We start from the raw sequence: 115,343 nt of genomic DNA on the forward strand, positions 1-115,343 counted from the left end.
CATAATTTCAAAAATTAATCTGTTCGACTAGTTGGTTCATCTTTTTCTTGATAAAATTTACTTGCTCTTTAGTGTAATTATTCATTCTTTAATTATAAACAAAGCCCTTATTTTTTGATAAAATTAAAAACAATTAAAGGAGAAACATGGGAATTAAAGCAGGAATTGTCGGTCTTCCAAATGTTGGTAAAAGCACACTTTTTAGTGCTCTTACTAAAAAGCAAGTTGAATCTTCAAATTATGCTTTTACTACCATTGAACCAAATGTTTCAACCGTATCTCTTAAAGATGAGCGTTTAGATGCTCTTGCACAAATTGTTAAACCAAATAAAATCGTACATGCAACCTTTGATTTTGTTGATATTGCCGGATTAGTTAAGGGAGCTTCTAAAGGAGAAGGACTTGGTAATAAGTTTCTAGCTAATATTCGTGAAGTTGATGCAATTATCCATGTTATTCGTTGCTTTGAAAACAAAGACATTGTTCACGTTGCTGATTCGGTTGATCCAGTTAGGGATAAAGAAATTATTAATTATGAACTTATTCTAGCTGATTTAGAAACCGTTTCAAATGTTTTAAATCGAGTAGCTAAAAAAGCTAAAAGTGGAGATAAGCAAGCTTTAATCGAACAAAATGCAGCTTTAAAAATTAAACAAGCACTTGAAAGCGAAATTCCTGCACGAGATGTTAAATTAAGTGATGAAGAACTTCATTACATTAAAGGTTATCATCTATTAACATTAAAACCAGTTATTTATGTTGCTAATTTAAGTAATGAGCAAATTGCTAATTATCAACAAGATCCACTTTTTATTGTTTTAAATCAGTCTCTAGGCGATAAAGATAAAATAATTCCTATTTCAGTTCAACTTGAAAGTGAATTAATTTCACTTGAAGATGAAAAGGAAAAATATGAGCTTTTAGAAATGTACGGAATAGCTAAAAGTGGATTAGATATACTAACTAGAGAAGCATTTGATTTACTTAATTTAGAAACTTTCTTTACAACTGGAGTTGTTGAAGTCAGAGCTTGAGTTTATCAAAAAGGTTGAGCCGCTCCAAAATGTGCTGGTGTTATTCATAGTGATTTTGAGAAAAAATTTATTAAAGCAGATATAATTAGCTATCAAGACTTTATCGATTATAATGGTGAACAAGGTGCACGTAATGCTGGAAAACTTCGTTCTGAGGGAAAAAATTATATAATGCAAGATGGAGATATTTGTCATTTTAAATTTGGTAAATAACCATTTTATGGGGGTTTAGTATAATGGCATTATAGCAGTCTCCAAAACTGATGATAAGGGTTCGATTCCTTTAACCCCCGCAAATTAAGATATGTTGATACGTTTGTATCAGCTTTTTTGTTCTTTTTGGAAAACGACAAAACCCACTATCCTTTTGCCTTGTCTTGGAATAAGAAATTATAAGCAAATGGTTCAACAAACAAATTACTCTGCTTATCTTTAATTTTTTTGAGTGAATAATTGATTTTTAATAGATATTTTTCATTTGGATATATTTTAGTGATTTTGATGATTCTTGAGAATTTAGATATTTTAGTTTTAGCATAATTTGATCCATAAAATGAATTTATTTGTAGTTGATTTAATGTAATTTTTCAAATCATTTCATTTGGATAAAAATTACCTTCATTTTTTCCATTATTAGAATTTGGATTTGAGACAAATAGTACGCAAAGTGAATTAGAAATAAATTTACTAAGAGCAAACAGAGCTTTAATCTTGTGAACAAAAAATAAAATACTTTGATTGCTAAATAAAAGATTATTAACATCAAAACAAATTCTAATTTGTCTTTTTGCGATTATTTTTAAAGTTTTTTGTTGCTGTTTTAGTGTATAAAAGTCATTTTCATCTCAAAGCAAAATCAATTTAGAATCATCTAGTTTATTTAATTTGAGCAATTTAAAAAACTGATAATTAATTAAAAATCAAACATCCAAATCACCCGTAAATAATTTATGCATGAATTTATATCTGCTTAATTGTAATTTAAATTTATTCTTGCTTTCTTTTGAAAGAAAATCTAACACTAGAAAGTTTTGAATATTAAACATTTTTGATAGTTTTTTAATAAATTTTTCAATCTTATCCTGCTCATATTGATCAAAAATTCCAAAATCATTAATTTTTAAATTGAATTTTTGTTTATTTAAGCTTTTTAAGAAATCATTTAAATAATCTAAATTATCAATTTTGTTAATGTTTAAATGTTCTGCAAGTCAAAAAGATAAGTTAATTTTTCTAAAATTCACGCTAATAGAAGTTTTAATACCCATTTTATGTAATGCTTGGATAAATTGGAAATAAATAAGCAATTTATTTTTAAAATCCTTATTTAAAATTTGATTTTTAGAACTGTAATCAATAATAAAATTAAAAATATCATTTAAAACTATTTCAAATGATTGTGGTAATTTTGAAACTAAATCCAAAATATCTTTTAAGTATTGATGAATTTGATTTGGATCTTTATTAATGAAGATATTTTGATCAACAAAAATAATATTACGATTGGTTTGTTTAATCATTTATTTCCTTGTTTGAAAAATACTTAATTAAAAAACTTTCAAAAACAATTTGAGTATTCACTTGTGTAGATTTAAAAATTTGATCAAGTTTAGCTAATTCAAAAATAATACTACTAATTTCTTTTTTAGTGTACTTATTTAAGATTGCTCTTGCTTTTTTAATTCTAAATTCGTGTACTTTTAAAAAATCAGCTATTCTTGAGCTATCTCATTGTAATTTTTCTAAATAATAAACTTTATTAGCAAGAATAAAGATGTTTGCAATTTGAGAAACTAGAGAAATTTCATCATTACCTTCGAATTTTTTCTGTTGATAGTTTTTTCAAATATCAGCAAAATTTTTGCTTTCAAATGAATTAGAAAAAGAGAAGCGTTCATCTAAAATATATTTACCAATTGATTTATCAATAGTTTCTTTAGTAATGTTTTTAGTTTCGAGTAGTAATTTATTAATTTCTTGAATGATTAAACTTAAATTATGGGGAAGTTTTTCAATTAAATACATTAAATTAGATACTGAAATTTCAGCTCCTCTAGTTTTGATATATTTAGTTAATTCTCTAGGAAGATTTTTCTTGTCAATTTTATTACAATAAATAACTTTATTATTTTTTTCGAAAGCTTTTAAGAGCTTAGATTCTGGTAATTTATCTTTTCTAAATAAAAACACTAATTGATTTATTTGTTCTTCATCAAACAAATTAATTATTTTTTCTTCAACAAATTTTTGTTCATTGTTAAGATTCTTTGTTAAAAATAACTGAAAATTTTCCACAATAATCAATCTTGGTTCACTAAAAAGTGAGCTAGTTTCTAAATTGTTAAAAATATCGTTTCATTGATATTTTTCATTAAAAAAGATAACGTGCTGTTCCTTGTATTTAGATTTTAATTGTTCAATTTTTTGATCAATAAAAAAATTCTCTTCACCATAAATTAAAAGCATATTTTAATTATATATGTAATTATTTGAATGTCTTGATTTTCTAATTGATAATCAATAAATTCATAAAAGATTAAGTACTTTTATACTTCAATATAAATAAGTGTTTGTGATTTGAAAAACAATATAAAAGGACATAAAAATAAAGAAATTGTTTAAAAAATCAAAAATTAAATAAATCATTGATACAAATGGTTCGAGTCAAAATCCAAAAAACAGCAAAAAGACAAACAATTCAATAACTGGAGTTAATAAAAGTGAAACAAAAAATGAAAGAGGATAAAACTTTTGCGTGAAAATAAATACTAATGCCACTGAAAAAAGTCAAATACTAAAATAATCGTTAATAGTATCTTTATAATTTACAGGTTTATTAATATTTAAATAGATAAAAGCACTTAATAAAAATGAAAATCAAAATCCCAATGAATAAGAATATCAAGGATTCAAGGATAAACAAACCGCACCAACGCCCAAAAGGATTTTAAGTTTTAATTTTTTACTGGGTTTTGGATTTTTGAGCATATAAATTTCTAAACAAGTAATTAACAAAATTGCTTTAATTGAAGAAATAGTTCAATTACAAAAGGCAAAATAAGCTACCATTAAGACAAATGGAAGCCATTGTAAAAATTTGAATTTGCCAAAGAATATTTTTAAAAAATTAATAATTAAATTAAAGTGCATTCCGCTTAAAACAATTAAATGAACAATTCCTAAAAAGTTATATTGCTCAAGCACTTGGTCATTTGAATATCCAAATAAAAGTGATTTAACTAATTTGTTAAATTGATCATAATTAAACAAATCCAAGTTAAAAAATCACGATTTATAAGTGTTTTGATAAAACCGAATTGACCTAATATTTAACTGGTAAAATACTCCTTTTTGGTTGAAAGATATGTATTTAGAATTGAGCTCTTCAACATTTGCACTGATTGTGTATTGAGCATTTAAGGATAATGGCATTCATTTTTCCTTTTTAAAAGCTAAATAATCTCTAAAGAAAGCATCTTGAAAAATTACTGTTTTAGGAGAAATCTTTTTTAAGGTAAATACCTTTGTTTGTTGTCCTAAAGTAATTGAATTAATATTTAATTTTCAAAGAATAAAAACACTTACAGCTAATAAGCTGAGCAATAATATTCATTTCCATTGTTGGGTAGAATTGATCAAAATCAACACGATTACAAGAGTTCAAAGCACGATACTTCAATAGTTAATTTGAATTAATCAAACCAAAGATAAAGGAGCAACCAGAAATAATAATGCAATTATTCCAGAATCAGAAAGCTTTGCAATTTCTTTAAATTTACTGGTCCAATTCCTGAAATTTTTAGTATATCATCTCAAGTTGGAGTTCCCTTATTATTCTTTTTGTAATTAAGTAGCGTCTTAATTATTCTGGTTGAAATGTCTAAATGTTCAAATTGTTTAACCGAATCAAAGTTCTTTCATTTTAAAAAATAATTTTTTAATGGAACAAAGATTGGATCCTTGATTGAAGCAAGTTGGTTTAAATTAAACGAAGAAATATCTGAATTAGAGATCATTTTAGCACGAAAAAAGAGCTCGCGATAAGTTAATGGAGTATCGCTATAAATAATACCTGAATTTTCTACTGCTCCTGAGATACTATATTTGTATTGAGTTTGTGTAGTTATTTGATTTGGCGAGCGAGAATTAAATTTAGTTAAATAAACTCACGTCACTGGCAGAGCAAGAATTGGAATGATAATAAATAAGAGTTTATTGATTTTTCACTTCATAGCGATAAAATAATAAGTTTTTGCTCAAAATTACTAAAAAAGAAATTTTACCTGCATTTTTCTTGGTTTGAATATGATAAAATTAATTTACAACATCGGCCAGCAGCTGCATTTATGTAGAGGAAAGTCCGTGCTAACACCACCTGCAATGGTGGTAGTGTTCATGTTAGGTCTAATAAACCTAAGCCCAGACGACTAGTGCCACAGAGACGAGCAAAGTGAAACGCGGTAAACTCCATGAGTTAGAAACCCAAATTACGGTAGGGGAATTTTGACTAGGAATTCAAACAAAGTCAAAAAATGTATATACATTAGATAAATTGCTGGCACTGCTTGTAGCAGTACAGAACACGGCTTATAGATGTGAATAAAAACAATCCATTAGGATTGTTTTTATATAAAAAATGAACCCAAAAGATTCATTTTATTCAAAATAAAGTGGGATATAAACAAAACACAACATGTAATAAAAGGTATAAGTATCTTGAACAATATCACTATAATAGCTTTTAATTACCTGATCTTTATTAAGACTGATTTTAGCGTTAATTTTCATAAAGTTGTCAGAACCAGTAATATCGTAAAGAACTGATTTTTGTGCATTACTTGAAAATAATTTGAAACTATCAAATAAAATTCCTTGTTTATCGCGAACACGTTTGACTAGTAATTCTTGGGCAAAAGGAGTAAAAATTCTAAAGATTGATTGTCGATCATTAGATTTGAGTTTAAAGGTTGAATTAAACTGATTATTTTCTAGTTTAATAGTTTCTAAATGAGATCAAAGTCTTGATAATTTATTATTGAGAAATTTATTAGTGTTTAGAGTTCAATCAAAACTTTTTTCGCCCATAAAATCTGTATAAACTTTAATTGCTCCACGATAAACATTATAAATTCGCTCTCCGTTCTTAGTTTGAACGATATATTGTCAGTGTAAAAAGTAATATTCAACCGGATATTTATTATCAATTAATCAAGTCGCAAGTCGATTAGCTGAAATTAATGTTGGTGGATTTTGACAATCAGGTTTAATAGTTTCTAAATCAATTCTAGTTAAACCAGGGTTTTCATTAAGACTTAATTTAGAAACAAAATCAGGATTATTTGAAGTTACGTACTCAATTTCTGGAGAAATATTTTTAAAAGTTTTTTCATAAATGTGATCTGATTTAGCTAATTCACTGGAAATGCTTGAATTAATTCTTTGCTTAGCTTTAGTGAACTTAATTCAAAAAACAGTGCCAATAATAGCAAAAATCACTGCTAGTGCAAACACAGCTACAATACCATAAAAACCGGCTCTATTAGAATCTGATAAATCTTTAAGAACGGTAATTCCACCTCATATTGAAGCAATTAATAATAAAGCCCCTAAAACAAAGGAAGTTATAAAAACATTTTTCATTTTTCTTAATTCTTGGATAGCACTTCCTGAAAAATATTTTTCAACTTTCTCAACAACTAGCGGATAAATGTTATCATCACATTTACTTTTAAAAGTATCAAAATCTAAATACTCTTTGATAATTTTCATTTTACCAACTTATTTAAATTAGAAGTTAAATTTAACATCTTCTCTTTTAGCAGCGGAGGCTTGATATAAAGGTTTGGTTGAAAGACCTTCAAAAGATGCCACTACAGAATTTGGTCAGGTAAAAATTGAGCTATTAAATTCATTAACGTCCATATTGTATACTCTTCTAGCGGCCGCAATTTCTCTTTCTAAATATGCTGATTGATCCATTAATTCTCTAAATAGATTTGAAGATTTAAGATCTGGATAATTTTCAGATACAGCAATTAAACGTCCAAAAATACTGCTGTTTAATGATTCGATTTGACTTGCATTAGCAGTTGGGTTTGAGTAAATTAATGAACGCATTTGAGCGAATTGATTTACCATATCTTCTTCTTGTTTTTTGTATGCTGAAACAGCATCAGCAAGTTTGGTTAGCGTATCAAAACGTTTAGTAAGTTGCACATCAATTCCTGAAGCAGAATTGTTAATTTTGTTTTGCATTGCTAAGAATTTATTTTTTTTAATTACATAAGGAATTCCAAATGAAAAAATAAGTAATAAAATAAAAATGAATTTTCCAAAAAAACCTGCTTGAACTTTAATAGTTCGATTATCAGCAGCAGGATTAAATTCTTGTGTGTTTGTTGGATTTTGATCAAATAAGTTTGACATTTTTAAACTCCTAGATTTATTTTAATATTGATATATTGCAATTATAAAACAAAAATAAAAATAAGGTTATTAATAACATAGATATTTAATCTTTTTATTTAGATTTTTGAATTGCTTGCTATATAATGAGTATATAAATTTGATTTTGAAATTTTAAGTTTTCATAATTATTAACACGCGAATTTTTAAATTCGTATATTTTTTATTTAAATTTTTTGTGTTTATATTTATAACATATTTTGTATAATGTTCAATATAAATAATTATTTTTTAAAACATTTACTGGGGTTACAAAATATGAAATTCAAAAGAATATTTTTTCTTTTAACAAGTGCTTGGAGCGGTATTTTACCACTTGCACTTACATCTTGCAACACATCAAATTCTGGAGCTGTTTCAATTGATAAGGTTTCTCCTTCAAAGAACAATCAATTAGACACAAAGGAGCTTATTAGCGAGAAATCTCAATTTGATATTTTATCAATTGATAACATTCGGCATGAAGTTGAATTTAGTATTGGAAAGAATCGTCCTACAGTGAGATTTAGAAAAACCAATACTAATACTTTAACTGCCTCAGGTGGATTACAAATTGATTTAATCAAACTCAAAGATGGTTTGGACATTTCTAAAATAGAATTTATCCATTATCAAGATAAGAAAAACGAAAAGAAAAAATATGAATACTTAGAAGGATTGATTAATCAACATGATCAAACCATTACTATTTCGTATAAATACAATAATGAACCGCAAACATTTATCATTCATTATGCTCAAGAAAAGTCTTCAAAACCATCAACTTCAACTGAAGTAAAAAAAGAAACACCATCAACCAATACAGATTTTGAAATTATCTCTCAATACAATATTCAAACTGAAGTGCTTTTTAACACAAAAAATAAGCGTAATACAATTCGTTTTAGAAAAACCAATACTAATACTTTAACTGCTTCAGGTGGAAAATTATTGCCACTAATCAAACTCAAAGATGGTTTAGATATTTCTAAAATAGAATTTATTCATTATCAAAGTCCTAATGATTCTTCGAATCAATATGATTATTTACAAGGTGATATTGACTCAGAAAATCAAACAATTACTTTAAATTATAATTATGATAATCAAGCACGAACATTTGTTATTAATTACGGTTCATCAAATCAAGTTATCACTAAACAAATAGTCCCGAATTCATATATTACAAGCAAAAAATATACTTACACTTATGACCCTAATAATGATTATTACAAATCATTAAACGGACTTTCAGGAATGGAATTATTTAATAAAATAACTCAAATCCAAAACTCACATGCCAAAACTACTAAATATACTCAATTACCTGATTTTTATAATTCTAGTAATGCCTTTAAAGATTTATACTTTGAAAAAGATAATACCATTTTAGATGTTTATTCAGAAAAACCAAACGATAAAGATCCTTACGTTTTTACTAGTTATCAAAAATCAGATAACGCATCAAAAGAAGGTGATGGAATTAATCGCGAGCATATTATTCCCCAATCTTGGTTTAATAAAGTCGAACCAATTCGCAGCGATGCTCAATTTGTTTGACCAACTGATGTTATAGTTAATAATGTTAGATCCAATTATCCCCACGGAGTTGTTTCGCATGTTCAATGAACTAGTCAAAACGGCTCAAAACTAGGAACTGATAATAATGGCAAAATGGTTTTTGAACCAATTGATGAATTTAAAGGTGATGTAGCTCGAGCTTATTTATATTTTGCTATTACTTATCATTTGAAAAATATTTATAGTGGACGCAATAATATTTTCGACCGTTCATTTCCTTATTTGCAATTAAACTTTTTCAATACTTATATAAAATGAGATTCTAATGATCCAGTAGATTTGTTTGATATCAATCGGAATAATGCTGTTTATCAATTTAATGGCTTAAGAAATCCGTTCATTGATTATCCAAATTTACCCGAAAATCTCTTTGGGAATGATCCTAAACCATTTGTGAATCAAGGAATCTTAATTAATGCACAAGTCAACCAATAATTAATTAACCAATCCAAACTACAATACACTCTAAACGTTAGATCAAAAGACTAACTTTAGGTGTATTTTCATTCTAGTTTTAATTAACTGGAATCTTTTCCACTAAAAATAGAGAAAAATAAAAGATATTTGACGAATATCGCCATTAAGAATATAATATTTAATTAAATATATAGAGCTAATTCTGCAGAAAGGATTGTATGGATGAAGTTGTATATCCAAAAAATAAATGGATTTTTTGAAAACTACTCAAAGGTTATCGAATTTTAACATTTATCAATATTTCCTTGGTAATGCTTGAAACTGTATCAAATGTCATGTTACCGTATTTAATCGGTCAACTAATTGATCATGGATTGCAAGCTAAATCTGTTAGTGCAAGTGGATCTATTACTTACACTACCAATTTAAATGAAGTGTTAAAATATGGTGGCCTCTTAGTTTTATTTGCTTTTTTAGGTTTATTACTGGGATTATGTTCAGGTTTTGTCGGTTCAAAAGCTTCAGCAGGTTTAAGTAAAAATATTCGCTCAGCACTATTTAAACAAGCAAGCAAATTTTCATTTGAAAACATTGATAAATATAGTGTAGCAACACTCATTAACCGGATGGGTAATGATGTCACTAATATCACTAATGCTTTTACTCAAATGATTCGCATTCCGATCAGAGCAACTTTTTTATTAGTTTTAAATTTAGTTTTTTCAATCACCGTTAGTCCACAATTATCGCTTATGTTCTTGGTAATTTTACCGGTTTTAATCTTTTTTACTAGTTTAATTTGATGAAAAACTTATCCTGTGTTTAAGAAAATGTTTGTTGTTTATGATGATTTAAATCACAAAATTCAAGAGAATTTACAAGGAATGCGGACCATTAAATCATACGTTACTGAACAAAAAGAAGCTAAAAGCATTTTTGAAAGGGTGGCTAAATTAACTAAAATTAATATTTACGTTGAACACGGTTTGGTTTTAGGAGTTCCTGCTTTTATGCTTCCGATTTTTGCTGCTACACTATTTTTGGGTGGATATGGAACCCACTTAATTTTAAATAATGTAATTACCACAGGAACATTACTTTCTTTTTCTTCATATATTTGACAAACATCTGTGGCAGTGACTATGTTTATTGGAGTAATTGGACAAATAGTTATTGCAGCCCCAAGTGCTCGAAGAATTAGTGAAGTAATTCATGAAATTCCTTCAATTGATGAAAATTTAAATGGCTTAACTACAATAAATAGTGGACATGTCGAATTTAAAAACGTTTCACTCACATATTCAAGTAACAAAGGTGAAAGCTTGAAAAATCTTAATTTTAGCATTGCCACAGGCCAAACTTTAGGGATTGTTGGACGTACTGGAGCTGGAAAAACATCATTAATTTCGCTAATTGGTCGCTTATATGATGCTACTCAAGGACAAGTGCTTGTTGATGGTCATAATGTTAAAGATTATAACATTCACTCATTAAGAGATTCAGTATCTGTTGTACTTCAAAAAAATAGTCTTTTTAGTGGCACTATTCGCGAAAATTTACAATGAGGAAATCCAAAAGCCAGTGATGAGCAAATTTATCAAGCTTGTGAACAGGCCGGAATTTTAGATTTTGTGATGAGTCTTGAAAATAAACTCGATACAATTGTTTCACAATCTGGAAGTAATTTTTCAGGTGGACAGAAGCAACGTCTTTGCATTGCTAGAGCATTATTAAAGAGACCGAAAATTTTAATCTTAGATGATTCTACTTCAGCTGTTGATACTAAAACTGAAAATCATATTCAACAAGCTTTGACTCATTCAATTAAAGACTGCACTAAGATTATCATTGCTCAAAGAATCTCATCAGTGATTCAAGCTGATCAAATTCTTGTTATTGACCACGGGAGCATAGTGGCTCAAGGAGATCATGAACATTTAATTAATAATAATGAATTTTATCGTTCAATTTATGATGCTCAATTAAACGCAGGAGGCATCAATGAGGATTAATTTTCAAGGGAAAGATAGTTTTAAAAATACCCCAACTATTAAATTAAGTTATGCAGAAAAGAAAAAGTTCTTTTTTAGGTTAATTAATTTAGTGTGAAAAGAACACAAATTTATAATGAGTGTAGTACTAGTTTTGATCCTTTTATCAAACGTAGGATTGCTTTTTAATCAAGTCTTTTTAGGAAAAATCCTTATTGATGGATTATTAACCAATCCAAAAACAGGTGGAGTTTTTTCATGAAATGACATCAAAGATGATCAAAACTGGTGATTTAGATTTTATTCAATGATGGCTCTTGGTGTAGTTTTATATACAGCTGGAGTTTCGTTTAACTTTTTATATCAATGAATTATTGTTAAAATCACCTTTAAAACTATGGCCAAATTAAGAATGGATTTATATGTTCATTCACAAAAATTGCCAATTAAATTTTTTGATCAAAATCAAAAAGGTGAGATTTTATCACGTTATACTAGTGATATTGACACGTTAAGACAATTTATCTCTAAATCAATTCCGATCACAATTAATGCTATTGTAACTCTTATTATTTCGTTTGTTATTATGATGTGGTTAAGTTGAATTTTAACCTTAATTACCTTAGTTCTTGTGTGTGTTATTTTATATGCTATGAAAACTCTAGGTCAACGTTCAGGAAAATATTTTAAAAAACGACAAGAGTTAAATGGAAAAATTATTGGATTTTCTGAAGAAATTTTTAGTGGTTTAAAAGTAGTTAAAACTTTTAATCAAGAAGATTCATCAGTGGAAAAATTTGAAAAAATCAATAATGCTTATTATAATGCTGAAAAGAAAGCAAATCGCATTTCCAATTTATTATTTCCAATTGCGTTTAATTTAGGATTAATTACTTTTGCTATTGTATCAATTATTGGTGGAGTGATTATTTCCAGTCCAAAAGCTCAAGCGTTTTTTGGTCTTAGTGTTGGAGTTTTATTCTCGTTCTCACAATTTTCACGTTCGTTTGCCTTTCCTCTTTCTACAGTTGCCGAGCAATCAAACGTGATTATTACAGCTATAGCTGGTTCGAAAAGAGTTTTTGATATTCTTGATCAAGAGCCTGAAATTAACCTAGGAAAAGTCACATTAGTTAAAATTACCAAAGATTCACAAGGAAATATAATTGAAAAAGATATTGAAGATTTATTCAGCAATTATGCTTGAAAAATCCCAAAAGCTCAAGGTGATTTTGATTATCAACCTACACAAGGAAAAATTGAATTTAAAAACGTGTCTTTTGGATATAGTGATGATAATTTAATTTTAAAAAACATTTCATTAATAGCATATCCAGGTCAAAAAATTGCTTTAGTTGGTCCAACTGGAGCAGGAAAAACTACCATTACTAATGTACTAAATCGCTTTTATGAAATTCAAGGTGGTGATGTGTACTTTGATGATATTAATCTTAAAGATATTGATAAGAGTTCGCTTCGTCAAGGAATTGTTATGGTACTTCAAGATACACATTTATTCAGTGAAACCATTCGTCACAACATTGCTTATGGAGCTGATACAATCCAAGAGCAATTAATGTATTCAAGTGCTGATACAGCTAATATTTCATATTACATTAATAATCTCAAACATAATTATGACACTATTTTATTTGATGGTGGAAGCGAATTATCACAAGGACAACGTCAACTCATATCAATTGCCCGAGCTGCTTATCAAGATGCTCCCGTGGTCATTTTAGATGAAGCAACATCAAGTATTGACACTAAAACCGAACAGCTGGTTCAAAAAGCAATGGACAAACTTGTTTCTAAGCGTACTAGCTTTGTCATTGCTCACCGCTTGTCAACTATTAAAAATTCAGATCTAATTTTAGTCCTTAAAGATGGAAGTATTATTGAACGTGGAAATCATGCTCAATTAATCAAACAAAATGGTTATTATTCAGCTTTATGATCCAATTCTAAAGTTGAATAAGATAACCCAATGAAAATAATTAAAAAGAGTAAGAATTAATATTCTTACTCTTTATTATTGATTTTTTGCTTATTATTAAGTTTTTTAAAACTAATTTAAGCTTATTTTGTGGAAATCCACATCAATTTAATCAATCATTCGACTTATCTAAAAATAGATTTTCTAAGACATCAATCTTTCATTTTTTAGTATCAATCATCTGAATTATTTTTTAAATTTTTTGAAGATTTCTCACCTTGATACTTTTTTTCTTGGTCACCTGCTTGAGGGTATGAAAGAAAATCATTAACTTCTCTAGTTTCTCCATTTGAAGAATATTCAGAAGTTCTTTCGCTATATGAATAGTGTGAACTAGTCTGCGAATTTTCTTGATTGGTAGTTCTTTGTTCTCCGAAAACATTTTCAAGTTTTTCTAGTTCTTCAGGTAATTCGTCTGAAGGTTCTTCGAAATAATTATTGAAATTATATTCTTGTGTTTGGGTTTGTTGATCGAGTGGACGATATTCAACTTCATGTACTATTTCAGTTTGTTTAGTAACCACAGTATGTGTTGGATCGTTCTTTGAATCACCTGACATATCTGCTTGAATTGGTTCTTGTGCTTGAGCTTCTTTACGGTGTAAAGCAGCTGAATAGCTATTAAACACCATTTGTTCATCACTTCTTATTGTTGCTGAATTTTTTTGTTGTTTAAATTCATTGTATTGAGCTTCAGCAAATGAAATAGCGTCATTATCGTGAATAATTGGTTGTATAATTTCTTTAGCATTTCGATCATTGCTTCCAGTCACAATAATTGAAACTTTAAATAATTCACCATTATCTTTTAGTTCAACTTGTTCATATCCAATAATTGTATCAATTCCACCTTCTTCACTATCTCTAGAAGCTTGGAATAACTTATATACACGGTCTACAGCACGATCAATCTCGTTAAGAGTTGCTTTACTATCTGTTTGCACGTTGATAATCATTCTTGAAGCTTTTGTGATTGGTTTTTCATACAGTTTTTGTTCAAAAGCTTTTTCAACGGCTTTTTCAGCACGATCTTTACCTACAGCAGTAGCAATTCCAACCATTGATAAACCACCATTAGTTAACATTTTCTTCACATCGGCATAATCAATATTAATAGTTCCAATTCTATATAAGACATCATGGATTGCTAAAATAATATTTTTTAATGAGATGTTAGATAATTTTAATGAGTCACTAATTGGCACATCACCATAGCTTCTACTTAATTTACTATTCGATAAAATAATGTATGAATCAACAACTTCAGCAAGTTTTTGAATTCCTTCATTAGCATATCTTCTTCTTTTTGGACCTTCATAGTCAAATGGAGTTGTAATTATTGCTATTGTTAAAGCTCCATTATTTTTAGCTGCTTCAGCAATAATTGGAGCAGCACCTGTTCCGGTTCCACCACCAAGTCCGGCAGCGATAATCACCACATCAGCACCACCGATTTTTTCTTGGATTTCTGATAAACTTTCTTTAGCGGCTTTAGCTCCAACTTCAGGATCAGAACCAGCTCCTAAACCACGGTTATCTTTACCTAAAGCAATTTTGATTTTACAGTCATTTGAAGCTAGGGCTTGAGCATCAGTATTTGCAACGATAAATTCAACATTTTTGAACTGCTCTTTATTCATCATTTGAATGGCGTTGTTTCCTGCACCACCAACTCCAATAACTTTTAAGACAATTCCAGCGGTATTACGATCAATAATTTCCTGATTTTCTTGGTTTGCATTTTCAATTTTCTTTTGATTTGCATGCAATTCGTCGTACATATTTTCTCCTTATTATATTAGTTTTCAATTGGCAAATAATTCTCTAAAAAGGAGAAATCTTTGCTTTTTGGTATGTTTGAAGTCATAATGACTTGATATGGTATTAACAGTGTTATGTTCTTTTAAAATGAAATCTTTTAAAAATTCCATAACGCTGATAGTAATTGGTTCTTGTGTTTTTTGAAGCTTATTGCTTAGTGAAGTGTTTTGCTGTTTTCATAGAGTGACAAAACCTAAATTTGAAGGTAAAAAGTATTTTTTCTCAAAATAATTATTCATTCAATCTGATTCGCCACTAAAAGAAAGAGTGTTTAATTTTTCAGGACTAATATACTTTTGTGAAACAAATTTCTTCATTTCTTGTTCTAAAAAATCAGCATACATTTTTAAATAAACATGTGCTTCACTTAAATTTTGGTCAGTTCAAATTTGAGTATTATCATTTTGATTAATAATATATTTAACTTTATTAAGAGTATTTTTGATACTTATATTTTGTTCAAGAGCTATTTTATGAATTAAATTATCAGTACCCACTAGTAATTTTTTATAGCTAATAATAGCTCCATTATAAATTAATTTTAATAAAGTACATTCGTGGTTATTTTCAATTGATAAATGAACTCCCTGCTCATTTTTTAACATAGCTGAATTAACTTGACTGGTTAACATCAAATTAATTTGATCAGCTTTTAATGCACCAAAAAGCGAGAGAATTTGATTATATTTTGAACTGTATTTTTGGTAACAAAAAGAAGTTTTTGCTATTATTTTAGTAAATTTTTTACCTCTTGGAAATACATGATAAACCTTAATTTGACCGTTTGATTTATACAATAAATATTCATAAGTTACTTTAGTTCCAACTAATTGAACATTATTGAGCTTAATAAATTGTTCAATTTGTTTGTCAATTAACTGCTCAATTGCCACTTGAGCATGGTCTAACATATCAATATCTTCGTTTTCAAGAGTAGTTTTGAGTAAACTAACATTAAGTTCTTCAAATTGTGAATCATCAATAATGACATTAATACTAAGATGTTTATTATTAAATAATGAAAGTTGCTTGTCAATCTCTTTGAGCAACTTTTTAACATCGCTCACATTACTTGGTTTAGTAACTTTGAGCTCTGGTTGGGTGTGAATCAAGTAATTGCCAGTTACTTGTTCAACTAAATCAAAAGCAATTTGATTTCTTGAGATGTGAAAATTACCAAATAATCTTTGCACAATGCTCCTTTCAATTATTTTTTATATAACACTCTTAGTTTAGCGCTTCGTGAACGCTTGTTTTGTTGAATCTCTTCATTTGAAGGGTAAATTTGCTTGGCTATGTAATCTTTTTGAATTATGATTGGTAGTTTAGCCGGAGTTTTATCTTGGATAAGATTTTTAAAGAAGTTTTTTACTATTTTATCCTCAATTGAGTGAAAAGTTATTATAGCAAGAACAGAATCATGTTTGAGCAAATCAATTGCATCAATTAACATTTGTTTTAATGATTCTAGTTCATTATTAACTTCGATCCGAATGGCTTGAAAAATGGCTTTGGAAGGATTTTTTTCTCGAATTAATTTAGCTGGATATGCTTGTTTAATCACATCAACCAATTCTAATGTTGTTTCAATTGGCCGATTTTCTACAATAGCTTTCGCAACTCTTTTGGAGAGTTTTACATCAGCATAATCTCATAGAATTTGGGCTAATTGTTGCTCACTGTATTGATTAACCACATTTCATGCACTCAAAGCTTGAGATGTGTCCATACGCATATCTAATTTAGCATTCTTATTATAACTAAAGCCTCGCTCAGAATTATCGACCTGAGGGGAAGAAATGCCTAAATCAGCAATGATACCATCAACAGCAGCAATTCCTCTTTGAGCTAATTGAGATTTTATATTCTGGAAATCACTTTTAATTAACTCAAAATTCGAGCCTGCTTGACTTAAACGATTTTTTGCATATTTAAGCGCAAAATCATCTTTATCAAAACAATATAACTTGCCGTTTGAAAGTTTCTTTAAAATAGCTTCTGAATGACCTCCCATTCCCAATGTGAGGTCAACATAAATGCCATTTGGTTTAATTTTTAATTGAGAAATTGTTTCATTCAGAAGAACTGAATAATGTAATTTATTATTCATTATCTTCCATTTTTGAAATTTCTTCAGCTAATTTTGCTAGATCACCATCTTGAAAAAGATTTTCAAATTCTTGAAAAGCCTCTTTAGATCAAAGTTCAATAATTGAACCATTTCCTACAAAAACAACTTCTTTTTGGATAGAAAGTTTATCAATAATAAACTTAGGGAGTGAAATTCGACCTTGTTTATCAAGGTTAACTTCAACGACATTACTCATGATAATTCTGGTTAAGTGTCTAACTTTAGAATTAAATTGAGATTTGTTTTGAAGTTTCTTGGTGTACGCATTAAAGTTTTCAACACTTCTGAGTTCAAAGTTTTTATCAAACCCAAGAGTGATAAAAAAACTAGTCCCAAGTTGATCTTTATAAGCCGCTGGAAGTACCACGCGGTTCTTGTCATCGATTGCTCGAGTGTGTTGTCCGTACATACCACTTCCCCCCACTATCCACCATTATTTTACAACATAAAAACCCACTTATTTTAAAAAAATAAAAAATTTTGAATTTTTTTCATAAAATATGGAAAAATAACCAAAAATTTTTACTTTTTATATATTGTCCAAAACTTATCTCTTTTATATATCACCTTATTGGTGATATATAAAATAATAAAAATTTAGAATCTTTATTAAAGTTAAATATAAGCAACATTATTTTTGTCTAAATTTTAGGAAGCTTAATTATCATAAAATGTGTATTGTTAGAACTAATTAAAGACAAAAGTATATTTATATAACTAAAATCAGCTTAAATTGTGGATATTATTTTTTGCCTTTCTTATTTCTGGACTAAAAAAGCTTATTATATAATTAATATACTATGTTAAAGATGAAACAATTATCGCTTGTTTTTATTTCTTTTATACCAATCAATCTAATAGGATGTAATTTAAATAATCAAATTCAATCAAATGCAGAAGTTTTAAATTCGCACCCCGATCACAAAACTAAACCAATGCAAAATCCTAATTCATCAATCATTGCTCCTTTGAAAAATGAATCAAAAGAGCCGAACAAAAGAGCCGAACAAAAGAGCCGAACAAAAGAGCCGAAATCAGACCATTAACATCTATAACCCTGAAAAGGCTACTCAACCAAAGCAAGAAACAAAAAAATCAGATCCAGCACCTGCTATCCCAAAAACCTCAAACCTATCAAAGCCCCAAATTTCAGAAAAAATAAATACCCCTACACCTAAGCTAACTATCCTTAAAGAACAAAAAGAGAATTTACAATCCATTAAACATAACCTTGCTGAAATTATTTCACAGAGCAAAAATCTTCCAATATCGAAAGAATTTTTAACATATTTAAATATATTTATCAATAAACTTAATCAAGTTAAAACTTCAATTGATTATTCACAAATAATCAACTCAAACTTTCAAATTTTATTTGATAATTTTCATAAATACCAAAAAGTTTTTTTAGAGTTTGATCAATTATTTTCTTCGAATGAAGAGACAAAAAAATGAACTCAAAAGCTTAAGTCAATATCAAAAAACCTTGAAAAAACAGATGTTCAAGACAAACTTGAAAAACTATTAAGAGATTTTTATATTATTAAATTACAAGAACAAATTGATTTATATCAAAAGTATCCTTATTATTTACAACCACTCGAAAGACTCAAGAAAATTTTATATAACTATAAAAATAATCCAAATCAATTTGTTCTTTTTCAATGAGGGATTGATAAAAATAATAATTTTTCTTTAGAACCAAGCAAATATTATAGTGGTAATTTTTGACGAGTTAATATTAATGATAAATATGTTGCTAGTTGATTAAAATACTATAAACGGTGAAATTGAATTTTTGTTAAATCTAATGAACAAATTAGCAAAATTGAAGATAAAGATATTCAATCTTTAAAAATAACTCCAAAATTCCAAGCTAACAAAGTTATTAGCGATTACATTAAAAGACAGATCAATTTTGCTCCAGATAAATATTCTGATCTTTGATCGTTTAATCCACAAAATCCTGATAAAGTCACTTATAAAGATGTGATAAACCCACAAAATAAAACCAAAATTAATAGTTCATCTCATCAGATAAAAGAAGTTGTTAAAAATATAAATCAACTTAATTTGAAATATAAATTTGCAGTTAAAAAATCCCAAGGTCGCGGAATTGTAAAATTGGGTGATCAATATTACAAATATTGAAAGAATAGTTCGATTGCTAATTTTGATTTTGATAAATTTAATCAATATCAAAAATATGCTGATGTTAAAACTTACAATTATGTTTTCGAATATGCAAATATTTACAATGATTTATTATTTGTCAAACCGAATCTATTTTCTGAAGCTCTTTACCGAACTCTTGACAGTGATTTAATTACTCCTAAACATACTCGATTTGAGCAAAATGATCCAAAATTAGGAAAAATTTATTATGATAAAACAACTTCAATAACAAAAGAAGAATCCCTAAAACAAGGTAAAGATCCTTGAATTAATCCAATTCCAGAATACAAAAGGTGATTTAATCGTTGGAAAGAAATTTTGCCTAAAATCATCAACAAAAATTGAGACACTCAAACCAAAATAAAGGCAATCTCATATTATATTGTTTCAAATTCTTTGTATCTTAGTGCGCCAAAAGGAGTTCATTATAATTACAATGGATATGGATTTTATAATCCAACTCAATTTTTCAGCAACGATCCTGAAATTCAGTGTGTTGGATATAGCATGAACTTAGCTGCTGCCCTTACCATTTTAAACATTCCTGTGAGAATTGTTGGAGGAGCATACTTTGGAAGCTCAAGCTCAATAATATCGAGTGGATATCACGCCTGAAACGAAGTCTTTATTGATAATCGTTGAAAAATTGTTGATTTAACTTGATTTGATTATTCGGAACATCGAGATCAAAAAGGAAAAACATACGAACTTGAAGATGATGTTGACTTATTTTTAGAACGCAATTCAGAACATAAATGAAGAAAACAATTTAGATTAGATTTAAACTCATACGAAAACACTTTGCTATATTTTAAAAATCCACCACAATATGAATATGAAGATCTTCCTAAAAGTCTTTAAATTTAAATAATTTTATATTATAAAAATCACTAATACTCACATTTAACAGGTATTAGTGATTTTTATAGTTTCTTTTAAAAGAGTATTTTATCTAAAATTATTCCTTATTAACTTGAATAAAATCGTAATTTGATAAGGTTAATTTTTGTTCGCTTAATCAAGCACTTTGAACGGTTCCAGTAGCTGCTGCACTAGCTCAATGAAGCGAATTATGTGCATTTTGCGTACTTAAATAATTAGCTCCAAACATAGAAATTAATGTATCACCAGCTCCAGTAGCTGAAACTATCCTAATTTGAGTGATGTTTTGAGCATTATAAATTTCATTTTGATCAGTAAGTAAAAATGAACCTCGTTCACCAAGCGAAACAATCACATTACTTGCACCACATGCTTGTAATTTTCTCATTGCTTTAATTAAATTTGTTTTAGAATTAAAATCTTGATCTTTAAAGATTTTTTCAAGCTCTTGCTTATTTGGTTTAATTAAAAATGGTTTATACTCAAGTAATTGTAAAAAGTTATCACTTTCTACATCTAAAATTACTTTAACTTTTTGTAGCATACAGATTTGTAAAATCTGTATTAATTGTGTTTCTTGAGCAGTTCCCATTAACATTAAAACATCGTTTTGAGTTAAAGTTTTAACAATATTTAAAACTTGCTCAAAGTGTTCATTAGTAACTTGTGCCCTAGGACCATTAAGTTCAAAGATAGTAGTTTTTCCGTAATATTTAATATTAATTCGTGTTTGTTGTTCAAGAGCAATATTAATAATTTCTAACTTTTCAGTTTTAAAAATGGTCTCAAGTTGAGCAAATGTTTGTTTATCAAAGAGTGTAATTGCTTTGTTTTCAAATCCATGGCGTGTTAAAATCACGCTAGCGTTTAAACCTTTTCCACCTGGTAGCATTGCAAATTGTTCATAACGATTAACCTTTTCTAATTCAAACTCATTTGAATTAATTAATAAATCCACCGATGGCGAGAGCGTTAATGTATAAATCACTATTTCACTGCCTTTGTTGGGTGATCTTTTTTAAACTTAAATTTACTTGTTCAACTTAAGTTTTTACGGTTAATATAATTCATCAATCAAATGGTTCCGGTTGAAGCTAATGTTCCTGCAATTAATGAGAGAATAAAGAATGAAATTCCTAGTCCAATTTGCGATCCAATACCATTTACTAAAGTACTTTTAGCTAGAAAGACTACAAAAATTCCACCGTGAGGAGCAATAATTGATACTCCTAAAGCTGCTGAAATTAATCCAGCAACAGCTCCACCTACAATATTAGCAGGGACAAGTACTTTTGGGTTTTTCGATGTATAAGGAATAGCTCCTTCTGAAATAAACGAAAGTCCAAAGAGAATATTTGAGACTTTACCAGCTTCACGATCCTCTCTTGATCATAACTTCTTACTAATAAACATTGAAAGCGAAATTCCAAGTGGTGGTACCATTCCAGCAATCATTGCTGCTGCCATAGCCACACTTCCGCTTGGACCACTTGAAGCAATTGATAAGGTACCGAAAATATAAGCTGATTTATTAATTGGCCCACCTAAATCTGTGGCCATCATAATTCCTAAAATTAATCCAAGCAATCAAGCTAAATAAGGTTTTCCTTGGAATAATTGTAAGAATAAAACCAATCCTAAATTAATGTAAATAAGAACAATATTTACTGCTCAAAATAAAATTGAAATTGCTAAAGTTCCAAATAAAGGAATAAAGAGAATATTTTTGATTCCTTGCATGGTTTGTGGTAATTTACCAAAAATGTATTTAGCAAAAACTATAACCATAGTTGCGGCAAAAAAAGCACCAAAAATTCCTCCGACAAACCCTGAGCCTGTTCCTAAGAACCCATCAGGGTTTGTAACTCCTGAGCTAGCAATACTTGGAGCTAAAAAGTTGTAAGTTTTAGATAATTGCCCACTAGCAATAGCTCCAATCACAAATCCAGGCAGCAATCCTTGACGTCCTACTAGAGCATAAGTAATATAAGCTGCTAGCACTGGTACAGCTAGTCCAAGAGCAATTTTACCAATTGAAAAGACTAGGTTGGAAGCTGAATAATTAAATCCAAAGTTTTTTAAAAAGTCTGCAGAGTTTAAATCTCTTGAATTTGCCGCTCCAATAATCATATCAATGACAAATCCAATGGCAAGCATGATTCCACCAAAGATAATAAATGGAAGCATATGTGAGATTCCTGACATTAATGAACGCCACATTTTACCGGCAAATCCATCAAAGGTCATAGCCGCTTGAGTATTATCAGTATTTACAGTAACTCCTTGAAGTTTAGCTCCTTGTCTATTTAGAATTTTATTAATTTGTTCTTGTGGTTTATGAATAGCTTTTTGGGTTGAAATTTCAAGCACATTATCACTATTAGCAAAACGTGATTTTTCAATTTCACGATCCACTGCCAAAATGATTCCTTTGGCATTAGCAATTTCTTGATCTGTTAATTTATTATCAACTCCATCAGCTCCTTGAGTTTCGATTTTAATTGAAACATTCATTTCTTGAGCTTGTTCATATAATTTTTGCTTAGCCATAAAAGTGTGGGCAATCCCAGTAGGACAAGCAGTTACTGCTACTATATCATACGAGCTAGTTAAATTATTCGCTTGATTAGCTTGAATCTCTGCCTCATAGCGATCAATTAGTTGAATAAATTCTTTTGGAGTACTAATTTGATCTAAATCTTTCTTAAATTGCTGATTAAGCAATAATTGGGATAATCTTTGCATAATTTTTAAATGAGCATTTTCACGTTCATTATCTGATAAGACAATTCCAAAAATGTACTTAACATCTTGCCCATCGAGCGATTCTCAATTAAGTTCTTTAACTCGAGCAAAGATTAAAGTACTTTTGAGCACAATTTCTGATCCAATATGTGGCATTGCAATTTTATCACCAATTCCGGTTGAACCTTGATTTTCACGTTCTCTAAAAAGTTGATACGCTTGTTTAGCATTAGAAACGTATTTTTTCTGTTCTAATTCTTGACTTAAAAACAAGATAGCTTCATTTTTTGAGATAAATTCTTTATCAATAAAAATGGTATCTTCATTTTTAAATAAACTTGTTATTTTCATTTAATTCCTTTCATTATTAATTTTATTAAAATTAGTCTAAATTTTGCTAATAGTCAATACATTGCAAAGTAAATTTCTGTTTAAAGGTAGTATGTAAAACTTATGAAACGATGATGAATTAATAAGAATACAAAAATGCAAAATAACCAAAATACCATAAAATTGTGGACGAAAAAATATAAATTCGAAAAAATATATAATTTTTTATGTATTTAAAATTAATTTAGAGCAAGATAAAATAGATTAACAGATTTATCTTGAAATCAATTAATTTTTTAGATTGATTGTTTAAAAACTATTAAATATAAATATGCTTTTTCGTTTGATAAATACAAAAGCAGAAATTATAAAGGAGATTTTTTATGAATAAAGAAAAAGTTTGGCAAAATAAATTTGGCAACAGAGAAGAGGCCTATGATTTTGCAGGAAGAAAAATTAAAAGATCAGCATACGGTAACTTTGATTCGCAATTTTGTTGAAATATTCACCATATTCTTCCTGAATCAAAAGGCGGAACATATGTAATGCCTGTTCATTGTGAAACCAATGAAGAAGCTGCTGATAAAACATCTTTCTGAGCAAATGGCGCACTTTTTGAAGTTGTAAAAGATAAAGCGACTAAAGAATACAAAATTAGACAAAAAAATTAGTTTTATTTACACTCAAAACACACATTTTTTTAAAAAAAAGTGTGTTTTTTATTGAAAAAATCCATTTTCGAAAATTTTTAAATAAAAAGCTATAATTACCATGTTGTGTTGAAATTTAAAAAATTCTTACTTGTTTTTAGTTCTGTTTTACCGATCGGTTTAATAGGATGTAATTTAAATAATCAGGTTCAAATTAATGAACCTGTTTTAACTCCACCAATTAATCCTCCCAAAGAACAAAAAAACCAGCAACCAGAAACCAAAATACAATCTGATAATAATGATAATAATCAGCAAAATTCTTCAAATCCTGAAAATTCTAAAATAGTACCAATCGATGAATCCAAGGATGAAAGACCTAAACAAGAGCAACCTGTAAATAAGTCAGATAGTTCAATTAATAATAATAATAATAATAGTGTTAAGGAAAATGATTCAGAGCCAAAACCAAGCGGACCTAAGGTCGAAGATAAACCTATTTCAGTTCCAAGTTCTACTCCAAATCCTGAACCAGTAAAATCAAAAATAATTACTCCAAGTGTTCTAACGCCTGCTAAGCTTAAACCAACACCCAAGCCAGTTGTAAATGCTCCAGTAAAACCAATTGAAACTGTTCACCCTAAACCTAAACCCCAACCACCTGTTCCTAAACAATCTGATGCAACAAAGCCAAAGCCAAAGCCTGAAACTGTTTCTCCAAAACAAATTGAAACTTTAGCTAAATTCACTCCAAGTATAGCTGACAAAAGTACATATTTAAAAGATAATGATCAATATATCCAGTCAATTAAGCGAAGAACTTTTTCGTTGAGATGATCGTATGATGAATTTGATCCTGAAAAATTAACTGTTACAAAAAAAATAACTACTAGCGGAACTATTTGATTATTAGATTATGCGCATATTCAAAAAGGAAGATTTAAATTATATTTCGGGACCAATTATCACGTTGCTTCGAATTTATTTTCCTCAAGAGATTATAAAATTTATCAACAACCAAAAAAATTACAAAAATACATTCCTCAAAATTTTCAACTAACCTGAGCTGGAGATGCATACGATTCAACTCCTGAATTAGATTCATATAATTGATACAGTGCTAGAATTGGATTTGATAGTCAAATAATAACCTTTAGAAACTTCTTTTTAGCTCAAAACTTCATGGATAAACAATCAGTGCCAGCAGAATATGGACCATATTTTGCTGATTTTGCTGTAATTGAAATGGATGTAGACTTAAACGCTTTATATGATATATATTTATCATCTAATAATATTAGTGCACGAAATTTAATTATTAAAATCGAAGGTGCTATTAATGAATTAAATAGAAGTATTGCTAGATTTAAAAAACCTAATGATAAAAATACTTATTTACTAAATAACAAATCACTTCCTTACGCAACATTAGATTATGCAACCGTAAGAAACATTGGTAAATGATCTCAATACTCTACTCCAAACGAGTTAAGTAATTTATTAAATCAATATTTAAGTACTTATCAATATGCACTAGCTCCACAAAACTTATATAGTTTTGGTTATCCATCGTCTGGTAAAGGTGGATTAGAAATTTATAAATCAATTCAAAATTCACAAAAAGACACTTTAGGACCAGATAAAACTGATCCATCACTTAATTTTTCAATTAATGATAATTTCCATTTTAGACCATTCGATAAAGATTCGCAATATTTTAACAATCAAGTAGCGATGAAATTTTATGGATTTTTAGATAGTTTCCAAACTCAAAATGGTCCAAAACCAGGAGCATCTGGCTCGTTAATTTTAAACGAACAAGCACTTCCAGTGGGATTATTGCTTGGTCATTTAACTCTAACTAATCAACATGGTCAACCAATTAACAATGATTCAAAAATTAGTACTGTTCTCTTTCAACCTTTTTCATTAAACCAACCTATTTTCTCACCATATACTAAATCTACAATTCAAGCTTATAATCTAATTGATCATACATCAAGTAAATTATATCCACATCAAAAAGTATCATATCGCTCACGCTTGAATGATGTTTATGGAAAAGATTTTAAAACAGCAATTTTTGGTGGACAGTTAGTAAATTTTAGATAATCAAAATCAAATATGTTGTTAATAACATGTTTGATTTTTTAATGAAAATAAATAATAAATCACTGTTTCTTGTAAAATATTATTAATTAGGAAAAATATGAAAATAATCAAGAAAATATTTATCAGTTTATCTTTAATGGGTCCAATTGGTTTGATCAGTTGTGGTTATGAAAACGTTTCAAAAAACGACCAAAATCCATCTGAATCTGCACAAGATCCAAATCCAGAATTACAAAAAGAACAATCACCAAGTAACCCAGATTCAGATCCATCAAAAACTTCTGAACCAGATCAAGAAACAAATTATCCTAAACTTGAACTAAGCACAGTTAATAAAAACACTTATTTAGAAAATAATGATGAATATATCCAGGCGATAAAAAATAGAACTTTTTATTTATGAGAAACTTCAGAATCTAAAAAAGAATCAACATTGCACAATGATGGTGCAAATATTTGATTACTAGACTATGCTCGTATTAGTAAAAATAAATTTAAATTATTCTTTGGAAGTAGTTACACCAATGCTTCGAGATTTTTTAGTGAAGATGATTATAACTATTATCAACAAACTGACAGACTAAATCAATATACACCTATATCTTTTACTTTAGGTTGATCAGAAGATGCTTATGATCCTTCACCAACAGCTAAAATAGGAAAATGAATTGAAAAGAAATTTTTAATTAAAGAAAAATCTGTAATGATAAGAAATTTTATGCTACAACGTGATATAGTTCAAAATGGTAATTATCCAAAAAACATAAACTTTGCCGTGGTAGAAATGGATATTGATCTAGATCAATTATCTAAAAATGATAATGATTTAAAATTACGAGCAAAAATTATCAGTGCAATTAATGAAGTTAATAAAAGCATCATAAGATTTAAGCAAGCAGATGCTCAACATGAATACTTATTTAATGACAAATCAGTTCCATACGCTACTTTAGATTATAGTTCGGTACAAAATTTAAATCATTTAAGTAAACAAACTGACAAATTGGAAATAGATCGCATAATAAAAGAATATTTTGAAAAGGAAAAATATACATTAGCACCAGAATTTGTGTATAACTTTGGATACACAAATCCAATCAGAAGTCAAATTGTCAATGTTAATAATGTTTCCGAATCAGAAAAAGATAAATTAGGTCCTAGTAAGGAAGTTGGAGATTTAAAATTTGAAATATGAGGTGGAAGCGATTACTCATACTCACTTTTTATTCAAAATCACTCAGATGACATTTCATTAGGTTCACTAGTTGTTAATGAACAAGGTCTTCCTATTGGTGTGGTAAGCGGAAAAAGAACAGAAGGTCAAAAATTATGAGACGATAAATTTAAACTAAAAATACAAATTCAACCATTTACCCTAAAATTTGAAACTTCTAAAAATTTACCAAATAGAGAATACGATTTAATTAACGAGAACTATCGAAAAACTTTAGTAAGCGTATATGGAAAACATTACAAAACAGCAATTTTTGGTGGTGAATTAGCTGATTTAAAATAATTAAGAGCAATTTAGAAATTTCTTAGAAGAATTAAAACATCTTATTTTAAAGATGTTTTAATTTTATGTTTGGTTAAGTTAGTTTATATCAGATTTAAATATTCTTGTTTTATTTAACTAAAGAAAAAGTTATAATTAATATCAATATGGTTAAGATTAAGAAAATAATGCTTGTTTTTAGTTCTTTTTTACCAATTGGTTTAATTGCATGTAATACAAATAATTCATTTCAAAGTCAAAATACTGTTCTAAATTCATTAAAAGAATCTCAACAAGATTTGGGTTTTAGAATGCCAAAAACCAATTATCAAAACAGCACTAAAAACACAAAAAATGACACTATTACCCCTAGAATTAAAGATAAATTAACTACAAATATCAATCCAAAAGATTCAAATCAAGCAAGTAATTCTGAACCTAAGAAGCAAGAAAGAGTTGAACTAGATCCTAGCAATGCCCCTACAGGAACTAAATTAAAAAATAATGATCAATATATTCAATCTATTAACAATCGTACATTTCTCCTAAGGTTATATTTAGAAGATAATACTCAAAAAGAAGAAAATGGAAAATCTACAGTTTTAAAAGCTGGAACTGTTTGATTATTTGATTATGCCCATGAAAAAAATAATAAATTCAAACTCTTTTTTGCAACTAATTACAATACAGCTCTAAATTTATTTTCAGAAAAGGATTATCAAGTTTACCAACAGCCTCAAAAATTAGAACGATATAAACCTTTAAAATATAGTTTTTCTTGAACTAAAGATCCTTATTATGACAATTTTTTTGGTAAACATGACAATAATTTAAAAATTTATGAAAATAATTTTGATAATTCACAAATTACTCTTAGAAATTTTTATTTAGCTCAAGATTTTATGAATCAAAAGGCAGTGCCAGCAGAATATGGCCACTATTTTGCTAATTTTGCAATTATAGAAATGGATCTAGATTTAGATACATTATCAGATAATAAAGACTCTTCAAAATCACAAGAATTCAAACAAAAAATAATATCTGCTATTACCGAAGTTAATGAAAGTATTGAACGGTTTGAACATCCAGAAAATCAAGCTATTTATTTAATGAACAATAAAACAATTCCATATGCTACTTTAGATTATCAAACCACAAATAAAATTCGTGATCTTTCACGTGAATCATCGGGTGAAAAAGTGAATTCGCTAATTAACACATATTTAAAAGATTATGAATATAGTTTTAAACCAGATGCTATTTATAGTTTTGGTTACAATATATCTCCATTAATAAAAAGACAACAGTATCAAGAAGAATGAGTAGAAATTTTTAATACATTAAGTAATAATATTTATTATAATGATAATTATCGTTGAAATAAAAACGAAAATGAAAATAAAAACATTTTAGGCAGAAATCCACGTGATCCTGAATTAAATTTCAAAGTTAATGATTCTTGACATTTAACATCTTACGATAGAGAAACTTCTTATTTTAACGATTGAGTTGATATGAAGTTTTATGGAAATTTAGTTTCGGTAAATCTTCCACACAGCTCTCAAAAGCTTTCTGCTGGTTCATTAATTCTTAACGAACAAGCTCTACCATTAGGTTTAATAATCGATAGTTCAAGAAATATAAATGGTTATGACAATTATGATCAAAAAGGAATTACATTATTCCAACCTTTTACACAAAATATCCCAACTTTTCAATACAGAACTCAAACCACCATCCAACCATATAATCTAATCGATCACACATCAAATAATTTATATCAAGACCAAAAAATTTCATATCGTTCACGTTTAAATGATGTTTACGGGAAAGATTTTAAAACAGCAATTTTTGGTGGGCAATTAGTTAATTTAAAATAAGCCAAATCAAACATGTTATTAATAACATGTTTGATTTTTTTTCATGAAAAGAAATAATAAATCACTGTTTCTTGTAAAATTACATTACTGACATAATCAAGATTTTATTAAAGGAGTGAGATGAATTTTTTAACTAATGAAAAAGAACAAAAATGAAATAAGAAAATTCTAAAAACTCTTTTACTCGATCGTACAACAGGTAAAAATATTATCTGAGCAAGTAGTGATTATGAACATTTAGGTTCTTTATATTCTCCAAGCTCAACCATTGAATATAAATTAATTACTGGAGTTAATAAAAATTTAATTCAACCTAGAGTTCTTAAATCTCGGGAGAATCAGACCTTAAGAACTAGAACCAAAGCTGAAGTCTTTACCCCGAGTTGATTATGTAATAAAATGAATAATCTTGTTGATCATGCCTGATTTGGTTATAAGCATGTTTTTAATCTTGAAAAACCAAAAGGTTGAATAGCAATCAAGAGAAAAATTGTTTTTCCGGACAATAAAACTAAAACGTGAAAAACATATGTTGATGAAAATCGATTAGAAATCACTTGTGGCGAAGCTCCGTATTTAGTCAGTCGATACGATACAGTTTCTGGAGCATATATTCCTATAAATGAGCGAATTGGTCTTTTAGATCGCAAAATGCGAATTGTTAAAGAAAACACTAACAACGAAGCAGAATGATTAAAATGAGCTCAAAGAGCTTTTGAAAGCGTGTATGGATTTGAACTTCAAGGCGATAATTTACTCATAGCTCGGAAAAACTTATTAGCTAGCTATGTTGATTATATGCAAGATGCCCTTAAAAGAGAACCTAGTGATAAAGAATTGCTTAAAATTGCAAGAATTATATCGTGAAATTTGTGGCAAATGGACGGATTAACGTTTGCAGTTCCAAATTCACAAGAAATTAATTCAAGTACTTGATGTGTTATAAAAAACTGAAGAAGCAAAAAGAAAGTTATTTTTAAAAATTTAATTAAGGAGAGCTAAAAACAAATGAACAAAAGTAGGATTGAAAATTTAAAAGAATTAGATGGGATAATTCAAGGACGAATTGAACCATACATATATGCTTTTTCAACTAATACCATTCCAAATTATTTAAAAATCGGAGATACTTATCGTGGGGTTTTAACTCGATTAAATGAATGAAGATTTATTTATCCATGTCTTGAGAAAAAATACGAAAACAAAGCACTTGTTAACGATCATATTTACTTTAGAGACTTTTCAATTCATCAATTTTTAGAACAAGATTTAAATAAGCAACGTTTGCAAGAGAAAGAATTATCGAGTAAAATTCTTTACAGTAAAGAATTTTTTAAAGATACAATATCTCAGGAAATAGATAAAGCAATTGAAGATATTAAAGATAATTATAATAGGAATACTGGTAAATATAAATATTACAAAATTGATGACAAAGCATCTCAAGACTTCCAATATCAAAGAGGAGAGTCTTGAACATTAAGACCAAATCAACAATTAGCTGTTGATAAATTTGTACAAGCTTGACAAAACGGAAGAACCAATCTGCTAATGTATGCAGTGATGCGTTTTGGTAAATCGTTTACCGCACTTTGTTGTGCATTAGAAATGAAGGCTAATTTAGTTTTAGTTGTATCAGCCAAAGCAGATGTTAAGGAAGAATGAAAGAAAACAGTTGAAAGTGCTGGTAATTTTAAAGATTATCGTTTTTTAGATTCAGAGAATTTATCAAGAAATCCAAATGCAATTAAGGATACATTATCGAGTCAAAAAGTAGTTATATTTTTAACATTACAAGATCTTCAAGGTAACAAAACTAAGGCTAAGCACAAAGAATTATTAAATCAATTATTTGATTTATTAATTATTGACGAAACCCATTTTGGAGCACGAGCTCAATCATTTGGGCAAAAAATAGAAAACACATCTCATTCTAACTCTGAACAAAAATATATTAAAAACCTAAATGATGAAGTGATTGATCCTGAAATAGCTAAAGAACAAGTTAATAGTATAAAGGCAAAAATTAAACTTCATCTCTCGGGTACCCCTTATCAGATCTTAATGGGCAGTGAATTTGAAAAAGAAGATGTTATCTCATTTGTGCAATTTTACGATATTTTTAAAGAACAAGAACAATGAAATAAAGATAATTTATATAAGGATAATGTTAATGAATGAGATAATCCTTATTATGGTTTTCCACAAATGATTCGGTTTGCTTTTAACCCAAATGAATCTTCACGTAGAAAAATGGAAGAGCTAAAAAGCACAAAAATTAGCGTTTCTCTTTCTGATTTATTTGAACCACAGTCAATTATAAAAGACCGAAAAGAAATGTATAAAAAATTCACAAATCAAAACGAAGTACTTGATTTGCTACAGGTAATTGATGGTAGCAAAGAAGATGAAGATTTACTAGGATTTTTGGATTATGACAAAATTAAACAAGGTAATATGTGTAGACACATGGTTATGGTGCTACCATATTGTGCTTCTTGTGATGCAATGGAAGAGCTCATTAAATCAAATAAAAACATTTTTAAAAATTTAGGTGATTACGAGATCATAAACATTTCAGGTTTAAATGCAAGAAGAAAATATAGGAAACCAATTGATATCAAAAATAAAATTCGAAAATGTGAAAAAGAGAATAAAAAAACTTTAACACTTACAGTAAATCGAATGTTAACTGGTTCAACCGTGGAACAATGAGATTCTATGCTTTATTTGAAAGATAGTTCTTCACCACAAGAGTATGATCAGTCCATTTTTAGACTTCAAAATCAATATATTCGAATATTAAAAAATAAAGATGGCGACTTAATTAAAGAGAATCTTAAACCTCAAACATTACTTGTAGATTTTGATCCAAACAGAATGTTTAGAATGCAAGAGCAAAAATCATTAATTTATAATGCTAATATTGAGCAGAATGGTAATAGTAAATTAAGAGATAGAATAGCCAAAGAATTACGCATTTCTCCAATTATTGTGATGAATAAAAATAAAATTCATCAAGTAGAACCCAGTGATATTTTAAAAATAGCTAGTGAATATAATAATCAAAAAAGCATTTTAGATAAGGTCTTAGATATCCCGATTGATTTCTCAATACTTAATGATAAAGATGTAAGAATGGTAATCCAAAGTCAAGGAGAATTTAATTCCAAACAAGGACTAGAAATTACTCCATTTGAAGGAATACAAGACGAATTAAATATTGACGAATTAAATGATAATAATTATAATTCATCGAGCAAAGACGAACCTTCTTCTAAATCAAAAAATAAGTTAAAAAAAGATAAACTCAAAAAACTCGAAAAACAAATCAGGACTTATTATCAAAGATTATTATTTTTTGCTTTTTTAACTAAAGATAAGGTCCATTCATTAGATGATATTTTAAATGTAATAAACAAAAAAGAAAATAATAGAATTGCTGAAAATTTACAATTAGAAAAAGAAGAAATCAATAAAATGTCTAAATCAATGAAGAATCCATTTAAAAAAAGTATGTTAGATTATAAAATCCAAAATACTTCAATGCTTGCTCATGACGAAGAACTTACACCCCTTGAAAGAACCCTTAGAGCTATAAAAAACTTTAATAGAATGTCAGAATATGAAATTATAACACCTTCAAAAATTTGTGATGATATGGTTAATTCATTACCTAAAAAAGAAATTAAACAAATAGTTAGAAATAAAGAAAAGTTCCTAGATATTGCAAGTAAATCAGGAGAATATGCATTAGCTTTATATAAAAGGTTAACAAACGAATTAGAATATCATCATGATGAAATAAAAGATCTTATTTATTCAATTCCTACATCTTCTGTAGCGTATGAATTTACTAGAAAATTTTATGAAATTTTAGATCTTAATTTAGAAAATATTTCAAGTCACTTCAATTCAATCAATTTAATTGAAGAAAACCATTTAAAAGAAAAAGATACGACGATAGCTGATACAAATTTAGATTTTAAAAAAATAAATAATTTATTAACACAAGATAAAAAATTTAGCGAAATAACAATGAAAGATGAAATAAAACCAGGAGATAATATGATTAAATTTGGTGCAGTAGTAGGAAATCCACCATATCAAAAAAACTTAATTAAAAATAATGATAATCTTTCATTAGAAGATGAAAGTCAAATTAAAAAAAATACTTCACTTTCCAAACAATTGTTTCCATATTTTGTTATGATTGGCATGCAATTATCAAATAATTACACTTCAATGATTATTCCTGCAAGATGATTTGCTGGAAAAGGTCAAGATGGATCATTTGTAAAATTTCGCAAATTTATTAAAAACAAAAATAATATATTCCAGTTACATTTATTTGAAGATTCGCAAGTTATTTTTGAAGATGTAAAACTCGCTGGTGGTGTATGTTATTTCCTTTCTGACAGGAAAAATAATGAAAAATTAGATTTTATAAAGCATAATTCTAACGAGAAAGAAACAAAACAAGAAAGGGAACTATTTTTTGGAGATTTAGAATTTATTTTAAGAGATAAACGTGATTATTTTATTCTTGCTAAAATTTTGAAAAATAATTTCGCTTCTTTAAACCAGATCACACAACCTAGAAATGCATTTGGTATAAGCGGTAAAAATGAATATGTTAAAAAAATATCAAAAGAACAAGCTTTTAAAAATGGATACGAATTAATGTGTAGAGAAAATAAAATAAGATATATTAGTCGAGATAAAGTGCTTAAAAATAAAGAATTATTTGATAATTACAAAATTTTTATTTCTAAAACAGCAAAATTTAATCCTTTAGATAAAAAAATTCTCAAAGAACCTCTTGTCGCTAATCGAAAAACCGCTTGCACAGATTCTTTCATTCCTATTGGTAATTTTAAAAGTCTTAAAGAAGCTAAAAGTTTAGAAAAATATATCAAAACTAGATTTTTTAGATTTTTTGTTTCGCTTTTAAAAATTTCACAAAATACTTGTCAAAATGTTTATGAATTTGTGCCAATGCAAAATTTTACTAGTCGCTCAGACATAGACTGAGCGCAGTCGATAGGCGCAGTCGATGAACAATTATTTAATAAATATAATTTATCTACTAGCGAAAAAGAATACATCAAAACTTCAATCGAAGAGATGAATTAAGTATAATCAAATAATTTTCATGAATCATTCCTTCATAATCTCAAGAATAATTTCAAGGACATTTTTTATATAAAAACCTGATTAATCACTCAAAAATTACACCACATACTAAAAAATCAATTTTATTAAATATAAATTTCATATTTTCTAAATATGCACATTTTAACAAGCTAAACAAATTTTTTAGCTTGTTTTATTTAAATTAAAATACATTAATTTATAATAATTAAAAGTACATTTTTGTTCAAAAGGAAGGGATTATGGAAGTTAAAAAAAACAGACATTCAATTATTTTAATTAATGGAAAAAGAAGAAGTGGTAAAGGTCTTTTATCCAAAGCCATAGCAACACTTGCTGAAGAAAAGGACTATAAAGGGAATGTGTACATTCTTTCTTTTGCTCAGGCAATTAAAAAAATTACTGAATCAATTTTAGTTGAATTAAAATGAGATGGTGAAAACAAAGAAATTGTGCGTCCGCTTTGAATTGCTATGGGTGAAGTAGGTCGTAATATTGATAATAATATTTGATGCTCTCGGGTAATGGATAAAATTCGTGAAATCATTAAAGAAGTTAATAAACAAGGAAAAAATTCACTCTTTTTAATTGATGATTTACGCTTTCCTAATGAACTTGATTTTTTTAAAGGTTCATTAGCTGAATTGCAACAAATAGTTGGAGGTAATGCAAATGTTTCGGTCAATGCTATTCGGATTCAAAAATTCTTTGATGCGACAAAATTTGTACCTGGAGTGGACGATAATTCAACTGAAACTAGTTTTGATAAAATTGTTAATTTATGTTTTGACCATATTATTCCAGAAAATATTTTAATTGATCAACACTGAACTGCTAACTTTGAGAAAGTGAATATGTATGCTAAAATAATTTATGACAATTATTTAGCAAGATAATATGGTAAAACGAAAATACTACAACAATATTCATTATGTTATTGATGAAGAACAAAAAATTGTGGTTTTAAAACCAGAGTTTCATGCTGAATTATTAAGTTTTGATAAATTTAAAGGATTTAAGAAAATTGGTGGGAGCACCATTGGAGATGTGCTATTAACTGGTGGATTTAAATCACAATTTTCAGCCTTTTGTCATATCGCTCGCCTAAAACTTCCAGTTTTAGCAAAAAAATATGTTAATGCTGGGACTATTTTAGAACCTCGTGTCTTTGATGCATTTCGGAACGCATATCCAAATGAACAAATTTTAAATTATCAAGCACATGAATATAATTACAACTTTTTTGAAGGAAAAAACGATTATATTATCGGAGTTCCAGATGGTTTTTTGCCAAGCAAAAATTGTGTTTTGGAAATCAAAACCGCTGGAGAATCTAAAATTGATAAATGAAACAAAGAAGTAGAACCTTCATATCGCAAGCAAGCTCAACTTTATGCTTATTTAATGAACGCAGAGCGTTATAAAATCATTGCTTTATTTTTAAAAGAAGATCAAGGCGATTATCTTCACCCTGAGCTAGTTGATTTAAAAAAACGTAAAATTAAAGCTTATGATTTTGTGGTTAATTATGCTGAAGCTCAAGATGATATTGAAAAAGTTAAACAATGGTTTGTTCACCACACTCAAACCGGAGTCTCGCCACAATATAATTTATCAATTGATACTGATCAAATTGAATATTTAAAATGTTCTACCCCTCAAGAATGAGAGAATTTACTTAATCATTGAATCAAAATTGGCAAAGCCGATCCTGATTGTCAAGCATAAAACATTACTCAAGCAAGTATCTTTATACTTGTTTTTTATTAAATTTAGATTTTATTGTCTTAATTTAATATAATTAAAATTGATATATTATGACACCAAAACAATTATTATCTGTTTGATGAAGTAGTCAAGGTTTTTTTGCTGAAGCATTAGCCTCTTTTCTGTTAGTTTTTCTTGTTTTAATATTCATTTTTCTCACTAAAGCGTTTAAAATTAAACATCAAAAACTTTTTCTTTCAGCAACATTTACACTCGCTACATTTGTTATGTACATTCAAGTGTGATCAGCCTCTAAATATTCATTTAATAGCTCACCAACACCAATCGGGAATCCTATTTTTGTGTTTATGCAATCTGTGTTACAAGGTTTTAAATTTAGGGGTAGAACATATTCGTTTGATTATCAATACAAAGGAATTGCCTATTTAATTGCTGGAGAGTTTTTTGGTTTTATTTTAGCTTTAGGTGCTTTTTTGGTCTTATTTTGCCCAATGAAAAGGTATTTAAGTAAAATCAATACTAAAAATAAGGAAATAAAATCACTTACTTTGATTGATGTTTTTAAAAAAGAAGAACCCACAGTCTTAGGATATGCACTTAAAGAAGCAATTTTTATCATTATATTCTGTTTTGCTTTAGGGTATATTTTTTATATTCAAAATCCTCAATACGGACTCAGTAACTATGATGTTATTGTGGCTTTAAGTGTAGTGGTTTTTGTTCTTATTCTTGTTTCAAGTTATTTTGGCTTTTTTGCCTTTAATATTTTTATTGATTTATTTATTAGTGCCATTAACTTAATTTATGGAATTTTTGCAACCAAAACTAATATCCACGCAATCAAAAAACCCAACTTTTATCAAAATGATTACTCAATTTATTCTTTCCATATGCTAATTTCTAGTGCTTTAACAATTGTTATTCCATTCATTGTAAGCTTTATTAGTATTGGAATTTATCAATTAACTAAAGGAGACGGATTAAACTTTTAACCATGAAAAAATATTGGATTTTTAAAAAATTTATTTTACCCATCTCAGTTCTGAGCGGAGTTTCAAGTTCTTTAATTCTTGCTTCATGCAATAGCAATACATCGCAAGAACCAAAAATTAATTTAAGTAAAGAAATATCATCAAGCAACATGCTCGATGATATCCAAGCGAAATTCAATTTAACATCTTCATCTGAATTCTTTAAGTTTCCAGAAAACGTGGATGTAAGTAAAATTAAATTTGTAAACTTTGTTACATACAATTACATTGGACAATTTGTAAAATTTGATCAAAACCACTTAAGAAGCCTGCTTAAGAAGCAATTTCCTAAGCAAGAAAAATTTATCGATGGCTTAAAGTTTGAAATCAAATATCACAGTATTCGACAAAACATTGATAATAAAAATCAAACATTAATTCCGATTAATATTATCCACGAATTTAAAGATAAAAAACATTTATACGAATATCGAACTGTTGATTTTGTAGTTAATAATTTAGGTTCAGGAAATGAACCTAAATTGCAAAAACTCACTAATGAATTAAATATTTTAACTCAATTAGTTAATCAAAACAAACCAACAATTCAAGTTGCAAATGAGCAAGTAGTTCAACAAGTTTTACAAAATTATCGTTTAGATGAATTATCAAATGAGCAATTAAATAAATTGTTTAAACTTACACTAACAGAAGTTGTGAACAAAAAAATAAATGATCTTTGAGACAAAAATCATTATATGGCTAAAATCTTTGTCAATGGAATATCATTTGATTCAACTTTAAACAAAGCTTTTGTATCGATTAGAGTCTCGATCTCAGATAATAGTGCTGAAGTAACTAAAGTTTTGGAAAAACGTAAACCTCAAGATCCAAAACTCACTCGAGATGATTTTGTTACAGGACTTGGAAGCTTTTCAAATCTTAATATTGGAGATAATGTTAAAGTTGAATTAGATTATTCACAAACTGCTTTAAATTCATTTTTACTAAACGAACAACTTTCTTCATTAATTAAGATTAACATTAAAGACAATTCAGTCGCTACATACAACTTTAAAGAAATGAATCTTAGTGATTTTAGTGTTTATCTACCAGAACAATTTTCAGGTTTAATGCTCGAAAAAACTAAGGTAATTGATGCTAAAAATGCTGATTTTACTTTTAAACTAATTGATAGTAAAACTAAAAAAGAATATACATTTACTAAACACTTAGGATTAGGAAAATATGTAGATATCTTTAAACCAGATTTTGAAGAAGCTAATCCTAAAGCATATAACTTTGTTACTGGACCATTAACTAAAGAAAATCTTTCTAAAGTTAATCCGTCAATTTTTAGTGAATACGGAAACAAAATTCTTAGTGGTGGATATGATGACTTAAGAGGTTTTTACGCTTCTTCACCAAAATTCCCATACCAACTTCACCTTGGAGAAGATTATCTAGCTCCACGAAAAACCCCAATTATTGCTCCATATGATGGTGAAATTCTTGGAATAGTGTTCCATGATTACAAAGATAAAACCAAACACTTTGGCGAAGGAATTGGGACCACATTATTAATGAGAATTAAAACTGCTGATTTAGATATTTCTCCAAGAGAAAGAGAAATGCATTTTAAAGATGCTCAGTATGTGTATATGGGAATTATTCATCTTGATCAAGAATTAACCTTTAAAAATCAAGAATTAGGAATTAGTTCGCAACAAATTAATCAAATCAGCAAAATTAAAAAACTTGTAAACAATAAAGTGGTTGAACAGTCAGATGAAACTGTTGATACTTACGCAACTGTGCTTGATCCAAACACCAATAAACAAGTTGCAATTACTCCTAAAAATCCACTTAAAGTTAAAAAAGGACAAGTAATTGCTTATATTGGTGATCCAAGCGAAAATGGTGGATGAATGACTCATGCTCACATTTCAATAGTGGTTTCAGGAACTAAGAATTGAAATGAAAATGGATTTTGATCAGCTAAAAAAGATTATTACGAAAATAGATTAAAAAGTTATGATCCACAAAATCCAGATTTAAGCAAACATAGTTGAGCTGGAATTAGAGTGCCCGGAGTATATTTTAGTCAACTTGATCAAAAACGTCAGGTCAATTCTGCTACTCCTAAAATCGATTCAAAAACAGGAGATCCAATTTTAAGTGTTGATAATAAGGGGATTGATAGTGGGTTTAAATATTCATTTGCTATCTTTCCAATTGAAAATCTTGAACTTAGAGATAGTTTAAGAAATCCGAATATTTTATTTAAAATTCGTACTAAAGAAACCTTTACTTTTGATATTAATACCTTATTTAACATTGAAAAATAATTTATACAAAGCATCTAAAAAGATGCTTTTTTATTCATTTTGAGAAATGATTAGTATTTTATTAATTTTTCTTTTTATATTGTTATTTTTGTATAATAAAATGTGATACAACTCAGAAATAATTATCAAATAATTGATTAAGTCATTTCTGGTTTTTAGAAGATCCAACTTCGCTGTTATTAGTTTCACGTTGATCATTTATTTATTAGCACTAAAGTCATTAGAATATGTTTCATGTTTTAGTGATAATAAATAATATAAATGAAAAATAAATTCATTTATTTAATAATATAATCACACCGTTGATTAGCTTTGGATAAAGCTATCTTTTAGGACAATAAACTAATAAAAACCATTAATGATCTTGATTAAGAAAAACAATAACAAAAAGTTTTTAAAGCTTTATTAGTGCGAACACGCACAATATAATATAGGAGCATAAATCAGATTCAAACTATGAAAAAATATAAAATATTTAAAAAATTCATTTTACCTACATCGGTAATTAGTGGAGTTTCTAGTGCACTAGCGTTGGCATCGTGCACTAGTACAAATAATTCTATTAAAATTACCTATAGCAATGAAATATCATCAAGTAACATGCTTGATGATATGCAAGCTAAATTAAATCTTGCATCTTCATCTGAATTCTTTTTATTCCCTAAAGATGTAAATGTAAGCAATATTAAATTTACCGATTTTACGAGAAACAATTACATTGGACAATATGTCGAATTTAATAAAGATAATTTAAAAAAACTACTCAAAAAAGAATTTCCAAACGAGCAAGCATTTATTGATAGTTTAAAATTTAAAATTAGATACCACGATATTCGTCAAAATGAGAATAATATTAATCAAACTATTATTCCAGTTGAATTAAGACATGATTTGAATAGTGATAAACATTTATATGAAATTAGAACTATTGATTTTGTGGTAAATAATTTAGGTTCAAAAACAGACCCTAAATTAGAAAAATTAACTGGTAAATTTAACGAATTTACACAGTTGTTAAAAGTAAATAAACCAACAGTTTCAATTAATAGTGATGACAAAATAGTTAAAAAAGTAATTGGAAATGATCGTTTAGATGAATTATCAAACGAACAATTAAACCAATTGTTCACTATTGAATTACCTCAAGTAATCACTCAAAAAATTAACGAACTATGAGAAAAAGATAATATTAACACTAATATCTTTGTAGATAATGTTTCATTTGATTCTAAATTAAATCAAGCAATAGTTTCATTAAGAGTTGCCCTTGCCGATCAAAATGACGAAGTTCAAGAGTTTCTTAAAAAACCGGAAAATAAGGAAAAAACATTCACAAAAGCTCAACTTTTACAAGAAGTTGGGAAACTTTCAAAATTAAATATTGGAACTAATGTTTCATTAAGTGTTAATTATTCAAATAGCACTCTTAATTCGTATTTACTTAATGAACAATTAGCTCAATTAGTTAAGATAAACATTAAAGAAGGAACTGTAGCTTCATATAATTTTAAAACAATGAAAATCAGTGACTTTACTTTTTATAAACCTGAACAATTTTCAAGTTTAACCCTTGAAAGTACAAAAGCACTTGATTCAAAAAATGCACAATTTACTTTTAAAGCCAAAGATGCAAAAAATGGGCAAGAATATACCTTTACTAAACACTTAGGATTAGGAAAATATGCAGATTTCTTTAAACAAGAATTAGCTGAAGAAAATCAAAAAGCATATAATTTTATAACTGGACCACTCACTAGAGAAGATCTTACTAAAGTTAATGCGCAAATTTTTAGTCTTTATGGAAACAAAATTCTTAGTGGTGGATATGATGAATTAAGAGGATTTTATGCTTCTTCACCAAGATATCCATACCAACTTCACCTTGGAGAAGATTATTTAGCAAAGGAAAAAACACCAATATTAGCTCCATATGATGGAGAAATTTTAGGAATTGTTTACCATGATTATGTTGATCAAGCTAAAAATCTTGCTCAAGGAATTGGTACCACCTTGCTAATGAGGGTAAAAGTTGCTGATTTAAACCTTTCGCCAAGAGAAAAAGAAATGTATTTTAAAGATTCAGAGTACGCTTACATTGGAATGATTCACCTTGATCAAGAATTAACCTTTAAAAATCAAGAATTAGGAATTGGCTCAAAACAAAGAGAAACCACATCAGGAACAAACCGATCTGTTGATACATATGCAACTGTGCTTGATCCCAAAACTAATCAACAAGTAGCAATTACTCCAACTAATCCACTTAAAGTTACCAAAGGACAAATCATTGCTTACATTGGTAAAACTAGCGAAAATGGTGGATGAATGACACACGTGCATGTGACAGTAACAGCGTCAGGAACTAAAAACTGAAATGCAAACGGATTTTATTCACAAAGAAAAGATTACTACGAATCAAGAATTAAATCATATACTCCTGATGGTAAAAGCTTTAATTGAGCTGGAATTAGAGCTCAAGGTGTTTTAAGCAGTTCAACCGATTTTGCTCATCAAACTAATCCAAAATCTCCAGCGATTGACCCTAAAACCGGAAAAACTCTAACCCCAAAAGCTGACGGTAAAGGTAATTATGAATTTGCTGTTCTTCCGATTCAAGATAAAGAACTTAGAGACGGTTTAAGAGATCCAAACATTTTATTTAAAGTGCGTAGTAAAGAAACTTACGCTTTTGATATTAACGATTTATTTAAAATTAATCAATAATTTAATTTACAAGCATCTTTTTTAGATGCTTTTTTTGCTCAATGTATAAAACTGAAATTGTTTCCATTGTTAGCAACTAAGTCTGTATAACTACTTAGTAATAAGTTATTAGTATTTAGAACTTTTCAATTTGTTTTTAATTATTTTTTTCAATGATTATTTATTTATATTTTAAGTATTTTTGAATTTTCAATTGTGATTAAAAAATAATTGAATAAGCTTCAATTTAATTAAAACCACATGAGCAAAATGCCATAAACACCAACAAAGATCAATCAATTCAAATTGATAAAGAATCATCCAAAGGATTTAAATTTAGATTATGAAAAAATATAAAATATTTAAAAAATTTATTTTACCAATTTCAGTGTTAAGTGGGGTTTCGACTACTCTTGTTTTAGCTTCGTGCACTAGCACAGCTCCCAAAGAAACTCAACCAGTAGAAAAAACACCTAAATCGCCTGAAGCTAGTAAACCTGAACAACCTGCAAAAATAACTCAACCAAGCACTCAAGATTCTCAAGCAAACGAACAAAGTAAACAACCAAGCAAAGAAACATCATCAAACGAATCAACTAAAGAATCTACAGAAGAACCTGCAAAATCTCAAGAAAAGCCTGCATCAAATTTAGTTACCTTAATTCCAAGTACTCCAGTTAAAAATGATCAAACACAAGAAAACAAAGATCAAAATACAGATAAAAAAACCAAAAATTCAGAGGCTTCATCTTCTACAAAATCAGAAAATACTCAAACAGTACCTGTAGAATCACCAAGTGAAAAGATAACTTTAACTAATAAAATTTCATCAAGTAATATCCTTGATGAAATCCAAGAAAAATTAGATTTTACCCCTGGAGTATTCTTTGAATTTCCTAGTGGTGTAGATGTGGCTAATATTGTTTATGAGAATTTTGTCAAAAATAATTACATTGGACAACAAGCCAATTTTTTCAATGATAGTAAATTTATCAATTTACTTAAAAAACAAAGCCCAAACAATGATGCCTTTATTGACGAATTAGAATTTAATATTCAATATCACAATATTCGTCAAAATCTCAACAATCTGAATCAAACTATTATTCCTGTCGATATTATTCACCATATAGATCAATCTAAAGGATTATCTGAATATAGAACTATTAATTTTATAATCAATAATTTAGGTTCAAATACTAACGCAAACTTAAAAATATTAACTTCTCAATTTAATGAATTAACCCAATTATTAGAGCACAACAAGCCAACTCTTTCGCTTGGTGATCAGTCAAATATTAACGCTTTAATTAATAAATACAGATTAGATCAATTATCAAATGAACAATTAAATCAAATCTTTCAAATTGCTTTAGCACCTCAAGTACAAACCAAAATTAATGAACTTTGAACAAACCATCAAACTGTTACTAAGATTTTTGTTAATAAAATTTCATTTAATACTAATTTAAATCATGCTAACGTTTCGCTAAGAGTTGCTGTATCAGATAATCGAGATGAAGTATCTAAAATCAATCAAAATAATTCGCTTTCAAAAGAACAAATTCAACAACAACTTGCAAGCGTGTCTAAACTTAACATTGGCAAGGATATTGAGCTTGATTTTAATTATCAAAACACATTTTTAAGCTCATTTTTACTCAATGAACAATTAGCTAGATTGATTAAAATCAATATTAAAGATAATACTTTTGCTGGATATAACTTTAATCATCTTAATTTAAGTGATTTGACATTTTATAAACCAGATAGATTGAGTACTTTAAAACTTGTGAGTCATCAAGTATTAAATGCTAAGAATGCTAATTTTACTTTTAAAGCAACTGATTTAATAACCCAAAAAGAATATACTTTTACCAAACACATTGGACTTGGAGATTATGCTAATTTCTTCCAAAAAGATTTTGCCGAGAATAATTTAAAGGCATATTACTTTCAAGCTAAAACCTTAACAAATCAAAATATTAGCACTATCACTGAGCAAATGTTCAAGACTTATTCAAGCAATATTTTTACTGGTGGATATGATGAATTGAGAGCCTTTTATCCAAAATCGCCATCATATCCATATCAACTTAGTTTAGGAGAAGATTATTTAGCCCCAACAAAAACACCAATAGTTGCTCCATATGATGGTGAAATTCTAGGAATTGTATTCAATGACAAGAAAGATCCAGCTAAAAACGCTTTAGGAATTGGAACAGTTCTTTTAATGAGAGTTAATGTCGCTGATTTAAACCTTTCTCCAAGAGAAAAAGAAACTTATTTCAAGGACTCTCAATATGCCTATATTGGATTTGTTCGTTTGGATCAAGATAAAACCTTTAGTAACTCTGCATTAGGAATTTCAAAAGCTCAAGTACAAGAAGGTTCTGCTGTTGATGTTTACGCTACTAAATTAGACCCAAAAACCAATCAACAAGTCCCAATTACTCCAACTAATCCATTGAAAGTAACCAAAGGACAAATAATTGGTTATACTGGAGAATATCATAAAAATGGTTCATGAATGCCTCAAACACGTATTTCGATAATAGCTTCAGGAACTAAAAACTGAAATGCAAACGGATTTTATTCAGAAAGAAAAAATAATTTTGAAAACGGATTAAGTAAATATAATCCAACTGATTCAAAAACAAATAGATGAACTGCACTAAGAATGCAATTACTAGCTATAAGTACTCGTGATAAATCACATCAAAATCCACCAAACAACAATTCTCCAATAATTGACCCAAAAACTGGAGCCGCTATAGACCCTAAAAATCAATTCAGTAATTTTGGTTATTTATTTACGATCTTTCCAATTCAAGATCAAGAGCTTAAAGACGGCTTTAGAAATCCAAATATTTTATTTAAAGTTCGAAGCAAAGAAACTTATGCATTTGATATTCTTGCCTTAAGTAAACCAACTCAATCATAAAAGCATCTATGATGCTTTTTGTATAACCTTTTTTAACTCTTTTAATTTGCAAAATGTTCTTTTTAATTTATAATATATAAGAAGAAACAAACAATATTTATTTGTTTAAAGGTCAACCTTTAGGTTTGAAGCAAAACATTAGAGGAGCTTTTAACATCAGTAACTAGTCTAGCAGGCGTGCGTAAATTAGTGAAAGGGTATAAAAGCCGAAATACTTTAAAGTGGCAACTTTAAGTGTTGGTAGAAAAACATAAAAGATTTCTACTCTTTGGGCAACCATTGGCGCTAAATATTTGTAAAGTTTTGTTAAGTATTTTTAACAAGGATTTTTGCAACATTTATCGCTTGCAACAATCCTTGTTTTTTCAATTTTTAAGGTGTAATATGAAAATAAAGCAATATAACAAATATGATGATATTCCACAAGAATACCGGTTTGATTTAGAACATATTTTACAAGGACGAAGTATTCAAGAATTAATCGAACAATACAAGCAAGTTTTTGAGCAACGTATTGTCATTAAAGATTCTAAATATAATTCTTTTGATGAGTATTTAGTCGATGTGAAACTTTCTGAACAATTGACCGCTCTAGAATATAGAATTGAAAATTATATTTCTAATCATATCTCAACTAACGTGGTGAATCCAGATTTTAAAAAATTAGCTGAAGAGTTTGATTTTTTGAATGAACGTTTAAGTGAGCAATTCGGAAGTGAAACCAATCGTTTTTATCAAAATATTGATAAACTAAAACTTTGAAAAGAAAAAAATGAACTCAAAGAATATAAACATTCAATTGAAAATGCTCTGCTTGATTATGAGCATAAACTTTCGGATGAAGTAGAAGAATTTGTTCAAAAACAAGCTTTCGGAAGAGCTTCACTTGCTTCAATTTTTTCAATCTTAACCAATAGTGAACTAGATTATGGAATCATTAAGGATTTAAAAGGCAAAATTTACAAGCTCAATCCAACTAATCGAGTTGAATTTTTAAAATCAAATGATGCTCAATTAAGAAAGCAAGCACATTTTAACTATATTAAAGCTTTTCTCAAGCACAAAGAATCGCTTGCATCACTTTTGTATCAGCATTTTAAAAGTATCACTGTTGATGCTAAGTTGCGTAAATTCGATTCCGCTACACACATGCTCACTTATGGCGATAAAGTGAGTGATGAGGTTTTAAATCGTTTATATCATCAAGTAGCATCACGGAAAAACATTTTTTATAAATTTAAAACTGCACATAGCAAATTTTATCAATTCAAATTTAAAGAAAAATATCATCCTTGAGATGCTCGTAGAGAACTAGTTAAGGTTAAAACCAACTATAGCATAAATGAAGCTAAAGAACTGGTTGCTAGAGCCTTTGAACCCTTTGGGATTGAATATAATACTCAAATTAGAAAAGCTCTAAATGAGAATTGAGTTGATTTTATGCCAGCACATTCAAAGCGTTCAGGGGCATATTCAATTGGATCATCATATGGAATTGAAAAGAAATATATCTTAATGAACTTTAAGGGCGATTTAGAAAGTGTTGAAACATTAGCGCATGAATTAGGGCATTCAATGCACTCATATTTTTCTGACACACGTCAAAGTATTGCTAATAGCGAATATCCAATTTTTCTAGCTGAAATTGCTTCCATTTTCAACGAATTAATGCTTTTTGATTATTTATTACAACATTCAAATAACGACAAACTCAAATTTCAAATTCTCAATACCATGATTAATGGATTTATTGGCACAGTCATGCGTCAAGTCGAATGATCTAACTATGAATATGATCTGTATAAAGCCATTGAATCAGGAAGTGCCTCTTCAAGCTTTAAGTCACTGAGCCAAATTTACTTTAATAATGCCAAAAAATACACTTTAGTTAAAAACCTTAAGTATTCAGAAATCAATACTTTTGCCTGCATTTATGTTCCACACTTTTATTATGATTTTTATGTCTACAAGTATGCGATTGGACAACTTGTTGCTAATTATTTCTTTGCTCAATATAAGCAAAATGGGACAAGTGCACTACAAAATTACATTGATAATTTTCTCAGTGCTGGCGGAAGCAATGATCCACTCAAAATCCTTGAAAAAGTTGGGGTGAATTTAAATTCAAACAACTTTTATCAACTAGGTTTTAGTTATGTAGAAAATCTTATTAACCAATATATTAAACTTGGTCAAAAACTGTTTAAAAAATAATTATTTTTAATTTAACGTTTACATCTCAAGCTTTGCTTGAGATTTTTTATACCCAAACACAAACATTTTCAAATATTGTGCAATTAATGATTTATTTGTGTGAATTTTAAATTTTACGACCGAACATTAATTAGATTTAAGTTTAAGGTCATTATCTTACACTAGTTCATAAATATACTTTTACCAGTGTGTCAGAATTAATTGCTTACCAATCATTTATAAGCAATTTAGTTTTGTGGTTTAGTTATGAATTAGCCTTAGTAATTTTAATTTTAAAGCATACAGAAATTGTATTTGAAATCCTTAAAGTAAACATTCTTTATTGTTTAAGCAAAAGAGTTCTACTCTGAATTAAATAAAGTTAATAATGAACGTTTTTTGCTTTTTCTTTAAATAACATTGAAAGACTCAAAAAATCATACTTATTTAATTAATTAAGATCTAATACTTAATAATGATCAAAAAGATAGTTTCTAAGGACAATAAAGTTGTCCTTAGGTTTAGGTGTTAATAAATAATCATTTTTGATCAGATTGTCTCTCTGTGGGGCAATACCAATGTTAATAAAGTATTCTTTTTGATAATAAAACTTTAAAATATACCTTATTACAACTTGTTTTAATTCAAAAGTATTTACTTAAATCACTATATTGAATAATGATTTTTTGAACTTTTTCAAATAAAAACTTTACTTTTTAGGGTTTAGAAATCATTAATTAAAGCCGTTTTTTATAATCAATAATCATTGTTTTCACAGTGATGTTTTTAAATTTTTTTGCATCATTTACTGCTTTTAATCTTGATTTGAGATCAGTTTAATCATGATAAATCAAAAAATATTTTTGTATTTTAACACCAAAAAGAAATAAAAAAACTGACCTTAATTCATCAGTTTTAATAAAAATCATTGGCGGATGATGGGGGATTTGAACCCCCGCGGGCCGTAAAGCCCCTGCTAGTTTTCGAGACTAGTCCCTTCAGCCAGACTTGGGTAATCATCCTTATTATTACATATTTATTTTATCATTATTCTGCATAAAATGTGAGAAAAAGGATAAAAAAATTCCATGATAAAATTTTGAATTAAAGAAAAAAATCAAAAAATAAAAATTTTTTTCAAAAATAGTCTTTTTATATAAATATAATAGTATATAATTTTGCCAGCAAAATTATATATAATGTTTTTTGCTAATTATAGTTTTTTAGTTTTGATTTTTAAATAAATAGTGTACAATTCATAAAAATTTAAATCAACTAAAAAAATTAAACTATCAGCCTTACAAGGTGTTCATTAGTTCTTGTTGCTGATAGGTAAAAAATTATTTGATATTTTTTCTTGTTAATAACTAAAAAATGTGGTATGCACATTTCTTCGCTGACAACTTCAATTTATAATTTAAATTCTTTAAACCTTTCATAAATTTTTTATTAAAAAATAATTTTTGCAACCACATAATTGGTTTGTTATTTTTGCAAAAACAAACTTTTCATTTATCAACTTTTTTTCGAGAAACAATTCCAAATAAAAAAGCAATCATCGATATAAATCATTGCTTTAAACCATATTCGTTCATGTCTAAAATATTTTATTTTTAAGTGCAAACTACTTGAAAAAATATTTAAAACTTCTCTGTATTTGTAATCTATAGTAAAGCTATATCCTTTTGTTTAAATTTATATATTTAATAAAATTTGTTCTTACGTTTAATTCTTAAAACAAAATACAAACTCTTTAATAATAAAAAATAGCAATCTTAAAAATGGATTATTTTAATTAATAATAATGATCACAAAATGAACTTTTGTTTTAATAATGTTTTGAAAATTTATTTCAAGAAACCAAATAAAATAAAAAAATTCTGGAAACATTTTTATTTTGTAATGACAATAATAATTTGTCTTAACAAAGCGAATAAAAATAATTCCAAAATAACTTATTTTAGCGTGAAATGTGGTTAAAACGCTTAAATAATAATTATTTTTAGATAAAAATCATTCAATTTAAGTGATTATAACCACCCTTGTGAATAATTATTTCAATTATTTCTATATATATATATATATATAGTGTATATTTTAAAAAATGCACACTTATTTTATATAACCAATCTAGAATATAAGAAAAGTGTTATATTTACTAGATAAACAAAAATTAAATTTTGGAGACAAACATGAAAAATCAAAGGAAAGCAATCATTGGCATTGGGGTAACAGCCGGACTTGCTGGTGCAGGAGCGCTTGTATCAACTGGGCTCGTGTTATCACTTCACACTAACTATAAAGTTCCTTATAATCAAACTTACTTTTTTACCGAACTTAAAAATCAAGTCGAAAAAACTAAAGCAGAGTTAGAAAAGTTTTCAGTTACTGAAAATAAAGATAATCCTAACGAAGTAAAAAATCTATTTAGTGAAATTGATTATGCCAAACAATTATTAGCCAATGAAAATTCATCAGTTGCTTTAATGCTTCAACAAAGAAATTTACTTAAGCAACAAACTCCTAAAGCATTGCTTAGCATAGTAAAAGATGTTGAAAGTTTAAAGAAATTAGTAGAAGAATATTACTCGCTAGTTAAAGATGTTGACTTTCAAAAAACAGTTACTAGTGCTAAAAACACAGTTCTTAGCTCTCTTAACAATTCGGATAATACTTCAACTCTCAAAGCTTTTTATAAGACTATTGATCCATTAATTAAACGCCAAAACGATTTCTCATTTGGGCTTGAAACTAAAATTTGAACCGAATTTGAAAAAATTGCTAAAAACAGTTCAGAATTACTTACCAATCAAGAAAAAAGCACATTAAAATCAACTATTGAACAAATTTTAAATGTACTTGCTCAACCAGTTTATTCCCGTGATGCTTTACTTGAATATAGCAAATTGTATGATCAAATTGTTGAAAAACTTAGTTCAAGCAAAACCCAAGAAAACAAAACACTTAATAACTTTTATAAAAATGTAATTAGAGTTAGAAACGAAATTGGTTTACTTAATGTCAAAGAAGAAGTTAAACAAGACTTTTTTGAGAGAATTGAAAATTACAAACAAATTGCTTTAAACCCGACACCAACTTTAGCACTTACTAAATCTGAAGAAATTGTTTATTTAACCGATTTAGTTAAAAATCAACTTGAATCAGTTACTAATGATGATATAGATCAAACAAAAACTATGCAACAATTGCAAGTACAGCTTCAAGCTCTTGAATCACTTAATGTTGATGATAAGCTTAAAAATTTAATCGCAAAACAAGTAGAACAAATTCAAAAAGATGCCCAAGAGCATCCTGAAGAAGTTTTAAATTATATTTCACAAGCAATTAATTTACAAAGTACAGTTAAAAACTTAGAAAAATTAATTAAAGCTATTAAAGATAAAATTGATCAATATATCAGAGAAAAAAGTATCACTGAAAGTGATGGAAAAGCTTTTAATGAGCAATTAAATAACATTATTTTAGCTGAACATAGTAATGTAGATCAATATTTATCTAATTTACACGATTTATACAACAAAATTTATGACAACACTTTACTTAGTACTGTGTTTAAAAATTCTCTCAAAAATCTTAAAGAGCAAGCCAAACTTTCACTTGATAAAGGATTTGAAGTTGATACAAAAGCTTTATCACAAATTATTCTTGAAATTGATCAATTACTCAAAAATCCTGCTTCGTTAAAAGATTTAAATAATGCACTTAGAGTTAAAAGTGATCAAATTAGACAAATTAACCGTAGTGAATTAAAAAGCTTATACAATGTTTCTATTTCAGTTCTTAATGGAGAAAGTGTTGCTATTCAAGAAATTAAAGATCGTTTATTTACATTAAATGAAAAAGCTAAACCGCTTATTGCTGATAATTCAACCGCTATTAGAGAAGATTTACAATATCTCATTGGTGAATATAAAAAAGAACTTGAACTTGCTAATATTAGTGAGGAGCTTCAAAAAACCTTATCTAAACATTCTAAGGTTAGAGAGTCAGTATTGCAATTATTTGGCGGAGAACAAGGACTTGCTAATTCACCATTTGGAACTAAGTTAATCAAACACATTGATGAGCTTAAAAAACAAGCCGAAATTATTTCGCACAATCCAAATCTAACTAAAAAAGAGAAAAATACTCAATTAGCACTTATTCGTGATCAATTAGATAATATTGCTAATAATGCAGATAATTACAAACAGCTTGAGCAAGCTATTCAAGCTGGAAACAATTCCCTTGATTCATCGCATGGAAAACCAGGAGAACAAGGTGCACTGCAAAAAGAAGCTTTAAAAATCAAACAGCTTCAAAACGATGGTTTTGACGCTTTAAATAATGCTCCAAGTGCTAATAATGTTGCCGATCTTGTTAATTCGCTCAACCAAGCTATTTCAGATTATAAAGATAAACAAGCAGTTTATCAATCAACTAAAGCTCTTGATGATTATTTCAAAGAAATTAATCAAGTCTTTGCCCCTTATGCTCCCGCTGGCGGAACAACTCCAACTCAACAAAAAATTATTGATCGTTTAAATGAGCACAAAAAAGCTTTATCAAACCCAAACCTAACTAATAAAGAAAGAGATCAAATTCACGATCAAATCGCTCAGTTAATTGATGTACTTAAGTCATTTAAAGATCTTGAAGTTAATAATAATGGACTTAAAGAACTGATCAAAGACACTGAAGGACTTGATTTTGCTTCATTTAAACCTGATAGTGATTACACAAATGCTAAAAACTTAAATGCTCAAATTGATAAGTATTTATCCGATGCTTTTAACGTTCCTTTTAACCGTACTGAAATCGATGCTAAAGTTACTCAAATCCAAACTCAAAGCAATACATTAGGTCTGGCTATTTCAGTAGCATTTTTGAAAAAGACCAATGCTGAAATCCAAGCTAATAAAATTACTAACACAAACTTAAATACACAAAGTCCATATAGTGATATTAGCGCTTCAATCGAAACCCTTAATACCCAAACCAATAATGTTATTAATAATACTTCAAAAACTCAAACTCAAGTTGATGAGCTTAATAACACATTAAAAAATTACATCAATCAAGCTAAAGCTCTTAAAGCAAGTGCTGATAAATTAAGTAGTTTATCACAAAACACTAGCCCAGTTGCTTACACTAGCCTACTTAATTCAATTACAAATAAACCATCTGGTGGTGGGGTTGATGAACCAAATAATAGTTTAATTAACTTTGGTGATAGTGTTAGTGTTATTGATTTTAAAACTCGAATTTTAACTAATGAATTAAGCAAAACTGATACTCGGGTACAAGTTGAAAGTAATATTAATAAATTAAAAACTGTTTATACAAACAATGAAAAAAATCGTGTTATTTTTGATCATGCCGTAAATGAATGAAATTCAAAAATCACTGAGTTTACCAATCGTTTGAATGAATTTTATATCAGTAGAGGTGATTTAGCAATTCTCCGTGATAATATTGATTTATATATTACTCAAGAAAATCAGAATAAAAATGCTATTCAAGCTGAATGAGATAAAGTTATTGCCAAAAAAGCACAATTAGTAACCCAATACGATCAACGTAAAAAAGGCGATCAACTTACAGCAATCACTAAAACTCAAGAAATTTTTAATGCTTTTGATCAATTAGTAAATGCTCAAACTAATGGAAAATATACTTCGACAGTTCAAGATTTAAATGACAAACTCGCTCTAGTACCGCTTGGATATGCCAAAGATCTTTTTGCTAAAAACGCTGATGCTATAACTAATAAACTTAATCCATTTGATAATTACGATAATTCATTTAAAACTATGTATCCAGCTAAATGAAAGACCGCAATCACTACTTGAGTGAACGCGATTAAGGACAAAGTACAAAACTATACTAGTTTAGATGATTTATTAAAAATTCAAAATGATTATGCTAAACTTTCATCAATCACTTTGCTTATCGATCAACTGAAAAGCGTTTTTGATTATTTTAATAACACAAAATCTGGTGCAAGTACCAATAATTATCAAGCAATCCAAAATAAAAATCCCAACAATGATTTATTTACTAAATTAGGACAAACTAATAGCTATACTACTAGTTCTAGCGATGTACTTTATGGATTACAACCATCAGCTACATTAGTAACTAGAAACGAACTTAGAGATGCGTTCTTTAAAGTTGTTGATTTAAAAGATGCTAAAGAAGCTCAAGCTGATAAAATCACTAAATATAAAACCAAAATTGATAAAACAATTCAAACTAATAATAATTTAGATCCTGTCTTAAAAACTCAAATAGATAACAAGTTAGATGAGTTATTAAATCAAACCAATACCGCTACCGACCATACACAATTAGTTGAAATAGATAATCATTTAAGTGAAATTGTTTTTAAAGAAACTCATTTAATTGATCTTGCTCGTGAAACCAAAACTTCAAAAGATCTTGTTACTGCAAACGCAAATATACCTGCAAACGAAGCAGGTAAAAAATCAATTGTTGACGCTATTAAAGGTGTTTACGATAGCTATTCAAATAGCTATTTGACCTTAACTGTACAGCAAATTATTTCTCATACAAATGATCTTGAAGATAAACGTAATTTATTAAACAGCTTTAATAATGTCTATCAAGAAGTAAATACCCAAAAAACAACTATACCATCATCATACCCAGATGGAACTGGGACTCATGGAACTGGTGCTGAAGGTAAAGCGAAAATGACTGAATATTATGATGGTTTAATCACTAAACTTAATACTGCTCCGGTTACACGTGCTAAATTGCTCGAAGTATCATCATCACTTACAGCATTAAACAAACTTACCATTCTACAAGTTGGTAAAATTGCCATTCAAGCTAATGTTAAACAAGATACTTCATATAACAACTTTAACTATGATGGAACTAATACTGAAAGTTATGGTTTTGACAAAGATTATCAAGCATTAGCTGATGATATTTTAAAAAGTATTCCAGAAAACAATGCTAGTGCTTTAGATATTGAAAATACTTTATATCCAAATTTAGTCAATGATTTTGCAGATCACAACGAATTATATTCGGCTCGTAAAGGGGCTTTAGACTTAATTTATAAAACCGGGACCGTTCAGGCTGAAAAAGGAATAAAAACCAAACAAATTGAACAATTAAATGACCCAAATACAAATGCGCTAGACCCGCAATATCAAAATTTAAAAACAAAAGCTGATCAATTTTTCCACACTCAAGCACAAAATATTAAAAATGCTAATAGCATTGCTGAAATTGATGTTGCGATTCAAACTGTATCTGAAAGTGATGTTTTCTTTGATAAATACAAAAAAATTGCCCAACTCATTGCACAAGCTTCAATGAAGGCTAAAAACCAAGCTATTCAAAATAATCAAAATGTGCAAGCTTCAATGACTAAGCTAAATGACCAAATCACTAAAGGTGAGAGTTACTACTATAATCAAAAAGATATTGTTGCTTTAGATGATAATATCTTCTATCTTAAAACTTATAAAGATCGATTAGATTTAGCTACTAATGTAGCTCATGCTCTGATTCATGTAAAAGATTTCAACACTACAGCTGGAACTGTTGATTATCTTACTGCTGATGCTAAAACACCGCTTGAAAATATTTTAAATAAACCATTTTCAATGATCAATGCTGATTCGCAATTAGAAACATCAGAAAATTATGCTCGTTTATTACAACAATTTGTCACTGGTTCAACTCAAGATTCATATTTAACTGCCTTTTTACACTCAAAACAATTGCAAGCAGCCATTTACAAAGCGCAAACATATTTGACTTCGTATAAAACCCAAAAACAATCTAATCCAAACTATGAACCAACAAATATTGATCAACTTTACACTGAATTAGAAACTAAGATTAATGATGCTACCACTACACTCAATAAAAATCCTCATAATGAAACTGAGAAGATACAACGCATGCAAGAGTTATACAATTCAAATAATGGAGCATTGGATAAAATTTTTAAAGCAATTGACGATAAGATTAAAAAACAATACAATACCAACTTAGCTTTAGATAAGTACATGGCCAGCTCGTACATTGTAGGATCAACTAGTCCAAAATTAACTGATTATGATAGCGTAGCAATCACTCCTCTAGAAACTCCAGACAGTTCAACTCCAGACAGTTCAACTCCAGACAAATTAGTACAATTAAATAGCGCTTATAATAAAGCAATAGCTAAATACAAAGAACAAGCTCTTAAAGTTTACAAATGAGAAGCAAATCGTTATAATTCATTCAATCAAAAACTTGTGGACTATACCACCTTCTTAAACCAAGCAACCACCAGTAATGGAATTGAAAAAGAATATGTGCTTAAAGTAACTGGAATTAGTGATACTGACTTAAATCAAGCAAATGCTAAAATTCAAGGTACTCAAGCAGATACTCCTTTTGCACGGGCAATTGAATATATTACTCACTTAACTGATACTGATAATGATATTTTAAATTGATTTAATACCGTTAACGTTAATACTGTCATCGAAGAGCTCCACTCAGTGGGAAGTGATTTATTTGCTGAATTTCAAAAATTAATTTTAATTACTTCGGTACCACACTTGTTGCTTGCTAGTTCACAATACGAAGATGTTAACGAAGAGCTTGCTGTTGATGCGGATAAAGAATCAGTTGGGTTTACCTTACAAGAAATACAAGCTCGTGACGGAGATACTTTAGAAAATATTAATGCAATTAACACTTCGCTAAACGGTATTAACCCAGCTAATAAAAAAGGATTATTATCTGATATTGATGAATCTAATGTTGATTTTAGTTCATCAACTCCACAAAATATTGTTAATGCTCGTAAAGAATATTTAAACAAATACAAAGATGTTGTTCAAGCAATCGCTAAAGTAAAAAAAGCGTTTGATAAGTTAATCTTTGGAAGTAGCGATACAGACGCTTTTTCACTTAAAAACGTATTACATAAATTTATTGTTGGAACCAACAATTTTGATGGACGTAGTGATATTACTAACTTTTTAAAATATATTGCTGATCCTTCACAAGTTACACAAACTGGTGCAAATGATAAATTTGCTATAGTTAAAGAGCAATACGCTAAACTCTCACAACCAGCAATGCGAGATGAAACTGTGTTTAACAATTTAAATAAAAATACTGCTAGCGATACTGATATTTTCAATGCTTTAGTCAAGGGGTTTTCGTCGGCTTTTGCCTTAAAAGAATGAATGGATAACTCGTCAAATGATGATTTATTCTTTGATTGATTATCACAAACAGTTAATGGATTATTTAATTATGAAGATATTGTTCCAAATGATCGAACAACTATTCAAAAATTCGATACCTTAATCAATGACAGTCGAATTTCTCAAACTTCAATCACTATAGGTGGTACTGATTATGATGCTAAATTATTAAACGAACAAATCAGTACAGGAATATTAAGTCATGTATTCGAAAAATTTAACGCCTTACAGGGAAATGGACAAATTTTTAACAGCAATAATGTTAAAGTGTATATTTATAAAAATAAAAGTTCGAGCACTCCGTGAATTAAGCAAGCTAATATTTCTGATAATTCTATTCGTCGCGGATATGTTAATCTTTATTTTAAATTTGAAAAACCAGCAAATTTAACTGAAAACACTAGTTCATTTTATGATTCTCCTGAATTTGGAGTTAAGTTTGAAAATGTTGGAATTAACTTTAAAACTTTAGATCGTTTTATAATTGATAAAAACAACATTAAAGATACTACAACCGTAAACCAAAAAATCTTCAGCATTGATGAGGCCGGATGAAATAACTTGCAAGCTCCATACTTTTTAGCTGATGCATTCACTCGTTATTCAACTCTAACAAAAGTTGCCTCACACTCAAATGATGATTTCTTCTTTGAATATGTTGATCAAGGACGTGATAATTTATTTGGACCTAACCCAACATCTTCTGCTCAAAGTGGGCCAATCACAGTCGGAACTCCAACACTTGTGTCAAGACAAGATTCAACACCAAACTTTAGAATTAAAGTTAAATTGCAAAATGCTTTTAGAGGATATCAACAAATTTCAAATTACATTTTATGAAAAACCTTGGATCCAAATGTTGCTTCAGGGGTAAATATTCAATATCAAAATTCATCAAATTACTATAATTCAGTGTTAAGACAAATTGATAATACAAAATATAATTGACAATCTAAATATCAATATTTATACAATGCTCAAAAAGACCAAAATAAAAATTTAGTCTTTTTACCTATTATTATTGGAATTCCGGTTATGAAAGTCGGAAATCCAGCAGATAAAGGTCTCTTAGTATTATCATGACAAATTATTAACCGATTTAGTTCAAATGTAGTAAGTCCAAAAGAAGAAGTGTCACTAGGAGTTGAAAATAAACTTAACTATGCATTCTTATTTAAACCTACCACTCAAGGAAATAAAGATCCACAACTAGACTCAGAATTTAAACTTGCAAGTTATATTATGAATAAAATCAAATATCGTGATTTAGTTGGTTTAACTTTTAAAGATTTAACAAATTCAGAATTATGAGATGCAGATCGATTAATTACAGAAGATACAACTGTTTCATCTAGTGGTGTAATCGGATCAGGTGAACTATATAATGCAATCGGACAAAACGGAAGGTTTGATATTCAATTCAAACTTCATTAGCAAGGAGAAAAACATGTTAAAGAAAAAGACTAAAAAAACACTAATTATTACTTCGTCAATCGTTGCTCCTGCTTCGATTGGTTTAGGGGTGACATTATTTGCTATTCACTCAAACGAAATTGTTAATAATAACACTGTTTACCACAACTTGCTTCAAGGTGAAAATTTATTTAAAATTTACTCGCCATATTTTCAAACTAAACAACAAGACAAAGACGCAATTGAAAAATCATACCAAGAAGCTAAAAATGTTTGAAACGATAAAGATAAATCACTTCTTGAAAAACTCAATGCTCTTGATAGAGCCCAAGCTGATGCTTTTAATTTCTATATCGCAAACCTTGACAAAGTTGATTTTAAAGACCAAGAACCAACTCAATTCTGAACTAAAATATTAAACAACCAAGACGCTCGGATTCGTGAACTTGATCTTAAAGATAAACTTACTCAGCTTAAAGAAGATCGATCGCTTAAATTTTTTGACGTTCTTTATAGTGCAAATAACGAACAAAAAATTCAATATTTAAATACCCTCTCACAAGAAATTTCAAAACTTGTTGTAGAGCAAAATAAAATGCTCGAACCATATATCAATTTACTACAAGGAACTTCAAACAAAATTGACGATTTATTATTTGAAGGACTCAAAAAAGAAGTTGCTAGTTCGTTAGTACCTCTTTATTCGAGAATTATTAGTGGTGATATTCGTCTTAATGAAGTACAAATTGCTTCACAGGATACTACTAAAGAAGTCAAAAAACTTGACCAAATGCTCAAGAGTTCACAAACTGAAATCAATGAAATTAATGAATATTTAAAACTGATCGAACCTTACACTGAAAGTGTCACTTATACTGATCAGCAAAAACAAAATGTTAAAAACTTTCTTCACTCAACTCGTATTAACTTGGATTTAGCACTTACTAAAGCTGATATTAACTCAATCAGAAACGATTTAGTTACTTTCTATCAACAAATTTCTGATGTTCAACGGAGTGTGTCAGAAATTAAAGAGGTTATTAATGGACTAAATAAATATATTGATGAATTTGATCCTATCCTAGAATACAATAAATCACTAGTTCGTTCACAAATTGATAATACTCTATCAATAAGTGATAAAAATGCTCTTATTTCAGCCAAAGCAAATTTATTCAGTGAATTTTACTCACTTAAATTTGTAAACGAACTTATTTTAGAGCTTAAAGATAAAGTAAAAACTGCCTCTGATGAGAATTTGATTTCAGAAAGCAAGGCTATTATCGCTAACTCACAAATTGATTCTATTATCAATAGAAAAATCCCTAACAAAGAACTCGCTAGCGAAATTTTTAGTTTTTACAATTCAGAAATTAATGAACTTGATTCGCTTGATTATTTAAATAATGAGTTGAAATTACTTCAAAACCAAAGTGAACAAGTGCGTAAACTTGCTTTTACTAATGAAGAAGTGATTAATAAACTTAATGAATTAGATAACCAAATTGTTAAGAGCTTTTCAAATGATGTGAATTCAAGTTATTTGGGACCTATTAATAAGCAACTTAATGAATCGTTAAGATTAATTTTTAAAGATGATTTAAAACAATTAATCAATCAACTTGATGAACAAGCAAAATTACTTAAAAACCTTGATAATCCAGCTAATGAATCAATTCTTAATGAAGCAAAAAAACTTAACCAAGAATCGCTTCCGATGATTGAAGATTTTTCATTAGTTCCAACTGCAACTTTAATCGAACAAATTAAAACTTATGATCTTAAATTGCAAAACGTGATTAATGCTTATAAACAAACTCTGACTGAAAATATTTCTAATTTTACTGATGATTATTTACGAGTAGTATTTTCAGAAAATGATCCAAATTATATTCCAACACCAAACGAGCAAAAACGAATTAATCTATACAACGAACATAAAAAACGTTTAGATGAACTCAGAGACATCATCAACAAAGGCGATGGAAACCCAGGTATTTATAAAGAACTCGAAGAAATTACTGCTAAATTAAGAAATCTTACTGATACAGCTAAAGACTTTTATGATTTATCAAATTTAGATAAATTAGCTCAAGAAACTATTAAACGAAAAGCCACTGGAGATAATAGTGCTGTATTGCAACCTTATATTGATGAGCTAGAAAAAGTACGTAAACAACTTGATGCGGTTTTTGCTGATCCAAACGCAACCAAAGAACAAATTCAAGATTTAATTAATCAACTCAATCAAGCAATTAATAATCTTAACAAAGCTGATACTAAAGTAGTTTTAGAACAAAAAAATCAAGATTTAAAAAACATTCTAGATCAAAAATATCCAAACGGGGCTTCGTCTCCTGCTGCTGATGCAATTCGAAAACAATATGAACAATTAGTTGAAGATGCTAAAGATGTTTCAAATTCACAAAAAAGTAATGATGCTATTGATTTGGCTAATCAATTAATTAAAATCACTCCAGTTGCCTTTGAGTTAGAAGTAAATAAAAAACGTTTGCTTGATATTATCGGAGAGAAAAACTCAGCTCAATACAAAGGTAATAAAACTAATGATGCAATTGCCGCTGGACGCACTGAAATTCAAAATGCTGATGAGCTCGTTGCTCGCTTAAACGATCGAGCAAATATTCCTAATGTTGAAGCATTTGAAAACGAAAAAAATCAACTTTTATTACGTGGGAATGAAATTTTACTTGCCTATGAACAAGATAAAATTGAAAAACTCAATACAGCAATTCAAGCTACAACAAAATCACAAACTACTGAAGCTAATACCAGATACAAAGAATCGCTTACTCATATTAATAATTATGCGATAGTAAAAAAATCTGAATTAATTTTCGACAAAGCTAAAGAGGCGGCTGATAAGTTAGAAAAACTAAATGCTTTGGCTCAAGTTTCTTCAAAATTACTTGATTTTTATAATCTTTACAACACTGGAAACACTACTAGTTTAGCTGGATATATTGCTTCATTATTAGCTAATAACGAACTCATTAGTAGCGATACAAATCAAGAGATTGATAAAAAAGTGACTAATTTAACCAATGATCAAGAAATTATTAGTGCTAAAAAAGAATACTTAGATGAATATCAAAATTTAGAAACAATTTTAAACACTAACAATGATTGAAAAATTTATCAATCACTCAATCGTCAAATCTCACTAATTAAAGAACAAACTAATTCAATTATTTTTGATAATAATCTGAGTGCTGAACAAATTCGTGCCAAAAAAGTTGAACTTTCAGCTAATATTAATACTTTTACTCGTGAAAAAACCAGACTGCTTGAAGAGTTTAATCAAGCTGTTAATACCGCAAGTGCTACTTTAAATGATTTAGAAGCTAAAATAGCTAAATTAAAACAAAACAATTCAACTTATAGTTTTGCTGAACACTTTGATACTGTTAAAGCAAACTTTACTACCGATAAAGAGATAGCACAACGGGCAAACGTTGATACAGCTGATATTAGTGCATATAATTCAAAATTACAAGTTGCCTTTAAAAAAGATCTTGCTTTAAATAAACTTAAAGATATTAAAGCTTTTGCTAACGGAAATAACTATGGAAGTTCAGATTTACATACTAAAGCTAAAAATGCAATTAGTCCTTTTGAAACTTATCTTAAAGCCGAGTTTACCAGAACTGATTTAACCCTTGAACAAGTTGACAAATTAGTTGCAAAAGTTGAAGAGTTATCAAATCTAATCAATCTTGAAAAACGGGTGGCTGATCACGTAGCAGTTTTAGAACAAACTCCACCTCGTACTGATGTTCAAACTCTTTCTACTGCGGCTCTTAAAGAAAAATTCAACAATACTCTTCCAAGTTCAGATAATAATTATGACGATTTACACACTCGTTTTGATGATTTAAAGGCTACTTTTGATAAAGAAAAACTCACCATTGAAGAGATACGTAATTCTATTATTTTTGCTCTAAAAAATCAAGATAACACCAAAGGAGCATATGGATTAGTCAAAATGCTCACTGATGCATTAGGACATGATTATGATAATAGTGTTACTAATAAATTAACTGCATTTGTTAATACAATTGAAAGCTCAACTAAATCTAGTTCTGATCAAACCGAACTAAATAAAATTTTAGATAAAGTAACTAAAGCAAAACGTGAAGTTAATTCATTGGCTGCTTTGGCCCAAGCTGTTGCCCAAGCTCAAACTCGTTTAAATGGGTTAACTAATAATAATTCAGCACTAATAAACAATTATTCATCAAAATTAAACGGATATATTGCTGAAGCTAGAAATGCTTACTTTAAAGATAGTACTACTGATAATAATCCTACTTACACTGAATTAAAAAATAAAATTAGCTTTACTTCACAAAAAATCCAAGCCGCTGATAGTCTTGCAACTACCTTAAGTCAAATTCGAGCAATAACTAATAATGCTGCAGATTTTAATTTACATAATATTGATAATCAAAGTGGTGTGAATAAACTAAATGATTTAAATAATTATTTACAATTATTCGAAACAAGTGCAACTAATGATACTTTTACTGCTGATGCAGTAGCTAAAATTCAAGCTCTAGCTCAAAAAGCACAATCATTTAAAACTATTATTGAATTAGATAATACTGTTTTAGCAACTGTAAACACTTGAGTTGGAGCTTCTAGTCCAGTTAATGCCACTGATATTAAATCGTTATTATCACTAGTATGAGATAGTATCCCAACCACAAACTCATCAACCACACTTGGTAAAAAAGCTGGAGCAACCTATAATGTTTCTCAACTTCATGGATTAAATGATGCAAATACAATTAGTGCTCAAGCATATAATGAATTAGCTGAAAAAATCACTCGTGAAATCACTACTGAGCACGCAAACATTCAAACCAGAAACACTTATCGTAAAGCTACTGATACTAAGATCCAAGATCTTAAAAAGAAAATGTTTACTCCTTTAGTACATAATGCTTTAAAAGATTCATTACTTACTTATATTGGACAACTCGAAACTCAAAACAACACTCAAACTAGCCTAACTATTACTCCGGTTGAAACTGGTGAGTTAAATAAAATTAATGCTAAAGTTAAAATTATTGAAACTAAATTTGACCAATTAAAACAACTAGCTCAAAAAGCATATGAGCTTGAGAATTTAAATAATCAAATTATTACAATGGATGCAACTGTTACGACAGCTAAAACTAAAGCAAACGAATTAATTGCTAAAGCTAAAACTTATTACAATGATCCTGATAAAATGAACAAAACTGATGGCGATTCAATCTCTAATGTTCAAGCTCAACTCGAAGATCAATATTATCGTTTAAATTTATTATCAAAATACCAAATTGTTTCAAACTTGTTCAAAAATGACAAATCATTAAACACTGAAGAAAAAGCGGTAATTCAAGGCAAATTAGATAGTTTTAATCAAGAATATAACACTACTGGAGCAAATGCCCCAACTCCGCAATCATTATTTAATAAATACTTTAGAGAAGAAAGCGAAGTCCAAGCAAATGAACCAGCAAGTGCTAAAAATTCCCTAATTAAATATGTGCTTGAAAATGCTATTGAATTAAAAAAGGCTTACACTCAAGCGCAAGAGTATCTTACTTACAAAGACGTTAATATTGATGATGCTGATGTAACTAGCAAATTAAATGCTATTCAACAAGAACTTACTAATGCCAACAATCCAATAAATGCCAATAAAAACAATAATAATGACGAACAAACTAAACTACAATTTGTTGCTTCTTTACATGCTAAAGTAGAACAATTAATTCAATCAAAAAAAGATCAAATTGCTCGTCAAATTACTAAAGATCAAGAAGTTAAAAATTATATTGATCAAAATGCTTCGACCTTTAACCCAAACAATAATCCCGATCCATATGTAGATAACTTCCAAATGAATGCTATTGATGATCTTAATACTGCTAATACGAACAAAGATAATCTTAATTACTCAGAAATTAACATTATTTTGCAAAAAGCTCAAACTGTACTCAAAACTCAAATCTTTGACTTATATAAAAAAGGTTATGATGAAGTAACTAAGATCTATAATAGTGCAAGCGATTATCTTACTGATTTTGATGCAACTCATGTTAATGTACGGAATGGTTCAGGAATTTTAGCTAATGATTATTCACCATTATTAGCTCTTAAAGCTCTTGTGGATACTGCGTTAAGTCAAGATATCACTTCAATTGAGAATTACACTACTAAAATTAATTCATTTATTGATGTAATTCATTCAAATGCAGCTCAAACTGTCCTAAATTTTGTTGTTCAGGTTAAACAGGCGTTTTATAACAAATTCAATGAAAACGGTCAACTTAAAGGATTTTATGTTAACCTCTTTAAAAAACTTGATCCACTCAAAAATGATATTACCGGTAAAACTCAAAATAACTATGAATATAATGACCTTCGTTCGTTGGAAGCTCAGTATGATGTGCTTAAAAGCGAGTATGAGGTTGTCAAAAGATTTTATAATATAATACAGAATAAAAATGATTCTTCTTCACTTTCGGCTTTTGCACTTCAAGTAGATCAACTTAATAAATTATTTGTTTCTTTCTATAATTCAATCCATGATCAAGTTATTAATATTCTTGCAAATAATCCATTAGCAAATGTATTTAAAGATATTTATAATAACGTTAATTATGGTGATAATAATCCTTACACTCAAAATATCGAAACAGCATTTAATAGCTTTAAAAATACAATAACAAGTTTAGCTAACCAACTTACAATTATTGATATTGCTAACTTTGACTTTAGTACATTGAATACTCAAAGCCAAGATCAAGATAAAATTTTCAACATTATTAGTCAATTACATAATTATAAAGATTGAGTATTTGATCATAAAAATATGCTTTTAAATCCACTAGATGTAGATCCAAGTAGAATAAACTTATTAAAACCTACAGCTCAAGTTCCTAACTTAGATGCAACCTTTAATAAAAAATACAAAGTTATTACTGCTAAACCAGACTACACTCGTAAACAATTCATTAATCGCTTTGAAGAAATTGCTCAACACAATGCTCTTGCTAATCCGAATTCAACTGATTTAGTTCGCATTGATAATGATAATAACTTCTTAGAAATGTTTGATCAATTCGCCTTTACCAACAAAGACATTATTGAACAAAATGATGTTAAATCAATCTTCTCACCAATTACCTTTAAAGTATTTATACAAAAATACGATCCAAGTGCTTGATTCCAAGTTGTTGATGAACCAACAAAACAAGAAGTGGACCGTCGGACACTTAAGGCCAAATTAGTATATGAATATGATTCAAATATCACTGGTCTTGGTAGTGTAAAAGCTGAACGAGAAGTATTAATTACATTTAGAACTACTGATATAATTGCGATTCCGGATCAAAATTCATCAGTATTTTATACACCTACACCTGGGCAAGGATCTAATAATGCTAAAGTGGGAATTAATGCTAAGGCAGAAGCTATGGACGTTGATGAAGCTGGATGAAACATTGCCCAAGTAAATAGCAAAAATGATGCTAACTATAATAGTGTTCGAGATCAAGTAATTTTAAAAGTTTATAACAGATTTAAAGAATCGGTTTTTGATCTATTACCAGGGGTTACTTCATATGCCGAAAAAGATGCAATGGGTATTTCAAAAGAAAAACCAACTGAATATGCTCATGAAGTTTATCAAAATTCAAATCATACAACTGAATTAAATACTATCGATTCGCTTCAAGGAGCACTTGGTACAAACAGAATTAGTGCTTACTTTTCATATGACAATCCCTCGCAATATTCTGATTATCCATACTTTTTTGATTTTGATAATCAAAAGAATATCAACGTTACTTTCAACACTTCACTTAGTGTTAATAAAGCCGATGAATATCTACGTATTTTCCCAGTAGATGAAGAAAAAGGGATTGCTTTCTTACAAATTCAAGGAGGTACTTTAACTGGATTTGGAACCGCTGGAAGCAATAGTGCCCCTCCATATTCGCCACAAAGATATGATGCGCGGATTCGTGGAAACGAATACAATGCATACCGTGCAAGAACAGATTATTGAAATCTTCCTTATGATAAATTACCAACTGCTGTAAACTTAAACTTGTATAAGTTTAATATTGATTATGATCCAATCAAAAGAAAAGTTTATTTCTATAACTCATGATTAGAAAATGAAATATTGTTACCAAATCCTAATAGCTTTGGAAATTCAATTAAAAGCTTCTTAAATTTAACAACAAATTCTCTTAGATCTGCTGATCGAGATTTCCTTCAAGATATAGTTGATAATTATACTAATAACCCAAGTTCTTACATCCCAACTCCAAGAGATTTAAGTAGAGCCATTGCTCTTGTTTCAACGAGACCTCAAACTATTTACTTTGGAGCAAGCGGAACTGGAGCAAGCAATGTAGCTTTTCAACAATTACCCAATACAATTAGCACTGCTTTAGGAACTTCACCGATTTTTCCAGTTAACGGTGGTCAACAATCAATCTATCGTGGTTCAACCGATAATCCAATGAATGCGACTTTAAAACCAGTTGGACAAACTCCGTTTGATGGTAATTCTGACCAATTCTTGTTAAAAGAATCTGCTAGAGCGCCATTGTATTCAGCGGCTATTAACAAATTCTGATTTAAAATTAGATTACGTAATTAATCTTTCTATAGTAATAAAACAAAAAGTATGTAGTATTAATATTAACACCAAATTTGTCAGGACTTCCAAAAAAATAAAAAAGCATGCAACATGTTGCATGCTTTTAGTTTTAATCTTAATGGCTATGAACTAATTGATCATTGCAAGAACAAGCATATTTTTGAAAACTAGGCTCTTTAGCAATTAAGTCTAATAATTCGTGGTGTTGATTACAAAAATCTTTGTTAATGTAATAATAAACGTAAATACCTTTTGTTTTAGTTTTAATGACATTAGCACTACGAAGTGTGCTAAGATGCTTAGATAAGTTGGCTTGACGAATTTTAAATAAGTCAGAAAGAGTTTGCACATCGCATTCAGCTTTAGAACACATATATAAGTGAATGATAATTTTTAATTTTGATTCACTTGATAAATATTTGAATAAGCTGGTTAATTGTTTCATTTGTGTCCTTATGATAATGATCTTGTATGTTTTAGTAAGTTGTAAGTTGCTTGTGAGAACTCACCTAGAATAATTGATAATTTATTTGAATTGACTAAAATCCCACTAATTCCTTTGAGTGATTTGAGTTTTTCTAAGTTAACTTGCGGATTTTGGTTAAAAATAATATTAACTCTAGATGGTTTTAATTCAAGTGAAACAATATGATTTAAATCATTAAAACAAGCTAAAAATGCATCTTTATTAAAGGGTAATTTATCAGCTTGATAAATAGTATTTTTCTCATGTTTGATTTGTTTTTTTCATTTGATTCAAATCAAACCAAAGGTTATAATAGAATAAAATCATAACTTAAACTTGCTTTTTGCGTACATATTTTAATTATATTAGAATAGTATCTAAAAGCTCTTAAGAAAACGAACAAAAAAGACAAGAAAAATTCTTGTCTTAAAGCTAATTATCAGATTTTTACTCTTTTGTTTTGAGGGATGAACATTTGATTTTTTGCAGTGATTTGGTAAGTCTCATAAAATAAATCACAATTTTTTAAATGGACATTTGCCCGAGCATATCCAGGGGCATGAACATCAGTTTTGAGTAATAAAGTCATATATTCAGGCTTGGTTTTGATCCGTCAAATAGTAGCTCAATTAGTGAAGAAATCATGTGCGTTAAATTCTTTTTGTCCTTGAGCAGCTTCCAGTGCACAATCAAATCCACCTAAATCAGCAATGTTTTCTGAAACGGTTAATTTTCCATTAACTAGTCCCATTCCAGTATCAAACCCTTCAAAAAGTTCAATTACTTGTTCTTTCCTTAAATCAAATTTAGCTCGATCATCATCGGTTCATCAATTATTTAATGAACCATTTTCGTCAAATTGTGAGCCATTATTATCAAAAGCATGTGAAATTTCATGGGCAATTACCGCACCAATTCCACCATAGTTTTTTGATGAACTTTGCTCAATACTATAAAATGGGGCTTGGAGAATGGCCGCTGGAAAGACAATGTGGTTTTTAATTGGATGAAAATAAGCATTGATTAAAGCTGGTGACATTTCTCAATATTCTTTGCTTTCACTTTTTAAATAAAGCGAATCTTGATATTTTTGCATAATTGCTTTAAAATTAAGAACATTTTCAAGCAAGTTTGAACCTTGACTATATGTTTTAACTTTGAGTTTTTTATAATAAGGACGAATTTTGTCTGGATATCCAACCATCACGTCAAGTTTTGAAAGTTTAAGAATTGCTTTTTGCTTGGTTTTTTGGCTTAATCAATCATTTTGAGCTAGACGATTTTTGTAAATATTAATCATTTTCTTAATCATCTTTTTAACATCTTTTTTAGCTTGAGGACCAAAATATTTTTGTGCATATGCTAGTCCAAAAGGTTTATTAAATCATTGCTCTGAACTTTTAAAAGCATATTTTTTATTATTGATTGCACGATCTATTCCAGTAACTGATTTACGTAATTCAGTAGCAATAATTCTTAATTCATCGCTTAAATAAGCACAAGAAGCAATTAAGTTTTTAATAATTAACATAGCTTTATATCCGTTAAATGTGTCTGCATTATAAATTTTGTTTAAATTAGCAACGTAATCTTTATTGGTTACTACTATACTTGAAATATTGGTTCCTACAATTTGTTTTGCTAAAGCTTCAAGGTTAAAGTAGTTGGAAGTATCTTTTAATTGGTCTAGAGGTGTCATGTTATATAAACTAGTGTAATCAGCTTTTTGTAATGAAGAAAGGATATAATCTTTAACTAAATTATCAAATTCCACCGCTTGATCAGCTAATTTATTTGCTTGGCTTTGAGTATATCCGTATTCTTGCAATAATTTGACACTCATTGACTTAAAGACGTTTAAATGTTTTTGAGCGTCTTCTTTTTCATAATATTCTTTTGCAGGCAAAATAATTGATTGTTCACCCAATCACAAGACTTTAATTGATGAATCAACAAAATCATCTTCAACTTCTAAACTAATTGGTAAATATTCTCATTGCGAACGCTTTGATATTAATTTTTGTGCTAATTCGTCAAAACTGCTTAATTGTTCAATTTCACTAATGAGTTTTTTAGCCGGTTTCATTGCTAAAGCATTACGTTTTTTATAGTTTTTAAACATTTTATAAAACTTAGCAAATTCACTTAACGGACCTGTGAGTTGATCTGAATTACTTGCTAGTTGATCAGCCAGAGAAATTAATTGTTTATTAAGCTTTTTATCTAATTCTCCAAAGGCAGAAATTGATGGTTTATCAGGATCGATTTTAGCCTTTTTCAATCACGAATAATTAGTATATTGATAAAAATCATCTTTTAAATTTGGTTTTTTCATGTTTTTCTCCTACTTACTTGGTTCAGTATTGGTTTTTAAAATTGACAAAAAGGCTTCTTGAGGCACTTCAATTGAGCCGAGTTTTTTCATGCGTTTTTTACCTTCTTTTTGTTTTTTAAGTAACTTTTGTCTTCGAGTTACGTCCCCACCATATAACTTAGCAGTGACATCCTTTCGAAACGCTTTAATGGTTTCACGAGCAATAATTTTTCCACCAATTGTGGCTTGAACTGGAACTTCAAAGTTTTGGCGTGGAATAGCATCCTTAAGTTTTTTAGTCAATTCACGTGCCGATTCATAGGCTTTATCACGGTGAGTGATGATTGAAAAAGCATCAACCTTATCACCGTTTAAAAGAATGTCAACTTTAACTAAATCACTAATCCGATACCCAATTCAATCATATTCAAAGGATGCATATCCTTTAGTTGAACTTTTTAAACGATCAAAAAAGTTAAAAATAGTTTCAGCGAGCGGAAGTTCATAAATAATTCTAGTTCGCTTATCATCAATCACTTCAAGAGATTTATATATTCCACGTTGATTTTGACACAAGTCCATAACATTTCCTATATATTCATTTGGAACAAAAATACTTGCCTCAATGTATGGTTCTTCAATGTACTGAATAAAAGTACGATCTGGGAGCATAGTTGGATTGGAAATAAATTCGACATTACCATTAGTAAAAGTGACTTTATATTCTACTGAAGGGGCTGTCGCAATAATTCCGACTTGATATTCTCGATCTAAACGTTCTTGCAATATCTCCATATGAAGCATTCCTAAAAACCCGACTCTAAATCCAAAACCAAGGGCTTTTGAAGTTTCTTGTTCTCAAGTAATCGAGGAATCTGAAAGCGAAATTTTTTCTAGCGATTCTTTTAAAAGCGAATAATCACGAGTATCGATTGGATAAAATCCAGTAAACACGACTGGTTTCATCTTTTTATAACCGGGGAGGGCTTGCTCGGTTGGGTTTTCCACTAAGGTGATTGTATCTCCCACTGAAACTTCTTTAGCATCACGTATAGCTGCACTAACTCAACCAACTTCTCCAGCAGATAAAAAATCTTTTTTACTCTCATGAGGATTCCGTACCCCAAGATCAATGACGTGATATTCAGCTTTAGTATTATGAGACATGAATTTAAATTTGTCGCCTACTCGTAAGCGACCTTGAAAAATTCGAATTAAAAGCACTACTCCGCGATATGGATCAAAATAGCTATCAAAAATTAATGCTTTAAGCGGTTGCTCATCATAAGCATTTTGTGGATATGGAATATATTGAATAATTGCATTCAAAAGTTCACTAACCCCTTGACCAGTTTTGGCTGAAACTAGGATTGCATTATCAGTTGGAATTCCGATAACTTCTTCAATTTCACGTTTGACTAGTTCAACATCAGCACTTGGGAGATCAATTTTATTAATTACAGGAATAATTTCTAAATTATTTTCCAGTGCCAAATATACATTAGCTAAAGTCTGAGCTTCAATTCCTTGAGTCGCATCAACGAGTAATAAAGCACCTTCACTAGCAGCCAGTGAGCGCGAAACCTCATAAGTAAAGTCAACATGACCAGGTGTATCGATAAGATGAAAAATGTAATCTTGATATTTTAATTGCACAGCGTTAAGTTTAATAGTAATTCCGCGTTCTTGTTCAAGATCCATTGAATCAAGAAATTGTGCTTTTAAATCACGTTTAGCAACTGTATTAGTTAGTTCTAAAATCCGATCAGCCAATGTGCTTTTACCATGATCAATGTGTGCAATAATTGAAAAATTTCGAATCTTATTTTTATCCATATTGTTATATTTTACTAAATTTGCTTATTAGTTTATTAATTAATCAATTCGAATAAAAAAATATTTGTTAATAATTTTATTGTGCTATAATATTAAAGATGCTTGTTGAAACACACAAGGGTGAGATGTTAAGTCTCTGCTTGCCAAAAATATATGTAAATGGCCTTTCACGTTAATAATTTAAATCTTCCAGAGGAAGATTTTTTTTATACAATGGTTAAAAATATGGAACAAAACTGAAAAATTTTCATATATAATAAGCCTATGAGTAAACAGATTTCATATAAGGACATTTCAGAAAAAGTTAGAGTATCAATTTCAACAATTAGTCGATACTATAATAATGGATATGTATCCGAAAAGACCAAAAAGAAAATTGAAGAATTTGTTAAATCGCACCAATACTATCCAAATCATGGTGCTCGACTTATTCGTGGACGTGATCACTCAATTTTTATTATTATGCCCGAATGAACTCAAAATATCTACTTCTCAATAGTTAACGGAATTGTAGCTGCATGTAAGAAAAATAATCGAAAAGTGAATATTACTTTTACCGGAAAAACAACCGAAGAGTATATTGAAACTGTACGCTATATTCTATCGTGACGCCCAACATCATTAGTTATCTTTAACCCAGATCGGGATGAAAATTTATTTAACTTTTTACGCAGTATTGTTGATGTATCCATTGTAATATACGATCACCAAGTATCTGGATTAAACTGAATAAAAGTTGACGAAACCAATGCATTTTATGAACTCACCTTAGCATTAATTAGCACGCTAAATATTTCAGAAAAGGGTAAAGTGCAAATGGTGTTTTTAGAAGATTCAAAACTATATCCAATCCAGAAAAAAGATCGTTTTGCTGGATTTGAGCGAGCTTGCAAAGAAAAAGGAATTAATTATGAGCGAACTGAAGTTTCGTTTAATAACTCTAATACCGTTAAATCATTTTTAGCCTTAACCCGTAACAAACAAATTTCAAACGTAGTTTGTTCAACTCACGAATCATATATTTCACTTACGGTTCAAGGGATTCCGAATTTACGTTTAACTGATATTGGATATCAATCCATTTATGATCGAATCAAAAATTATAAAGCTAAAATTTTTATCGATTTTCCTTCGATTGGAATTGAAATTGAAAAAATGTTATTAATTCATTCAGTTGAAAAACAAACTCAAAATAAATTTATTAAGGCAAGAATTATTACTTAACAATTTAATAATAAAATCCATTTTTGTTTTTTAATAAAAAATGGATTTTTAATACATTTTAACTTGCGAAAGTAGATAAAGAGCAGCTGTTTCTGCACGTAAGATTCGACTTCCTAGTGAAATAATTTCCACGTTTTTAGTTTTGGCTTGTTCAATTTCTTGGTCTGAAAAACCACCTTCAGGTCCAATAAAAAACATGCAAGCATGATCAATTTGAGAATTTAATCTTTGACTTATATTGATTTTCTCATGAGCTAAATATTTATGATTAATTGGATAATTAAGAGCTTGATCAAAAGTGTGAATTGGAGCTAATGTCGGAATTTTATTACGAAATGATTGCTCAGCAGCATTTTGTAAAATGGTTTTAAAACGTTCTAACTTTTTATCAAATTTATATTTAATTAGATCAGTATTACAAAAAGTTGTGTCCATTGGAATAATTGTACTTACTCCTAATTCAGTTGCTTTTTGGAGCATTCATTCAAAACGTTCAAGCTTAATTATTGAAATTGCTAAAACTATTTCAAATGGATTTTCATGATTGTTGAGTATTTTTTCGATAATTTTAGCTTTTTGATTTTCTAATTGACACAAATAAAATTCATCTTGATAAATGCAAATAAATTGTTTATTCTCAGCACGGATTACTTTTAAATGTTTAAGCGTTTCTGGCGATAAAATAAAGTGTTCGTTCACTTTTTCTTGGACAAAAAAACGATTCATTAATACTCCATCGCTTCTTCGTATTCTTCTAAAGTTCCACGGAATAAGAAACTTTCTTGTGGATTTTTGAGTTCCAAAATAACATCAGCACATTGATTTACAAATGCACGATTATAAGTGGTAAAAATTACTCCACCACGATATTGTTTTACACCTTCAATGACCGAATCAATACTTTCTGTATCTAAGTGATCTAGTGGTTGATCTAAAATAATAAAATTGCTTTCAAGGAGCATCATTCTCGAAAACATTAAACGAGCTTTTTCGCCCCCGCTAGTAACATTAACTTTTTTAAAAACTGAATCACTCGAAAAGAGCATTCTTCCTAAAAAACCACGCATACGTGAATCTGATACATCTTTATTTTCTTCAAGTGTATTTTCTAAAGGTCATTTTGAAATTCATTCTAAAATATTTAGGTCTGAATCAAAATATTTTGCATTATCATTAGGGAAATAACTGGTTTTAATTGTTTGACCTCAAGCAATTGTTCCGCTAGTTGGCTCCAATTCCCCAGCTAATATCGATAAAAGTTTAGTTTTAGCAATATCATCTTCGCCAATAATCACCATTTTTTCTCCAGGTTTTAGGTTGAAATTAAGATTTTCAAACAATGTTTGACCGTGTTCGTTAACATAAGTTAAATTTTCAACAGTAAGAATTTGTTTCCCGTGATCACGGTTCATTTCTCAACGAACATAGGGATATTTCCGATTTGACGGTTTAATTTCATCGAGTTGAATTTTTTCAAGCGATTTTTTACGTGAGGTTGCTTGACGTGATTTAGACGCATTAGCACTAAAACGAGCAATAAAATCTTTAAGCTTTTCAATTTGAGCTTCCTTTTTAAGATTTGATTGTTTCATCATTTCACGAGCTAATTCAGAAGATTGTTTTCAAAACGAATAATTTCCTGTATAAATTTTTGCTTCATTAAAATCAATATCAACAATATGAGTGCAAATCGAATCAAGAAAATCACTATCGTGAGAAACCACAATTACCACATTATCATACTCAATTAGGAAATTTTCAAGCCACTTAATACTACGTAAATCCAAGTGGTTGGTTGGTTCATCCATAATTAAAATATCAGGATTTCCAAATAAAGCTTTAGCTAGAAGTACCTTAATTTTTTGATTAGCAGTAAGATCTTTCATTTGAACATTTCATTTTTCTTTGGGGATGCTTAAATTAGAAAGAAGTTCTTGAGCATCATTTTCAGCGGTCCAACCACCTAATTCACCAAATTTTTCTTCTAAGATGGCAGCTCTTTCATAATCTTCCATACTTGCTTCAGAATTGGCATAAATAGCATCTTTTTGTTCTTTGATTGAATAAAGTTGATCATTACCCATAATCACAACTTCGGTAACAATTAAATTATCATAGGCATTATGATCTTGTGAAAGGACTGAAATACGTTTATTTTTTTCAATAACAACATTTCCACTAGTTGGCTCAATTTGACCTGAGAGAATTTTTAAAAAAGTAGATTTTCCGGCTCCATTAGCCCCAATTATGCCGTATGTATTTCCTTCAGTAAATTTTAAATTTACTCCTTCAAATAGCTTTTTATCGCTAAAAATCTTGCTTAAATTTTGAACTTCTAACATCTTTTACTCCTTGTTGGTATATTAATTTTTATTATATAAAAATGCTCTTAAAATATAAAGAAAAAGTCTGAAGAACAGACTTATTTGACACTAATTTTGAATTAATTCAAAACTCGATGTCGGCTCGAATTAAATTATAACATTATTAATTGAGTTATTATGTCTTTTTATTTAGAGAATTATCTGGTTGAGTTCGATCACTTTGGTAACTTGGATTATGGGTATTATTAAACACTTCATTGACCGGAAGAATTGAAATGCTTGGCTCATTAGGATCTGGTTCTTCTTCGTGTAATTGATGTTTACTGTGAATATCTAATTCTGTTTGAGTGGCTAAATCAAAATTATCTTTCAACTCATCAATCAAAGGATTATTTTGTTCATTTATTTCGTGAGTTTGTGAAGTTTCTTGCGGAACTGGATCATAATCATACATACTTAAACTGGCAGTAATTTCTTCCATCCGAGCCTTAACGCTTTTGTATATTTCAACAATTTCTTGCTCACGTTCGCTTGGAGTTTTGCTTAAATCATTATTGGTAAATGATTGATAAATTTCTTGGAAAATTGGGTCCTCTTCCATTTCCCGAGTAATCAGTGAATGAGCTCCTAAACGGTTCGAAAAGATTTGAAGCATGACATCAAAAGCAATATTTTCAACCATATCTTCAAACATTCGTGTTCCTTCTTGAGTGTAAATTTGGTAAGGATTTTTTTGTGAATATTGAACTAAATTTACGTTTGAACGCAATTTATCCATATTATTAATATGACGTTTTCACTTTGAATCTAAAGTTGATAAAATAATTTGTTTTTCAATTTCATAAATTTCTTGATCTAAATATGATTTTAAAGCATTAGTTCTTCATTTTTCGTATGCTTGAATAATAACGTTTGAAATATACTCAGGAAGATCTTTTTCGTAAATATGACTAATTTCCTTAAGTGAAAATTCAAAAGCAATTAATCCACCGATATTTTGGTTTAAAAAGTTTACTAACTCATTATAGTTATATGAATATTTTCCTTTATAAGCTGGAAAATTAACAATCGAATTAGTAGTGTGTTTAATCATTTTTTCAACAATAAACTTAGGGTCTACCGCATCTAAAATCAGATCTCTTTGCGAATAAATTAAGTCTCTTTGCTGACGGATAACATCATCATAATTTAGTACTGATTTCCGTGAATCATAATTAAATCCTTCAATTTTCTTTTGAGCATGATTAAAGGCAAACCGCAAGTTTTTATTAGTTATTTCAGATCCGTTAGCATCAGCATAAGCTTCTTTAAATGAATCATAATTTGAAAAACGTTGCATTAAGGGGTCATCAATTGAGATATAAAACTTGCTAGTTCCTATATCGCCTTGACGTCCAGAACGTCCTCTAAGTTGATTATCGATCCGACGCGATTCGGCTTTATCAGTTCCAATTACGTATAATCCACCGAGTTCTAAGGCTTCAGGTGAAGGCTTAATATCAGTTCCTCGACCGGCCATGTTTGTAGCAATTGTAACTGCTTTAACTTGTCCTGCTTGTGAGATAATTTCTGCTTCAGAAGCGTTTTGTTTAGCGTTAAGAACAGTATGAGGAACTCCAGCTTGTAATAAATGTTTATGGAGCTCTTCAGAATCTTCAATTTGAGCAGTTCCAATTAACACAGGTTGTCCTTTTTGATACAACTCAAGTACTTTGTTTGTTACTGCGTTTCATTTATCTATCGATGAAACAAAAATAGCATCAGGTTCATCAATCCGCATAATTGGTTTATTAGTTGGAACCACATTCACACGCATGTTATATATATCAATAAATTCTTGCTCTTCGGTTTTTCCAGTTCCTGTCATTCCACATAGTTTATTAAACATTCTAAAAAAGTTTTGGTAAGTAATGGTGGCTAAAGTTTGGGTTTCAGGTTCAATTTCAACCATTTCTTTAGCTTGAATTGCTTGCTGAAGACCTTCTGAATAGCTCCGACCTTCCATGATTCTTCCGGTAAATCCATCGACAAGTTCAATTTTTCCTTCACGAACAATGTACTCAACATTATTACGCATAATTTTATGGGCTCTTAAAGCATTTTGGACTAAGTGGACAGTTTCTGAGTTTTCAATATCGTAAATGCTTTTAACATTGAAAAATTTATTAGCTCGAGCAATTCCTGAGTGGGTTAAAGTAATTGCCTTAGATTCTTCATCAATTAAGTAATCATGAATTGATAAAGTACGGACAAATTGATCGGCTGAAAAGTATGTTGATGAATCTTGAGTTTGACCTCCTGAAATAATAAGTGGAGTTTTAGCTTCGTCAATTAGAATAGAATCAACCTCATCAACAAGACAAAATTGTAGTCCTCTTTGGACTTTTTCGCTCATTTTTTCGACCATATTATCACGAAGATAGTCAAATCCAAGCTCTGAATGGACTGAGTAAGTAATATCAGCAGCATAGGCTTTTCGTTTTTCGTTTGGTTGCATTTGGGCTTTGTTAATTCCAACGCTTAAGCCTAAGAAATTAAATACTTGACCCATTTCTTTGGCGTCACGTTCACTCAAATATTCATTAACAGTTGAAACAATAGCCCCCTTTCCTAAAAGGGCATTTAAATACACTGGAGCAATCGAGGTAATAGTTTTCCCCTCTCCAGTTTTCATTTCAGCAACTGAACCAAGATCAAGTAAAATTCCACCAAGGATTTGTACGTCGAAAGGCCGTTTTCCAAGCACTCTTTTTGTCGCTTCACGAGCCACAGCAAAAACATCGTTTCGAATTTGCTCGAGTGTGTATCCATCCTTGAGCATTTCTTTAAAAATATTTGTGGTTTGTTTGAGTTCTTGATCGCTTAGTTGAGAAACGCTTGCTTCAAGTTTATTAATTTCCTTGAGTGCTCTTTGAGCAATTCTCATTTCAGTAGTCTTAAAATCAAATAATTGTTTGGCTGATTTCATAATGTATTTTTAATTATACTAATTTCTGGATTTTTCTTATGCCTTTAATTTACAAGTAAATTAAAGTAATTTTTTACAATAAAAAATCAACTCTTAACTTTAAGAGTTGATTTAAAATAAATTTTAATCTTCTTAATTTGTATAAATAATAAAGATTTTAATTATTTATACAAATTAAGCTCTAGTGAAAAATTCGACAAAGAATTTAACAATTTTTGACGATATTATTGAGGTTGTCAACCCTGGAAGAAAAGTTAAACCGCCAGCAGCGGCTCCAGCAGCTAAAGTGCCTCCTAGTATTTTTTTAATTAGATCCATATGTTTTTTGATGAATTCAACTCCAGTAGTATTGTTAATTTTATCTTTGACTTTAGTGAAGAATTTTTTTAAGAATTCGACAAATTTAGATGCTTTTAGTAACTGTCCAACTGAATAAACTTTACTACTTTTAATTTGAATATTTTTTGCATTTGATTTTTTTGAATCTTTTTTAACTAAATCAAAATTAATTTTAATTTTAACGTTTTCATCAAAATTTTTCTTTTCAATGTAATTAAATATTTGAAGCAATTGACCAAGAAATTCTTTCTTAGATTCTTTGATTTTTTCTTTATCAGCAGTGTTCAAGCTTAAATTAAAGGTAACTTCTCCATTTTCATCTTTAACAATTGTATTATTTGGTAAACTTGGTTTTTCGCTATTAGACGAACTTACTTCGGTTGCTGAATTTGTGTTAAATGAAGAATCATTTAAATCGTCCAAAATATCAACTTCATTTGTAGAATCTGAATTATTATTCGAACTAATTGTGTTATTTGAAGGTTTAACAGGGCTTGTATTAATATTGGTTGTTGTATTGTTCACCGGTTTTTTTGGTGGCTCACTTTGTGAACTTGGTTGAGCATTGTTGATAGGTTTTTGATCACTTGTTGTGCTTGGATTGGCAGGAGCACTGGTTTTAGTTTTTGCTCAAGGACCATAATAAAAACCTCAAATACCAACTCCAACTCCAGTAGGAATTAAGACTAATAGTAATATGAATATTGATTTAAGCAATTTCCTTTTCATTAAAATTTCCTTTTCATTAAAATTTCCTTTTCATTAAAATTTCCTTTTCATTAAAATTTCCTTTTAGCTTCTCTTAAAAGAAAATTTATATTTATATTAAATTTATTAACTTATTATTATAATTTTAATTATTTTTTGAAATTATTCAACATAAAAACTAACCTTTTAAAATTACGTATAATTCATTGGTTTTTTGTCAAATCTTGAATAAATTTTCAAAATTAGAGTTTTCGTCAAAAAAACCAATCAATGTATCAGAAGGATATGCTCCAGCAAATTGGTTAGTGATTAATTTTACTGCATCAAGATATTGTTGATATGAAGTGTTGATTAGATTTAATATTGATGAAATTCTTGAATCATTAATTTGATTGATATTTGTATTTAAAAATTCAATTAAAGCTTTTATTTCTTTAAATGCACTTGAGTTTTTTTGATCAGCAACAATGACACTTCATTCTTTAACCACATTCCCAATAGCATGTGTATGTTCAATAATTAAATTGCCATCAACTTGAACTCTTTTTTGTAATTGAGTATAATTAATTGATTTTAAATTTGAGTTGTACCATTTATTTTTATATTCTTCTCTGGCCTCATTTAATTTTGCATTACTAAACCACTCATCATAAATAGGAGAAATTGCAAATTTAGTATTAGCTAAAAAGTCTAAATTCTTTTTAAAATCAAGAAAAATATTCTTTGGAGAATTAAAGACTCTATCCTCAGCGATTAAACCTAACTCTTCATTTATAGCGTTAAAACGAAAAAAAGCATCGCTATAAGATTTAATTTGATTTTCTTTTAAATTTAATTCTTTAAAGAATGTTTGTTTGATTTGATCTTTTAAATTAAAATTGACACTAGCATCTTGAATCATTTTATTAAATTGATTTAACGCATTAGTTAAAATTTGAGCTTTAACTTGAATATCCTTATAATAAAAAACAAAATTTTGACTAGCTTGAGAATTTTGGTTTTCAAAAAATGAGTTAATTGCATTAAAGTAACGATTATACTGTTGTAAGTTTTCTTTTGCTTGGAGTTGGAGATTAGCTAAATTATTATCGCTATTTTTATCAAAATCACTTGTGCATGCAATTGCAAAAAGTGGTGAAGTACTAATTAATGTAGGAATTAGTAAGAATTTAATTTTTCTTTTCATGCTGCTCCTCTTTTAAACGAACTAAATTTTTCAAATCTTTGACCTCTTTAAAAGTTAATTTGCGATAGTGACCAAGCGGAAGTTTTTCTGCTGTAATTCCAGCATATTCTACTCTTTTTAAATTAATCACTAACTTATTAACACTTTCAAAGATTTTTTTAACATGGTGATAAGTTCCAACTTTAAGTACCACAAAGTAACTTTTAGGGGCGACTTGAATAACTTGTTGGAATGATTCAGTATTATTAATCATTAAAGGGCCATTAACTTTTTTAAACTCTCCTTTACTGAGAGGTTCGTTTAAGCGAGCTCGATAAACCCGAATAATTTCATAACTTGGGTGCATTAATTTATTTGCTAAATCACCATCATTTGTGAGCAAAAGAACCCCAGTAGTGTCATAATCTAATCGGCCAACAGGAAAAATTTTATGCTCGGTATCAATTAAATCAGTAACAAGAGTACGATTAAAATTATCTTTTAATGTACAAATAGTTTTAGGCGGTTTATTGAGAACAAAATATACTTTTTCTTGAGCAAAAATTGGTTTGTTATCAACTAAAATTTGATCTTTGAATGAAGCCTTATCTCCTAAATGAGCAATTTTACCGTTTATAGTTACTCGGTGAGATTTAATTAAATTTTCAGCTTCACGTCGAGAAGCAACTCCGGCTTGTGAGAGCAATTTTTGCACTCTTTCTAAATTTGATGTCATGTTATTTTAAATACTTTCTGTATATTTGTTCTTGTCTAGGTGTGAATTTAACTCCCTTTTGGATATTGTAATTATAAACGTATTCAATCACTTTTTCAAATGCTTGATCAAGATCTTGAAAAGCTAATTCACGAAGTTTTTGGACTCCGATAAATCTACGGCCAGGTGAAATTTTGTCACTAATGAAAAGAATTTTATCTAGAGGGGAAATGATATTTTGTTCGGTGCGATCATCAAGTGTTGTATGGACTAAAATAGCATGTAAAATATCGCGGTCTTTGAGCTTATATTGATGCTTAACTCAACTATAACCACATACTTGATGTAACTCATGTTCATGCACATTAGCATATTGTGGTTCAAATTGGAGTAAATATTCTCGTGATTGTTGTACATCTCATTCTTTAGCTATATCATGCAAAATTCCAGCAATATAAGCTTTTCGAGCGTCAACATTAAATTTTTTGGCCATTTCAGCAGCAAAATGCCCAGTGTTCATGCAGTGTTTAGCTCTTAATGCACTAACCATTGAATGAACAATTTTTTCCAAATACAAGCCATGCTCTTGAATGTAATCAAGAACTTTATCATCAACACTATCTAAATATCCTTGCTTGAATTCACTTGACGAAAAGTCTCATAACGGATTATTTAAAATAATTGCTTTGTATTTTTTAGAATTAATTTTGTTAACTTTTTTGGTTCGTTTAATCACTACAATTTGAGCCAATTGAGCAATTTTATCAATTTCTCTTCATTTATCTAATTTAGCTAAATGGTCACTTCCAATAATTAAATATAACTGATCTGAGCTAAATTTGTGATTAAAATATTTTAGTGTATCAATTGTGTAGGAAGTTCCGCCACGTTTGATTTCAAAATCGCTCACAAACATTTTTTCTTCAAGTACTTGATTTAACATGTTGATTCGATGAAGAGAATTAACATTTTTTTGCTTGCTTTTAAATGGTGAATTATTAGCTGGAACAAAATATAATTCATCTAATTGTAATTGCTCAATCACATATTTAGCAACATTAATATGTCCTTTATGAACAGGATCAAAAGTCCCTCCGTAAATTGCGATTTTTCTCATTTCTTCCCTCTTATCTTTTTTTAAAAGTAAATCCTTCTAAATCGAACTGATTTGTTTTATTTTCTAAATTTTTAAGATCATTATACTGTTTTAAAGTATATAAAATTGGTTTATTTAATTTTCGATTTACTGATGAAATTAAATGACTTAATCGAGTTAAATTTTGATTATTGGATACTTCAAATAAATTAAAGTTGACATCTTGATCAAATTCATAAATTAAATTATTAATCCTAATCCCAATTCCAATAATCTTATTCTCGCTAAAATTTCTTAAATATAATTGTTTTGCTTTGGCAAAAATAAGCTCAAAATCATTGGTATAATGATCAATTTTTCGTTGCTTACTTTGTCATTTTTTGTGTTCATTGCGCACAACTAATGTAATTACATTTCCAACTAACATTTGCCTCTTACATCTAAGTGATACCATTGAAACAACATTTTGTAATTGTTCTAAAATCTGTTCGCGACCAAGTTTTTTATCAATAAAAGTGATTTCATTACCAATTCCTTTAGGTAATGAATTTTTTAATACAATTCGATCATGCCGATTTGGATTTAAATTTTCAATTCATTGTTTATAAACAATTCCAAAAATACTTTTGGTTTGATAATCACTTAAATTATTATTCAATAAATCTTTAATTTGATAAATTCCTAACCTTTTTAATTTGTTTGCTGATGCTTTGCCAATTCCATAATACTGGTTAATATCAAGGTTAAAAAAATTTTCCTGATAATTATCAGGTGTCGTTACACCAATTCCAAATGGCTTAGAAATATTAGTAGTCATTTTAGCAAAGAAGCAGTTATATGATATTCCAATCGTAATTGGAATATCAAAAATCTTAAGAATTTCATTTTGCATTTTTTGAGCTAATTTATATGCTTGATCAAAATTGAAAACATGATCGGTTAAATCTAAATAACATTCATCAATTGAAGCAACATTAATTAAAGAAGAATAGTTTTTGCTAAGGTATTGAAAAATATTAGTAGAAATAGTGGTAAAAATATCAAAATGACCTTCGACAAAAATAGTTTTAGGCTCGATTTTAGCTATTTTAGAGTTAATCATCCCTGCTCGAGCGCCTTTTGAACGTAATTCATAACTCACTGATGTAGAAACAAATTCAGGACCAGGTTTTCCAACGGCAATTGGTTTGCCTTTGAGTTCGGGTCGTATTGAACGTAGTGCACTAACAAAATATGAATCAAAATCAATATGGAATATAAAAGATTTTTTCATGAGTTATTTTAAAAGATTTTCAGCACTCAAGAGTGCACAAGCGGTTCGATTTAGGTGGGTTTTAACATTAAAAAAAACTCATAAATCTTCAATTAAACTAATTTGTTCTTTTGTTAAAGTTTCTTGCATGATAAAACTTTTGTAGATGCTTAAAATCTGTTCAATTTGGAGCTTGGTTTTATTTTTAAGTGTTGATAATAAAATATCAGTTGAAGCTATAAAAATAGCGCATCCATTACCATCAAAACTCGCCTGAGTTAAAACATTATTTTCAAATTTGGTTTTTAAAATTAACTTATCTGCACAAGTCGAGCTAAAAAAAATCTTGCCACCATTAGTGTCTGAAGGATTTTTGTTATTTGGATTTAGGTAATGTTGCATAATTATTTCGCGAGCTTTGTTAGCATTAAAATCCATAAAAGTCTCCTCCGTTTTTTAGATGATAAATCAATTTATCAATATCTTTTTTAGTATTATAAATTCCTAAACTAATTCTTAAATACGAATAATTTGATTTGATATTACGTAAATAATGTGCACAAAAAATCCCAGCAATTGTGTAAATTCCTTTAATTCCTAAATATGTTGCTACATCTTGAGCGTTAATGTTTTTAACGTTAATAAGAGCAATATAATCACCAGGATTTGAAAATACTTCAACATTTTTAAGTTTATTTAAACGATTGTGCAGATAAATGCTAAGGTCCCCAAGAACTTTTTGAGTAGTTTCATATCCAATATTATTAAAATAATCTAATGATTTATCAAACATAAAGAATCCGGCTAAATTAGGAGTTCCTGGTTCAAATTTAGCAATTGTATCTTTGATTGTCCATGTTTGATTTGTGTTAATTTCATTTACCGATCCACCACCAAATTTTGTTGGTTTAAGTTGCTTAAGTAAATTTTGTTGAATCGCTAAAACACCCATTCCAGTCGGTCCATAAAATTTATTACAACTAAATGCAATAACATGAGAATTTGTTAAAGAACACTTTTGATGCAAAATACTTTGAGCACAATCATTAATTACATAAGCTCCAACTTGTTCTGCTTTTTGATAAATTGCTTGTATATCTTGAACTTGTTTGAAATTGTTAGTTTCTTGAGCAAGAGCAATAATTTTAGTTTTAGGAGTAATTGCATTGATTAAATCTTCTTTGATAATTACTTTTGCTTGTTTTTTTTGTGCTAATTCAATTCACGGAATTATGTGAGAAGAATGATTATAAGAACTGAGTAAAATTTCATGATCTTGAGTAATAATTGAGTTAAGCATATTAGCAATATAATTTAACGATTCAGTCGTTCCACTAGTAAAGATAACTTCATGTTTTTGAGCATCAATTAATTGAGCTACTTTTTCACGGACAGAATTAATAGTGCTGTTAACCAAATTACCAAGCGGGGTGTCAGCAGTACGAGATGAAATAGAAATATTTTGATAATAATTCAAAACGGCATCGATAGATATTTTTGGTTTAAGGACCAAGGCCGCTGAATCAAAATAGGTTATTTTTTTAGCGGCCGGAAAATCTTTTTTATAACCCATGATTAGTCTCTTTCTTATAAAATTTTTCGTAGAACTTCAAGAAGGATCACATTATAATCTTCAAATTGCTTGAAGCGATCTAAAAATTTATAATAATGTATTCGTTTAAAATGATTGACACTGCATTTGTCTTTTTTTAAATATGGTTGCCGTTTTAAAAAGACAATTTTGATTTTTTTATGATTAGTTTTTCAAGCGAGTTGATAAAAGAAAAAAACGTAAAAGTTTTTTATCATTTCTCGATCTTGTTCCGTAACGTACTCAGGAAAGGATAAATTAAAATTAAATTGTTCAACAAAATGATCTAAATTATTCCATTTTTGTCCGTCAAATGTGATTCAATCTTCAGGCAATGCTTTTTTAATTAAACCCATTTGAGTAAATTTTTCCAAAGTAAAACTAAGGCGATTTTTTCAAAAATAAAAATAAGCTCGTTGTTTACGAATTTTTAAATAATTTTTCAGTATTTTAAGAATTTTCATTGCTAATTTCATTTTCCATTTTAACTAAGAGTTTATAAAAGTTTTGCAAAATAGCGTTGACAAATTTATATTGTTTACTATCATGTTTATTGATAACATTTCCATTCTCGTCTTTAATTTCATCAGGCAGAAAATAAGTTTTAGTAATTTCAATGGCTTCATTAAAGACAATTTTAGGTTGCAAATAAAAGCATTCGCTTGCTCCGTTGATAATAATAGCACGTACAACTGGTGAAATACGATCTCAAGATCAACTTTGGTTGATTAAACTAATCAAACTTTTTTTTAAAAATTGATAGTTTTTGGCAATTGATTTAATTTTTTTGAGTTGTACTTGATCCAAAAAATCATAATTTTCAAAAACATCAATAATGTTAATTGGCTCATTCAAAAGTTCAAATTTATATAAAACTTGAATAATTTCAACACGACTTCTTCTTCTTGATTTTATCTTTTCCATAAGAGGGTCCTCCAAAGAAAACAACTATTAAATGAACTTGTTTTAAATATACTTCTAAATATTACCATTTTTATAGATTTTTTATTGATAAAGTCTGATTAAAAAAATTGCTAATTTTTGGATTTTTTGGTAAAATAAAAAAGCATAAATTACAGCAGTTTATTATGATTAGTGATAATTTTGCTTTGTTTTAAATTTGATAGTAAGTACGCTGCAAAACCGAACTCATTAAAGCACAATTAGCTAATTAGAGATAAACTTTCTCTTTTATGCAGAAAAGAGGAAAAACATGTCAAGATATACAGGACCTGTATTTAAAATTTCTCGTCGTTTAGGATACTCAATTCTTGAAACAGGGAAAGAGTTTGCTAAAGGAAGAAAAAGAACTTATGCCCCTGGACAACATGGGAACAAAAGAACCAAACTTTCAGATTATGGACTTCACCTTTATGAAAAACAAAAAGTAAAACACACTTTTGGAATTAGTGAAAAGCAACTTCGTAAGACATATCAAAAAGCCATGAAATTAAAAGGAGTTACTGGTACTAATTTACTTCAACTTCTTGAATCAAGACTTGATAATGTGGTATATCGTGCTGGATTTGCTTCAACCCGTAGACAAGCACGTCAACTAGTGAACCACGGCCACTTTACTTTAAACGGTAAAAAAGCTGATATTCCTTCAATGCTTGTCCACGTAGGTGATGTAGTTAAAATGAAAGATAAATTAACTAAAAATGAACAAGTGCTTGCTTCAATTGAAGCAAAAGCTGCGTCAGCATGATTGAGTAGAAAAGAATTTAGCGTCACATTTGATCGTTTACCAGAAAGAACTGAAATGCACTCAGAAATTAAAGATGCTTTAATTGTTGAGTTCTATTCTAAATAATAAAGGAGAATATAACACATGAAAAAAGATATTCACCCACAATACCATTCAGTTGATGTTACTTGTTCAACTTGCCAAAAAACCTTTAAATTTGGTTCAGTAAGAAAACAATTTAGTGTTGATGTTTGTTCAGGGTGCCACCCTGTTTACACAGGAAACCGTTCGCAAGCAAAAGCAACAGGTAGAATTGATAAATTTAACAAACGTCTTGAGAAAAAGACTAAATAAATTTATTATTCTAATTTTACAAATTTAAAAAAGATAAGAATTTAAATTCTTATCTTTTTTATTCTAGACCGTTTTTGTTTTTAAAAATCAATTTTAATGGACAACCTTTAAAATTAAAGTTTTGTCTTAATTGATTTTCTAAAAAGCGTTGATACGAAAAGTGAAGGTATTTCTTATTATTTACAAAAAATGTGAATGTAGGTATTTTTGCAAGCTCTTTCCGTACATAATAAATATTTAATCTACCACCATTATAGGGTTGAGCTTTTTGAATCATTTGTGTTTCCAGAATGAGATTTGATAAAAGCGATGGTTTAATGTCTCGTTCAAGGTTTTCTCTAACTTCAGTAAGAGTTTGTATTAGTTTATTAATTCTTTGATTGTATTTAGCTGAAATAAAAACAAACGGAACTCAAGGTACAAAATGAAATTTATTACGTAAAGTTTTTTCGTATTGAGCCATTGTATTAGTTTCTTTTTCAATTAAATCCCATTTATTAATCACAATAATAATTGGTTTTTCGTTTTCGAGGGCATAGCCAATAATCCGTGCATCAAAGTGTGAAACTTCTTTTTGAGTGGCGTCAAGGACAATTAAGGATAAATCAGCTTCAGCAAGTGAATTCATTGCACGCATTAATGCATAATGATCAACGCTTTCAATTAGTTTACTTTTTCGAGTAATTCCAGCTGTGTCAATAATATTATATTTTTGATTATTAATTTGCACAATAGATTTAACACTATCACGAGTAGTCCCAGCAATTTCTGAAACGATTGAGCGATTTTCATTACATAAATTATTTAATAAGGAACTTTTCCCTGCGTTAGGTTTACCGATAATGGCTAAATTAAATACATTTTCAACTTCTACATCAGTAAAATCAAGCAATTCCGCTGCTTTGTCCATGACATCTCCAAGTCCTTCTCCGTGCATTGCTGAGACAGGAAAAATGTCATCAACTCCAAGTTTATATCAACTATAATCAAAATCTTGATTACTTTCAAGTTTATTTGCTACAGCAATAATGGGCTTATTGCTTTTACGTAAAATATTCATAATAAAGAGATCATCATTGGTAATTTGGCTAGTTCCGTCAAAAAGAAACAAAATAACATCAGCATCTTGGATAGCAATTTTAGCTTGAATTTGGATTTGTTCTTGAAACGGGCGATTTTCAATTTCAATTCCACCAGTATCAATGATTTTAATTTCTCTTCCTGTTCAACTAATCTTTTCGTATAATCGATCTCTGGTAACGCCAGGTTGGTCGTGGACAATAGATACTTTTTTTCCAATTAAACGATTAAAAAATGTACTTTTACCAACATTTGGTTTTCCGATAATTGCAATAGTATTACGCATTTTTTACCTTTATTTGCCTTTTAACTAATTCAATAATTTTTTGAATCACTTCTTCAATTTCTAAATCAGTACAATCAATTAAAAATGCATCTTCAGTTTTATGAAGTGGATCAATTTCTCGATTCATATCTTGAGCGTCTCTTTGCTTAATATCATAAAGAACCTCTTCATAACTAGTCTGATAACCCATTTCATTATTTTGTAAATAACGGCGTTGTGCGCGTTCTTTAGGATCAGCCCAGAGAAAGATCTTTAATTCCGCATGAGGCATTATTTTAAAGGTTGTATCACGTCCATCAATAATAAAACCTTTTTCTTTTTTAGTCATTTCTTGGATAAATTCAACAACAAAGTCTCTAACTTGTTGAATTTTTGCAACAATTGGAGTGGCTAATGAAATGTTTTCACTCCGAATAATTTTGGTGATATTATGACCATTTAAAATCACATTTTCATCAGCTTGCAATTCAATCATACCTTTTTGCAAGGTTGCTAAAACTTCATCTTTGTTTTTAAGATTGGCTCCTTGTTGTAAAGCATTATAAGCAATGGCTCGATAAACACTTCCACTATTGATGAATGTGTATTTTAATCTTTGGGCGATTTCCTTAGAAACGGTGGATTTTCCTGCTCCAGCTGGACCGTCAATTGCAATATTTACCTTCATAACCCTCCCTAAATTTAAAGTTTAAATTTATTAACTACAATAACATTTTGAAGTTGTTCTTGATCTTGCTTTTTCTTAGAATTTAAATCATTATTTAAGTATGTTTTTAAAATGTTATTAAATTCATCCATACAAAAATCACGCTTATCAAATCAAAACAATTCTTGTTTTTGTCAATTGATTTTGACTTTATTAATGTTATTTTTAATCAATTGAGCTTGGTCTAAAACTAATAAATCATTCAATTTAATCGAAACTGGGGTCTGAAAATTATTATTAAAATTATTTTGAGAAGTTTTTAGTTTAAGTTTTTTCTGCATTCACTTAAAATCATTGTTTAAATCTTTATTTTCCTTTAAAGCTAATGTCTTGAGTAAATTAAACTCAATATCATCTTGATCTAAAACATTGTGATTTAGTGTTTGATTTTTCATAATTTAAACAATTATAACGAAATATAGGGAAATATGAACTTAAATAATAAAGATTGAACTTGCAAGTTCAATCTTTATTCTAATCATTTTAAATTATTTTAAAACAATTCGAAGATTTGTTGAAGTTCCATCTTTTTTCTTAATAAATAAAGTAATAACTCCATTTTTCATGTTGTATTCAGCTAAAATGTATTTGTTATTTTTATTAGCTTTAGTATCAACTTCTCCATTTTTTCCTACAAGTTGAATTTTATCGTAAAAGTCTTTTTTAAGAGTAAAAATCTTATTTTCTGGTGCATCGGTAAATCTTGAAAAGCCAAATCCAAATTCAACTACTTGTCCATTTGAATCCTTGTCATCGTATTTATTATAATGTTGCACCGAAACAATTGGTAATCTTGGATTTTTGCTTGCACTTAAAGAATTATCTTGTAAATATTTGTTAATTTCTTCTAATGAGCGTGTAGTTACAACTTTAAACTCATCAGTTTCTTTTGGTGCTGGATAAATAGATTCTACATTGATAAGTTCAGTTTTGTTTGTTTCCTTTTTAAACCCTGAAATTTCTTTAAAGGAAACAATGCTTTGGTGTCCTTTATCACTGTTATATGTAGCATAAACGGCAACTACAGCTTTTCCATTATCAGCAAGATCATTTACATATTTAAGCATATTTTTGCTTGAAAATGTTGTTTTGAAATTTTTATTACTTAATAAATCAAAGCTTACAGTAACATTTTCTTTCTTTAAAACTCCAAAACTACTCAATGAATATTTTAACTTGAGATCTTTTTTTGAAAGTTGCGAAGCACTTTTATCAAATTGAACATTGTTATCAACTAATAAAACTTGTGTATCTTGTAATAATTTTCAAAGTTCTTGGTGAGCTTGAGCGTTAACTTGTTGATTTGAAGCTCTTGAGCTTGTATTAGCTGTTGATGAACTTGATTTATCTGGTGATTTGGTTGTTGGAGTGATTTGTGGAGCTTCTTGAGTTTGATAATTCTTAACTGCTAAATATGAAGCCGAAGCGGTAAATGGAATTGCAATAGCAGTTAAAAAACTAGAAATTTTAATTAATGATTTTTTCATTTTACTTCCCCTGATTTTGAATGACTGAATATGTTTTTTGAATTATAGCAAAATCAAGTAAATACTCACAAAATACTTTAAGTATTTTACAAAAAACAAAAATTTTATGAAGTAATTTTCATATACTTGTTTATAATTGAAAAAGTTATTAGACCTTTTTAAGTGTTTAATTAAGAATTCACATTCAATTCATAATGAAAAAATTAGGAGTTTTTATGAACCCAACAAGAATAATTCCTCTTGGTGGTGTTGAAGAAATCGGGAAATCAACGCTACTGATTGAACAAGAGGATAATATTTTTATAATTGATGCAGGAATTAAATTCGCAGACACATACAATACTGGTGTTAAAGGAATTATTCCTGATTATTCATATTTAAAATTACCCAACAAGAAAATTCAAGCACTTTTTATCACTCACGGACATGAAGATCATATTGGTGGAGTGATTTATTTAGTTCAACAAACTAGTTTAAACAAAATCTTTGCTCCTAGAATTGCAATTCAATATCTTCAATTAAAATTTGATGAACACAAAATTCAAAAAGCGGTCGAATTTGTCGAAATCAAGAAAGGAGATGTCCATAAATTTGAAGGTGATGTGACTGTTGATTTTTGAACCGCTCAACACTCAATTCCAGATGCATTCGGAATTAGAATCACTACTCCAAATGGATCATTAATGTGTACTGGAGATTTCCGTTTTGATTACACTCCAATTGGTAATTTAACCGATTTTGCACGTTTAAAAGAAATTGGAGATCAAAAACTAACTGCTCTTCTTAGTGATTCGACCAATGCAATGAGACCAAATCACTCTCCAAGTGAGAGCGATATTTTAATCGATATTGAAAACCATATGAAAGAAGCGAAAAAGAAAATTATTGTCACTACCTTTGCTTCGAACTTAACACGGGTAAAAGTTATTATTGAACTAGCTGCAAAACTTAATAAAAAAGTAATTACTTTTGGTCGTTCAATGATTCAGGGTGTTCGAATCGGCCGTAAATTAGGATATATTAATGCTCCTAATGATGTTTTCGTGGATAAAAAACAACTCAGTAATATAAAAGATTCTGATTTAGTAATATTAACTACTGGTTCACAAGGTGAACAATTAGCTGCTCTATCAAGGATGAGTTATGGAAAACATGCTTCAATCAAAATTTCCAAGGGTGATTTGATTTTATTTTCTTCAAGTCCAATTCCAGGGAATCGGATGGTAATCGAATTGCTTATTAATCGTCTTTACAAACTTGGGGCAATTATAAAAGAAAATGGTTCTGATGGTTATTTACATACCTCTGGTCATGCTTATAAATGAGAACATGATAAGATTTTTCAACTCACTAAACCAAAATACTTTCTTCCGTATCATGGAGAATATCGTATGAGTATTGTTCATGGACAAACCGCTATTGAAAATGGTGTAAAACCACAAAATGTAATTGTAATCGAAAAAGGTATCATTTATGAAATGCTTAACCAAACCATTACCAAAACTAACAAGAAAGTTAATTATGGGCCTTTATACATTGATGGAAACTCAATTTTAAGTGTTACCGGAAAAATGTTAAGTGAGAGACAACAACTCAAAGATAGTGGATTTTTAAATATTAGCTTTTTAATTGATAAAAAGAAAAACAACATTGTTGCTCGTCCACAAATTATTACACGTGGTAGCTTTTTTGTTAAAACTTCTAAAGAATTAGTTGAAGAAGCAAAACGGATCGCACATGGGGCAATTTTATATATTATTAAAAATAATCCGAAATGAACCACTCAAGAACTTGAGCAAATTGTTATCGAACGTTTATCAGGCTTATTTTACAAGGAAAAGAGAAGAAATCCAATTATTATTCCAACTATTCTTTACCTTGAAGAAAAAAGCGATCCTGAACTTAATAAGTTAAAAATTAAATTTCTTTCTCCAAAAGAAAAGCGTAATTTACTAAATTTAAATTCTGAAAAAGAAAATCCTAACAACCAAGAATTAACCAAGAATAAGAAAACTCAAGCAAGAATTAAAAAGCAATTAAATCAAATTAAAAAAATGCTCTTTGAAACTGTAGATGAACAATTAGATATTGATGAAGAAGATGAAAAATAATTAATTTTATACTGCAATTGCCGATACAAACACAAGAGTAGAAGTAACCTTTCCTCCTGAAAAATTATAATCATTTTCACTTAAATTATGTGGGCCATAAGAACTTGAGCTACTTAATAACTCTCCAACCTTAATTTTTGCATCAAATTCGGTTCGAACTGTAATTACCCCATCATTTGAGAGCGAAACTGTAAATCAAGAATCGGCTTGTGTCGTTTTGTAATCGTACTTTATTGTATAAAAGGTCACAATATCGCCAGTGGTGGCCGTGGTATAAGAATAACTGTCTCCTCTTAGAAAAGTTAAGTCACTTAAAAAATAATCATTTCAGAGTTTTTTTGTCTTTTCTCTTCTTGTTAGAATGAAATTTTTCATTTTCTGATCGATAATATCGAAATAAAAAACTTTAATATCATGGAATAGATCAATATAATATTTTTCCTCACTTGAAGCTGAAATTTTTATTCCATTATCTGCTTTTCTAAATGAGATTGCTTCTTCTTTTGGAATGATCAATTCTTTTTTATAATCCTTATCCAAGGACGTATTTAACACTGTTTTTTTACGAACAGTTAAACCATTAATTTCACCCAATTTCTCAATACTGATTATTTTTTCGTTTAAATTAGTGATTTGATTTCTTGCTCTCTCTATCTCTTTTTCTAATTCTTCGGTTTTTAGGTTTTTTTCTATTTTTTCAAGTTCATATTGTTTAATTTTTCCGTTAATTTGTTGAATATCGCTATCTTTGGTAGCGATTATTTTATCTTTATCTCCAAGCTTTTTATTAATCACTCGCTTATATAATAAAAGCATTTCGTCAAATACATTTGAATAATGAGCTAAATATTTCTTAAATAAACCATTCATTTGTTTATAATCTTGCGAATCCTTAGATTCAAAGCTTTTTCCAATTAAAGAACGTAATTTTTCAACGTTAATTTTATCTTTAATTGCTTCTTCAATAATACTATTTGCAGTTGTTTTTAATAAGTTTAATTTATTTTTTAAATTTTCAATTGTTGATGAAAGATCAGAGAGGGTTTTTGTTTTCTCATTTTTAACGCTAGTTAAAAATGTTCGAGTTTGCTCTAATTCTTTACTGATTTTTGTAAGTTGTATTTCTTTTTTATTAAGGTTTTCATTAGCCTGTTTTAGTTGTTCATTTACCAAAGTAAATTCATGAGTTTTGGATTGTAATAGATTTTTAGTCACAATTAAATTCTTATTTGCTTCATTAAGCTGTTGCTTGGTTCTATTGTAATCTTGCTTGAGAACATTAAGAACATTATCCTTATATTCTTGAATAACTTGGTCAGCAGTTTTTAACGCTGATTCGACAAATGGCTCGTATTTATTGATAAAGTCCTCACTAGCATATTGATCTTTGAGTCTTTCTAAATTAGCTATTTGCTCATTTAAACGTTGCGACAATTGAATTTTTTGAGAAGCGTCCGAAGCTTTTATTGCTATATCAATGTTTTTAAGCGAATTGATAATACTATTTAGCGAATTTTTAAATGATGTAGTAAGACTTTCTTTGAGTTTTTTTAAATTGGCTAAAACCTTAGTTTTATCACGTAGGGCTTGAGTCAGTTTATCATTTATCTCTTCTTTTTCGTGATTAAGTTGCTTGATTTCTTTATCATTTTGAGCGATAGTTTTTAAAGATTGTTCATAAAAATCTAAGTATATATTAATAGCTAATTCGCTATAGTTTGAACTAAGTTGAGTTCAATATTTGATTTTTGAAGAAAAAATATCAGTATCTAAAATCATTAAGGTTGAAAAATCATCGTTTTTAATTGCTTCTTGAAGTGAATTTCTTGCAAGTTGAACTTGTTCTTGTAAAAATGTTTGGTAATCACTCAATGATTTAGATAATCGCTCAAGATTATCCTTAAATTCTTCATTGGTTGTTTTAGAACCTAATTGGAGTGATTTTTCAATTAAGGTATCAGTAAAGTTTTTTAAAACAGTAACTGTTTCACTTAAATTCAGAGTTGTTTGAATGCTTTTTAGTATGCTTTCTTGTAGTTTTTTGGATGTATCTGAGATTTTTGAACTGAGTTGATTGATTCGATCTTTGTTTTGGTTGATTTCGTTGTTTAGATTATCAACTAATTCTAAATTATAATCATGGTATCTTTTTTGATAATCGTTTAAAAATTGTGAATTTTCCTTAAAATTAGCTGTATTAGCCAAATCTAAAAGGTTAATATTTGCGATTAATTCATTTAGTTGATTGATTTTTGTGATTAAGAATTCATTTTTGAACTTATCTGAATTTAATTCATTTAAATTTTTGAGTTTATCTAGCAACACATTAATGCTAATCAGTAATGAGTTTTTTAATTTATTCAAATGTGTTTTTAAATATTCTTGATACTGTTTGTTTTTCAATAATTCTGATGATACTCCTTCAGTAGAATTAATTAACTTGTTGAGTAAATCATTAGTTTCACCACTGAAAGTATCATTAGCAGCGTTAACAATTTTTAAAACGCCTTCAAGCGAAGAAACCTCATTTTTGAGTTTGGTATTCTCTTCTCGAAGCATTGTTATTTCGGTTTTAAGGACTGTAATTTCAGAATTTAAGGAAATAATTTCAGTTTCTTTACTTTTTAATTGCGAATTTTTATAGCTCAAAATTCCTAGAGCCGTTCCTAAAATTCCACCCCCAAACACTGATGTAGCACCAGTTGTAAGCAATGCTCTTTTTAATGTTCTTTTATTTTTAAACATAATCCTCCTTACAAAAGAACAATAAAAAAACTGAAAATTTTGTTTAAAATAAAATTATTTCCCGATTTTTCTATTTATAAAGTTTTTTAGAGTTCTTATTTTAGCTCTTTTAAAGTATAATAATGCTATGAAAAAATTAGGCATTATTATTGATTCATTTGCTTGTTTAACTTCAATTCAAGCAAAAGAATTAGAGTATCATTTATTGCCACTCCAGGTCGAAATTAACGGAGAATTGATCAAAGAAGAAACAATTAATAATATTAATTTACTTGAGCAAATTAAACAATCGCAATCTTGTAAAACTTCTTTACCAAATTTAGCTTTAATTCAAGAAACTTTGGACTTTTGTTCACAAAATTATGATGACACTATTTTTATTGGTGTGAGTGAACATTTATCGTCAACTCCAAAGTACATTAATTCACTTTCAAAAGATCACAATAATATTCATGTAATTAAAAACAATTTAGTCGGTTCACAAATTAGACGAGCGATCGAACTTGCTAAAGATATATATAATAAAACCCAAAGCATTATTCAAGTCAAAAAGAGCATTAAAAGTTTTGTTTCTAAATGTTCTACCTACATTTTACCGGCTAATTTAGAGCATCTAATTAAAGGTGGTCGTTTACAAGGTATTAAAAAATTACTGCTCACAACTATTAAAATGGTTCCATTATTAAAATATGACTCTGACGGTACTGTTTCAGTGGCAAGCCTAAAACGCACTTCTAAAGGAGCTATTGATAAATTAATTGAAAAAGTAAGTGAAGAAGCTAAGAATCTTAAAAATCCTGCGTATCAAATTATTCGAGGAATCGATCGAGTGATTAACCAAAAATTTGATCAATCTACACAAAATTTACCAATTTTAAATAAAGAAATTACTCCAGCTGCCATAGCAATTCATACTGGTCCAGATGCAATTTGTTTAACTTCAATGCCAAGTAAAGAGGAGATTTAACCATGCAATTACAAGTTAAAGATTTAATCTCAGAAGAAAACATTTTTCTAGATATTGTCGCTCAAGATCATGACCAAGCTTTATTTAAAGTGTCAGAATTATTGCAAAAAAACGGTTTTGTCAAAGAAGCTCAAAAGTTCTATGACGCTTTGTTATATCGCGAAAATTTAATGCCAACGGCATTAAATGGCGGAATTGCTGTGCCACACGGAGTCTCTTCAACAGTCAATAAATCCTTTATTTCGATTGCACGCATTAAAGAAGGTGTTGATTGGCATGCAGCTGATAAACAGGATGTTAAATTATTATTAATTTTAGGAACTCCAAGACAAGAAAGCGATTGTCAAATCGATGTACTTCAAATGATCAGTTTATGATCATTGGATGATGAATTAGTTAAATCGCTATACACTCAAAACGATCCTAAGTTAATCAAACAAATGATTGTGAAAAAGTTTGTAATTATTGAAACTGAATAAAAAACAACAAGAAAAATTCTTGTTGTTTTTTGTGAGTAAAAATATTTTAACCACGATATGAACTTTTTGTCAGGTAATTTAAATTTTCAGGATTTTCTCTTAATTCATCTAATACTTTGTTGAAAAATTTCAATGTCTTTTCTCTAGCATCGTTGGTAAAAATTCTTAATCCATCTTGGCGTTCTTTGCTTGAAATTTCAACAAATAATGCTAGTTTATTTAATAAATGTTTAGGTGCTCATGAACTAATTAGGGCAACTTGAGCATGAGTATTTTCCATTAATTTGATCATTCAATTATGCTGGAGTGAAATACTATTAACAATAATTAAGTCTTTTGATGTTAAAATTTTGCTCAAACCAAATTGTTCGTATTTATTAGCAACATAAATAGCGTTTTTATTCATGCGTAAAAGTTGAATATAAAAACCTTGATTCATTCATGAAGCTCCTGATACTCCAACGAGTAAAATTTTATGAGCTGTATTTATTAATTGAGCTAAATTATAAGCATTGTTTAGCTTGATTTTTTTCGGTTTATGCTCACTATTTTCAATCATTGAGTTATGGATGTATAAAAGCTCTTTGACATTACTTAGGCCGATTCGGCGAGTAAAAAATGTAAACGTACTGGGTGAAACTGCAATTTCGGTACAAAATTTTCTCGCTTGAGTAAGCAAAATTCCACGTTTATTTCGAATGAGTAATTCTGAAGCAATATATGAGTGAATATCATTAGAGCTATTTTTGACATTAATTAAACTTGAAACATATGCAGCCTCTTTTTTGCTGTTGACCGTACTTCTCATAGTTTTATTATATCAAAACAAGATTATAAAAAAGTAAGGTCTATAAAACTATTCAGCCTGATGCTTTCTAGTTTATAAACCTTACTAAATAAATTATTTTTTGTTAATTCCTTTTCATTTTCAGTTTCTTACCTCAGGCATATCTATTCCATGCTCATAAATATATTTTTTATGCTCTTTAATTTTGTTTTTCATACGGTTAACAAAATTAATTGATTGTGATTTAAGAGCGGCTTTAGCTCCAGTGATTGACATGTGGAAACGATCCATTTCAGACATTAAACGAATGTCAAATGATGTAGTAATATCTCCGTTTTCTCTATATCCATGTGGGTATAATTTTCGGTTTTTTCTAAGGAAGAAAATATCTCTTAAAATTCCTTCAAAGCCGTGGAAAGCAAATACAACTGGCTTGTCTTTGGTAAAGACAGCGTCAAATTCTGTATCTGAAAGTCCTCGAGGATCAATGCTTGGATGTCTTAATTTTAATAAATCAATAACATAAACAAATCTAATTTTTAAATTAGGGAATGCTTCGTGTAAGTATGAAATTGAAGCCAGTGCCTCAAGGTTTGGTTCAGTTCCTGAAGCAACAAAGACAAGATCTGGCTCTTCATTTCTTTTAGTTGTTGATGCTCACTCAATGACTTTGTATCCGTTTTTGAGCATTTGTTCAACTTCAAAAACTGAATATCATTGTTCTCTTGGTTGTTTTGAAGCAACAATTAAGTTAATGACATCTCTTTCTTTGAATGATTTATCTAATACAGCTAAAAGTGAGTTAGAATCAGCTGGTAAATATTCTCTAATTAATTCTGGTTTTTTATCAGCTAAGTGTCCTAAAATCCCTGGATCTTGGTGAGTGTATCCGTTATGATCTTGTTGAAATGCTGTTGAAGTAGCGATAATATTCAATGATGGATAATCATTTCTTCAATGCACTTTTTTAGCTTTAGCAACTCATTTCATGTGTTGAGTAAGCATTGAATCCACCACTCTTAAGAATGATTCATAACTCGCAAAAAAACCATGTCTCCCAGTTAAAACATATCCTTCAAGCATTCCTTGAACTTGATGCTCTGAAAGTTGTGAATCAATAATTCTTCCGGCAGGTGAAAGCGATTCATCAAGGTCAGGCTCAATTCTTTCCATTCATTGTCGATTAGTGACTTTAAGCACATCAAATAAACGGTTAGATTTAGTTTCGTCAGGTCCAAAAACTCTAAAATTTTTAGGATTTTGTCTAATTACTTCAGCAAGATATGAACTTGCAGTAACCATATCTTGTGCTTTCATTTCTCCTGGTTTGAAATTAAGAACAAATTTGGTTCAATCAGGAAGATTTAGCTCTTGTGGCTTCACCCCTCCATTTGTAATCGGGTGCATTGCCATTCGTTTAAGACCTTGAGGTGCAATTTGAGCAAATTCTTGCTTAAATGACCCATCATTATTAAATAATTCATGAGGCTTATATGAAAGCAATCATTCTTTTAATTCAGATAAGTATTTTGGTTTTTCAGCACTTACAGGAATTGGAACTTGGTGAGCTCTAAAACTTCCTTCAATAGTTAAATTGTCAAATTTATTTGGAGCTGTTCATCCTTTTGGAGTACGAACAACTAAAGCAGGTCAAATTGGACGAGTCGCACTTTCAGCTGTTCCTTTTCTTGCTTTAGCTTGAATTTTCAGAATTTTTTTAATGGCTTTGTCAAATTTCGAGGCCATTATTCCGTGAATTTTCTCTTCATCCCCAACATTTGCTTCAACAAAAATAGCTTCTCATCCGAATCCAGCAAGAAGTTGAGAAATTTCTTTGTCACTTTTTCTGCTTAAAATAGTAGGGTTTGAAATTTTTGCACCATTAAGATGCAAAATAGGCAATACTGCTCCATCATTAACTGGATTAATAAAACTTGAAGCATACCATCCTGCCATTAATGGTCCAGTTTCGGCCTCTCCATCTCCAATAACTGTAGCGGCAATGATATTTGGATTATCTAAAATCGCTCCTACTGCATGGCTAATTGAGTAACCTAATTCTCCACCTTCGTGAATTGAACCAGGAGTTTCAGGAGCAGCGTGTGAAGCAGTTCCCCCTGGAAAACTAAAGTGTTTGAACAATTTTTGCATTCCATTTAAATCTTGTGTAATTTCAGGGAATAATTCTGTATATGAACCATCAAGATATGAGTTTGAAATCATTACTTGTCCACCGTGCCCTGGGCCTTCAATATAAAACATATCTAGGTTATATTTGTTAATTACACGATTTAAATGAGCGTAAATTAAGTTTTGCCCTGGAATAGTTCCCCAGTGTCCAATTGGATATAACTTAATATCTTCAGGTTTTAATTCTTCGAGTAAAAGCGGATTATTTTTTAAGTACATTTGACCAAGGCTTAAATAATTAGCAGCTCTTCATCATGCATGAATTTTGTTTAAATAACTTTTTTTCTTCATAAGACCTTTCTTTTTATATGTTTTTGGAAAAAATATTTACAAATATATTCAAATTATAACAGAAAAAGAAAGTATAAATTGCTATTATAAACAAAAACAAACAATTTGTAAAACATTTTTTTAAAAATAAAAAGGAATTTAAAAATTGTTATTTTGTTGTTATATTGTAGAAAGGATTTCTTATTTCAGCGGTTAAAACATTAAGTTCAGGAAATGCTTTGGTAAGTAATTCAGACATGTGTCATATAAAAACTTGCTCGTCTAAATGCGGAATTTCTAGTATTTTAGCTTTGATTTGGTGAAAATTAATTCAATCGCTTCATTTAAAATCGCTACTAATAATCAGATCGTAATGACGAAAATGAAATTGATTAATATCGCCAATATATCCACTTCCACTTAAAATAGCAATTTTTCTAAGTGGTTGATGATAATTTTGGTGATCAAAATTAGTACGAAAATGCTCAAGATTTAGGTGTTTATATATTTTTTGGAGCACTTGAGCAAAAGTAAGATTGACACTTAAACAAGCACTATATTTAGGCGACCCATATTCAAAATAATTTTCAAGTCCTAAATATTTAACAATTTGATATGAAGTTCCGTATAAATGACCATCATAATTAGTATGGAGTGAATAAACAAAAATTTTAAGTTTTTTGAGTTGATTAAAAATGTCTTGTTTATACGGAGCTTTTATTCATTCTAATTGTTTAGTTTTTTCAAAGAAAAATGGATGATGGGTAATAATTAAATTACAATTTTGATCAATAGCTTTTTGTAATACATCATAAGTTAAATCAATGGCTAATACTACTCCATTGATTTTGTTTCTTTGATTAAATTTAACAGCAAAGCCACTGGGATCTCATGGTTCTTTATTGATGTTAGGATATAATTCATTAAGATAATTAATCAATTGCTTAACTTGCATAATTAGTTTTTAAGAAAATCTTTAAGATTTTTACCATGTTTAGAATTGGATTTGATTTTGCGTAAAATTTTATTTTCAATTTGACGAATCCGTTCTTTAGAAACTCCGTTTCGTTCGCGAGCAAGTTCTTCAAGTGAATGAATACGATAACTTTCGCCATTGCCATTTTTTCCTACTCCAAACCGTTTGCAAATCAATTCTTTTTCATCTAATTCAAGAGTTTCATCGATAATTTGTTGAAGCACTTCGGCTAGTTCTTCTTGGGCAACATAATCAACTGGATTAATGACATTTTCATCTTTAACAAAATCGCTAAAGCTTGAATCGTTTTCTTTACCAACTTGCTTGTCTAGCGAAATTGGATCAATATTGATTTTACGGATATAACGAACTTTATCTGGGGTATATCCTTGGCCAAATTTAGCCGCGATTTGTTCATCACTAGGTTCAGTTCCTAATTCTTGTTGCAATTCACGTTCAATTTTAGAAATTTTATTAATTGTTTCAACCATGTGAACCGGAATCCGAATGGTACGAGCTTGGTCAGCTACAGCCCGTGTAATAGCTTGACGAATTCATCAAGTAGCATAGGTTGAGAATTTAAAACCTTTATGAACATTATATTTTTGAACAGCTTTTAAAATTCCAGCATTACCTTCTGAAATTAAATCAATAAATGAAAGTCCACGATTTTTATACTTTTTAGCATTATTAATCACTAAACGTAAATTGCTTTGAATCAGTTTGTCACGGGCTTTTTTACCTCTAAAACCACCTTTTTCAATTAATGTAGCTAAACGTTTTTCTTCTTCAACAGATAATAATTCACCATACTTACCAATTCAACGCATGTACCATTTAACAATATCATTGGTTTCGGTCAGTTTATTTTGAAGTGATTTACGTTTTTTTGTTAAATCATCTTCATTAAAGTCAATTTCAGCTTCAAAGTCACTCAAACTTAAATTACTTAAATCAATTTCTTCATCTTCAATGCTTTCAGAATCAAAATCAGCCTCAAGTTCACTCTCGCTTTCTTCATCATCCTCGTCTTCTTCGTCAAGATTATCATCACTTGAGTTAAAATCTTCATCTGTGTCTAGAGTTTCAAGATCTAAAAATTCATCATCATCTAACACATCGTCAAAATCCTCATCATCATCTAATAAATCAGCCTCAAAATCATGTTTATCATCTAAGTGATCAACATTTGGATCACTTAAGTTTGATTTTGAATCTTTGTTTTTGTTTTTTAAAACTTTTTTGCTTGATTTTTTAGGGGTCTGATCACTTTGAATTTGAATTTTAATATCTTTTAACGAAGCAAAATCCTCATCTCCAAAATCGACTTGATCTCTAATGTATTCTTTTTCTCTTAGTAATTCAAATAATTCATCTGAACTTTCTTCATCGACCACAATATTCTTTTTAAGTAAAAAATCAAACACTTCCTCTTGGTTAAAGTGCTTCTTTTTCTTACTTTTGAGCTCTTTGTCTAAAATGTCTAAGACTAACTTATATTTTTCCATAATACTCCAATTATTTCTTTCTTTGGTTTCTTTTTGATCAAGATTCTAATGCAAAAGTCGGAACATCACCATGCTCATTGCGACTTTTTTTAAGTAAGTGTTGATATTCATTGCTTCTTTTGAATTCTAGTTTATTAGTTAAAGATTTTAAATATAAATTTTTAGCAAAATTTTGTTCATTAATGCTATTGATTTGCTCAGCGTGATTAATTAAATATTGTTTGATCTCTTTAGTAACTTCATTTGGGTTTAACTTTTGATAAAAAGAGACAATTTGCTCTTTTAGTTTATTGATAAATTGTTCTTTAATAGCTTCATTTTGTGATTGGTCTTGGATTTGATAGTTTAAATTTAGAGCTAAAATTTCTCGAAAAGTAGGCTCTAAATTAACTTCTTGATCATCTTGATAATACATTTCATTGGCAAAAATTGAAAATTGATTTAACACAGCGTTTAGATTCCCTTGATTTTGATTAGCAATATCGCGATTAATTAAATCACGTAGATGATAATTAGCTAAACAAGCAAGGAGCACTTCCATTTTAACGTTTCCATAAATAACTGATTTTTCCAGAGAAAAATTGGTTTTGTTGTGTTGTACAATGTTTGTGTTTTTAAGGACTTTTTTTGCCTGAGTAAATGGTACATCATTGCGCAATGATAATTGTACATTAAAATCATTCATCATACGCTCTTGAATAAGTAATTGCGTTTTAGCGGTTGCATTAGCAAAAATATTAATTAAGTTTTCTTTTAACAATCCAAAATTAACTGAAGTAATATCCACATTAGCTCGATTTAAGCGGTAAAGAATTTTGAAGTTATCATAAACAATATGAGCTCCATTTTTTCGTGAATTTTTTAATATATCAACGAGTACATCGGCGCCATGATTGTTTAAAATTTCATCCGGATCTTTATTAAAATTATTAATTACCACTTCAACTTCAAACTTATTTTCAATTAACTTAACCAATGATTTATTGGTAGCACTTTGACCAGCGGTATCATTATCTAAAAATAAAATTACTTTTAAATCTTTAAGCAAGCTTAAATGGGCATTTGTTAGTGCTGTTCCCATTAAGGCAATAACGTTATTTATTCCAGCTTGATAAAGAGCAATAACATCCATAAAACCTTCAACAATGATAATTTCTCGTTTATCAAAAGCTGAATCTTGAGCATTATTAAAGTTATATAAAATCCGTGATTTTTTAAAAATTTGTGACTCGGGTGAGTTTAAATATTTAGCATATTTTTTATCATCACCAATTGAACGACCACTAAAACCAACGATTTCGCCACGTTCATTTCTAATCCCAAAAATAATACGATTTTTAAAAATTAAATTTAAATTATCATTAATTAATCCAGCTTGATTTAAGTCTAAATCTGAATAAAGCTGATTGGTTTTTAAAATATCAGTGTAATTGTTTAATGGAGCAAATCCAATATCAAACTTTTCAAGAATATCAATTTGATTGATTTTTCGATAGTTAAGAAATTTTTGAGCAAGTTCATTATTAATATTAAGTTTAAAATATGAATTAACTGTATCTAGTAAATCATACATTTTTTGTTTAGCCGGATCGCGAGTGATTTTATTAACATTTTTAAACTGATCAAAGTTAATTGGCAAATTGGCTTGTTGTGCTAAAAATTCAAGTGCTTGAACATAAGAAATTTTTTTAAATTCTTTAACAAAATGCACCACATTCCCTGAATGTCCACAAGCAAAGCACTTATAAATATTTTTTGCAGGTGACACAGTTAAACTTGGTGATGTATCAGCGTGAAATGGGCAAATTCCCACATAATTATTTCCTTTTTTGTTTAGGGAAATAAATTGGGAAATTACATTAACAATATTAGAAGATCTAACAATCAAATCAATGGTGTTGGTTGAAATATTTTTCATTATTAGACCTCCGTATTTTTTATAAATAATCTTTTAATTGATCGATCGAAACACGAATTTGTTCCATAGTATCACGATTTCTCAAGGTGACCATGTGATCGTTTAAAGTTTCATAATCAATAGTTACACACCAATAGGTTCCTATAGCGTCCTGACGACGATATCTTTTCCCTATTGAACCAGATTCATCATATGTTGTTGAAATTCCAAGGTTAATTAGCTCGTTATAAATTGCTTGGGCTTGGATGTCTAATTTTTTAACCAATGGAAGAATTGCAACTTGATAAGGAGTGATGTTTTTGTTCAATTTAAGAACTATTCGTGAATCATTGTCCAATTGCTCAATTTTATATGCATCAATTAAAATTGCTAACATCAAGCGATCAAGTCCAATTGATGGTTCAATAACATAAGGGATAATTTTACTATTGGTTTGCGGATCTAAGTATTCAAGTGTTTCACCACTTGCTTGCATGTGTGAAGATAAATCAAAATCACCACGATTTGCAATACCTAATAATTCACCTCAACCAAAAGGAAAATTAAACTCAATATCACTAGTTGCTTTAGAATAATGAGCTAATTCTTCACTTTCGTGAGCTCGAATTCGAATTGATTGCTCGTTAATTCCAAGTAATTTGACAAAATTATATGCCTTGTTTACATAGTATTTAAATCAAGTGTCTGCTTCTTGTGGATGAGTAAAAAACTCTAATTCCATTTGTTCAAATTCTCTAGTACGGAACACAAAATTACCTGGAGTGACTTCATTTCGAAAACTTTTTCCAACTTGTCCAATTCCAAAAGGTAATTTAGCTCGCATACTTCTTTGAACATTTTTAAAATTAACAAAAATTCCTTGAGCAGTTTCAGGACGAAGGTAGAGTTTAGATTTGGAATCAACAATTACTCCTTGCGAAGTTTCAAACATAAGGTTAAATTGTCTAATTTGTGATCAGTTTGTTGGCGAACCTTCGTATGAAGTTAAATGTTCGTTAAGATATTGTTCCATTTGTTCAAAACTCATTTTTTCAGGAACTAAATTAGGATCAATTTGATTAATTAATTTATCAGCACGATAACGTTTACCGTTCTTTTTATTCTCAATTAATGGGTCAGAAAAATTAGCCACATGACCAGATGTAACTCAAACTTGTGGGTTCATTAATATTTTTGAATCAATTAGAAAATTATGTTTTTCTTTGAAAATGAATTCTTGTTTTCAAAGTTTTTCAATATTATCCTTAAGTAAAGATCCGATCGGTCCATAATCTCAAGTATTGGCTAATCCGCCATATATTTCACTTCCTTGATACACAAAACCTGTGTTTTTTAAATGATTGACCAATTCTTGCATCTTGTCTTTAAGCATAACATTAATTTTACCATTTTTTTAAGAAAAAATGATATGTTAAATCGTAAGAAAAAACACCATTTTTCAGGTGTTTTGAGTCATTATTATTGTGATACAACAACAGCAAGAATAACCAAGATAATAAATAAGGCAACATGTCCTAATAACATTAAAAGAAGTCCGAGTTTATTAACACTTCTTAATTGAGGACCGCTAGCTTTTTTAGGGTCTTTGAAACTTTCTAAAAGAACAAGTTCTTTGCTGTGTTCGTAACTTTCGTGCACAAGTATAGCGTGTTTGTATTCTTCTTTAGAAACAAAAACTACTTGAAGGTTTTTGTATTCAACAAATGAAAGTGCTTGTTGTAAGGTAAGGTTAGTTTGTTCGTCAATATCATAAACATAAATAGCGTTTTCAAGCGAATATTCAACATCTTTGCTTGGTTTAATGTTTCCAAGTAAAATGTCAATTTCTTTGTTGATGATTTGTGAAACAATTTTGTAAACTAATTTAGTATTACGTGATTCATTGATTAATTTTTCTTCTAAATCTAAAGTAAAAGTAATTACTGGAATGTAGTTGCTTTTAATTTCGTAAAATTCATGTTCTGAAACTTTAACAGGTTCTTTAATTTGATCATTGATTAATTGTAATTTATGAGCATATAAACCAAGGGCTTCAACTTGTTTTCTTAATTCAAGCTCTTCAACATAAGCAAATCTCACAGTTCTTTGTGATGAGCATTCACCTTCTTTTTCTTTGTAAATAATTTTTTCAACTTCAACTGGTACTTCTTTGATGATTTCCTTAATGATAACTTTTTCTTTTTCAACAACAGGAGCTTCAACTATTTCACTTCTACGTTTTAAATCTTGAATTTCTTTTAAAAGTTCTGATTTATCGGTTTTTTCGTCATTTAATCTAAGCATTAATGCTTCGATTTCACTTGAATATTTATCACTTGATCTTGAAATTTCAAGTAATAATTGTTCAATTTGTCTGGTTAATGATTCAATCATTAAATCTTTTTTTGATTTTTTAGGAGCGACAAAATCATCATCTTTAGGGAAGTAAGGTTCAATGTTTTCCATGTCTTTGTAAACTGGTTTAAAATCAGTTAAGTATCTAAGTTGAGCAGCTGCACTTCTTTTATCTCTAAATCCGGTATCAGTGAAAATATTTAATTCATCAGCTGTTTGTTGATAATCTAGTCCACCATCAAATTTATCTACGTTAAGTTCGTACTCAAAAATATCACCAACTTTTTCAGCAAGAACTAATCCACCTCAAATTTTATCTTCAGTTTGAAATCAGGTTGCACACTCTAATTCTTTTGATAAGAATCAATTCATTGCATCTTTACGAGTTTTAAAAAGAGCAAGTGGCTGTGATACTTTAGGGTGTTTTAATGCTCATGGATATTCTCTGTTGCTTTGTGGCTTATATAAACATTGTAATCTTTTCATGTATTATTCTCCTTTACACTCCCGAAATTATTAGCAGTGTAATATTTATTAAATTGGTTAAATAAGTATAAATAAATTATAAATTATTTTTTAATTTTTATACTCATTTTATAATATAAAAAATATAAAATTTTAACTTGATTTTAAAGCTCAATACAAAAATATGACTTTGCTTGAAATTTTAAAATTGGACAAGCTAAAAACAAAATATAATTAAAATATGAGTAAGAAAAAAACTGCAATAGGAATTGGTAAGGTGATTAAAATTACCGATTCTTTTATTAAAATATCAGCAAAAAATGGTGATATATTCACAATTCATGCTAAACAAATTAGTGATAAGCCTAATGTTAAAATTAAAAACATTTTTAAAATAAATGATGTAGTTAATTTTTATATCAACTCATACGATACTAAAACTAAAAAAGGAATTGGTTCATTTATGATCAATCATCCTAATTTTTGTGCAGATCCGTTTCAATTTAAATTAGATGAGACGAAAAATGGCTTTGCTAATTTATTAGCATTAACACTAAAGGATATTAATGGAAATACCTAAACTAAGGCGTTCAAATGTACGTTTTGAAAGTAAAAACCAAGATTTAAGCACTTTATATAACCCAAAGCAGTATCAAAAGATTCTTAATCAATTAAATTCGCTTAAGTTTGAAAATTCTGAATATCTAGCGTTTTCGGATATAGCAGAAAATTTTTATCTCTCTGGTGTTGATAAAATAATTAAGCTAGTTAATTATTTTTACACAAAAGAATATTCTCATTTGCTCATTTTCACTAATGTCCAAATCAAACAAGAATTTAAAGCAATTAGAGACTTTGTTTTAAGTTCATTTGATCCATATCAAGAGTATAAAATTAATTGCATTTTCATTGATGTTAATCAATGCAAAGAAACATTAATTCAAAAACTTAAGTATTTACAAAGAATTGATAATGCTAAAATAGCTTTTATTTATACAGATTATTTTGGAACATATGAGCAAATTAATAATTATTATCAATTTACAAAATCTTTTTTAAGTCAAACTAATGATGAGAAAATCTTAAACAATAATACTTTTTACTTAGGTAAACTCAACCCTACTTTAAATGATTTTTACGCTCAACTCGTGGAAACAAATCTTTTTTTTACTACTGATGATATCCATGAACAATTTGTTGCTTTTTCAGATCTGGTTTTGTTTCTTGTTGCAAGTCAAGGGATTGATATTCGTAAATTCGTTCGAGGCTATTGTAAAATTTTAAAACGCTTTAGTGATAAAGAACTTGACAATAATGATGCTTTTAAATTTGCTTGGTTTCTTCACATCAATCACTTTGATACAGTTACCTTTATTTCTAATACTAAGGAAACAGATCGACTTACAAAATTATTTGCTTACGAATTTAATACATTAACTAATGAGCTTATTTGTTGATATGATCATTTAAGTTTTACTCAAGAAAGTTCATTTGGAATTCAAACAATTATTAGCGGTAATATTCATAATTCTAAAGCTTTAATTAATTTTGAAATTAATTATCCTAATTACAATTTTCAGTTTACATCTGATATTAATAGCATTGATAATTTAAGTGATTTTGATCTCTTAACTTTAAACGATATTCAAAAAGCATCACAAAAATCTTTTTTAAATTATTGTGACTCAATTAATCCTGATATTAAATGAATGAATATTACAATCGAAAACACGAAAGAAGAATCCTGCGGAATGGTGATTGCCTTTTTATATTGAGCTAAAATCTTTTTATCACTTTTAAAAAAACAAACCCCGTTCAATTAAAAATGATCAGAATTAACTGATCATTTTTAATTATTTTAAAGAAAATTAATTATTGTTTTGTGGAGCTTTAGCAACTGGTGTGGGTAGTTCATATTTATCAACAGGTCAAGGAATTTGTGGGAATAAGTGTTCAAATCCAGGAATATGATATAACTCACCTTTTTTTAATTTTTCTTTTCTTTCTTGTTCTTCTTTTCCTAATTTCTCGGCAATGCCATTAGCTAATATTGGAAACCCTGGTAAACCTGCAGCACTATTAATTGGTGTAAGAAGTTCTTTTGGAGTTGAAGGTTTTACTTGCTTAGCTGGAATAAAACTTGAAACTCCTGGAGCAAAGTTTTTTGATGAATCTGATGGAGTTTTTAGGTCTGTTGAACTAGCTGATTTATCTGCTGTATCTGTAGGTTGTGGGGTTGGTGTAGGAGTTGTTGGTTTATCTCCTTGTGGTTGGGTTTGAGCTACTGGAGTTGATACAGTATCTTCTTTAGCAGTTGTTAAAACTTTTGTTTCAGTTTTGCTTTCTGAATAATTTGAAGAATTGCTTTTTTGTCCGTATACACTTGAACATGAAACAGCAGTAGCTACTACACTAACAGGTGCTAATAAAAGAAATAGTTTTTTGATTAATCTGTTGTTTTTCATATACTATATTATATCTTGAATTATTAAATTTGTATGTATTTTTTAAGTATATTATAAAACGTTTTCAGACGGTAAAATTATAAGCATAGGTTTTGAATGAGCTTATAATAAAACATAAAAAAATAAAAAAATGCGTCCTATGACGCGTATGCACTTTGAAAACTGAATAGTAATTTGGCATAATAACTTATTAAAATGACTTTGAATTCATCTTAACTTTTAAACCGATCAATTTATTAGTAATGGTCAGCTGAATGTATTACTACACTTACACTTCCATCCTATCAACCTCATAGTCTATAAGGAATTTCAAGGGAATACTTATCTTTGAGGAGGCTTCCCACTTAGATGCTTTCAGCGGTTATCCTTTCCGTACTTAGCTACCCAGCTATGCTTTTGGCAAAACAACTGGAACACCAGCGGTACGTCCACTCCGGTCCTCTCGTACTAAGAGCAGCTCTCATCAATATTCCAACGCCCACATCAGATAGGGACCGAACTGTCTCACGACGTTCTGAACCCAGCTCGCGTACCGCTTTAATTGGCGAACAGCCAAACCCTTGGAACCGACTCCAGCTCCAGGATGCGATGAGCCGACATCGAGGTGCCAAACCTTGCCGTCGATGTGATCTCTTGGGCAAGATAAGCCTGTTATCCCCAGGGTAACTTTTATCCGTTGAGCGACTGCCGTTCCATGACGTACAGCCGGATCACTAAGTCCTGCTTTCGCACCTGCTCGACTTGTAGGTCTCGCAGTCAAGCACACTTTTACCTTTGCGCTCTACATATGGTTTCTGACCATATTGAGTGTACCTTTGAACGCCTCCGTTACCTTTTAGGAGGCGACCGCCCCAGTCAAACTACCCACCACGCACTGTCCCCCTACTGGATTACAGTAGCAGGTTAGAAACTCAACATACCAAGGGTGGTATTTCAAGGATGACTCCATTAAAACTAGCGTTTTAATCTCACTGTCTCCCACCTATCCTACACATGTTAGGCCAAGTTTCAATACGAAGTTGTAGTAAAGCTCCATGGGGTCTTTTCGTCTTGATGCGGGTATCCAGCGTTTTCACTGGAACCATAATTTCACCGAGTCTAGTGTTGAGACAGTTGAGAGATCATTGCGCCTTTCGTGCAGGTCAGTATTTAGCCGACAAGGAATTTCGCTACCTTAGGACCGTTATAGTTACGGCCGCCGTTCACCCGGGCTTCACTTCAACGCTTTGCATTAAGCTAACGCATCCGCTTAACCTTCGGGCACTGGGCAGGCTTCACCCCCTATACTTCACCTTGCGGTTTAGCAGAGAGCTGTGTTTTTGATAAACAGTTGCCCCTCACAATTTACTGTGGCCTATTAAATAGGCACCCCTTCTCGCGAACTTACGGGGTTATTTTGCAGAGTTCCTTAACACTAGTTTTCTCGCTCGCCTTAGAATACTCATCTTGGGAACGTGTGTCCGTTCTCGGTACAGGTATCTGCAACTTTATAACGCTTAGAAGCTTTTCTAGGAAGCATGAAATCACACAATTAAACTCTTTTACGAGTCTATGCATTACTCCTTTTGGTTATAGAACACGCATTTAACTATGTTCACCAATTAAAGCTTACCCCCAAATCCATTAATGGGTAGTGCTATCCTTCTCCGTCACTCCATCACTTGTTGCAGAAAGTACAGGAATATTAACCTGTTGTCCATCAGATACGCTTTTCAGCCTCTCCTTAGGTCCTGACTAACCCTGGGTGGACGAACCTTGCCCAGGAAACCTCTCCCAATAGGCGTCGTAGATTCTCACTACGAATCGTTACTCATACCGGCATTCTCACTTCTAAACGCTCCACCAGTGCTCACGCTCTGACTTCACTGCGTTTAGAACGCTCCTCTAACGTACATAAATGTACCCGTGGCTTCGGTATTGTGTTTACTCCCGTTACATTATTGGCGCAGGGTCTCTTGACTAGTGAGCTATTACGCACTCTTTAAAGGATGGCTGCTTCTAAGCCAACCTCCTAGTTGTTTATGAAACCCCACAACCTTTCTGACTTAACACAATTTTGGGACCTTAGCCGACGATCTGGGTTGTTGCCCTCGCGAGCCGGGACGTTAGCACCCCGGTTCCGACTGCATGATAATACACAATGGTATTCGGAGTTTGATTATAGTCAGTACCGCTAGGCGCGGCCATTCCATATTCAGTGCTCTACCACCAAAGTTTAACATCACACGCTAGCCCTAAAGCTATTTCGAGGAGAACCAGCTATCTCCAAGTTCGATTGGAATTTCTCCGCTATTCACAAGTCATCCGGGCACTTTTCAGCGTACTACGGTTCGACCCTCCACTTGGGATTAGCCAAGCTTCAGTCTGCTCATGAATAGATCACCTGGTTTCGGGTATATGTCATCATACTAATGCGCCCTATTCAGACTCGATTTCTCTACGGCTCCGCTTTTGTCCACTTAACCTCGCATGATAACATAACTCGCCGGTCCATACTGCAAGATGTACGCCATCACCCATTAACGGGCTCTGACTAATTGTAAGTAAGTGGTTTTAGAATCTCTTTCACTCCCCTCCGGGGTTCTTTTCACCTTTCCCTCACGGTACTAGTTCGCTATCGGTGTCTGGTTAGTATTTAGCCTTACCGGATGGTCCCGGCTGATTCAGACAGGGTTTCACGTGCCCCGCCCTACTCAGGATGCTATCAGAAGATTTTGCCATTTCGCATACGGGAGTTTCACCCTCTGTGCTTTAGTTTCCCAACTAATTTTGCTATGACAAAATTTTGTAACTTCATGTAGATAGTCCTACAACCCCAACATATGTTGGTTTGGGCTCTTCCATTTTCGCTCGCCGCTACTAGTGGAATCATTGTTTATTTTCTTTTCCTGTTGCTACTAAGATGTTTCAGTTCACAACGTCTCTCGTCAAAAGCAACTATATATTCATTGCTTAGCAATTAGACTTTACTCTAATTAGGTTTCCCCATTCGGACATCCCCGTATCGTAGCTTATATCCAGCTCCACGAGGCTTTTCGCAGGTAATCACGTCCTTCATCGACTTCCAGACCCAAGGCATCCACCACAAACTCTTACTTATTTAAAAGTTATGTATTTTCCTATTGTTGATGTATTCAAAGACATTTTAATAAATTATTATTGCTAATAATTCTCAACTCGGTATCACAAAACAAATTGACTAAAAAATGTTTTTTGATGTCGTTGTTATATTAATTAATATCTTTACTATTCAGTTTTCAAAGAACATATGAGAGTAAGCTCTCTCAAAACTAGATATATCATTGGACTATTGACAATGTACATAACGGTATTTAAAAATAGTCTTATTCAGGTAAATAATTCGTTGAACGAATTATCTTTGTACTCCGTAGAAAGGAGGTGATCCATCCCCACGTTCTCGTAGGGATACCTTGTTACGACTTAACCCCAGTCACCAGTCCTGCCTTAGGCGGTTGTCTCCGTAGTTAACAAAACCGACTTCGGGCATTACCAGCTCCCGTGGTTTGACGGGCGGTGTGTACAAGACCCGAGAACGTATTCACCGTAGCGTAGCTGATCTACGATTACTAGCGATTCCGACTTCATGAAGTCGAGTTGCAGACTTCAATCCGAACTGAGAATAGTTTTTTGAGATTTGCTCCATGTTGCCATCTTGCTTCTCTTTGTACTATCCATTGTAGCACGTGTGTTGCCCCACTCGTAAGAGGCATGATGATTTGACGTCATCCCCACCTTCCTCCCAGTTACCTGGGCAGTCTCCTTAGATCATGTAACTAAGAATAAGGGTTGCGCTCGTTGCAGGACTTAACCGAACATCTCACGACACGAGCTGACGACAACCATGCACCATCTGTCATTTTGTTAACCTCAACTATATCTCTATAGCGTTGCAAAAGATGTCAAGAGTGGAGTAAGGTTCTACGCGTATCTTCAAATTAAACCACATGCTCCACCGCTTGTGCGGATCCCCGTCAATTCCTTTAAGTTTCACTCTTGCGAGCATACTACTCAGGCGGATGATTTAATGCGTTAGCTGCGCTAATGGTGTCCATCAGCTAATCATCATCGTTTACGGCGTGGACTACCAGGGTATCTAATCCTGTTTGCTCCCCACGCTTTCGTCTCTCAGTGTCAGTATATTCCCAGTTAATTGCCTTCGCCATATTGGTGTTCTTCCTTATATCTACGCATTCCACCGCTTCACAAGGAATTCCATTAACCTCTAAATAACTCTAGTCTATCAGTATCCAACGCGATTTGGGGTTGAGCCCCAAGTTTTGACGCCAGACTTAATAAACAACCTACAGACGCTTTACGCCCAATAATTCCGGATAACGCTTGCAACCTATGTATTACCGCGGCTGCTGGCACATAGTTAGCCGTTGCTTTCTGACAAGGTACCGTCAAGATAATAGCATTTCCTCTATTATTTTTTCTTCCCTTATAACAGCAGTTTACAACCCGAAGGCCTTCATCCTGCACGCTGTGTCGCTCCATCAAGCTTTCGCTCATTGTGGAAAATTCCCTACTGCTGCCTCCCGTAGGAGTCTGGGCCGTATCTCAGTCCCAGTGTGGCGGTTCAGTCTCTCAACCCCGCTAAACATCATCGCCTTGGTAAGCTTTTACCTTACCAACTAGCTAATGTTCCGCACCCCGATCCTTTAGTGAAGCATTCGCTCCTTTGATATTACTAACATGCGTTAATAATAAGTATCCGGCATTAGCGCTAATTTCTCAGCGTTATTCCAATCTAAAGGGCACGTTAAGTACGTGTTACTCACCCATTCGCCGCTAAGTTTATAAATAAACTCCGCTCGACATGCATGTATTAGGCACACAGCCAGCGTTCATCCTGAGCCAGGATCAAACTCTCGAAAAAATTGACTGTCATGTATTGTTATATATCTAGTTTTCAAAGAACTTTTTTGCTATTGTAGCTTTCTAATTATACATATAAAAAATTTTTACAAAAACAAATTATTATTTTTTTAATTGAATATGGTATCTTTGCTTTGAGCTTGTTGATTAAAATGAATGTGGATTTTAAAGTAAATTAGTTTGATTTCTTGCTTGAAGTGTTATAATTAATAAGCACATCAAGCCCGAGTGGTGAAATTGGCAGACACGCTAGACTAAGGATCTAGTGCAGCAATGCGTGCAGGTTCAAGTCCTGTCTTGGGCACCATATCAAAATATTATTGATCATTTAAAAAACGCTTAGGCGTTTTTTAATATAATTTATATAACATATATGCACAAAAGTATTGAAGAGATTATTAAAAAATATCGAAAATTTACCACCTTAGATTGGGTGATTTTTTGCATTGGCGTTGGGTTAATTTTAAATATTACTATTTTAACTTTGCTTGAATGACACTTTGTTTCCATTGAGAATGTTCAAGTCTTTAAAGCTCTTAAGCAAGTTCTTGATGCT

Annotated in this window: 72 protein-coding genes, 3 tRNA genes, 2 rRNA genes, 1 other RNA gene and 1 riboswitch (2 of these 79 running past the window's edge); of the genes, 33 read left to right on the forward strand and 45 right to left on the reverse strand. The window is 29.5% G+C overall.

The features are described 5' to 3' along the window. Positions 1 to 85, reverse strand: partial view of an NAD-dependent DNA ligase LigA gene (ligA, locus tag NPA11_RS01650; protein ID WP_257043909.1) — the beginning only. Its footprint begins 2,129 nt before the window's first position; the window shows 85 of its 2,214 coding nt (coding positions 1-85); the start codon lies at positions 83 to 85; its stop codon lies beyond the left edge, outside the window. A 61-nt stretch (positions 86 to 146) separates the two neighbouring features. Between ligA and ychF the strand changes: the two genes are divergently transcribed. Together ychF and NPA11_RS01660 are read left to right on the forward strand one after the other, a co-directional pair. After that, a complete protein-coding gene (gene ychF, locus NPA11_RS01655; RefSeq protein WP_257043910.1) occupies positions 147 to 1,247 on the forward strand; it encodes a redox-regulated ATPase YchF in 1,101 nt (366 codons plus the stop codon). Between the two features lie 9 nt (positions 1,248 to 1,256). Beyond that, positions 1,257 to 1,327: transfer RNA gene (locus tag NPA11_RS01660), tRNA-Trp, on the forward strand. Between the two features lie 66 nt (positions 1,328 to 1,393). Here NPA11_RS01660 and NPA11_RS01665 read toward each other — a convergent pair. From NPA11_RS01665 to NPA11_RS01680, 4 genes are all read right to left on the reverse strand, one after another. Further along, positions 1,394 to 2,554, reverse strand: coding sequence for a hypothetical protein (locus tag NPA11_RS01665; RefSeq protein ID WP_257043911.1), 1,161 nt, complete (start codon positions 2,552 to 2,554; stop codon positions 1,394 to 1,396). Continuing rightward, positions 2,547 to 3,500, reverse strand: coding sequence for a DNA polymerase III subunit delta (holA, locus tag NPA11_RS01670; RefSeq protein ID WP_257043912.1), 954 nt, complete (start codon positions 3,498 to 3,500; stop codon positions 2,547 to 2,549). Before holA ends, NPA11_RS01665 begins: the two co-directional genes overlap by 8 nt. Before the next feature lie 3 nt (positions 3,501 to 3,503). Further along, positions 3,504 to 4,637: a ComEC/Rec2 family competence protein gene (locus tag NPA11_RS01675; protein WP_257043913.1), complete on the reverse strand. Its 1,134-nt coding sequence runs from the start codon at positions 4,635 to 4,637 to the stop codon at positions 3,504 to 3,506. Between the two features lie 134 nt (positions 4,638 to 4,771). Next, complete coding sequence (locus tag NPA11_RS01680; RefSeq protein WP_257043914.1) at positions 4,772 to 5,266, reverse strand: MAG0490 family ComEA-like DNA-binding protein; 495 nt, start codon at positions 5,264 to 5,266, stop codon at positions 4,772 to 4,774. 91 nt (positions 5,267 to 5,357) lie between these two features. Here NPA11_RS01680 and rnpB point away from each other — a divergent pair. Beyond that, positions 5,358 to 5,629: RNase P RNA component class B (gene rnpB / locus NPA11_RS01685), an RNA gene on the forward strand. Positions 5,630 to 5,690: 61 nt separating this feature from the next. Here rnpB and NPA11_RS01690 read toward each other — a convergent pair. Both NPA11_RS01690 and NPA11_RS01695 read right to left on the reverse strand, forming a co-directional pair. Continuing rightward, on the reverse strand, positions 5,691 to 6,803 hold the full coding sequence (locus NPA11_RS01690; RefSeq protein WP_257043915.1) for a DUF3137 domain-containing protein: 1,113 nt from the start codon (positions 6,801 to 6,803) through the stop codon (positions 5,691 to 5,693). Between the two features lie 18 nt (positions 6,804 to 6,821). Further along, entirely contained in the window at positions 6,822 to 7,460 is a 639-nt protein-coding gene (locus NPA11_RS01695; RefSeq protein ID WP_257043916.1) for a LemA family protein, read from the reverse strand. Between the two features lie 297 nt (positions 7,461 to 7,757). Here NPA11_RS01695 and NPA11_RS01700 point away from each other — a divergent pair, with 297 nt between their 5' ends. The 3 genes from NPA11_RS01700 (at position 7,758) to NPA11_RS01710 (ending at position 13,445) form a co-directional block, all read left to right on the forward strand. Continuing rightward, complete coding sequence (locus NPA11_RS01700; protein WP_257043917.1) at positions 7,758 to 9,494, forward strand: endonuclease; 1,737 nt, start codon at positions 7,758 to 7,760, stop codon at positions 9,492 to 9,494. Between the two features lie 200 nt (positions 9,495 to 9,694). Continuing rightward, positions 9,695 to 11,488, forward strand: a complete 1,794-nt coding sequence (locus tag NPA11_RS01705) for an ABC transporter ATP-binding protein (RefSeq protein WP_257043918.1) — start codon at positions 9,695 to 9,697, stop codon at positions 11,486 to 11,488. Next, positions 11,478 to 13,445 carry an ABC transporter ATP-binding protein gene (locus tag NPA11_RS01710; RefSeq protein ID WP_257043919.1) on the forward strand — a complete coding sequence of 656 codons (1,968 nt, stop codon included), beginning with the start codon at positions 11,478 to 11,480 and terminating at the stop codon, positions 13,443 to 13,445. Before NPA11_RS01705 ends, NPA11_RS01710 begins: the two co-directional genes overlap by 11 nt. A 185-nt stretch (positions 13,446 to 13,630) precedes the next feature. Here NPA11_RS01710 and NPA11_RS01715 read toward each other — a convergent pair whose 3' ends face one another. From NPA11_RS01715 to NPA11_RS01730, 4 genes are read right to left on the reverse strand one after another with little or no spacing between them, the layout of a single operon-like run. Then, positions 13,631 to 15,244, reverse strand: coding sequence for a cell division protein FtsZ (locus tag NPA11_RS01715; RefSeq protein WP_257043920.1), 1,614 nt, complete (start codon positions 15,242 to 15,244; stop codon positions 13,631 to 13,633). Between the two features lie 12 nt (positions 15,245 to 15,256). Continuing rightward, a complete protein-coding gene (locus NPA11_RS01720) occupies positions 15,257 to 16,477 on the reverse strand; it encodes an MAG3720 family protein (protein WP_257043921.1) in 1,221 nt (406 codons plus the stop codon). 14 nt (positions 16,478 to 16,491) lie between these two features. After that, positions 16,492 to 17,394: a 16S rRNA (cytosine(1402)-N(4))-methyltransferase RsmH gene (rsmH, locus tag NPA11_RS01725; protein WP_257043922.1), complete on the reverse strand. Its 903-nt coding sequence runs from the start codon at positions 17,392 to 17,394 to the stop codon at positions 16,492 to 16,494. Further along, on the reverse strand, positions 17,387 to 17,824 hold the full coding sequence (locus NPA11_RS01730) for a division/cell wall cluster transcriptional repressor MraZ (RefSeq protein WP_257043923.1): 438 nt from the start codon (positions 17,822 to 17,824) through the stop codon (positions 17,387 to 17,389). Before NPA11_RS01730 ends, rsmH begins: the two co-directional genes overlap by 8 nt. Positions 17,825 to 18,215: 391 nt before the next feature. Here NPA11_RS01730 and NPA11_RS01735 point away from each other — a divergent pair, with 391 nt between their 5' ends. Together NPA11_RS01735 and NPA11_RS01740 are read left to right on the forward strand one after the other, a co-directional pair. After that, the gene (locus NPA11_RS01735) at positions 18,216 to 18,461 is read left to right on the forward strand and encodes a hypothetical protein (protein WP_257043924.1); all 246 of its coding nucleotides are present in this window, start codon (positions 18,216 to 18,218) and stop codon (positions 18,459 to 18,461) included. Continuing rightward, complete coding sequence (locus NPA11_RS01740) at positions 18,391 to 20,451, forward strand: transglutaminase domain-containing protein (protein WP_257043925.1); 2,061 nt, start codon at positions 18,391 to 18,393, stop codon at positions 20,449 to 20,451. Before NPA11_RS01735 ends, NPA11_RS01740 begins: the two co-directional genes overlap by 71 nt. A 97-nt stretch (positions 20,452 to 20,548) precedes the next feature. Here NPA11_RS01740 and NPA11_RS01745 read toward each other — a convergent pair whose 3' ends face one another. Together NPA11_RS01745 and NPA11_RS01750 are read right to left on the reverse strand one after the other, a co-directional pair. Beyond that, the gene (locus NPA11_RS01745; RefSeq protein WP_257043926.1) at positions 20,549 to 21,460 is read right to left on the reverse strand and encodes a 1-phosphofructokinase family hexose kinase; all 912 of its coding nucleotides are present in this window, start codon (positions 21,458 to 21,460) and stop codon (positions 20,549 to 20,551) included. Then, positions 21,460 to 23,568, reverse strand: a complete 2,109-nt coding sequence (locus NPA11_RS01750) for a fructose-specific PTS transporter subunit EIIC (RefSeq protein WP_257043927.1) — start codon at positions 23,566 to 23,568, stop codon at positions 21,460 to 21,462. Before NPA11_RS01750 ends, NPA11_RS01745 begins: the two co-directional genes overlap by 1 nt. Before the next feature lie 362 nt (positions 23,569 to 23,930). Between NPA11_RS01750 and NPA11_RS01755 the strand changes: the two genes are divergently transcribed. From NPA11_RS01755 to pepF, 13 genes are all read left to right on the forward strand, one after another. After that, positions 23,931 to 24,218 (forward strand): hypothetical protein, encoded by a 288-nt coding sequence (locus NPA11_RS01755; RefSeq protein WP_257043928.1) that lies wholly within the window; start codon positions 23,931 to 23,933, stop codon positions 24,216 to 24,218. Between the two features lie 108 nt (positions 24,219 to 24,326). Beyond that, entirely contained in the window at positions 24,327 to 26,309 is a 1,983-nt protein-coding gene (locus tag NPA11_RS01760; protein WP_257043929.1) for an MIP family Ig-specific serine endopeptidase, read from the forward strand. A 97-nt stretch (positions 26,310 to 26,406) separates the two neighbouring features. After that, positions 26,407 to 27,825 (forward strand): hypothetical protein, encoded by a 1,419-nt coding sequence (locus tag NPA11_RS01765; protein ID WP_257043930.1) that lies wholly within the window; start codon positions 26,407 to 26,409, stop codon positions 27,823 to 27,825. A gap of 146 nt (positions 27,826 to 27,971) precedes the next feature. After that, entirely contained in the window at positions 27,972 to 29,684 is a 1,713-nt protein-coding gene (locus tag NPA11_RS01770; RefSeq protein WP_257043931.1) for a DUF31 family protein, read from the forward strand. A 120-nt stretch (positions 29,685 to 29,804) separates the two neighbouring features. After that, entirely contained in the window at positions 29,805 to 30,686 is an 882-nt protein-coding gene (locus NPA11_RS01775; RefSeq protein ID WP_257043932.1) for a hypothetical protein, read from the forward strand. A gap of 6 nt (positions 30,687 to 30,692) precedes the next feature. Next, positions 30,693 to 34,820, forward strand: coding sequence for an Eco57I restriction-modification methylase domain-containing protein (locus NPA11_RS01780; protein ID WP_257043933.1), 4,128 nt, complete (start codon positions 30,693 to 30,695; stop codon positions 34,818 to 34,820). A 260-nt stretch (positions 34,821 to 35,080) separates the two neighbouring features. After that, positions 35,081 to 35,734, forward strand: a complete 654-nt coding sequence (locus tag NPA11_RS01785; RefSeq protein ID WP_257043934.1) for a hypothetical protein — start codon at positions 35,081 to 35,083, stop codon at positions 35,732 to 35,734. 1 nt (position 35,735) lies between these two features. After that, a complete protein-coding gene (locus tag NPA11_RS01790; RefSeq protein WP_257043935.1) occupies positions 35,736 to 36,566 on the forward strand; it encodes an MAGa7180 family putative nuclease in 831 nt (276 codons plus the stop codon). A gap of 89 nt (positions 36,567 to 36,655) precedes the next feature. Then, positions 36,656 to 37,558, forward strand: a complete 903-nt coding sequence (locus NPA11_RS01795; RefSeq protein ID WP_257043936.1) for an MAG4940 family membrane protein — start codon at positions 36,656 to 36,658, stop codon at positions 37,556 to 37,558. Between the two features lie 2 nt (positions 37,559 to 37,560). Beyond that, a complete protein-coding gene (locus NPA11_RS01800) occupies positions 37,561 to 39,885 on the forward strand; it encodes an MSC_0775 family lipoprotein (protein WP_257043937.1) in 2,325 nt (774 codons plus the stop codon). 456 nt (positions 39,886 to 40,341) lie between these two features. Continuing rightward, positions 40,342 to 42,609 (forward strand): MSC_0775 family lipoprotein, encoded by a 2,268-nt coding sequence (locus NPA11_RS01805; RefSeq protein ID WP_257043938.1) that lies wholly within the window; start codon positions 40,342 to 40,344, stop codon positions 42,607 to 42,609. 322 nt (positions 42,610 to 42,931) lie between these two features. Continuing rightward, positions 42,932 to 45,532, forward strand: a complete 2,601-nt coding sequence (locus NPA11_RS01810; protein ID WP_257043939.1) for an MSC_0775 family lipoprotein — start codon at positions 42,932 to 42,934, stop codon at positions 45,530 to 45,532. Positions 45,533 to 45,663: 131 nt separating this feature from the next. Beyond that, positions 45,664 to 45,828: riboswitch (Lysine riboswitch) on the forward strand. 88 nt (positions 45,829 to 45,916) lie between these two features. Next, positions 45,917 to 47,746, forward strand: a complete 1,830-nt coding sequence (pepF, locus tag NPA11_RS01815; protein WP_257043106.1) for an oligoendopeptidase F — start codon at positions 45,917 to 45,919, stop codon at positions 47,744 to 47,746. A gap of 908 nt (positions 47,747 to 48,654) precedes the next feature. Here pepF and NPA11_RS01820 read toward each other — a convergent pair. Continuing rightward, a tRNA-Ser gene (locus NPA11_RS01820) sits at positions 48,655 to 48,747 on the reverse strand. 1,170 nt (positions 48,748 to 49,917) lie between these two features. On the opposite strand from NPA11_RS01820, the gene NPA11_RS01825 reads away from it, so the two are divergent. Continuing rightward, positions 49,918 to 58,407, forward strand: coding sequence for a hypothetical protein (locus tag NPA11_RS01825; protein WP_257043107.1), 8,490 nt, complete (start codon positions 49,918 to 49,920; stop codon positions 58,405 to 58,407). Between the two features lie 13 nt (positions 58,408 to 58,420). Beyond that, positions 58,421 to 67,075: a hypothetical protein gene (locus NPA11_RS01830; RefSeq protein WP_257043108.1), complete on the forward strand. Its 8,655-nt coding sequence runs from the start codon at positions 58,421 to 58,423 to the stop codon at positions 67,073 to 67,075. Between the two features lie 115 nt (positions 67,076 to 67,190). Here NPA11_RS01830 and NPA11_RS01835 read toward each other — a convergent pair whose 3' ends face one another. From NPA11_RS01835 to lepA, 4 genes are all read right to left on the reverse strand, one after another. Further along, the gene (locus NPA11_RS01835) at positions 67,191 to 67,520 is read right to left on the reverse strand and encodes a helix-turn-helix transcriptional regulator (RefSeq protein WP_257043109.1); all 330 of its coding nucleotides are present in this window, start codon (positions 67,518 to 67,520) and stop codon (positions 67,191 to 67,193) included. Between the two features lie 8 nt (positions 67,521 to 67,528). Next, positions 67,529 to 67,840 (reverse strand): PTS sugar transporter subunit IIABC, encoded by a 312-nt coding sequence (locus tag NPA11_RS01840; RefSeq protein ID WP_257043110.1) that lies wholly within the window; start codon positions 67,838 to 67,840, stop codon positions 67,529 to 67,531. Positions 67,841 to 67,977: 137 nt separating this feature from the next. After that, positions 67,978 to 69,876, reverse strand: coding sequence for a M13 family metallopeptidase (locus NPA11_RS01845; RefSeq protein ID WP_257043111.1), 1,899 nt, complete (start codon positions 69,874 to 69,876; stop codon positions 67,978 to 67,980). Positions 69,877 to 69,885: 9 nt separating this feature from the next. Next, positions 69,886 to 71,691 carry a translation elongation factor 4 gene (lepA, locus tag NPA11_RS01850; RefSeq protein ID WP_257043113.1) on the reverse strand — a complete coding sequence of 602 codons (1,806 nt, stop codon included), beginning with the start codon at positions 71,689 to 71,691 and terminating at the stop codon, positions 69,886 to 69,888. Between the two features lie 264 nt (positions 71,692 to 71,955). On the opposite strand from lepA, the gene NPA11_RS01855 reads away from it, so the two are divergent. Then, positions 71,956 to 72,915: a LacI family DNA-binding transcriptional regulator gene (locus NPA11_RS01855; protein ID WP_257043114.1), complete on the forward strand. Its 960-nt coding sequence runs from the start codon at positions 71,956 to 71,958 to the stop codon at positions 72,913 to 72,915. A gap of 48 nt (positions 72,916 to 72,963) precedes the next feature. Here NPA11_RS01855 and NPA11_RS01860 read toward each other — a convergent pair whose 3' ends face one another. The 12 genes from NPA11_RS01860 to NPA11_RS01915 all read right to left on the reverse strand — a co-directional run bounded on the left by NPA11_RS01860 (position 72,964) and on the right by NPA11_RS01915 (position 85,997). Next, entirely contained in the window at positions 72,964 to 73,641 is a 678-nt protein-coding gene (locus tag NPA11_RS01860; RefSeq protein ID WP_257043116.1) for a 16S rRNA (uracil(1498)-N(3))-methyltransferase, read from the reverse strand. Continuing rightward, positions 73,641 to 75,257: an ABC-F family ATP-binding cassette domain-containing protein gene (locus NPA11_RS01865; RefSeq protein WP_257043117.1), complete on the reverse strand. Its 1,617-nt coding sequence runs from the start codon at positions 75,255 to 75,257 to the stop codon at positions 73,641 to 73,643. The genes NPA11_RS01860 and NPA11_RS01865 overlap by 1 nt, the downstream gene beginning before the upstream one ends. A 157-nt stretch (positions 75,258 to 75,414) precedes the next feature. Then, positions 75,415 to 78,207 carry a preprotein translocase subunit SecA gene (gene secA, locus NPA11_RS01870; protein WP_257043119.1) on the reverse strand — a complete coding sequence of 931 codons (2,793 nt, stop codon included), beginning with the start codon at positions 78,205 to 78,207 and terminating at the stop codon, positions 75,415 to 75,417. Between the two features lie 174 nt (positions 78,208 to 78,381). Further along, positions 78,382 to 79,275, reverse strand: a complete 894-nt coding sequence (locus NPA11_RS01875; RefSeq protein WP_257043120.1) for a hypothetical protein — start codon at positions 79,273 to 79,275, stop codon at positions 78,382 to 78,384. A 157-nt stretch (positions 79,276 to 79,432) separates the two neighbouring features. After that, entirely contained in the window at positions 79,433 to 80,440 is a 1,008-nt protein-coding gene (locus NPA11_RS01880) for an MAG0770 family lipoprotein (protein WP_257043121.1), read from the reverse strand. Next, a complete protein-coding gene (locus tag NPA11_RS01885; protein ID WP_257043122.1) occupies positions 80,424 to 81,155 on the reverse strand; it encodes a pseudouridine synthase in 732 nt (243 codons plus the stop codon). Before NPA11_RS01885 ends, NPA11_RS01880 begins: the two co-directional genes overlap by 17 nt. 1 nt (position 81,156) lies before the next feature. Continuing rightward, entirely contained in the window at positions 81,157 to 82,251 is a 1,095-nt protein-coding gene (locus tag NPA11_RS01890; protein WP_257043123.1) for a nicotinate-nucleotide adenylyltransferase, read from the reverse strand. 10 nt (positions 82,252 to 82,261) lie between these two features. After that, positions 82,262 to 83,503: a DNA polymerase IV gene (locus tag NPA11_RS01895; RefSeq protein WP_257043125.1), complete on the reverse strand. Its 1,242-nt coding sequence runs from the start codon at positions 83,501 to 83,503 to the stop codon at positions 82,262 to 82,264. A 3-nt stretch (positions 83,504 to 83,506) separates the two neighbouring features. Further along, entirely contained in the window at positions 83,507 to 83,920 is a 414-nt protein-coding gene (locus tag NPA11_RS01900) for an iron-sulfur cluster assembly scaffold protein (protein ID WP_257043126.1), read from the reverse strand. Next, complete coding sequence (locus tag NPA11_RS01905) at positions 83,910 to 85,055, reverse strand: aminotransferase class V-fold PLP-dependent enzyme (protein WP_257043127.1); 1,146 nt, start codon at positions 85,053 to 85,055, stop codon at positions 83,910 to 83,912. Before NPA11_RS01905 ends, NPA11_RS01900 begins: the two co-directional genes overlap by 11 nt. A 14-nt stretch (positions 85,056 to 85,069) precedes the next feature. Then, positions 85,070 to 85,537 carry a hypothetical protein gene (locus NPA11_RS01910; protein WP_257043129.1) on the reverse strand — a complete coding sequence of 156 codons (468 nt, stop codon included), beginning with the start codon at positions 85,535 to 85,537 and terminating at the stop codon, positions 85,070 to 85,072. Next, positions 85,524 to 85,997, reverse strand: coding sequence for a transcription antitermination factor NusB (locus NPA11_RS01915; protein WP_257043131.1), 474 nt, complete (start codon positions 85,995 to 85,997; stop codon positions 85,524 to 85,526). Before NPA11_RS01915 ends, NPA11_RS01910 begins: the two co-directional genes overlap by 14 nt. 289 nt (positions 85,998 to 86,286) lie before the next feature. On the opposite strand from NPA11_RS01915, the gene rpsD reads away from it, so the two are divergent. Then, positions 86,287 to 86,886, forward strand: a complete 600-nt coding sequence (gene rpsD, locus NPA11_RS01920; protein ID WP_257043133.1) for a 30S ribosomal protein S4 — start codon at positions 86,287 to 86,289, stop codon at positions 86,884 to 86,886. 18 nt (positions 86,887 to 86,904) lie between these two features. Further along, the gene (rpmE, locus tag NPA11_RS01925; RefSeq protein WP_257043134.1) at positions 86,905 to 87,114 is read left to right on the forward strand and encodes a 50S ribosomal protein L31; all 210 of its coding nucleotides are present in this window, start codon (positions 86,905 to 86,907) and stop codon (positions 87,112 to 87,114) included. A 58-nt stretch (positions 87,115 to 87,172) separates the two neighbouring features. Here the strand turns inward: rpmE and der are convergent, their stop codons facing one another. The 4 genes from der to NPA11_RS01945 all read right to left on the reverse strand — a co-directional run bounded on the left by der (position 87,173) and on the right by NPA11_RS01945 (position 90,673). Beyond that, entirely contained in the window at positions 87,173 to 88,480 is a 1,308-nt protein-coding gene (gene der / locus NPA11_RS01930) for a ribosome biogenesis GTPase Der (protein ID WP_257043136.1), read from the reverse strand. Further along, positions 88,473 to 89,147: a (d)CMP kinase gene (cmk, locus tag NPA11_RS01935; RefSeq protein ID WP_257043137.1), complete on the reverse strand. Its 675-nt coding sequence runs from the start codon at positions 89,145 to 89,147 to the stop codon at positions 88,473 to 88,475. The genes der and cmk overlap by 8 nt, the downstream gene beginning before the upstream one ends. 14 nt (positions 89,148 to 89,161) lie before the next feature. Then, entirely contained in the window at positions 89,162 to 89,581 is a 420-nt protein-coding gene (locus tag NPA11_RS01940; protein ID WP_257043139.1) for a hypothetical protein, read from the reverse strand. 93 nt (positions 89,582 to 89,674) lie between these two features. After that, the gene (locus NPA11_RS01945) at positions 89,675 to 90,673 is read right to left on the reverse strand and encodes a hypothetical protein (protein WP_257043140.1); all 999 of its coding nucleotides are present in this window, start codon (positions 90,671 to 90,673) and stop codon (positions 89,675 to 89,677) included. A 215-nt stretch (positions 90,674 to 90,888) separates the two neighbouring features. Between NPA11_RS01945 and NPA11_RS01950 the strand changes: the two genes are divergently transcribed. Then, on the forward strand, positions 90,889 to 92,784 hold the full coding sequence (locus NPA11_RS01950; protein WP_257043142.1) for a ribonuclease J: 1,896 nt from the start codon (positions 90,889 to 90,891) through the stop codon (positions 92,782 to 92,784). A 6-nt stretch (positions 92,785 to 92,790) separates the two neighbouring features. On the opposite strand, the gene NPA11_RS01955 is transcribed toward NPA11_RS01950, so the two are convergent. After that, the gene (locus NPA11_RS01955; protein ID WP_257043144.1) at positions 92,791 to 95,529 is read right to left on the reverse strand and encodes a hypothetical protein; all 2,739 of its coding nucleotides are present in this window, start codon (positions 95,527 to 95,529) and stop codon (positions 92,791 to 92,793) included. A gap of 127 nt (positions 95,530 to 95,656) precedes the next feature. Between NPA11_RS01955 and NPA11_RS01960 the strand changes: the two genes are divergently transcribed. Then, complete coding sequence (locus NPA11_RS01960; protein ID WP_257043145.1) at positions 95,657 to 96,496, forward strand: DegV family protein; 840 nt, start codon at positions 95,657 to 95,659, stop codon at positions 96,494 to 96,496. 2 nt (positions 96,497 to 96,498) lie between these two features. Continuing rightward, complete coding sequence (locus NPA11_RS01965) at positions 96,499 to 96,975, forward strand: PTS sugar transporter subunit IIA (RefSeq protein ID WP_257043146.1); 477 nt, start codon at positions 96,499 to 96,501, stop codon at positions 96,973 to 96,975. A 46-nt stretch (positions 96,976 to 97,021) separates the two neighbouring features. Here NPA11_RS01965 and NPA11_RS01970 read toward each other — a convergent pair whose 3' ends face one another. The 7 genes from NPA11_RS01970 to NPA11_RS02000 all read right to left on the reverse strand — a co-directional run bounded on the left by NPA11_RS01970 (position 97,022) and on the right by NPA11_RS02000 (position 107,444). Continuing rightward, a complete protein-coding gene (locus NPA11_RS01970; protein ID WP_257043147.1) occupies positions 97,022 to 97,783 on the reverse strand; it encodes a hypothetical protein in 762 nt (253 codons plus the stop codon). Between the two features lie 93 nt (positions 97,784 to 97,876). Further along, positions 97,877 to 100,243 carry a phosphoketolase family protein gene (locus tag NPA11_RS01975; protein WP_257043148.1) on the reverse strand — a complete coding sequence of 789 codons (2,367 nt, stop codon included), beginning with the start codon at positions 100,241 to 100,243 and terminating at the stop codon, positions 97,877 to 97,879. A gap of 148 nt (positions 100,244 to 100,391) precedes the next feature. Further along, complete coding sequence (locus NPA11_RS01980) at positions 100,392 to 101,177, reverse strand: Nif3-like dinuclear metal center hexameric protein (RefSeq protein WP_257043149.1); 786 nt, start codon at positions 101,175 to 101,177, stop codon at positions 100,392 to 100,394. 2 nt (positions 101,178 to 101,179) lie between these two features. Beyond that, positions 101,180 to 102,706, reverse strand: a complete 1,527-nt coding sequence (locus NPA11_RS01985; RefSeq protein ID WP_257043150.1) for an RNA polymerase sigma factor — start codon at positions 102,704 to 102,706, stop codon at positions 101,180 to 101,182. A 10-nt stretch (positions 102,707 to 102,716) separates the two neighbouring features. Then, positions 102,717 to 104,624: a DNA primase gene (dnaG, locus tag NPA11_RS01990; protein WP_257043151.1), complete on the reverse strand. Its 1,908-nt coding sequence runs from the start codon at positions 104,622 to 104,624 to the stop codon at positions 102,717 to 102,719. A 19-nt stretch (positions 104,625 to 104,643) separates the two neighbouring features. After that, positions 104,644 to 105,996, reverse strand: a complete 1,353-nt coding sequence (locus tag NPA11_RS01995; RefSeq protein WP_373457085.1) for a glycine--tRNA ligase — start codon at positions 105,994 to 105,996, stop codon at positions 104,644 to 104,646. Between the two features lie 86 nt (positions 105,997 to 106,082). Then, positions 106,083 to 107,444: an MAG3090 family protein gene (locus NPA11_RS02000; RefSeq protein WP_257043153.1), complete on the reverse strand. Its 1,362-nt coding sequence runs from the start codon at positions 107,442 to 107,444 to the stop codon at positions 106,083 to 106,085. 220 nt (positions 107,445 to 107,664) lie between these two features. Here NPA11_RS02000 and NPA11_RS02005 point away from each other — a divergent pair, with 220 nt between their 5' ends. Together NPA11_RS02005 and NPA11_RS02010 are read left to right on the forward strand one after the other, a co-directional pair. Then, positions 107,665 to 108,003: a hypothetical protein gene (locus tag NPA11_RS02005; protein WP_257043155.1), complete on the forward strand. Its 339-nt coding sequence runs from the start codon at positions 107,665 to 107,667 to the stop codon at positions 108,001 to 108,003. After that, on the forward strand, positions 107,990 to 109,246 hold the full coding sequence (locus tag NPA11_RS02010) for a hypothetical protein (protein WP_257043156.1): 1,257 nt from the start codon (positions 107,990 to 107,992) through the stop codon (positions 109,244 to 109,246). The genes NPA11_RS02005 and NPA11_RS02010 overlap by 14 nt, the downstream gene beginning before the upstream one ends. Positions 109,247 to 109,291: 45 nt before the next feature. Here NPA11_RS02010 and NPA11_RS02015 read toward each other — a convergent pair whose 3' ends face one another. The 3 genes from NPA11_RS02015 to NPA11_RS02025 form a co-directional block, all read right to left on the reverse strand. Further along, entirely contained in the window at positions 109,292 to 109,888 is a 597-nt protein-coding gene (locus tag NPA11_RS02015; protein WP_257043158.1) for a hypothetical protein, read from the reverse strand. 215 nt (positions 109,889 to 110,103) lie between these two features. Next, positions 110,104 to 112,994, reverse strand: a 23S ribosomal RNA gene (locus NPA11_RS02020). 286 nt (positions 112,995 to 113,280) lie between these two features. Continuing rightward, positions 113,281 to 114,788 (reverse strand): 16S ribosomal RNA (locus NPA11_RS02025). The 16S and 23S rRNA genes sit together here, the layout of an rRNA operon. Before the next feature lie 221 nt (positions 114,789 to 115,009). Here NPA11_RS02025 and NPA11_RS02030 point away from each other — a divergent pair. Then, positions 115,010 to 115,094, forward strand: a tRNA-Leu gene (locus NPA11_RS02030). Between the two features lie 66 nt (positions 115,095 to 115,160). Next, positions 115,161 to 115,343 carry the 5' portion of an MAGa3780 family membrane protein gene (locus NPA11_RS02035; RefSeq protein WP_257043160.1) on the forward strand. It continues 696 nt past the right edge of the window, so the window shows 183 of its 879 coding nt (coding positions 1-183); it begins with the start codon at positions 115,161 to 115,163; its stop codon lies beyond the right edge, outside the window.

The sequence above is a fragment of the Mycoplasma sp. 1578d genome, from assembly GCF_024582695.1.
In the GTDB taxonomy this organism is placed as follows: Bacteria; Bacillota_I; Bacilli_A; order Mycoplasmatales; family Metamycoplasmataceae; genus Mycoplasmopsis.